This is a genomic window from Streptomyces sp. NPDC004721 (genome assembly GCF_053601495.1).
The window spans coordinates 1-115,343 of the sequence record NZ_JBSGBZ010000015.1 but is presented as its reverse complement, the minus strand read 5'-3'; the positions used below and the strand labels follow the sequence as shown (position 1 = coordinate 115,343).

General features: G+C 71.3%; 91 protein-coding genes, 2 tRNA genes, 1 pseudogene and 1 riboswitch (1 of these 95 running past the window's edge). Of the genes and pseudogenes, 38 read left to right on the top strand and 56 right to left on the bottom strand.

From position 1 onward, the window contains the following. A protein-coding gene (locus ACWEK3_RS16405; RefSeq protein WP_365775668.1) for a hypothetical protein crosses the window boundary here: on the top strand, positions 1-118 show its 3' end. Its footprint begins 311 nt before the window's first position; only the last 118 of its 429 coding nucleotides appear in the window; its start codon lies off the left edge, out of view; the stop codon is at positions 116-118. Between the two features lie 426 nt (positions 119-544). Here the strand turns inward: ACWEK3_RS16405 and ACWEK3_RS16400 are convergent, their stop codons facing one another. After that, on the bottom strand, positions 545-1,936 hold the full coding sequence (locus ACWEK3_RS16400) for a cystathionine beta-synthase (RefSeq protein WP_361411769.1): 1,392 nt from the start codon (positions 1,934-1,936) through the stop codon (positions 545-547). A 158-nt stretch (positions 1,937-2,094) separates the two neighbouring features. On the opposite strand from ACWEK3_RS16400, the gene ACWEK3_RS16395 reads away from it, so the two are divergent. The 3 genes from ACWEK3_RS16395 to ACWEK3_RS16385 all read left to right on the top strand — a co-directional run bounded on the left by ACWEK3_RS16395 (position 2,095) and on the right by ACWEK3_RS16385 (position 5,765). After that, positions 2,095-3,153 carry an SGNH/GDSL hydrolase family protein gene (locus ACWEK3_RS16395; protein ID WP_384427528.1) on the top strand — a complete coding sequence of 353 codons (1,059 nt, stop codon included), beginning with the start codon at positions 2,095-2,097 and terminating at the stop codon, positions 3,151-3,153. Positions 3,154-3,412: 259 nt separating this feature from the next. Continuing rightward, a complete protein-coding gene (locus ACWEK3_RS16390) occupies positions 3,413-4,633 on the top strand; it encodes an acetyl-CoA C-acetyltransferase (RefSeq protein ID WP_382618951.1) in 1,221 nt (406 codons plus the stop codon). 310 nt (positions 4,634-4,943) lie between these two features. Beyond that, entirely contained in the window at positions 4,944-5,765 is an 822-nt protein-coding gene (locus ACWEK3_RS16385; protein ID WP_453249944.1) for a hypothetical protein, read from the top strand. A 60-nt stretch (positions 5,766-5,825) separates the two neighbouring features. On the opposite strand, the gene ACWEK3_RS16380 is transcribed toward ACWEK3_RS16385, so the two are convergent. Continuing rightward, on the bottom strand, positions 5,826-6,137 hold the full coding sequence (locus tag ACWEK3_RS16380; protein WP_361411775.1) for a hypothetical protein: 312 nt from the start codon (positions 6,135-6,137) through the stop codon (positions 5,826-5,828). Between the two features lie 98 nt (positions 6,138-6,235). Between ACWEK3_RS16380 and ACWEK3_RS16375 the strand changes: the two genes are divergently transcribed. After that, positions 6,236-6,463: a DUF4287 domain-containing protein gene (locus ACWEK3_RS16375; protein WP_141360416.1), complete on the top strand. Its 228-nt coding sequence runs from the start codon at positions 6,236-6,238 to the stop codon at positions 6,461-6,463. A gap of 114 nt (positions 6,464-6,577) precedes the next feature. On the opposite strand, the gene ACWEK3_RS16370 is transcribed toward ACWEK3_RS16375, so the two are convergent. The 3 genes from ACWEK3_RS16370 to ACWEK3_RS16360 all read right to left on the bottom strand — a co-directional run bounded on the left by ACWEK3_RS16370 (position 6,578) and on the right by ACWEK3_RS16360 (position 9,293). Further along, on the bottom strand, positions 6,578-7,489 hold the full coding sequence (locus ACWEK3_RS16370; protein WP_361411777.1) for a Bax inhibitor-1/YccA family protein: 912 nt from the start codon (positions 7,487-7,489) through the stop codon (positions 6,578-6,580). Positions 7,490-7,694: 205 nt separating this feature from the next. Then, positions 7,695-8,870, bottom strand: a complete 1,176-nt coding sequence (locus ACWEK3_RS16365) for a 4-hydroxybenzoate 3-monooxygenase (RefSeq protein WP_453249943.1) — start codon at positions 8,868-8,870, stop codon at positions 7,695-7,697. 336 nt (positions 8,871-9,206) lie between these two features. Continuing rightward, positions 9,207-9,293, bottom strand: a tRNA-Leu gene (locus ACWEK3_RS16360). Between the two features lie 427 nt (positions 9,294-9,720). Between ACWEK3_RS16360 and ACWEK3_RS16355 the strand changes: the two genes are divergently transcribed. Both ACWEK3_RS16355 and ACWEK3_RS16350 read left to right on the top strand, forming a co-directional pair. Next, positions 9,721-10,521: an ABC transporter ATP-binding protein gene (locus ACWEK3_RS16355; protein WP_390874471.1), complete on the top strand. Its 801-nt coding sequence runs from the start codon at positions 9,721-9,723 to the stop codon at positions 10,519-10,521. A 60-nt stretch (positions 10,522-10,581) separates the two neighbouring features. Further along, entirely contained in the window at positions 10,582-13,113 is a 2,532-nt protein-coding gene (locus tag ACWEK3_RS16350; protein WP_450543636.1) for an ABC transporter permease, read from the top strand. Between the two features lie 296 nt (positions 13,114-13,409). Here the strand turns inward: ACWEK3_RS16350 and ACWEK3_RS16345 are convergent, their stop codons facing one another. The 12 genes from ACWEK3_RS16345 to ACWEK3_RS16290 form a co-directional block, all read right to left on the bottom strand. Then, positions 13,410-14,720 (bottom strand): class I SAM-dependent methyltransferase, encoded by a 1,311-nt coding sequence (locus ACWEK3_RS16345; RefSeq protein ID WP_450547116.1) that lies wholly within the window; start codon positions 14,718-14,720, stop codon positions 13,410-13,412. Between the two features lie 241 nt (positions 14,721-14,961). Further along, a complete protein-coding gene (locus ACWEK3_RS16340; protein ID WP_384427422.1) occupies positions 14,962-16,344 on the bottom strand; it encodes an NAD(P)/FAD-dependent oxidoreductase in 1,383 nt (460 codons plus the stop codon). 441 nt (positions 16,345-16,785) lie between these two features. Then, positions 16,786-17,727, bottom strand: coding sequence for a Ppx/GppA phosphatase family protein (locus tag ACWEK3_RS16335; protein ID WP_365417112.1), 942 nt, complete (start codon positions 17,725-17,727; stop codon positions 16,786-16,788). Beyond that, positions 17,724-18,329 (bottom strand): DUF501 domain-containing protein, encoded by a 606-nt coding sequence (locus ACWEK3_RS16330; RefSeq protein WP_376549437.1) that lies wholly within the window; start codon positions 18,327-18,329, stop codon positions 17,724-17,726. Before ACWEK3_RS16330 ends, ACWEK3_RS16335 begins: the two co-directional genes overlap by 4 nt. 25 nt (positions 18,330-18,354) lie before the next feature. Continuing rightward, positions 18,355-18,831 carry an FtsB family cell division protein gene (locus ACWEK3_RS16325; RefSeq protein ID WP_450547114.1) on the bottom strand — a complete coding sequence of 159 codons (477 nt, stop codon included), beginning with the start codon at positions 18,829-18,831 and terminating at the stop codon, positions 18,355-18,357. A gap of 162 nt (positions 18,832-18,993) precedes the next feature. Next, positions 18,994-20,280 carry a phosphopyruvate hydratase gene (eno, locus tag ACWEK3_RS16320; RefSeq protein WP_361411793.1) on the bottom strand — a complete coding sequence of 429 codons (1,287 nt, stop codon included), beginning with the start codon at positions 20,278-20,280 and terminating at the stop codon, positions 18,994-18,996. A 257-nt stretch (positions 20,281-20,537) separates the two neighbouring features. Beyond that, positions 20,538-21,245 carry a transglycosylase family protein gene (locus tag ACWEK3_RS16315; RefSeq protein WP_453249942.1) on the bottom strand — a complete coding sequence of 236 codons (708 nt, stop codon included), beginning with the start codon at positions 21,243-21,245 and terminating at the stop codon, positions 20,538-20,540. 3 nt (positions 21,246-21,248) lie between these two features. Further along, a riboswitch (cyclic di-AMP (ydaO/yuaA leader) is annotated at positions 21,249-21,416 on the bottom strand. 188 nt (positions 21,417-21,604) lie between these two features. Further along, positions 21,605-22,663, bottom strand: coding sequence for a transglycosylase family protein (locus ACWEK3_RS16310; RefSeq protein ID WP_453249941.1), 1,059 nt, complete (start codon positions 22,661-22,663; stop codon positions 21,605-21,607). Between the two features lie 223 nt (positions 22,664-22,886). Next, the gene (locus ACWEK3_RS16305) at positions 22,887-24,140 is read right to left on the bottom strand and encodes a cytochrome P450 family protein (RefSeq protein ID WP_453249940.1); all 1,254 of its coding nucleotides are present in this window, start codon (positions 24,138-24,140) and stop codon (positions 22,887-22,889) included. A 137-nt stretch (positions 24,141-24,277) separates the two neighbouring features. After that, complete coding sequence (locus ACWEK3_RS16300; RefSeq protein WP_450547110.1) at positions 24,278-25,258, bottom strand: nucleoside triphosphate pyrophosphohydrolase; 981 nt, start codon at positions 25,256-25,258, stop codon at positions 24,278-24,280. Positions 25,259-25,391: 133 nt separating this feature from the next. Beyond that, positions 25,392-26,039 (bottom strand): SurA N-terminal domain-containing protein, encoded by a 648-nt coding sequence (locus ACWEK3_RS16295; protein WP_453249939.1) that lies wholly within the window; start codon positions 26,037-26,039, stop codon positions 25,392-25,394. Between the two features lie 189 nt (positions 26,040-26,228). Then, positions 26,229-27,056, bottom strand: a complete 828-nt coding sequence (locus ACWEK3_RS16290; protein WP_450547108.1) for a glycoside hydrolase domain-containing protein — start codon at positions 27,054-27,056, stop codon at positions 26,229-26,231. Positions 27,057-27,280: 224 nt separating this feature from the next. Between ACWEK3_RS16290 and ACWEK3_RS16285 the strand changes: the two genes are divergently transcribed. Continuing rightward, complete coding sequence (locus tag ACWEK3_RS16285) at positions 27,281-27,997, top strand: hypothetical protein (protein ID WP_453249938.1); 717 nt, start codon at positions 27,281-27,283, stop codon at positions 27,995-27,997. A 147-nt stretch (positions 27,998-28,144) separates the two neighbouring features. Here ACWEK3_RS16285 and ACWEK3_RS16280 read toward each other — a convergent pair whose 3' ends face one another. Then, positions 28,145-31,174 carry an FG-GAP-like repeat-containing protein gene (locus tag ACWEK3_RS16280; protein ID WP_450539168.1) on the bottom strand — a complete coding sequence of 1,010 codons (3,030 nt, stop codon included), beginning with the start codon at positions 31,172-31,174 and terminating at the stop codon, positions 28,145-28,147. 482 nt (positions 31,175-31,656) lie between these two features. Between ACWEK3_RS16280 and ACWEK3_RS16275 the strand changes: the two genes are divergently transcribed. The 4 genes from ACWEK3_RS16275 to ACWEK3_RS16260 all read left to right on the top strand — a co-directional run bounded on the left by ACWEK3_RS16275 (position 31,657) and on the right by ACWEK3_RS16260 (position 39,434). After that, the gene (locus ACWEK3_RS16275) at positions 31,657-37,878 is read left to right on the top strand and encodes an RHS repeat domain-containing protein (RefSeq protein ID WP_453249937.1); all 6,222 of its coding nucleotides are present in this window, start codon (positions 31,657-31,659) and stop codon (positions 37,876-37,878) included. Positions 37,879-37,952: 74 nt separating this feature from the next. Next, on the top strand, positions 37,953-38,342 hold the full coding sequence (locus ACWEK3_RS16270) for a hypothetical protein (RefSeq protein ID WP_390874483.1): 390 nt from the start codon (positions 37,953-37,955) through the stop codon (positions 38,340-38,342). Between the two features lie 101 nt (positions 38,343-38,443). Continuing rightward, complete coding sequence (locus tag ACWEK3_RS16265; RefSeq protein ID WP_453249936.1) at positions 38,444-39,031, top strand: hypothetical protein; 588 nt, start codon at positions 38,444-38,446, stop codon at positions 39,029-39,031. Positions 39,032-39,062: 31 nt separating this feature from the next. Continuing rightward, positions 39,063-39,434, top strand: a complete 372-nt coding sequence (locus tag ACWEK3_RS16260; RefSeq protein WP_453249935.1) for a hypothetical protein — start codon at positions 39,063-39,065, stop codon at positions 39,432-39,434. Between the two features lie 267 nt (positions 39,435-39,701). Here the strand turns inward: ACWEK3_RS16260 and ACWEK3_RS16255 are convergent, their stop codons facing one another. Beyond that, a complete protein-coding gene (locus ACWEK3_RS16255) occupies positions 39,702-40,121 on the bottom strand; it encodes an ATP-binding protein (RefSeq protein ID WP_453249934.1) in 420 nt (139 codons plus the stop codon). Between the two features lie 234 nt (positions 40,122-40,355). Between ACWEK3_RS16255 and ACWEK3_RS16250 the strand changes: the two genes are divergently transcribed. Together ACWEK3_RS16250 and ACWEK3_RS16245 are read left to right on the top strand one after the other, a co-directional pair. After that, entirely contained in the window at positions 40,356-41,207 is an 852-nt protein-coding gene (locus ACWEK3_RS16250; protein ID WP_450539157.1) for a helix-turn-helix domain-containing protein, read from the top strand. Positions 41,208-41,216: 9 nt separating this feature from the next. After that, complete coding sequence (locus ACWEK3_RS16245) at positions 41,217-41,441, top strand: DUF397 domain-containing protein (RefSeq protein ID WP_453249933.1); 225 nt, start codon at positions 41,217-41,219, stop codon at positions 41,439-41,441. 587 nt (positions 41,442-42,028) lie between these two features. On the opposite strand, the gene ACWEK3_RS16240 is transcribed toward ACWEK3_RS16245, so the two are convergent. The 4 genes from ACWEK3_RS16240 to ACWEK3_RS16225 form a co-directional block, all read right to left on the bottom strand. Continuing rightward, on the bottom strand, positions 42,029-42,745 hold the full coding sequence (locus tag ACWEK3_RS16240; RefSeq protein ID WP_453249932.1) for an HNH endonuclease family protein: 717 nt from the start codon (positions 42,743-42,745) through the stop codon (positions 42,029-42,031). A gap of 164 nt (positions 42,746-42,909) precedes the next feature. After that, positions 42,910-46,452, bottom strand: a complete 3,543-nt coding sequence (gene mfd / locus ACWEK3_RS16235) for a transcription-repair coupling factor (protein ID WP_453249931.1) — start codon at positions 46,450-46,452, stop codon at positions 42,910-42,912. 239 nt (positions 46,453-46,691) lie between these two features. After that, positions 46,692-49,271 (bottom strand): ABC transporter permease, encoded by a 2,580-nt coding sequence (locus ACWEK3_RS16230; protein ID WP_453249930.1) that lies wholly within the window; start codon positions 49,269-49,271, stop codon positions 46,692-46,694. Beyond that, the gene (locus tag ACWEK3_RS16225; protein WP_361411827.1) at positions 49,268-50,056 is read right to left on the bottom strand and encodes an ABC transporter ATP-binding protein; all 789 of its coding nucleotides are present in this window, start codon (positions 50,054-50,056) and stop codon (positions 49,268-49,270) included. The genes ACWEK3_RS16230 and ACWEK3_RS16225 overlap by 4 nt, the downstream gene beginning before the upstream one ends. A gap of 472 nt (positions 50,057-50,528) precedes the next feature. Here ACWEK3_RS16225 and ACWEK3_RS16220 point away from each other — a divergent pair, with 472 nt between their 5' ends. Continuing rightward, a complete protein-coding gene (locus ACWEK3_RS16220; RefSeq protein ID WP_453249929.1) occupies positions 50,529-52,025 on the top strand; it encodes an MFS transporter in 1,497 nt (498 codons plus the stop codon). A gap of 19 nt (positions 52,026-52,044) precedes the next feature. Here the strand turns inward: ACWEK3_RS16220 and ACWEK3_RS16215 are convergent, their stop codons facing one another. From ACWEK3_RS16215 to ACWEK3_RS16205, 3 genes are all read right to left on the bottom strand, one after another. Then, positions 52,045-52,932: a cellulose-binding protein gene (locus ACWEK3_RS16215; RefSeq protein WP_450539095.1), complete on the bottom strand. Its 888-nt coding sequence runs from the start codon at positions 52,930-52,932 to the stop codon at positions 52,045-52,047. Positions 52,933-53,100: 168 nt separating this feature from the next. Beyond that, positions 53,101-55,947, bottom strand: a complete 2,847-nt coding sequence (locus tag ACWEK3_RS16210; protein WP_453249928.1) for an SUKH-4 family immunity protein — start codon at positions 55,945-55,947, stop codon at positions 53,101-53,103. 8 nt (positions 55,948-55,955) lie between these two features. Further along, positions 55,956-56,975, bottom strand: coding sequence for an SMI1/KNR4 family protein (locus ACWEK3_RS16205; protein ID WP_453249927.1), 1,020 nt, complete (start codon positions 56,973-56,975; stop codon positions 55,956-55,958). A 312-nt stretch (positions 56,976-57,287) separates the two neighbouring features. Between ACWEK3_RS16205 and ACWEK3_RS16200 the strand changes: the two genes are divergently transcribed. Beyond that, positions 57,288-57,803, top strand: coding sequence for a YwqJ-related putative deaminase (locus ACWEK3_RS16200; RefSeq protein ID WP_450539089.1), 516 nt, complete (start codon positions 57,288-57,290; stop codon positions 57,801-57,803). 107 nt (positions 57,804-57,910) lie between these two features. Next, complete coding sequence (locus ACWEK3_RS16195) at positions 57,911-58,447, top strand: SUKH-3 domain-containing protein (protein ID WP_450539087.1); 537 nt, start codon at positions 57,911-57,913, stop codon at positions 58,445-58,447. A 63-nt stretch (positions 58,448-58,510) separates the two neighbouring features. On the opposite strand, the gene ACWEK3_RS16190 is transcribed toward ACWEK3_RS16195, so the two are convergent. Next, positions 58,511-59,887: a sensor histidine kinase gene (locus tag ACWEK3_RS16190; protein WP_453249926.1), complete on the bottom strand. Its 1,377-nt coding sequence runs from the start codon at positions 59,885-59,887 to the stop codon at positions 58,511-58,513. Positions 59,888-60,124: 237 nt separating this feature from the next. On the opposite strand from ACWEK3_RS16190, the gene ACWEK3_RS16185 reads away from it, so the two are divergent. The 6 genes from ACWEK3_RS16185 to ACWEK3_RS16160 all read left to right on the top strand — a co-directional run bounded on the left by ACWEK3_RS16185 (position 60,125) and on the right by ACWEK3_RS16160 (position 64,875). Further along, positions 60,125-60,197 (top strand) — tRNA-Gln (locus tag ACWEK3_RS16185). A 128-nt stretch (positions 60,198-60,325) separates the two neighbouring features. Next, positions 60,326-61,774 (top strand): bifunctional UDP-N-acetylglucosamine diphosphorylase/glucosamine-1-phosphate N-acetyltransferase GlmU, encoded by a 1,449-nt coding sequence (gene glmU / locus ACWEK3_RS16180; RefSeq protein ID WP_450539084.1) that lies wholly within the window; start codon positions 60,326-60,328, stop codon positions 61,772-61,774. 85 nt (positions 61,775-61,859) lie between these two features. After that, positions 61,860-62,834, top strand: a complete 975-nt coding sequence (locus ACWEK3_RS16175; RefSeq protein ID WP_365422601.1) for a ribose-phosphate diphosphokinase — start codon at positions 61,860-61,862, stop codon at positions 62,832-62,834. A gap of 188 nt (positions 62,835-63,022) precedes the next feature. After that, a complete protein-coding gene (locus ACWEK3_RS16170) occupies positions 63,023-63,613 on the top strand; it encodes a 50S ribosomal protein L25/general stress protein Ctc (RefSeq protein ID WP_450539082.1) in 591 nt (196 codons plus the stop codon). Between the two features lie 97 nt (positions 63,614-63,710). Beyond that, positions 63,711-64,313 (top strand): aminoacyl-tRNA hydrolase, encoded by a 603-nt coding sequence (pth, locus tag ACWEK3_RS16165; protein ID WP_450539080.1) that lies wholly within the window; start codon positions 63,711-63,713, stop codon positions 64,311-64,313. A 55-nt stretch (positions 64,314-64,368) separates the two neighbouring features. After that, positions 64,369-64,875: a hypothetical protein gene (locus tag ACWEK3_RS16160; RefSeq protein WP_450539078.1), complete on the top strand. Its 507-nt coding sequence runs from the start codon at positions 64,369-64,371 to the stop codon at positions 64,873-64,875. An 83-nt stretch (positions 64,876-64,958) separates the two neighbouring features. Here ACWEK3_RS16160 and ppc read toward each other — a convergent pair whose 3' ends face one another. Further along, positions 64,959-67,700 (bottom strand): phosphoenolpyruvate carboxylase, encoded by a 2,742-nt coding sequence (ppc, locus tag ACWEK3_RS16155; protein ID WP_450539076.1) that lies wholly within the window; start codon positions 67,698-67,700, stop codon positions 64,959-64,961. 292 nt (positions 67,701-67,992) lie between these two features. On the opposite strand from ppc, the gene ACWEK3_RS16150 reads away from it, so the two are divergent. Together ACWEK3_RS16150 and ACWEK3_RS16145 are read left to right on the top strand one after the other, a co-directional pair. After that, positions 67,993-69,000: an acyl-CoA desaturase gene (locus ACWEK3_RS16150; RefSeq protein WP_361411855.1), complete on the top strand. Its 1,008-nt coding sequence runs from the start codon at positions 67,993-67,995 to the stop codon at positions 68,998-69,000. After that, positions 68,997-69,671, top strand: a complete 675-nt coding sequence (locus ACWEK3_RS16145; RefSeq protein ID WP_361411857.1) for a TetR/AcrR family transcriptional regulator — start codon at positions 68,997-68,999, stop codon at positions 69,669-69,671. Before ACWEK3_RS16150 ends, ACWEK3_RS16145 begins: the two co-directional genes overlap by 4 nt. On the opposite strand, the gene ACWEK3_RS16140 is transcribed toward ACWEK3_RS16145, so the two are convergent. Beyond that, positions 69,668-70,030, bottom strand: a complete 363-nt coding sequence (locus ACWEK3_RS16140; protein WP_450539074.1) for a VOC family protein — start codon at positions 70,028-70,030, stop codon at positions 69,668-69,670. The genes ACWEK3_RS16145 and ACWEK3_RS16140 overlap by 4 nt on opposite strands. A gap of 3 nt (positions 70,031-70,033) precedes the next feature. Further along, a complete protein-coding gene (locus tag ACWEK3_RS16135) occupies positions 70,034-70,891 on the bottom strand; it encodes a trans-aconitate 2-methyltransferase (RefSeq protein ID WP_450539170.1) in 858 nt (285 codons plus the stop codon). A gap of 128 nt (positions 70,892-71,019) precedes the next feature. On the opposite strand from ACWEK3_RS16135, the gene tamR reads away from it, so the two are divergent. Further along, positions 71,020-71,517, top strand: coding sequence for a MarR family transcriptional regulator TamR (gene tamR, locus ACWEK3_RS16130; protein ID WP_100571061.1), 498 nt, complete (start codon positions 71,020-71,022; stop codon positions 71,515-71,517). 27 nt (positions 71,518-71,544) lie between these two features. On the opposite strand, the gene ACWEK3_RS16125 is transcribed toward tamR, so the two are convergent. Beyond that, positions 71,545-72,318, bottom strand: coding sequence for a LuxR C-terminal-related transcriptional regulator (locus ACWEK3_RS16125; RefSeq protein ID WP_450539072.1), 774 nt, complete (start codon positions 72,316-72,318; stop codon positions 71,545-71,547). Positions 72,319-72,592: 274 nt separating this feature from the next. Between ACWEK3_RS16125 and ACWEK3_RS16120 the strand changes: the two genes are divergently transcribed. Beyond that, positions 72,593-73,036 (top strand): GNAT family N-acetyltransferase, encoded by a 444-nt coding sequence (locus ACWEK3_RS16120; RefSeq protein ID WP_453249925.1) that lies wholly within the window; start codon positions 72,593-72,595, stop codon positions 73,034-73,036. 44 nt (positions 73,037-73,080) lie between these two features. On the opposite strand, the gene galK is transcribed toward ACWEK3_RS16120, so the two are convergent. The 3 genes from galK to galT are packed head-to-tail and all read right to left on the bottom strand — an operon-like array spanning position 73,081 to position 76,262. Next, positions 73,081-74,235: a galactokinase gene (galK, locus tag ACWEK3_RS16115; protein ID WP_453249924.1), complete on the bottom strand. Its 1,155-nt coding sequence runs from the start codon at positions 74,233-74,235 to the stop codon at positions 73,081-73,083. Then, on the bottom strand, positions 74,236-75,204 hold the full coding sequence (gene galE / locus ACWEK3_RS16110) for a UDP-glucose 4-epimerase GalE (protein ID WP_384427338.1): 969 nt from the start codon (positions 75,202-75,204) through the stop codon (positions 74,236-74,238). Next, positions 75,201-76,262 (bottom strand): galactose-1-phosphate uridylyltransferase, encoded by a 1,062-nt coding sequence (galT, locus tag ACWEK3_RS16105; RefSeq protein ID WP_450539068.1) that lies wholly within the window; start codon positions 76,260-76,262, stop codon positions 75,201-75,203. Before galT ends, galE begins: the two co-directional genes overlap by 4 nt. A 146-nt stretch (positions 76,263-76,408) precedes the next feature. Between galT and ACWEK3_RS16100 the strand changes: the two are divergent. Further along, a pseudogene (locus tag ACWEK3_RS16100) lies at positions 76,409-76,603 on the top strand (Na+/galactose cotransporter); the annotation flags it as partial. Between the two features lie 183 nt (positions 76,604-76,786). Here ACWEK3_RS16100 and ACWEK3_RS16095 read toward each other — a convergent pair. From ACWEK3_RS16095 to ACWEK3_RS16080, 4 genes are all read right to left on the bottom strand, one after another. Next, on the bottom strand, positions 76,787-77,458 hold the full coding sequence (locus tag ACWEK3_RS16095; RefSeq protein ID WP_450539066.1) for a helix-turn-helix transcriptional regulator: 672 nt from the start codon (positions 77,456-77,458) through the stop codon (positions 76,787-76,789). A 259-nt stretch (positions 77,459-77,717) separates the two neighbouring features. After that, complete coding sequence (locus ACWEK3_RS16090) at positions 77,718-79,532, bottom strand: outer membrane protein assembly factor BamB family protein (protein WP_453249923.1); 1,815 nt, start codon at positions 79,530-79,532, stop codon at positions 77,718-77,720. A 103-nt stretch (positions 79,533-79,635) separates the two neighbouring features. Next, positions 79,636-81,513: an outer membrane protein assembly factor BamB family protein gene (locus ACWEK3_RS16085; RefSeq protein WP_453249922.1), complete on the bottom strand. Its 1,878-nt coding sequence runs from the start codon at positions 81,511-81,513 to the stop codon at positions 79,636-79,638. 268 nt (positions 81,514-81,781) lie between these two features. Further along, positions 81,782-83,596, bottom strand: coding sequence for an ABC-F family ATP-binding cassette domain-containing protein (locus tag ACWEK3_RS16080; protein ID WP_450539060.1), 1,815 nt, complete (start codon positions 83,594-83,596; stop codon positions 81,782-81,784). A gap of 157 nt (positions 83,597-83,753) precedes the next feature. On the opposite strand from ACWEK3_RS16080, the gene ACWEK3_RS16075 reads away from it, so the two are divergent. Then, a complete protein-coding gene (locus ACWEK3_RS16075) occupies positions 83,754-84,371 on the top strand; it encodes a Uma2 family endonuclease (protein WP_450539058.1) in 618 nt (205 codons plus the stop codon). 9 nt (positions 84,372-84,380) lie between these two features. On the opposite strand, the gene ACWEK3_RS16070 is transcribed toward ACWEK3_RS16075, so the two are convergent. The 6 genes from ACWEK3_RS16070 to rsmI form a co-directional block, all read right to left on the bottom strand. Further along, positions 84,381-85,274 carry a 4-(cytidine 5'-diphospho)-2-C-methyl-D-erythritol kinase gene (locus ACWEK3_RS16070; RefSeq protein ID WP_453249921.1) on the bottom strand — a complete coding sequence of 298 codons (894 nt, stop codon included), beginning with the start codon at positions 85,272-85,274 and terminating at the stop codon, positions 84,381-84,383. After that, positions 85,271-86,140, bottom strand: coding sequence for a 16S rRNA (adenine(1518)-N(6)/adenine(1519)-N(6))-dimethyltransferase RsmA (gene rsmA / locus ACWEK3_RS16065; RefSeq protein ID WP_390726843.1), 870 nt, complete (start codon positions 86,138-86,140; stop codon positions 85,271-85,273). The genes ACWEK3_RS16070 and rsmA overlap by 4 nt, the downstream gene beginning before the upstream one ends. A 123-nt stretch (positions 86,141-86,263) precedes the next feature. After that, positions 86,264-87,784 carry a ubiquitin-like domain-containing protein gene (locus ACWEK3_RS16060; RefSeq protein ID WP_453249920.1) on the bottom strand — a complete coding sequence of 507 codons (1,521 nt, stop codon included), beginning with the start codon at positions 87,782-87,784 and terminating at the stop codon, positions 86,264-86,266. A 53-nt stretch (positions 87,785-87,837) separates the two neighbouring features. Continuing rightward, positions 87,838-88,716, bottom strand: coding sequence for a TatD family hydrolase (locus tag ACWEK3_RS16055; RefSeq protein WP_453249919.1), 879 nt, complete (start codon positions 88,714-88,716; stop codon positions 87,838-87,840). A 59-nt stretch (positions 88,717-88,775) separates the two neighbouring features. Beyond that, a complete protein-coding gene (locus ACWEK3_RS16050) occupies positions 88,776-89,228 on the bottom strand; it encodes a hypothetical protein (protein WP_450539050.1) in 453 nt (150 codons plus the stop codon). Between the two features lie 243 nt (positions 89,229-89,471). Then, on the bottom strand, positions 89,472-90,320 hold the full coding sequence (gene rsmI, locus ACWEK3_RS16045; RefSeq protein WP_450539048.1) for a 16S rRNA (cytidine(1402)-2'-O)-methyltransferase: 849 nt from the start codon (positions 90,318-90,320) through the stop codon (positions 89,472-89,474). Between the two features lie 97 nt (positions 90,321-90,417). On the opposite strand from rsmI, the gene ACWEK3_RS16040 reads away from it, so the two are divergent. After that, the gene (locus ACWEK3_RS16040; RefSeq protein ID WP_450539046.1) at positions 90,418-92,166 is read left to right on the top strand and encodes a dolichyl-phosphate-mannose--protein mannosyltransferase; all 1,749 of its coding nucleotides are present in this window, start codon (positions 90,418-90,420) and stop codon (positions 92,164-92,166) included. A 229-nt stretch (positions 92,167-92,395) separates the two neighbouring features. On the opposite strand, the gene ACWEK3_RS16035 is transcribed toward ACWEK3_RS16040, so the two are convergent. Together ACWEK3_RS16035 and ACWEK3_RS16030 are read right to left on the bottom strand one after the other, a co-directional pair. Then, positions 92,396-93,097: a hypothetical protein gene (locus ACWEK3_RS16035; RefSeq protein ID WP_450546598.1), complete on the bottom strand. Its 702-nt coding sequence runs from the start codon at positions 93,095-93,097 to the stop codon at positions 92,396-92,398. Positions 93,098-93,218: 121 nt separating this feature from the next. Continuing rightward, a complete protein-coding gene (locus ACWEK3_RS16030) occupies positions 93,219-93,524 on the bottom strand; it encodes a hypothetical protein (RefSeq protein WP_450546585.1) in 306 nt (101 codons plus the stop codon). 540 nt (positions 93,525-94,064) lie between these two features. Between ACWEK3_RS16030 and ACWEK3_RS16025 the strand changes: the two genes are divergently transcribed. Next, positions 94,065-95,690: a penicillin-binding transpeptidase domain-containing protein gene (locus ACWEK3_RS16025; RefSeq protein WP_453249918.1), complete on the top strand. Its 1,626-nt coding sequence runs from the start codon at positions 94,065-94,067 to the stop codon at positions 95,688-95,690. Positions 95,691-95,823: 133 nt separating this feature from the next. Next, positions 95,824-97,497 (top strand): penicillin-binding transpeptidase domain-containing protein, encoded by a 1,674-nt coding sequence (locus ACWEK3_RS16020; RefSeq protein WP_453249917.1) that lies wholly within the window; start codon positions 95,824-95,826, stop codon positions 97,495-97,497. A gap of 153 nt (positions 97,498-97,650) precedes the next feature. On the opposite strand, the gene ACWEK3_RS16015 is transcribed toward ACWEK3_RS16020, so the two are convergent. Continuing rightward, positions 97,651-98,010, bottom strand: a complete 360-nt coding sequence (locus ACWEK3_RS16015; protein ID WP_453249916.1) for an SsgA family sporulation/cell division regulator — start codon at positions 98,008-98,010, stop codon at positions 97,651-97,653. A gap of 166 nt (positions 98,011-98,176) precedes the next feature. Between ACWEK3_RS16015 and ACWEK3_RS16010 the strand changes: the two genes are divergently transcribed. The 4 genes from ACWEK3_RS16010 to ACWEK3_RS15995 all read left to right on the top strand — a co-directional run bounded on the left by ACWEK3_RS16010 (position 98,177) and on the right by ACWEK3_RS15995 (position 102,051). Next, on the top strand, positions 98,177-99,232 hold the full coding sequence (locus tag ACWEK3_RS16010; RefSeq protein WP_390726829.1) for an energy-coupling factor ABC transporter permease: 1,056 nt from the start codon (positions 98,177-98,179) through the stop codon (positions 99,230-99,232). A 1-nt stretch (position 99,233) separates the two neighbouring features. Continuing rightward, complete coding sequence (cbiQ, locus tag ACWEK3_RS16005; RefSeq protein ID WP_450546589.1) at positions 99,234-99,995, top strand: cobalt ECF transporter T component CbiQ; 762 nt, start codon at positions 99,234-99,236, stop codon at positions 99,993-99,995. Then, positions 99,992-100,741, top strand: a complete 750-nt coding sequence (locus ACWEK3_RS16000) for an energy-coupling factor ABC transporter ATP-binding protein (RefSeq protein WP_361411952.1) — start codon at positions 99,992-99,994, stop codon at positions 100,739-100,741. Before cbiQ ends, ACWEK3_RS16000 begins: the two co-directional genes overlap by 4 nt. Positions 100,742-100,881: 140 nt before the next feature. Then, complete coding sequence (locus ACWEK3_RS15995) at positions 100,882-102,051, top strand: serine hydrolase domain-containing protein (protein ID WP_450546591.1); 1,170 nt, start codon at positions 100,882-100,884, stop codon at positions 102,049-102,051. Between the two features lie 16 nt (positions 102,052-102,067). Here ACWEK3_RS15995 and ACWEK3_RS15990 read toward each other — a convergent pair whose 3' ends face one another. The 5 genes from ACWEK3_RS15990 to ACWEK3_RS15970 form a co-directional block, all read right to left on the bottom strand. Continuing rightward, on the bottom strand, positions 102,068-102,343 hold the full coding sequence (locus ACWEK3_RS15990; RefSeq protein ID WP_225074761.1) for a DUF1876 domain-containing protein: 276 nt from the start codon (positions 102,341-102,343) through the stop codon (positions 102,068-102,070). A gap of 89 nt (positions 102,344-102,432) precedes the next feature. Next, positions 102,433-103,278: a DMT family transporter gene (locus ACWEK3_RS15985; RefSeq protein WP_450546592.1), complete on the bottom strand. Its 846-nt coding sequence runs from the start codon at positions 103,276-103,278 to the stop codon at positions 102,433-102,435. Further along, complete coding sequence (locus tag ACWEK3_RS15980) at positions 103,275-103,775, bottom strand: YbaK/EbsC family protein (protein ID WP_384082210.1); 501 nt, start codon at positions 103,773-103,775, stop codon at positions 103,275-103,277. Before ACWEK3_RS15980 ends, ACWEK3_RS15985 begins: the two co-directional genes overlap by 4 nt. Positions 103,776-103,928: 153 nt before the next feature. After that, positions 103,929-106,145 carry an MMPL family transporter gene (locus tag ACWEK3_RS15975; RefSeq protein ID WP_453249915.1) on the bottom strand — a complete coding sequence of 739 codons (2,217 nt, stop codon included), beginning with the start codon at positions 106,143-106,145 and terminating at the stop codon, positions 103,929-103,931. Positions 106,146-106,249: 104 nt separating this feature from the next. After that, positions 106,250-106,849 (bottom strand): TetR/AcrR family transcriptional regulator, encoded by a 600-nt coding sequence (locus ACWEK3_RS15970; RefSeq protein ID WP_390727563.1) that lies wholly within the window; start codon positions 106,847-106,849, stop codon positions 106,250-106,252. 155 nt (positions 106,850-107,004) lie between these two features. Between ACWEK3_RS15970 and ACWEK3_RS15965 the strand changes: the two genes are divergently transcribed. After that, the gene (locus tag ACWEK3_RS15965) at positions 107,005-110,439 is read left to right on the top strand and encodes a S41 family peptidase (RefSeq protein WP_453249914.1); all 3,435 of its coding nucleotides are present in this window, start codon (positions 107,005-107,007) and stop codon (positions 110,437-110,439) included. A gap of 243 nt (positions 110,440-110,682) precedes the next feature. Here the strand turns inward: ACWEK3_RS15965 and ACWEK3_RS15960 are convergent, their stop codons facing one another. The 4 genes from ACWEK3_RS15960 to ACWEK3_RS15945 all read right to left on the bottom strand — a co-directional run bounded on the left by ACWEK3_RS15960 (position 110,683) and on the right by ACWEK3_RS15945 (position 114,418). Continuing rightward, on the bottom strand, positions 110,683-110,880 hold the full coding sequence (locus ACWEK3_RS15960; protein ID WP_361411998.1) for a hypothetical protein: 198 nt from the start codon (positions 110,878-110,880) through the stop codon (positions 110,683-110,685). Between the two features lie 96 nt (positions 110,881-110,976). Then, positions 110,977-111,870, bottom strand: a complete 894-nt coding sequence (locus ACWEK3_RS15955; RefSeq protein ID WP_450546595.1) for an SDR family oxidoreductase — start codon at positions 111,868-111,870, stop codon at positions 110,977-110,979. Beyond that, a complete protein-coding gene (locus ACWEK3_RS15950) occupies positions 111,867-112,874 on the bottom strand; it encodes an alpha/beta fold hydrolase (protein WP_453249913.1) in 1,008 nt (335 codons plus the stop codon). Before ACWEK3_RS15950 ends, ACWEK3_RS15955 begins: the two co-directional genes overlap by 4 nt. Next, the gene (locus ACWEK3_RS15945) at positions 112,871-114,418 is read right to left on the bottom strand and encodes a flavin-containing monooxygenase (RefSeq protein WP_453249912.1); all 1,548 of its coding nucleotides are present in this window, start codon (positions 114,416-114,418) and stop codon (positions 112,871-112,873) included. The genes ACWEK3_RS15950 and ACWEK3_RS15945 overlap by 4 nt, the downstream gene beginning before the upstream one ends. Before the next feature lie 204 nt (positions 114,419-114,622). On the opposite strand from ACWEK3_RS15945, the gene ACWEK3_RS15940 reads away from it, so the two are divergent. Next, positions 114,623-115,243 (top strand): MerR family transcriptional regulator, encoded by a 621-nt coding sequence (locus ACWEK3_RS15940; RefSeq protein ID WP_450546599.1) that lies wholly within the window; start codon positions 114,623-114,625, stop codon positions 115,241-115,243. Positions 115,244-115,343 lie beyond the last annotated feature (100 nt).

The window sequence follows — 115,343 nt, the reverse complement described above, 5'->3', positions numbered from 1 at the left end:
CATCGTCGCCTGGTTCGGGATCGTGGGCGTCAACGCCGTCCAGGCCGCCCGCACCAACCCGGGCCTGTTCACCGGCCGCCGCCGCGACCGCGCCGAGGACGACGCCTGGAAGGACTGAGCGGCCGCTCCGGCCCGGCACGGGCCGGCGGCCGCGTCCCCGGCACGACCGCACGCGGGGCGAGGAGTATGCGCGGGGACCGCCGCACCCCCGTGACCGGGGGGCGGGACGACGGCGGTCCCCGCGAGGGACGCGGGCCGGGTCAGGACCGGGCCTTCGCGTCCGTGGCGTTCGTGGAGGTCCGGGAGCCGCTCCGGAGGTCCGCGACGCCGCACGGCGCCGGCCGGGGCAGACGGCCTCCCCGGCGCTCGGCGCCCGGGAGGCGATCCCCCGCCCCTTCCGACGTCCACCAATGTGCCGGACGCGTGTTAAGCGGGTGCTGCGTGCACGTGACACGCTCGTACCGTTTCCACGACTGCCTCTCAGCCGCAGGTCACCGCACGTTCCCCGCCGGTGCGCCGGCACGCCGGCCCCGGCGGCGGTGCGTCAGTGCTTTCCGCCCTTGGCCAGGAAGGAGAGCAGGTCCTGACGGCTGACGACCCCGGTCGGCTTGCCCTCCACCAGCACGATCGCCGCGTCCGCCGTGCCCAGCACCGACATCAGGTCGGCGACCGGCTCGCCGGAGCCGACCTGGGGCAGGGGGGCCGACATGTGCTTCTCCAGCGGGTCCTCCAGCGCGGCCCGCCGGGTGAACAGCGCGTCCAGCAGCTCCCGCTCGACGACCGAGCCGACGACCTCGGCCGCCATGACGTCCGGGTGGCCCGCGCCCGGCTTCACGATCGGCATCTGCGAGACGCCGTACTCGCGCAGCACCTCGATGGCCTGGCCGACGGTCTCGTCCGGATGCATGTGGACCAGGGAGGGGATGGAGCCGCCCTCCTTGTCGCTGAGCACGTCGGCGACGCGGGCGCTCGGGCCCTCGTCCTCCAGGAAGCCGTAGTCGGCCATCCACTCGTCGTTGAAGATCTTCGACAGGTACCCCCGCCCGCTGTCCGGCAACAGGACCACCACGACGTCGTCCGGGCCCAGCCGCTCGGCCACCCGCAGCGCCGCGACGACGGCCATGCCGCAGGAGCCGCCGACCAGCAGGCCCTCCTCCTTGGCGAGGCGGCGGGTCATCTGGAAGGAGTCCTTGTCGGACACGGCGACGATCTCGTCGGCCACGGTCCGGTCGTAGGCGGTCGGCCAGAAGTCCTCACCGACGCCCTCGACGAGGTAGGGCCGCCCGGAACCGCCGGAGTACACCGAGCCCTCCGGGTCGGCGCCGATGACCTTGACCCTGCCGTCACTGGCGTCCTTCAGGTAGCGGCCGGTGCCGGAGATGGTGCCGCCGGTGCCGACGCCTGCCACGAAGTGGGTGATCCTCCCCTCGGTCTGCTTCCACAGCTCGGGACCGGTGGAGTGGTAGTGCGACAGCGGGTTGTTCGGGTTCGAGTACTGGTCGGGCTTCCAGGCCCCGGGAGTCTCCCGGACCAGCCGGTCGGAGACGTTGTAGTAGGAGTCGGGGTGCTCAGGCGCGACGGCCGTCGGGCAGACGACCACTTCGGCGCCGTACGCGCGCAGCACGTTGATCTTGTCCGTGGAGACCTTGTCCGGGCACACGAAGATGCACTTGTAGCCCTTCTGCTGGGCCACGATGGCCAGTCCCACACCGGTGTTCCCACTGGTCGGCTCGACGATCGTGCCACCGGGCTTGAGCTCTCCGCTCTGCTCGGCCGCCTCGATCATGCGCAGGGCGATGCGGTCCTTCACGGAGCCGCCGGGGTTGAAGTACTCGACCTTCGCCAGGACGGTCGCCTTGATCCCCTTGGCGACGCTGTTGAGCCGCACCAGCGGGGTGTTGCCGACGAGGCTGATCATCGAGTCGTGGAATTGCACCGTTGTCTCCGGTTGCTGCAAAAGATGTGGTCGTAGTGTGCCGCCAGCCTAAGGCCAGGGGGACCGCCCGGGGTGGGCGTTCACTCCCCGTCGAGATTGGACAACGGTCCGTACGGGGCAAGGAGTGGATGTACGGCTACGAGGAGGTGTCGGCGGGCATGACGAACATGTCGAGGGCGAGAGTGGCCCGGCGGATCGCGGCCGGCGCCGCTTACGGCGGCGGCGGACTCGGTCTGGTCGGTGCCGCGGCCGTCGGTCTGCTGCTGGCCGAGGTGCAGATGGCCAAGCGTCACGTGGGCAACGGCACGGACAACCACGTGCCGGTCGCGGACGGCCTGTACGGCCGCGCCTACGACACTCCCGGCGAGCTGCCGCTGAGCCTGGTCATGCTCGGCGACTCCACGGCCGCGGGGCAGGGCGTGCACCGGGCCGGGCAGACGCCGGGCGCGCTGCTGGCGTCGGGCCTGGCGGCGGTCGCGGAACGTCCGGTGCGGATGCGCAACGTGGCGCTGCCCGGTGCCCGGTCGGACGACCTGGACCGCCAGGTGGCGCTGGTACTGGGCGACCCGGATCGGGTGCCGGACATCTGCGTGATCATGGTCGGCGCGAACGACGTGACCCACCGGATGCCGCCGACACGCTCGGTGCGCCACCTGTCGGCGGCGGTGCGGCGGCTGCGCACGGCAGGCGCCGAGGTCGTCGTGGGCACCTGCCCGGACCTCGGCACGATCGAGCCGGTCCAGCAGCCGCTGCGGTTGCTGGCCCGGCGGGCCTCGCGTCAGCTGGCGGCGGCGCAGACGATCGGGGCGGTGGAGCAGGGGGGCCGGACCGTGTCGCTGGGCGACCTACTGGGTCCGGAGTTCGCGGCGAACCCGCGGGAGCTGTTCGGTCCGGACAACTACCACCCCTCCGCGGAGGGGTACGCGACGGCGGCGATGGCGGTGCTGCCGACGGTGTGCGCGGCGCTGGGCCTGTGGCCGGCCGAGGAGGAGCGTCCGGACGTGTCCCGGAGCGAGGGCTTCCTGCCGGTAGCCCGTGCGGCGGCCGAGGCCGCGTCGCAGGCGGGCACGGAGGTCACGGCGGCGCTGCCGACCGGTCCGCGCGGACCGTGGGCCCTGCTCAAGCGGCGCCGGCGGCGCCGGGTCCCGGAGCCCGAGCCGGCCTCTTCCGGCCCGTCCGAGGACGCCCCTCAGTTCGAGGAGCTGGGGGGAGTCTGAGGGCGGCCCGAGAGCGAACCCGGCCGCGCGGGGAAAGCGCACAGGGAAAGCACAGAGGGAAAGCACACAGGGAAAGCACACAGGGAAAGCAAGCGCTTAGAAAATTGCGGCCAGGGTCACACCCCGGTTGGAGTGACCCCGACCGTACGTACGGGTAACTTCCAAGCAGCCCGCCCGTCATCGACCACGCGGCCGCCCGGTCGCCCGACCACCGTCCTCCACGAGGCGTTGCGCGCCGCCCTATCGACATGGAGTCGTGATGCCCGAAGCCGTCATCGTCTCGACTGCCCGCTCCCCCATCGGCCGTGCCTTCAAGGGCTCCCTCAAGGACCTGCGCCCCGACGACCTCACCGCCACGATCATCCAGGCGGCGCTCGCGAAGATCCCCGAACTGGACCCCCGGGACATCGACGACCTGATGCTCGGCTGCGGCCTGCCCGGCGGCGAGCAGGGCAACAACCTCGGCCGGATCGTCGCCGTGCAGATGGGGATGGACCACCTGCCCGGCTGCACCATCACCCGCTACTGCTCCTCGTCGCTCCAGACCTCCCGGATGGCCCTGCACGCGATCAAGGCCGGCGAGGGCGACGTCTTCGTCTCGGCCGGCGTCGAGATGGTCTCCCGGTTCACCAAGGGCAACTCCGACAGCCTGCCGGACACGCACAACCCGCTGTTCGCCGAGGCGGAGGCCCGTACCGCGGCCAGGGCCGAGCAAGGCGGCTCGACCTGGCACGACCCGCGCGAGGACGGCCTGGTCCCGGACGCCTATATCGCGATGGGCCAGACCGCGGAGAACCTGGCCCGCCTCAAGGGCGTCACCCGCCAGGACATGGACGAGTTCGGCGTGCGCTCGCAGAACCTCGCCGAGGAGGCCATCAAGAACGGCTTCTGGGAGCGGGAGATCACCCCGGTGACGCTGCCCGACGGCACCGTGATCGGCAAGGACGACGGCCCGCGCCCCGGCGTGACCATGGAGGGCGTGGCCGGCCTCAAGCCCGTCTTCCGCCCGGACGGCCTGGTCACCGCCGGCAACTGCTGCCCGCTCAACGACGGCGCCGCCGCGGTCGTCATCATGTCCGACACCAAGGCCCGCGAGCTGGGCCTCACCCCGCTCGCCCGGATCGTCTCCACCGGCGTCTCCGCCCTGTCCCCGGAGATCATGGGCCTGGGTCCGGTCGAGGCGTCGCGGCAGGCACTGAAGCGGGCCGGGCTGACCGTCGGCGACATCGACCTGGTCGAGATCAACGAGGCCTTCGCCGCCCAGGTGATCCCCTCCTACCGCGACCTCGGCATCGACCTGGACAGGCTGAACGTCAACGGCGGCGCGATCGCGGTGGGCCACCCCTTCGGCATGACCGGCGCGCGCATCACCGGCACGCTCGTCAACTCCCTCCAGTTCCACGACAAGCAGTTCGGCCTGGAGACGATGTGCGTGGGCGGCGGCCAGGGCATGGCGATGGTCATCGAACGCCTCAGCTGACGCATCGCGTCACCATGACCGCTGGAGAGACCGTCAGTGGCCGCTTTACCACCCGCTGTGACCGAATGGCCCGGAATCCAAGAAACCCCTTGGTTCCGGGCCGTTTTGTGATCCAATCTCCCTCAGGATGTGACCTATCTCCCTCGGTGGAGAGGTTTACGCAGGTCAGCGCTTTACCCCAGAGGGCTCCAGGGCCACATCGGACCGCAATTCTGTCCGTTTCGTGACATTACGCACTGACACTTGGATAGTCCGCCCTTCAAGCTGATGTAGGAAGTCGGGGGTCGACCTTGAACCCGGGAGTACGTCAGTGAGCGCCATGCCGATCGCCTTGCTGCTCACCACGGCCGCCACCGGCGCCGTGGGCGTCGCCGTCCTGCGCGTCTTGTGGGTGCTGCGCCGCCAGGTGGCGGCCCTGCACACGCAGCTCGCGGAGAACCACGCCGCCACCGCGCGAGCACTGGTGCCCGCCGCCCGCGGCCACGCGGACGCGGAGCAGATACGTGCCGCCGTGGTGCAGGCGCTCTCCGAGGAGCGGGAGCGGGAGCTGGCCGAGGCGCGCGCCTTCTGGGCCGCCCAGGAGGCCCGCGACGCCGCCGACGCGCCCTCCCTGCTCGGACTCCCCGACAGCGACCTGTTCCTGCCCCGGCAGACCGACTTCACCGGGCTTGACAACCTGGAGCCGGTGGCCGAGCCCGCCCCGGAGGCCGACGAGCTCTCCGGCAAGGACTGCGTCCAGGGCGGCACGTCCGGCGAGTCCCCGGAGCTGGCCGCGGCCCGCCGCCGGCACCCCTCGCACCCGGACTTCACCCCGCACCCGTCGCCCGTCGGGGGCGACCACGAACAGACGCTCGCCACGCTGGAGGACCTGGCCGAGTCCCGCGTGGAACTGGCCGACGTCCGCCCGGGCCCGCTCGGCACCCTCGACGTCTACGTCTTCGCCGACGGTACGACCCTGTGCATGACCCCGGGACACCGCGAGACCGCGGAACGCCTGGCCGACGCCCTGCGCGCGGGCGAGACCCCGGTACTGCTCGGCGGTTCGGGCGTCTCCGGCGCCTACACGCTCACCTTCACCTGCGGTGCCGAGCAGGTGTACATCCTGGCGGACCGGGTCATCGCGTCGCTGTAGCGGGGGCCGCCGGCTCCCCCTCGCGTCAGCGCCCCGTCCGCCCCTGAACAGGCGCGCAGCTCAGACCCCGGCGCGCTTCAGCGCCTCCTGCACCAGACGTACGGCCTCCTCGACCTCGTCCTCGCTCTTCAGTACGAGCGCCAGATCGTGCCCAGCGACCGTGACCTGGTCCGCCGCCGCGAACATCCCCGCGTCGGGCATCTCCCGCGGCTCGCACCCGGGGCATTCGGCGAGCTGGGCCCGCCGGGCGAACTCCCTGGCCAGCGCGAGTGCCTCCGCTGCGCCCGCCCGTTGCAGCCGGCTCTGCGGCGCCGCCCTGAGGCGGTCGGCGAAGTGATCCACTGCCCGGGTCAGAGATGTCGTGTCAACCACGTCGCGAGACTACGCGTCGCGGCACGACTGTTGCCAATACGCGAACCCTCAGGCACGGTGACGTGAAGGACCGGCTTCGAGTGCGTCCGGAGGCGCCGATGTCCCAAGTCTTCTCCGAAGAGACCCATCGCAATCTGCTCGCCCGCATCCCCCACTGCACCGGTCGTGATATCTCCGACTGGCTGCGCACCGTCGAAGAAGGCCCCGCGCTCCGCTTCGAGGAGAAGGTCAGCTGGCTCCGCCACGAGCACGACCTCGCGTACGGCCACGCCAAGGCGCTCATCCACGAGTACGACCTGAGGAGGGCCGCGCGCAAGCTGCTCTAGGCGTGCAGCGCAGCGCAGTGCCGGCGCCGCCGGACGGACACGGCGCCGGAACGACGAAGGGCCCCGGGAAGACCCGGGGCCCTTGCGTTCGTCCGGCGCGAGGTGCGCTGGGGACTAGTCGCTCTGGTTGAGGATCGCGATGAGACGCAGGAACTCCATGTAGATCCACACCAGCGTCAGCGTGAGGCCGAAGGCCGCGAGCCAGGCCTCCTCGCGCGGCGCGCCGTAGGCGATGCCGTCCTCGACCTGCTTGAAGTCCAGGGCCAGGAAGCAGGCGCCGAGGATGATGCCGATGACACCGAAGAGGATGCCGAGCGGGCCGCTGCGGAAGCCGAGGCCGTCACCGCCGCCGAACACCGCGAACAGCATGTTGACGGCCATGAGGAGCACGAAGCCGAGCGCAGCCGCCATCACGAAGCCGTAGAACCGGCGGGTGACGCGGATCCAGCCCGCCTTGTACGCCAGCAGGACGCCGACGAAGACGGCCATCGTGCCGAGCACGGCCTGCATGGCGGCGCCACTGGCGATGTGGGTGTCGACGATGTTGGAGACGACGCCGAGGAACACGCCCTCGACCGCGGCGTAGGTCAGGATCAGCGCGGGTGAGGCCTTGCGCTTGAACGACTGCACCAGGGCCAGGACCATGCCGATCACCATGGCGCCGATACCGATCCCGTAGGAACGGTTGATGTTGGCGCTGTCGACCGGCAGCAGCGCCCAGGCGAGCGCGGCCGTCACGACCAGGGTGCCGAGTGTGGACGCGGTGCGCAGGACGACGTCGTCCATCGTCATCCGGCCGGTGGTGGCCGGGGCCTGCGGCGGCGCGCCCTGCTGAAGGTCTTGCTGAGCGTAAGGGTTCTGCGCGTAGGGGTTGCCGCTCGGCTGGGCGTACGGGTTGCCCTGCGCGTACGGATTGCCCTGCGTGCCGACAGCGGGACCCCCGGCCTGCGGCGCGGCGTTGAAGCCCGCGTAGCCGTTGTCGCGGCTGAACCCCCGTCGCGAGAAGACCGGGTTTCTGCTCCTCATCTCACTCCTCCATGGCCGCACGGCGCGGCCTTGGCCTCAAGAGTAATGGAAAGGCAAAGGGCTGACCCTAGTACCTCGGAAGGATCTTTCCCTCGCCATGCTGCGGAACACGCTACGTCGCCGCATGATTCCCGGCCAGGGAGGGCCCCCTTCATGACCGACCCGGAACACGTCCGGAACCGGCCGGAGACCACCCGGTTGCCCGTCAGCCGATCGGGAACCCGGTGTAGCCCTCGGCGAGGTCGGTCTCGGCGGCCCGGCAGGAGCCGATCCGGTCCAGCCGGGCCAGTTGCAGCCTTCCCTCAAACGCGGTGGCGTCCGGGTCGCGGTGCAGCATCGTCGTCATGTCGTAACTGAAGCGCTCGGCCTGCCAGACGCGCCGCAGGCAGGTCTCCGAGTAGGCGTCGAGGAGTTCGGCGGAGCCCGTCTCCTTCTCGTGGACGAGCGCCCGCGCGAAGGTGACGACGTCGCCGACGGCGAGGTTCAGCCCCTTGGCCCCGGTCGGCGGCACGATGTGGGCGGCGTCACCGGCCAGGAACAGGCGGCCGTGGCGCATGGATTCGTGGACGTAGGAGCGCATCGGGGTCACCGACTTCTGGGTGATCGGGCCGCGGTGCAGGGCCCAGTCGTCGGCGGTCTCCAGCCGCCGTTCGAGTTCGTCCCAGATCTCCTCGTCGCTCCAGGCCCCGGCGTCGGTGTCCGCGGGCACCTGGAGGTAGAGGCGGGAGACGGACGGGGAGCGCATGGACAGCAGGGCGAACCCGCGGTCGTGGCGGGCGTAGACCAGTTCGTCGTGCGAGGGCGCCACGTCGGCGAGGATGCCGAGCCAGCCGAAGGGGTACGTCCGCTCGAACACCCGGGAGAGCGAGGTGGGGACGGCCGTGCGGGCCACGCCCCAGAAGCCGTCGCACCCGACGACGTAGTCGCACTCGAGGACGTCCTCGCGCCCCTGGTGGCGGAACCGGATGGAGGGGCGGTCGCTCTCCGCCCCCTCCACGGCCAGCGCCTCCGCCTCGAACAGGAGCGGGCCGCCCTCCTCGAGCTGCAGGGCGATGAGGTCCTTGCAGACCTCGGTCTGGGCGTAGACCATCACCGACCGCCCACCGGTGAGCGCGGGGAAGTCGACGCGGTGCCGGCGCCGGTCGAAGCGAAGCTCGATCCCGTCGTGCCGCAGCCCCTCGCGGTCCATCCGCTCCCCCGCCCCGGCCGCGCGCAGCACGTCCACGGTGCCCTGCTCCAGGATCCCGGCCCGCTGCCGGTGCTCGACGTAGGCGCGGTCGCGGCTCTCCAGGACGACCGAGTCGATCCCGGCGTTGTGGAGCAGCCGGGCGAGGAGCAAGCCGGCCGGTCCGGCTCCAATGATGCCGACGGTGGTGCGCATCGGTCGTTCCCTTCGGATGGGCGTCGTCGCCCGGGTGGATGACGGAGTGGATGACTGGACGGACGACTGAATTTTCGCTGTTCGCCTGGTGAAATTTCTTTCACTGTGATGTGTCCTGAGTTTCCGTCCGGACCCATCCGATGTCAATGGTTGCCCTCGCCCATGGGGGGTCGCGTCAGTGGGTGCCCGCGTCGACGGGGTGTCGCGGGTACCGGAAGCGCGCTGCCGTGCATGAGGTGAAGTGAGAGCGCGCGGGCCCCGGGTGCGGGGAGGCCTGCTCGGACCCGCCCTCCTGCCGCGGGGCACGGTCCGTTGGCCGGACCGTGTGCGGCGTGGTGGTGCCCGGAGCCGGACTTGAACCGGCACGCCCGCGAAGGGGCAGCGAGGTTTAAGCTCGCCGTGTCTGCTTTCCACCATCCGGGCAGGCCATGGGCTCCGCGCTGCGGCTCCGACCCTATCGGGACCCCTTCCCCGAACAGCGGGCGGGTGGACTCATGTTGTCTTATTTTATTGGTAACTGAGGGAGCATCAGCGCGCGGGGGTGGCCATCGGCACTTGCCAACAGCCTTGCGGGCGAGTGCCGGGCGCGCACGTGGAATGACGGAATTTCACCGTCCGAACCAGGGGGCTCCACCTGTTCTCGACGACCCGGCCCGGAGGACGCGTCTCGGGGACGGCCTCCTCGCCGGGTATCAGGGACGGTCCTCATCCCCAGGTATGACGTGCCCGGCCCCGGTCCGACCCCAGTCGGCCCCCGGAACGGGAACAGCGGCTGACTGCACGGGCCCGATCGGCCGCGACGATGGTCTACATCCCGCGAACATCGTCGTCCCGTCAGGAGCACCCACCCGTGACCACCTCCTCCATCGCCGGCCGGACCACCGCCGTGGCCGCGCGTGCCACGGATCTGTCGAAGATCTACGGACAGGGCGAGACCCAGGTGGTCGCCCTCGACCGGGTCTCCGTCGACTTCCGCCAGGCCGAGTTCACCGCGATCATGGGCCCCTCCGGGTCCGGCAAGTCCACGCTGATGCACTGCGTGGCGGGCCTGGACACGTTCTCCTCCGGTTCGGTGCGCATCGGCGACACCGAGCTGGGTTCGCTGAAGGACAAGCAGCTCACCAGGTTGCGCCGGGACAAGATCGGCTTCATCTTCCAGGCGTTCAACCTGCTGCCGACACTCACGGCCCTGGAGAACATCACCCTTCCGATGGACATCGCCGGCCGCAAACCGGACCGGCAGTGGCTCGACTCCGTGATCGCGATGGTCGGGCTCGCCGACCGGCTGGGCCACCGGCCCTCCCAGCTGTCCGGCGGTCAGCAGCAGCGCGTCGCCGTCGCCCGGGCGCTGGCCGCCAAGCCGGAGATCATCTTCGGTGACGAGCCCACCGGAAACCTCGACTCGCGCGCCGGGGCCGAGGTGCTCGGCTTCCTGCGCAACTCCGTGCGCGAGCTGGGCCAGACGGTGGTCATGGTGACCCACGATCCGGTGGCCGCGGCGTACGCGGACCGGGTGGTGTTCCTCGCGGACGGGCGGATCGTGGACGAGGTGTACGAGCCCACGGCGGACGCGGTCCTCGACCTCATGCGGCGTCTTCCCGGGGGGAACCTCCGGACCCCCGAGTCCGACGGCAAGAGCCGCGTCGGCTGACCTCCCGCCGCCTCCCACCCCCCTCGCCACCCCTCGTACACCCTGGACTGAGACGAACCCATGTTCCGCACAGCCTTGCGCAACGTACTCGCGCACAAGGCCCGGCTCCTCATGACCGTGCTCGCCGTGATGCTCGGCGTCGCCTTCGTGTCGGGGACCCTGGTCTTCACCAACACCATCTCGGACGCGTTCCAGAAGAGTTCCGCCAAGGGCTTCGACCATGTCGACGTGGCCGTGCGGGCCAAGTTCCAGCAGAGCAAGGGCGACCGGGTCGGCAAGCGGCCCGAGCTGACCCAGGCGCTGCTGGACGAGAGCGCCCGCGTCCCCGGCGCCGGCTCCGCCATCGGCGTCGTGCACGGCTTCACCGCGATCGCCGACAAGGACGGCAAGCTGATCGGCGGCGGCTTCCAGTCGCAGGGCGGGAACTACTGGGGCGCGAACGACCCCCGGTACCCGCTGAAGTCCGGCGCCGCCCCGCACGGCGAGGGCCAGGTCCTCATCGACTCCGAGACCGCCCGGCGCGCCGGGTACAAGGTCGGCGACCCCATCCGCGTCTCCGTCGACGGCCCCGTCCTGACACCCACCGTCAGCGGTGTCTTCACCACCGACGACGGCAACGTCGCCGCCGGCGGCAGCCTCGCCCTGTTCGACACGGCGACCGCCCAGAAGCTGTTCGGCAAGCCGGGCACGTACGACGAGATCGACGTGCGGGCGAAGGCGGGCACCAGCCAGGCGGCGCTGAAGGCGCAGCTGGACCGGGTGCTGCCGAAGGGGACGACCGAGACGACCACCGCCAGGCAGCTCGCCGACGACCAGGCGCGGATGATCTCGGACTCGATGAGCGGACTGCGTCAGGGCCTGCTGGTCTTCGCCGGCATCGCGCTGTTCGTCGGTACGTTCATCATCGCCAACACCTTCACCATGCTCGTCGCCCAGCGCACCAAGGAGCTGGCGCTGCTGCGCGCGGTCGGCGCCTCCCGCCGGCAGGTCACCCGGTCCGTGCTGATCGAGGCGTTGCTGGTGGGCGCGGTGGCCGCCGTGACCGGTCTGGTGGCGGGCATCGGCATCGGCGCCGGGCTCAAGTCCCTGCTGGGCTCGATGGGCGCCACCGTGCCCGACGGGCCGCTGGTCGTCACGCCCGGCACCGTGGCCGCCGCCCTCGCGGTCGGCGTCCTCGTGACCATGCTGGCCGCGTGGCTGCCCGGCCGCCGGGCCGCCAAGATCCCGCCGGTGGCGGCGATGAGCAGCCTGCACGCGCAGGCGACCACCAAGTCGCTGGTGCTGCGCAACACCATCGGTGCCCTGTTCTCGGCCGCCGGTGTCGCCGTGGTCCTGGTGGCCACGGCGATGGACGACATCGAGGCCGCCCAGGCGCCCATGGGTCTCGGCGCGGTGCTGCTGATCATCGGCGTCTTCATCCTGACCCCGCTGCTGTCCCGTCCGCTGATCGCCGCCGCGGCCCCCGTCCTGCGCGCCTTCGGCGTCTCCGGCAAGCTGGCCCGGCAGAACTCGGTGCGCAACCCGCGCCGTACGGCGGCCACCGCGTCCGCGCTGATGATCGGCCTGACCCTCATCACCGGCATGACGGTGATGGCGGGCAGCCTCCAGCACGCGATCGACAAGATGGCCTCGTCCGCGATCCGCGCCGACTACGTGGTGTCGATGGCGAACGGCAACTTCCTCTCCCCGGACGTCGACAGGAAGCTGCGTGCCGCCGAGGGCGTGACGGCCACCAGCCCGCTGCGCAACGCGCCCTCCCGCATCGACGGCCGGACCGAGTTCCTGACCGGGGTGAACGGCGAGTCGATCGGCGAGCTGACCGATCTCCGCGTCGACGACGGCTCCTTCACGGTCGGCGGCACGAAGGTCGTCGTGGACGCCAAGACCGCCACGTCGCACGACTGGAAGGCCGGTTCGGTCTTCACCGCCGCCTTCGAGGACGGCAAGAAGCAGCGCCTGACCGTCGCCGGGGTCTACGAGGGCAACGAGATGATCCGCGGGATCATGCTCGACAACGCCACCCTCGCGCCGCACCAGCCCGACCCGACCGACATGCAGGTCATGGTCAAGACCGCCGACGGCGCGTCCGACGCGACCAAGGACCGGCTGGTGAAGGCCCTCGGCTCCAACCCGGCGATCAAGGTCCAGGACAAGAAGGACATCTCCAACGGCATCGCGCAGATGTTCACCCTGATGCTGAACCTGCTCTACGGCCTGCTCGCCATGGCGGTGATCGTCGCGGTCCTCGGCGTCATCAACACCCTGGCGATGTCGGTGTTCGAGCGCTCCCAGGAGATCGGCATGCTCCGCGCGATCGGCCTGGACCGCAAGGGCATCAAGCGGATGGTCCGCCTGGAGTCCCTGGTGATCTCCCTGTTCGGCGGCGTCCTCGGCATCGGGCTCGGCGTGTTCTTCGGCTGGGCGGCCGGTGAGCTGCTGGGCTCCAGTCTGTCGACGTACGAACTGGTCCTGCCCTGGTCGCGGCTGACCGTCTTCCTGCTGCTCGCGGCGGCGGTCGGCGTGCTGGCGGCGCTGTGGCCGGCCCGGCGCGCGGCACGGCTGAACATGCTCCAGGCCATCAAGTCGGAGTAGCGGCGCCTCTGCGCCGAAGGGGCCCCTTCCATGGCGGAAGGGGCCCCTTCGGCGTGTGCGTGCCGGGCGTCGCGAGCCGGTGAACCTTTCCGGTCGCAGCACTAGTGCCCCGACAGACAGCGTTCGCCCCGTCGCGACGCCCGGCATGCTCCCCCGAGCTCTTCGAGCAGGGGGGACCCCCACTCGCCGCACCGGCCGAAAGCCCAAGTACGTCCAGTACGAGTGCTTCCGGCCGGCACGCCGATAGCACGCACCGGACGCCGCTCCTTCACGGGCAAACGTTGCCTGCCGCGGCACTAGGTGGCGGGCGCGCCCCAGGTACGGGTCCGCAGTGGCATCCCCGAGTCACCGGATCCGGGGGTCCGCACGGCCAGCACCTGGTTGACGCCGATGCGGTTGCGTTCGAAGGCGAGCGCGGAGGCCGCCATGTACAGGCGCCAGACGCGGGCGCGGCCGGGGCTGGTGAGCCGCGTTGCCCGGACCCAGTCCGCCTCCAGGTTGGCCACCCAGCGGCGCAGGGTGAGCGCGTAGTGCTCGCGGATCGACTCCACGTCGCGCACCTCGAAGCCGGCCCGCTCCAGCTGGGTGACGGTGGTGCCGACGGGTGCGAGCTCGCCGTCCGGGAAGACGTAGGCGTCGATGAACTCGTCCACGTGGTACGACGATTCGTCCCGCTGCGGGCGGCGGCCGATCTGGTGGTTGAGCAGCCGTCCGCCGGGCTTCAGCAGGGCGTGCAGCTCACGCGCGTAATCCAGGTAGCGGGCGGCGCCGACGTGTTCGGCCATGCCGATGGAGGAGATCGCGTCGTAGGGGCCGTCCCGCACGTCCCGGTAGTCCTGGACGCGGATCTCCACCCGGTCGGTGAGCCCCTCGTCGGCGACGCGCTTGCGGGCGTACGCCGCCTGTTCCTGGGACAGGGTGACGCCGACGACGCCCACGCCGTGCTCGCGGGCCGCGTGGACGGCCATCGATCCCCAGCCGCAGCCGACGTCGAGGAGGCGCTGACCTGGCCTCAGCTCCAGCTTGCGTGAGATGAGTTCGAGTTTGTCGTGCTGGGCCTGTTCGAGGGTGGCGAGGGGTTCGGGGGCCGGCCAGTAGGCGCAGGAGTACACCATGGAGGGGCCGAGGACGAGCTCGTAGAAGTCGTTGCCGACGTCGTAGTGGTGGCTGATGGCGCTCTTGTCGCTGCGTCGGGTGTGCAGGTGGCCGCTACGCCTGCGGGCCTCCTCGCGGGGCGGGGCAGGGGGCAGCGGCGGGCCGGCCAGCTTCACCAGGCCGCGGACGGCGGCGCGGGCCTGCGGGTCGCGCAGCGTCGCGGTGAGGCCGCGGGCGTCCTCGCCCCGCTCCCAGATCAGGCCCGAGAGCCGTTCCAGGGCGGCGTAGAAGTCGCCCTCGACGGTCAGGTCGCCGGCCACCCAGGCACGGGCCAGGCCCAGTTCGCCCGGCTTGAACAGCAGCCGGCGCAGGGCCCGGCGATTGCGTACGACGAGCATCGGTGCGTCCGGCGGCCCCGCCTCGGAACCGTCCCAGGCGCGAATGCGCAGGGGAAGCGGGGACCCCAGCAGCTGTTCGAGGAGTCGTGTGAGCCGCAGCGCGGCATCGGGCATGGTGCACACCTCCATGACGACGAACGCCGGAATGTCATCCACCACGTAAACACCGGGACGCGTCGAGCGCAGTCCCGCAACGTAGTTACGACTGGGCAAATACCACCGTTCCACCGCAACGGCTCTGGGTCACGCCGGGCGGAACGCCGAAGGACCTCCCGCACCACGGATGGCGGGAGGTCCTTCGGTTCGTTCGTCGGACCGGGAGGCCCGGAGGCCTGAAGGTCTGGAGACCTGAAGGTCAGGAGGCCTTGGCCTTCTCCTCGGTCTTGCTCGCGGCGGGCACCGGCGCGGGCTTGGCGGCCTCGTAGAACTCCTCGCGGGGGTTCTCCATGGCGCCGAGGGAGACGACCTCGCGCTTGAGGAACATGCCGAGGGTCCAGTCGGCGAAGATACGGATCTTGCGGTTCCAGGTCGGCATGGCCATGCCGTGGTAGCCGCGGTGCATGTACCAGGCGAGGCGTCCCTTGAGCTTGATCTTCATCTTGCCCATGACGATCATCGCGACGCCCTTGTGCAGGCCGAGACCCGCGACCGCGCCCTTGTTGGCGTGCTCGTAGTCCCCCTGCGGGAAGCCCCGCATCTGGGAGATCACGTTGTCGCCGAGGACCTTGGCCTGGCGCAGCGCGTGCTGGGCGTTCGGCGGGCACCAGGCGTTCTCGTTGCCCGCCCGGCGGCCGACGAGGTCGGGCACCTGCGCGTTGTCACCGGCGGCCCAGATGTAGTCCGTGCCCTGCACCTGGAGGGTGGGCGCGCAGTCGACGTGGCCGCGCGGGCCGAGCGGCAGGCCGAAGCGGGCCAGCGCCGGGTTGGGCTTGACGCCCGCGGTCCACACGATCGTGTTGGAGTCGACCTCGAGGCCGTTCTTGAGCACCACGTGGCCGTCGACGCAGGACTCCATGGAGGTGGAGAGGTAGACCTCCACACCGCGGCCCTCGAGGTGCTCCTTGCCGTACTGGCCGAGCTTCGGGCCGACCTCGGGGAGGATCTTGTCGGCGGCGTCGACGAGGACGAAGCGCATGTCCTCGCGGGACACGTTGTTGTAGTACTTGGCCGCGTCCCGGGCCATGTCCTCGACCTCACCGATGGTCTCGGCGCCGGCGAAGCCACCTCCGATGAAGACGAAGGTGAGCGCCTTGCGGCGGATCTCCTCGTCCGTGGTGGAGTCGGCCTTGTCGAGCTGCTCCAGGACGTGGTTGCGCAGGCCGATGGACTCCTCGATGCCCTTCATGCCGATGCCCTGCTCGGCCAGGCCCGGGATCGGGAAGGTGCGGGACACCGCGCCCATCGCGATGACGAGGTAGTCGAAGGGCAGCTCGTACGCCTCGCCGACCAGCGGGGCGATCGTCGCGACCTTCCGGTCCTGGTCGATGGTGGTGACCCGGCCGGTGAGGACCTCCGCCTTGGGCAGCACGCGTCGCAGCGGGACGACGACGTGCCGGGGGGAGATGCTGCCGGCTGCGGCTTCGGGGAGGAAGGGCTGGTAGGTCATGTACGAACGGGGGTCGACGACCGTGACGGTCGCCTCTCCGTAGCGCATCTTCTTGAGGATGCGCCGAGCTGCGTACAGGCCTACGTACCCACCGCCTACTACGAGGATCCTGGGACGCTCCGTGGTGCTCATGGCATCGAGTATCCACCTGTCCCAGGGGGGTCGCTCGTGCGCCCCTTCACAAGGTTGGGCAGGCCCTGTGCTAAACTCCGCGACCCCGCTCGCCGGGCCCTGACGGCGGCAGGCGGCCACTGTCCGGTTCAGGCCGTTGTCAAGGCCGCGTGAGCTGCTGCTCTGACCGAAGAAGGTCCCCCATGGAGGGGCCCTGCGACCCTTCCGGAACCGCTTCCCGGCGCTCACCCGAGCACGGTTTTCTGCCTGCTGAGACCCCGAAAAGGCTCCCGGGGGCCCTTTCGGCCCTTGACAGGGCCGAATTCCTTGTGAAGAACTTCACGAAGTTTTCCTGGCGGGGCGTCACCGAGGGGTGCCCGGCGGGCCCCCGGGGTGCGCCCACACGGTATCCGGACTGCTCAACCGGAGGCTACTGGCCAGTAGATCCAGCGCGGAACGAGCCTACGCCACCGACCAGGCGATGCCGTCGAGGATGTCGTGTTCGCTGACGACGACCTCCCGTGCGCCGATGCGTTCCATGATCGCCAGCAGGACCAGGGCGCCCGCGCCGATGACGTCGACTCGGCCCGGGTGCATGGAGGGGATCGCCGCGCGTTCGGCGTGCGTGGAGTGCAGCAGGCGCTCGCTGATCTCGCGGACGCGCTCGAGGGAGACACGGGAGTGGTGGATGGCCGCCGAGTCGTACGCGGGAAGCTCCTGCGCGATCGCCGACACCGTCGTCACCGAGCCGGCCAGGCCCACCAGGGTGTGCGCCTCGCGCAGCGGGACCGTTTCCTCGGCGAGGTCGAGCGCGGCCTCGATGTCGGCCCGTATGGCGGCGATCTGCTCCTCGGTCGGCGGGTCCGTGACCACCCCGTCCCGCACCAGGTGACGCTCCGTCATGCGGACGCAGCCCACGTCCACCGAGCGCGCCGCACGGACGTGGTCGTCGCCCACGACGAACTCCGTCGAGCCGCCGCCGATGTCCACCACCAGGAAGGGCCGGGCGAGGTCCGCACGGCCCGTCAGCTCCTTCGTCGCACCGGTGAAGGAGAACTCCGCCTCCTGGTCACCGGAGATCACCTCGGGCTCGACGCCGAGGATGTCCATCACCCCGCGCACGAACTCGTCCCGGTTCTCGGCGTCCCGGGAGGCGGAGGTGGCCACGAAACGCAGCCGCTCGGCGCCGTGCTCCTTGATGGCCTCGGCGTACTCCCGGCAGGCCGCGAAGGTACGCTCCAGCGCCTCGGGGGCGAGCCGGCCGGTGCGGTCCACACCCTGGCCGAGCCGCACGATGGTCATGCGCCGGTCCAGCTCGAGAAGTTCGCCCGTCGCCGGGTCGGCGTCCGCGACCAGCAGACGGATGGAGTTCGTGCCGCAGTCGACGGCGGCGACCCGGGTCATGCGCGGTCCTCCTCGGTCCCGACGGGCCCGGCGGCGAACCCGCCGTCCTCGGAGGCCCCGTTCTGCCGCCCCTCGCCGGACGGCGGCGCCGCGGGCGTCACGCACGGGCCCTTGCGCCACCACTCGGGCAGCATCGCGATCGCCTCGTCACCGAGCGGGTTCACGCCCGGCCCGGCCGCCAGCGAGTGGGCGACCAGGACGTGCAGGCACTTCACCCGGTCCGGCATGCCGCCCGCGCTGGGGAAGCCCGTCAGCTCCTCGATCTCGTCCCGGCGCCGGATGTAGTCCTCGTGCGCGGCCCGGTACGCGGCCGCCAGCTCCGGGTCGGTGGCCAGCCGCTCCGTCATCTCCTTCATCACGCCGTCGGCCTCCAGCGTGCCGATGGCCGAGGCGGCGCGCGGGCACGTCAGGTAGTACAGCGTGGGGAAGGGCGTGCCGTCGGGCAGCCGCGGGGCCGTCTCCACGACGTCGGGCTGCCCGCAGGGGCAGCGGTGCGCGATCGCGCGCAGCCCGCGCGGCGGCCGCCCGAGCTGCTGCCTGAAGGCCTCGACGTCCGCCTCGGTGGGTTCGGTGCGCTCGGTGGGCGGCGGTGGGGTTTCCATGCCTTGCGTATGTCTCTCTGTCAGTTCACTGGTCGGAGGCGTCGGACTTGTCGACCCCGTCCCAGACGTTGGCGTACCAGGGGCGGTGGGCCGTCCCCCGCTCGGCGCGGGACCGCTCGGCCGGACCCGGGTCGACCACGACGTAGCCGGTCTCCCCGGGCTTCACGTAGTGCAGCCGCTGCCGGATCTGCTGTTCGGCGTAGGCGTCGTCCTGCCAGCGTGCCTTGAGGTCGCGCAGTTGTTCCACCCGCTGCTGGGCCTGCCGCTTCTGCCGTTGCAGGTCGGCGATGTCGGCGCGCTGGGTGACGTACTGCCGCATCGGGTACGCCAGGGCGACCACCAACGAGCACAGCACCAGCGCGAGCAGCGCCGCGCGGCCGGTGAGGCGGGAGCGGCGGGCCTGGCGGCGGGTCTGCGAACGGTAGACACGGGCCGCGGTCTGCTCACCGAGCAGCCTGAGCCTGGTCGTGGTGGAGAACCGGTCCCGGTCCTTGACGGCCATCGTCCCGCCTCCCGTTCGTGCCCGCGCACACACGTGCGTACGTCCCCGGACACGGTACGGGACCGGGTACGGGGACGTACGTGCGACTGGCGAAGCCTTACGCTTTGCGGCTCAGCCTCCGGGACGGCTCGGCCCTCGGAACGGCTGAGCCCTCGAAGCGGCTCAGCCCTTGAAGCGAGGGAAGGCCGAGCGGCCGGCGTACACCGCGGCGTCGTCGAGGATCTCCTCGATGCGCAGCAGCTGGTTGTACTTGGCGACGCGCTCCGAGCGGGCCGGGGCGCCGGTCTTGATCTGGCCGCAGTTGGTGGCGACGGCCAGGTCGGCGATCGTGACGTCCTCGGTCTCGCCGGAGCGGTGGGACATCATGCACTTGAAGCCGTTGCGCTGGGCCAGCTCGACGGCGTCCAGGGTCTCGGTGAGCGAACCGATCTGGTTCACCTTCACGAGCAGCGCGTTGGCGGCGCCGTCCTCGATGCCGCGGGCGAGGCGCTCGGGGTTGGTGACGAACAGGTCGTCGCCGACGAGCTGGACCTTGTCGCCGAGCTTGTCGGTGATGACCTTCCAGCCGGCCCAGTCGTCCTCGAACAGCGGGTCCTCGATGGAGACGAGCGGGTAGGCCGCGACGAGCTCCTCGTAGTACTCCGTCATCTCGGCGGCGGAGCGCTCCTTGCCCTCGAAGACGTACTTGCCGTCCTTGTAGAACTCGGAGGCGGCGACGTCGAGCGCGAGGGCGATCTGCTCGCCGGGGGCGTAGCCGGCTTCCTTGATCGCCTCGAGGATGAGGTCCAGGGCCTCGCGGTTGGAGCCGAGGTTCGGGGCGAAGCCGCCCTCGTCGCCGAGGCCGGTGGACAGGCCCTTGCTCTTCAGGACCTTCTTCAGGGTGTGGTAGACCTCGGTGCCCCAGCGCAGGGCCTCGGAGAAGGACTCCGCGCCGATCGGGGCGATCATGAACTCCTGGATGTCCACGTTGGAGTCGGCGTGCGAGCCGCCGTTCAGGATGTTCATCATCGGCACCGGCAGCAGGTGCGCGTTCGGACCGCCGAGGTAGCGGAAGAGGGGGAGGTCCGAGGCCTCGGAGGCGGCGTGGGCGACGGCGAGGGAGACGCCGAGGATGGCGTTGGCGCCCAGCGAGCCCTTGTTGTCGGTGGCGTCCAGGTCGAACATGGCCTGGTCGATCAGACGCTGCTCGGTGGCGTCGTAGCCGACGAGCTCCGGGCCGATCTGCTCGATCACGGCGAGGACGGCCTTCTCGACGCCCTTGCCCTGGTAGCGGTTGGGGTCGCCGTCACGGAGCTCGATGGCCTCGAAGGCACCGGTGGAGGCGCCGGAGGGGACGGCGGCACGACCGGTGCTGCCGTCGTCGAGGCCGACCTCGACCTCGACCGTGGGGTTGCCTCGGGAGTCCAGGATTTCCCGGGCTACGACGACGTCGATGGACGGCACGAGCATCTCCTTCTGGGATGTGACGCTGGAAGTGCGGGGCGTGAGCCTTGCGACTAGAGCCTAACCGTCCCGGGGCGGCGACCGGCCGACCGACCGCCTCGTGGACAGAGTGACGGTACCTATTGTTCCCGCTCGGAACAAAGGAGAGGGGAAGGTTCGGGAACGGCCGGGCGTGCGGGAGGCGAAAAAACCCCGCCCCGGCGCGCAGGGGGGAACGCGCCGGGGCGGGGAGCCCTGGAAAGCACCGAGGGCGGGACGGGCCCTTACTTCAGGTGGAGCTGCTGGCCCGGGTAGATGAGGTCGGCGTTGTCGACGATGTCCTTGTTCAGCTCGAACAGCTTCTTCCAGCCGCCCTGGACGCCGTGCTCGGCGGCGATGGAGCTGAGGGTGTCGCCGGAGACCACCTTGTACTCTCCGTCGCCCTTCTTGACCTTCTCGCCGGTCGGCGTGGTGACGGTCTTGCTCGGGGCCGGACGCGTCGCGGAGCGGTTGGCGGCCTGCTGCTCGGTCGAGCGGGTGGTGGTGCTCTTGGCGGAGCTGCCGCTCGGAGAAGACGAAGAAGAAGACGACGAGGACGCGGGGGCGCCGCCGGTGTAGGCGGCGCCGGACAGGCCCTTGCCGCAGACCGGCCAGGCGCCCTTGCCCTGGCCCGCGAGGACCTTCTCGGCGACGGCTATCTGCTGCGACTTGGAGGCCAGGTCGGCGCGCGACGCGTAGGCGGTGCCGCCATACCCGGCCCAGGTGGAGTTGGTGAACTGGAGGCCACCGTAGAAGCCGTTGCCGGTGTTGATGGACCAGTTGCCGCCGGACTCGCACTGGGCGACCGCGTCCCACTCGGAGGCGGTGGCGGCGGAGGCGTCGCCGACCGCCATCAGCGGGGCGGCGACGGCGGCGCCGGCGACACCGGCGAGCGCGACGACACGGGTGGCCTTGGACGTACGACGGTGCTTGCCCTTGCTGGAGAACAGCATGGTGGATCCCCTCACCGACGCCTGCGAGGTGAGCTGTCGGGTTCGGGCCGGTTGAGTTGCCCGGCCGTGCCTCGTGCGTGAGGCACGGCTCCACCCCTAGCCGCTCCGGTCAACTGCCGGGCGCGGCACTTACCTTGGGTCCCCCGCTCCTGCCCACGGCGCTTGACGCGACGACTGTTCCCGTACGGCCGCTGGCAGGATTCGGCGTTGCGGCAGCCGGGGCTCGCGGTGACGAGCGGTCACGACCGTAGGCACGCGCTCCGCCGAATTCCAAAGACGATCAGGACTTCTGAGAGTCATCCCACACTTTCACCGAATGGGACATTCAGTGCGAAGTGGGGCGTGAACTCCCGCTGCTTTTAGGGCGTTTCGGTAGGGAGATTCAGGGTCTGACCGGCAGAGATGTGGTTGGGGTCGGACCCGATCGCCCCCCTGTTCGCCGCATACAGCGCATCCCATCCGCCTTGGAGGTCAAGGGAGTCGGCGATGGACTCGAGCGAGTCGCCGGCGCGGACGGTGTAGGAGTCGGCGACGACGGCGCGCGTGACGCCACCGCGGGAGGCGTGGCGGCCGGAGGACGCGGCCGCGTGACTGTCGGCCGGGTCCTCGGCGGCACTGCCGCCGCGGTGCCGCCCACCGCCGAGCGCCCCGGCGTCGAGCGCCCCGGTGTCGACCAGGGTCGAAGTGCCGCCGACCTGCCACGAGTTGTCCATGTCACCCGGCTGCGGCGTGACCGAGGGCGAGGCGTCGGGCGACTGGGACTTGCTTGCGGCGACATCGGGAGACGTGTCGGAATTGGCCGGGTTGCCCTTCTTGGCGGGCGAGGACGGCGAAGGAGAGGATGTGGTGGGGGACGCGGTCGGCGAGCCGGAGGAATCAGCCGGACCCGGGTCGGCGTCCGACGAACCGGACGAACCGGACGGGTCGCTCGACGATGTTTGTGACGAGTCGGACAGACCGAGGTCCTCCGTGAGGGACTTTCCGGACGAGTTGGAGGATCCGGACGAATTACCCACACCGGTGTCGACCTTCGCCGCCCCGGACTTCTCGTTGAGCCCGGAGAGCAGCCCGCACGTCGGCCAGGCACCGGGGCCCTTGTCGGCGAGCAGCTTCTTGGCCACGGCTATCTGCTGGGACCGGCTGGCCTGGTCGGCGCTCGACGCGTAGTCGAGGCCGCCGTACTTCTCCCAGTCGTCCTGCGTCAGCTGAAGGCCGCCGTAGTAGCCGTTGCCGGTGTTGGCGCTCCAGGCGCCGCCACTCTCGCACTTGGCCACCTTGTCCCACGCGTTGCCGTCGGCCGCGCTGGCGCCGCCGGCGCCGATCAGCGGGATGGCGATGGCGGATCCGGCCACTCCGGCGGCGACGAGGAGGGCCGGAGCCTGACGGGGCCGACGGTGACGACCGTTCCCGGAGAGCATACGGAGACCTTTCGTGCGACAGCGGTGACCCGCGTGGCGACCGCGGACTCGGCGCCACGCTGATGGGTGAAAGTATCGGCTGACGATCGCCTGTCACAAGTTCATGCCGCACAGATCACGTGAAGATCACACCGTTGAACATGTGTCATCTTCGTGCCCGTCATGGGGTAGGCGTGGAGCGGCGGCAGGCGCCTTTTCCTGCCTTGTCCGGCTTCCCTGCGACTTACCGACCGGGTGTGAACCGCACCGGCAGCGTCCGCAGTCCGCGCATGATGAGCCCGCCGCGCCAGCGCAAGTCGGCTGGATCTGTGTCCAGTTGCAGGTCCGGGAGCCGGGTGAGGAGGGTCGCCAGCGCGGTCTGACCCTCCAGACGGGCGAGCGGTGCGCCGAGGCAGTAGTGGATGCCGTGTCCGTAGCCGAGGTGTTGATTGTCACGCCGCCCGAGGTCGAGGACGTCGGGGCCGGCGAACCGCTCCGGGTCCCGGTCGGCGGCGGCCAGGACGACGAGGACCGGGTCGCCGGCGGCGATGTCCTGCCCGCCGATGGTGAGCGGCCGGGTGGCGTAGCGCCAGGTGGCCAGCTCCACCGGACCGTCGTAGCGCAGGAGTTCCTCCACTCCCGTCTCCAGCAGGCCGCCGTCCCCCTCGGCGAGGGCCCGCTGGAGCCGGTCCCGCTGCTCGGGGTGGGTGAGCAGGGCGTAGGTGCCGTTGCCGATGAGGTTGACGGTGGTCTCGAAACCGGCGAACAGAAGGATGAAGGCCATGGCGGCGGCCTCGTTCTCGGTGAGGTGCTCGCCGTGGTCGGAGGCGCGGATGAGGGCGGAGATGAGGTCCTCGCCGGGGGCGGGCTCGGCCGGGAGCGCCTCGCGCTTGCGGTGGATGAGGTCCGCGAGATAGCCGCGCATCTTCTTCACCGAGCGGGCGACCCCGCCGCGCGGGCCCTTGCCGTGGCGGATCATCATGCCCGCCCAGTCCCGGAAGTCGTCCTGGTCCTCGCGGGGAACGCCGAGCAGGTCGCAGATGGCGTAGATGGGCAGCGGGAAGGCGAACTCGTGGATGAGGTCGGCGGTGCCGCGCTCGGCGAACCCGTCGATGAGTCCGTCGGCCAGCTCCTGCACACGCGGGGCGAACTCGGCGACACGGCGCGGGGTGAACGCCTTGCTGACCAGCCGGCGCAGCCGGGTGTGGTCCGGCGGGTCGATGTTCAGCAGGTGGGTCATCAGCTCGGCCTTGCGCTCACCGGGGATGCCGGTCTTGCCCTTGGCGTGCGCGGGCTCGGCGTGGTGCGCCGGGTTCTTGGACAGCCGCTGGTCGGCCAGGGCCTCCCTGGCGTCCACGTACCGGGTGACCAGCCAGGCCTCCACTCCGCTGGGCAGCCGGGTCCTGTGCACGGGGGCGTGCTCGCGGAGCCAGGCGTAGGCCGGGTAGGGGTTGCTCGCGAACTCCCAGGTGAACAGGGCGGGTGGCTGGTCGTGCATACGGTTGACCCTAGCGCCGGGGGGTCGGCGCAAGGCTTTCCGCCCCCGCCGGCGCTGCCGCGGCCCCTCCCGTCCCTGGCGGCAATCCCCCGGTTCCCCTGCCGCTCCACCCCCACCCCGCCAGCGCCCTCAGGGCTTCAGTTGCCCTCCGCCTCTACGATCGCGTCCCGGTACGCGCGCGCCGCCGCGCGCAGGGCCGCCTCCGGGTCGACGCCCTCCGCCTCGGCGCGGGCGGCCAGCGCCAGCAGCTCGTACCCGAAGCCCTCCCTCGCCGGGAGGGGGACCTCCAGGCCCGCCGTGCGGACCCGGGAGGCCAGCTTGGCGGCGAGGGCGAGGCCGGGCTGGCCGAGGGGGACGCCCTCGGTCACGGAGGTGCGCCGCTTCTCCTCGGCCTTGGTGCGCAGCCAGTGCTCCTTGACCTCCTCCGGGGTGGTGGCGGTCTCGTCGCCGAAGACGTGCGGGTGGCGGTGGATCAGCTTGGCGACGATGGTGCCGGCCACGTCGTCGATGGAGAACGGCTCCTCGGGGTCCTCCTCGGCGATACGGGCGTGGAAGACCACCTGGAGCAGGACGTCGCCCAGTTCCTCGCGCAGCTCCTCGCGGTCGCCGTCCTCGATCGCCTCGACCAGCTCGTACGCCTCCTCGATGCCGTACTTGGCCAGGCCCTTGTGGGTCTGCCGGGACGACCAGGGGCACTCGGCGCGGATGCGGTCCATGACCTGGACGAGGTCGAGCAGGCGGGCGCCGGGCAGGTCGTAGGAGGCGGGCAGCAACTCCAGCTCCGGCATGTTCACACGGCCGGAGCCGGCCAGGCGGGCCAGTCCGTCGGTCAGGGCGGGTTCGCCCTCGCCGGTGGCCACGACGACGACCGTACGGCCGCCGGCGCACGCGTCCACCAGTTCCTCGGCGCTCGGTGCCGACTCGTCCACGGCTATGCCCGCCTCGCGCAGATACGGCAGCTGCGGATGGGCGCCGTCCGCGCACAGCACCCGGTCGGCCGCCCGCAGCGCCTGCCAGGCGGGCCAGGACAGCAGCCCGGGGGCGACCCGGTGGCTGGTGGTGAGCAGGACGATCCGGCCCGGGGCCGCTGCGGAGGTGGTCGCGCTGGTGGTGTTCACGGTCCGAACGTAACGCACACCGGCGACGCCACCCCTGGTTGTCCACAGGCCGGGGACTGTCCCCCGGCCCGGTTGTCCACAGGCCCGGCCGTCCGGCGTCCGGCCGTCCGGCGTCCGGCCGTCCGGCGTCCGGTCAGGCCGACTGCTTCGCGTCCACCGCCGAGACGTCCCGCAGCCACGGCGTCTTGGCGTTCACGAGGGTGCTCTTCTCGACGTCCCACGTGCCATAGCGCGGGTTGAGGTCGACGTGGAGTTCGGCGGAGGCCTCGGACAGCGCCTTCCAGAAGGCCGGCTGGCCGGCGTCGGTGTTCAGATGGGCCGCGAGCTTCTGCGCCTCCAGCTGGAGGCGCAGGTTGTCGTCGAGGCGCCGCGGCGGCACCCCGTACCGCTGGAGCCAGGTGTCCTCGAGCGCCTTGGCGCCGCCCGCCTGCTGTTCGAGACCGGTGCGCAGCTGCTGGATCTCGCGGCGGCTGACGCTGAGGCCGGCGTTCTTGGCGGCGCGGTCCAGCACCCGGTCGAGCACCATCTGGTGCAGCGTGTCCCGGGTGAGGGTGCCGGTCGCGGCGACGGCCTGCTGGTACTGCGCCTCGTCGGCCACCGCGGCACGCTGCGCGTCGCGCACCTCGCTCACCCGGCTCTGCAACTGCCCGAGCGTGATCCGCTGGCCGCCGATCACGGCCGCCGCGCCCGGACGCGCGTCGCTTCCACAGGCGGTGAGCAGGGGGGCCGCCGCGAGGATCGTGGCGGACAGGACGAGCGCGGTGCGACGGCGGCGGTGCAAGGAAACCTCCCGTGGTGGAGATTGTGCGGCGGTGCACAAAGTCTTGCGGTGATCGATATTAGGCAGCGGCCGGGCTCCGGCCAACCCATTCGACCAACGATTCACCACGACTTCGGGCACCGTCGCACCACGTCCGCCCGAGCGGGCGTCGGCCGACACGGAAACCGGGCGTCACCGCCCGGTTCCGGATCAGCCGGTGATTGCCACCGGGGCGTCCCAGGTGTCGCGGTCGACGGTGAGGGTGTAGCCGCCGCGAGTCTCCTTGCTGTTGACCATGTACTGGTGGGCGCGGCTGTGGTCGGTGAACTGGGTCTTGCCGAAGGGCCAGTCCGTGGTGGTGGTGTCCTTGCCGTCCCACAGGGCGTACCAGAGGTTGCCCGGCAGGTCGGTCTTGTCCGTCGCGGTGGCGATGGCCTTGGCGCTGGAGCTGGTGAAGCCGTAGAAGCCGGCCCGGTACGTCTTGGCGCGCAGTTCCTTGTCGAAGGCGCGGACGTAGGTCAGCACGGCGTTGTTGCACGCCTTGTCGGTGATGTCGTACGGCTCCATGTCGAGGTAGACCGGGCTGCCGGCCTTGATGCCGAGCGCCGCCGACTTGGCCACCGCGTCCTTGGCGTCGCTGGTGCCGAGGGAGGCGGCCGTGGCGGCGGTGAGCCGCTCGGGGTTGGCGCTCTTCTGGCAGGGCGGCTGGGCGCCGACGTACAGCGGGATGAGCTTCCAGCCCATGGAGCTGACCGACTTCACCCAGGAGGCGGTGAGGTTGGGCTGGGCGCAGCCGCGGTTCTTGCCGCCGATGTAGACGGCCGCGGCGCCGTAGTAGCCGGTGTTCCAGGCCTTCATGGCGCTCAGCGAGGGCGCCGTGCAGGTGTCGAAGGCACGGCCGGTGAAGGTCTTCTGGGCGGGCCAGACAGTGGCCGCCATGGAGGTCTGGGCCGCGATCCCGGCGCCGGCGACGACGACGGCCCCGGCCGCCGCCCACGTGATGTACCTGCGCTTCTTCGACTGCCGGTGCTCGGCCATCCCCACCCCTGTTGTCGTGTACGTGCTTGTTGCGCGTGTGCGGAGGAACGCTAACCGACGGAATGTCTCCGGCCTGAAAAGTGATCGCCTCGCTGGGCACAAGAATCACTCAAGACGCAGCAAAAACGCGCGTGTTACCTGCGACGGGCGCCGGTCCGGCCTGCTCGGGCGGCATAAGGTCCGCTGGCCACTCCTCTGTGGCCCAGCCCGAGAAAGCACCTCACATGCACTTCGCGTCCCGCGCCGCCCAAGTCCTCGCCCTGGCCGCTCTTCCCCTGGCCCTGACGGCCTGCGGCTCGTCCGGTTCGACCGGCTCGTCCGGGTCCGCCGGCCACGCGTCCTCCGGGTCCACCCGCGACCCCAACGCCGGTCTGCTCACGGGCACCCAGCTGAAGAAGGCCCTCGCCCCGGCGTCGTTCTTCGCCTCCGGCTTCGCCGTCGACCCGAGCGGGGCCAGGGACTCCGGCGACACCTACACGCCCCCGTCGAACGCCCCGGCGGCCAAGCCGGACTGCGCCAAGTTGGGCGGCACCGCCTGGATAGACGTCACCGGGATCGGTGGCGTGTCCTTCGCCCAGAACGACTACGTCCGCAAGGACACCTCCGAGGACATCGGCCAGGAGATCGACACCTACCGGGGCACGACGGCGGCGAGCGTCCTCAAGGCCGTGGAGAGGACGGCCACGGACTGCGCGAGCTTCACCGACTCGCAGACCCACACCAAGGTGAAGGTCACCGGCCACTCCACGCCCGGCCTGGGCGACGGCGCCTACACCCTCACCCTCACCGACCCGTCCTGGGAGAACGGCACGACCCTGGTCGCGGCCCGCGTCGGCACGAACGTCGTCAGCGTCATGTCGACGGACGGCCACGACAACGGGGCGGCGACGGCGAAGAAGCTCACGCTCCGGATCGTCGGCGCCCTGCGCAAGGAGTCCTGAGCCCGCGCGCGGACCGGAGCCAACCTCCCCGATCTCGCGCACGGGACGAACGGAACCGGCGCCGGACACGCCGCCGCGCCCCGGGGTGTACCCCGGGGCGCGGCGGGTGCCCGGTCCGCGGGCGGGACGGACGGATCGGGTCCGAGGTCAGTTCAGCGAACGGAAGCCCTGCAGCCCCGTGCCGACGACCGTACCCACGCCCCGGATGTCGGCATAGGTGAACAGGTCACCGTTGCTCCCGGTGGCCCACAGGCCCGGCTGGCCGCTTCCGCGCACGTCGGGTACGGCGGTGTAGAGCGGACGGTTGACGGCGGTCCAGCTGTTGCCGACCTGGATACGGCCCGCCAGGGAGCCGAGTCCTGCGCCGTCCGGACCGGTGGCGGTGAAGAGGTAGAGCTCACCGGTGGTCTTCTCACGGCCGAGGATCGCCGCACCGCCCGCACCCTCGCTCATCGCGCCGGGGGCCGCCAGGTCCAGCGAGGACCAGCCGCCGTCGCCGAGCAGGACCGGCGGCTGGTCGGCGTACTCGTCCAGGTAGCCGGAGGGCGAGCCGTAGTGCAGCCAGAGCTGGTCGCCCTTCTTCACCAGCAGGTCCGGGTAGCCGGGCCGGTCGTCGGGGCCGATGACGCCGTCGCCGTCGAGGTCCAGCGGCCCGTCGACGTCACCGATGGCGATGATCTGGTCGGCGCCCTGCCAGTGGTTGTTCTCGGCCGTCCAGACACCGAGCTCCCGGCGTTCGGTCAGGTCGATCGCGCCGGTGCCGTCGTTGGGCTCGACCCAGAGCCGGTCCTGCCGCTCCGTGGCGTCGTGGAAGAGCGCGATCAGGTCCTCGTACCCGTCATCGGTCCAGTCGCCCCGGCGGGTGGTCAGGGCGTCCTTGTAGCGGGCGGTCGCGGAGGCGGGCTGGCTCGCCTTGACCGCGTTGCCGGTGCCGTCGCCGAAGTAGCGCTGCAGAGTGCCGGCTCCGTCGACGGCCCACAGGTCGGGGTGACCGTCGCCGTTGATGTCACCGGGCTTGTCGGCCACCCGGGCGCCGTTGACGTAGAAGAGGTACGACTGGGTGTCCGAGCGGTTGCCCGCCCGGTCGACGCTGCGTGCGTAGAGGTACTGCGGCCCCGCCTTGGCGGGCGTCAGCTCGACGGTCACCGAGCCGTTCAGCCCGGTGGGGGTCGCGGTGACCACCTTCGCGTCCATGGTGGACCAGTACTCGTAGGAGGCGATGTCGGAGGCGGCTCCCGGGCCGAGGGTGAACACGCCCTTGGTGCGGACCGGAGACGTGTTGACCGGCCAGCCCGCGGAACCGTCCGGGAACTGCGGCGAACTGACGGCCGGCGGGGTGCTGGGGCGTACGGGGTCGAAGACGAAGCGGCATCCGGGGGCGCCCTGCGGGGGAGTCCAGTCGCTGGTCAGACTGCCGTCGCTGGCCTGCGCCTTCCAGGAGAAGTTGCCGTTCGCGACGGACAGATACGGCGTGAGTTTGGACTTGGCGACGGTGAGCCGGGCGACCGAACCCGAGGTGACGGCAACGGACTGGTTGACGATCAGCACGCCGTTCGGGTCGTCGTTGGGGTGGTGGCCGGTCGCCCAGAGGTGGAACTTCACGTTGACCGTGCCGCCGTCCGGGTCGCTGGCCTTGGCGGTGAGCTGGATGTCCGTGTCGCCGATGAAGCCGTACGGCGCGGTGTCACCACAGCCCGCGGCGTTCTTGGTGCTCGGGACGGTGTCCAGGGCAGAGGGCGCGCTGGGCGGCGAGTTGTACTCGGTGGAGAGGACCGCGGTCGAGGCGTCGAACTTCTTCCAGCCGTAGGTGTCGGTCTCGCTGGCCTGGAGGCCCAGGGTCATGGTCGCCCACTTGCCGTCGGCAGCCTTGATGGCGTTGCCCTTGACGTTGAACTCCAGGTTGCCCGCCGGGCAGGAGCTGGACCAGCCCTTGGCGTCGGTGACAGCGGCGAGCTTGGTTGCCCAGGTGGGCTGCTTGTTCCAGGTGGTGGCGGAGCTGATGGAGTTGGTGGCCCACAGCTCGACCGGCTTCTTGGTGCAGGACCAGGAGTGGGTGTTCTTGATGCGGAAGGTCGAGTTCACGATCGACTTGCCGGCCAGGTTGCGGGTGTCCATCGTGAAGAACGAGCGCCAAGTACCGCCGGTGTCCGATTCGTAGCCGACTCGGGCGACGTTGTCCGACTGGTTCCAGTAGGAGGTCGTCGGGTACTTCTTGGCGACTGCGGTCCAGTTGTTGCGGGCGCCTGAGACGAACGGGTCGATGAGGACGGGGAAGACCGTGTCCTCGGCTGTGAGCATGTCCTGCCGTGGCGTCAGCTTCAGCACGCCGCCCTCGACGGTCGCCGGCACCGTGTCTTCCTTGGCGCCGACCGCGCGGTCGAAGCCGTCCTGTTCCCCGCCGGGCTCCGCGTCAGCACCGAAGGTGCCGAGGGCGGCGGCGACCGAGCGTTTGCCGTCCGGTTCCACGCCCTCCGGGACGCCGGAGCTGTCCCACATGAGCGGCGTGGGAGCGGTGAAGACCTCCTGGCCCGCCGGGTTGACGGCGGCCAGGTTGCCGGAGGAGTCGGTGCGCACGTGCACGCCCGCCGCCCTGACCGGGAAGCTCAGCCGGGAGATACGCGGATCGGCCGCGGCCTCACGGGTCTTGACGACGAGGAGCTGCTGGAAGCCGGTGACACCGGCCCGCAGCTTCAGGTCCACCCCGGGGAGGACCTCGGGGTACGTGGCGGTGTCGCCGTCCAGTACCGGCTTCGGCAGTTTGCCGTCCCAGCCGAGGGACATGCTGCGGCCGTCGCGTCGGATGGTCGCCATCGCGGCGTCGCCGCCGCCGGAGAACTCCATGCCCACGGACGTCGCCTTGGGACGCACGGTGCCGTCGGCGTCGCGCACCAGGGTCGGGTCGGCGTCGACCAGCCGGCCGTGCTGTCGGACCCGGACCGGTACCGCGTACGTCTCCTGGGTGAAGGTACCGGAAGGGTTGGCGAACGTGCTGGAGAATTCACCGCGTTCGGAGACGACCTCGACGGGCTTTCCGGTCTCCTCGGCGCGTTTCAGGGCCTTGACGGCCGCGGACTGTGCGGCCGCGCCCTCCGGCTCGGCCGGTACGGTCGGAGCGGCGGTGGCGGTCAACGGCAGCCAGGCACCGAGGAGTCCGGCCGCGACGGCGCCGATGGCCACGGGGCGCAATCTTCGTCGGCCCCGGTAGGGGCGTGGTGTGGGTGACAAGTCTTCTTCCTCCCCCGCGTTTCACCCTCCGGCGCACGGCTGCGCAAGGCCTGGGCGAACGCAACAAGCTTGTGTGGAAGCGGTTATGTCGAACGAGTAGAGAGTAGCCAAATCTCCGATCGAGCAAATTGGACAATACGGTGCGTAAATGAGCCGTCGCTCAAAAAGACGGTCGATTTTCAGCCACTTGTGGCCATCTTCAAAGCTCCCGCCGAACATTGACGCCCAATATCCTTCACGGGCATTCAATGGTTCTTGACAAGGGGGGTACGGTGATCCGTCCACCAACACCTGGAGGACACAACCGTCCAAGAACACCGGCAATACGGCGAAGATGGACGAGGGTCGCGTCCGTCGCCATATCCGTGGTTCTGGTCAGTGGTCTCATAAGCGCTGAAACGGCCTTTGCCGCAGGCGGATTGCACCTTATTGGAGTGCAGAAGACACCACCCGTCCCGGTTTCGCCCGTCAAGAGCCGCGAACCGGGAAACCGGGACGACGCGGCCCGTGACGCCGGCGCCGTCCGTCCCGGCTCCGCATTGCCGAAGCCGGGAACGGCCAATGTCGATCTGCCGAGCGAACGCGGGCGGCTGACACGCGCGGGCAGCCTGCCGGTACGCGTCGGCGCACCGTCCGACGCGCGCAAGAAACCGCCGCGGAGCGCCCAGGTTCAGGTCCTCGACCAGCAGGCGGCCCGTCAGCTCGGTGTGGCGGGGCTGGTGTTCGCGGTGCGCGCCGATGACGCGCCCGAGCGGACCTCGGCCCGGGTGAGCCTCGACTACTCCACACTGGCCAAGCACTACGGCGCCGACTGGGCATCCCGTCTCATGCTGCGCCAACTTCCGTCCTGCTCGCTGGAATCGGCGGATGCGAAGGACTGCGGTGCCGGCACCGCACTCACCACGGACAACGATGCCGAGCAGCAGACGCTGACCGCGGACGTAACCCTGGGCGCCGCGTCGGACGCCTCCGGTGCCCCGGTCGCCCCGGCCTCCGGCGACCGGCACTCGGTGACCGGCCTCGCCGCCGGTCCCGGGGTCACCCTGCTCGCCGCCACCGCCACGTCGTCCGGCGCCAACGGCGACTACAAGGCGACCCCGCTCAGCCCGTCCGGTCACTGGACGGCGGGTGACTCCTCCGGCAGCTTCGGCTGGGGCTATCCCCTGGAAACCCCGGACACTCCGGGCGGCCTCGACCCCGACCTGGGGCTCGGCTACTCCTCCCAGTCCCTGGACGGCCGCACCTCGGCCACCAACAACCAGACCAACTGGGTCGGCGACGGCTGGTCGCTGACGGAGAACAGCATCGAGCGTCGTTTCACGTCGTGCAACGACGACATGAAGGACGGCAACAACAAGAACAAGAACGGCGACCTGTGCTGGGGCACGGACAACGCCGTCATGTCGCTCAACGGCGAGAGCCACGAGCTGGTCAAGGACGACAAGAGCGGCGTCTGGAAGCTCAAGGACGACGACGGCACCAGGATCGAGCGCCTCAAGGACACCGCCCGGGCCAACGGTGACAACGACGGCGAGTACTGGCGGATCACGGACACCGAGGGCACCCAGTACTACTTCGGCTACAACCGTCTGCCGGGCTGGAGCTCGGGGAAGGCCGAGACCCACTCCACGTGGACGGCCCCGGTCTACGGCAACCAGGCGGGCGAGCCCTGTCACGCGACCGACTTCGCCAACTCCTGGTGCGACCAGGCCTGGCGCTGGAACCTCGACTACGTCGTCGACCTGAACGGCAACGCCTCGGCCTATTACTACGAGGCCGAGACCAACCGCTACGGCCGGAACGTCTCCACCACCACCGGGCTGGGTACGCCCACCGAGTACGTCCGCGGCGGCTACCCGCTGCGGATCGAGTACGGGCTGCGCTCCGACAACGTCTACGCCGCCAACTCGGCCATGGCCAAGGTGGAGTTCACGGTCGCCGAGCGGTGCCTGCCCGACTCCGGCTTCGACTGCGACCCGGCGAAGAGGACCACGGCCAACGCCAAGCGCTGGCCCGACGTTCCGGTCGACCAGGAATGCAAGGCCGGCGACACCTGCAAGGACCGGATCGCGCCGACCTTCTGGACCACCAAGCGGCTCACCCAGGTGACCACCAAGGTCCTCGTCGGCTCCGCGTACAAGAGCGTCGACAGCTGGGCCCTTCGCCACCAGTTCCCGGACGCCGGTGACGGCTCCACCCCGGCCCTGTGGCTGGCCGGCATCACCCGCACCGGTTACACGAGCGACGGCTCCAGCAAGGCGCTGCCCGAGATCACCTTCAAGGGCATACAGCTTCCCAACCGCGTGGACTCCACCGGCGACGGCATTCCGCCGCTGGTGCGCTACCGGGTCCAGGAGATCGACACCGAGACCGGCTCCAGCATCGGCATCACCTACTCGGACAAGGACTGCAAGCCGGGGGACCTCCCCTCGGAGACCACCAACACCCGGCGCTGCTACCCGGTGTACTGGTCGTCGTCCGACTCCCCCGCCGCCGACTACAAGCCGGTGAAGGACTGGTTCCACAAGTACGTCGTCACCCGCGTCCTGGAGAACGACCTGGTCGGCGGCTCGCCCACGCAGCAGACCGACTACACCTACGTCGGCGGTGCCGCCTGGGCGAAGAGCGAGGACGAGTTCACCCAGGCCGACCAGCGCACCTACAGCGACTACCGCGGCTACGGTGAGGTCCGCACCCAGGTCGGCAACGGCACCGACGGCACCCGGCTGGACAGCCGCACCCGCTACTTCCGCGGCATATCCGGGGCCAAGGTCGCCGACTTCGAGGGCAACGAGGTCGCCGACCACCCGTCCTTCGCGGGTGAGGAACGCGCCGAGATCACATACGACGGCAGCGAGGTGCTCTCCGAGGACACCTCCACACCGTGGCGCAAGGGCCCCACGGCGACCCGGGTCCGTCCCGGTCTGCCGGACCTGACCTCCGACATGACCGGGACGCAGGCGGAGACCACCCGCACCCCGGCCAAGGGCGGCGGCTGGCAGCGCACCAGGACGGAACGCACCTTCGACGAGTACGGCATGGTCGCCACCGAGACCGAGTACGGCGACACCGCCAGGTCCGGCGACGAGTCGTGCACCGTCACCACGTACGCCCGGAACACCGCGGCGAACATCCTGGAACTGGAAGCGTCCGAGAAGGCGACGGCGGGCACCTGCGCGGCACCCGGTGAACTGATCTCGGAGACCCGCACCTACTACGACGGCTCCACCACGCTGGGCGCCGCCCCGACCGAGGGCAACGCCACCCTCCAGCGGGAGAACAACGGCGCGGGCACCGGCTTCATCGACGCCGCCACCACCGTCTACGACTCCTACGGCCGCCCGGTGAAGGTCACCGACACCGAGCAGAACAGCGTGGTGACGACCTATACCCCGACCACCGGCATGCCGACGAAGACGGTCGTCACCGCCCCGCTCGGCCAGACCCTCACCACCGAGACGGACCCGGTGCGTGGTGTGCCGGTCGCGGAGACCGACGCCAACGGCAAGCGGACCGAACTCGGCTATGACGCCCTCGGACGGCTGACGGGCGTCTGGGAGCCCGGACGGGTCCGGTCGGCCTACCCGGACTCGCCCAACGCGGCCTACGAGTACCAGATCTCGCGGACCGCGCCCCCGGTGGTCACCACCCGGGAACTGCGCGGCGACGGCTCGACGGAGACCAGCTACGAGATCTACGACGGTCTGCTGCGCGAGCGCCAGACCCAGTCCCCGTCGGACACCGGCACCGGCCGCGTGCTGACCGAGACGCAGTACGACTCGCGGGGCCTGAACTGGAAGGTCTTCGACGACTACTACGCCACCGGTGCACCGGAGCCCAAGCTGGTCGCCGGCGACGACACCAAGGCGCCTGCGGTGGCCCGGATGGTCTACGACGGCGCCGGCCGCCCGACCCTGTCGGTCGCCATGAAGTACGGCACCGAGACCCGGCGCACCACTGCGGTGTACGACGGCAACCAGACCACGGTCATCCCCCCGAAGGGTGGCGCGTCCAACACCACGGTCACCGACGCGCTCGGCAGGACCGTCGAGGTCATCGAGTACACCAACGAGGCCCGCACTGCCTCGCAGTCCATCACGTACGGCTACGACAAGCGGGGCATGCTGGAGCGGATCACCGACCCGGCGGGCAACGTGCGCACGTACACGTACGACGCGCGCGGCCGGGAGACCCACTCCGAGGACCCGGACCTGGGCACCGTCGACACCACCTACGACTCGATGGACCGGCCGCTCACCGCGGCCGACTCCCGGGGCGTGGTCCTGACCAACGTCTACGACCAGCTGGGCCGCCGTACGGCGCTCAAGCAGGGTTCGACCGCGCTCTCCGAGTGGAAGTACGACTCGGTCGCCAAGGGTGAGATGGACGAGACGCGCCGGTACGTGGACGGCGAGGCCTACGTGCAGCGCATCACCGGCTTCACCGACGACTACCAGCCCACCGGCATCGAGGTGACCATCCCGTCGTCGCAGGGCGCGCTCGCCGGCACCTATGCCTTCGGGTACGGCTACAACGAACGGTCCGGGCTGCTCAACCAGGTCAACCAGCCCGCCATCGGCGACCTGCCCGCCGAGCGGGTGGCCACCCGGTACGGCGCCGACGACCAGGCGCAGGGCCTGACCGCGAGCGGCCGGATCCTGGTCAACTCCGCCACGTACGACCCCTTCGGCCGTCTGCTGCGCTCCGAGTACAACGACCAGGCACGGAGGTTGTACCGCACCTGGTCCTACGACGAGCACACCGGTGAGCTGCTGCGGACCACCACGGACCGCACCATGGCACCGTCCCGCGTCGAGGACACGCAGTACGCCTTCGACCTCGCGGGCAACATCAACAAGATCACCACGGTGACCGGGCAGGACGACAGCAAGCTGACGGACACCCAGTGCTTCGTCAGCGACGCGCTCCAGCGGATCACCGAGGCATGGACCGCGAAGGACGACTGCGCCGCCCCGGCCAGCGCGGCGACCGTCGGCGGCCCCGAGCCGTACTGGCTGTCGTACCGCTACGACGGGATGGGCAACCGGACCGAGGAAGTGCGGCACGACACCTCCGGCAACTCCGCCGGGGACGTCAAGCGCGCCTACCACTACGCGAAGCAGGACGGCACCAAGCCGACCGCGCTGACCTCCGTGAGCACCACCAAGAACGGCACGGACACGGTCACGGACACCTTCGCGTACGACGCCACCGGCAACATGACCACCCGGGAGATCGGCAGCCGGAACCAGAAGCTGAGCTGGGACGCCGAGAACCAGCTCGCCAAGGTGGAGGAGGAGAACGGCACCACCACCGAGTACACCTACGACGCCGACGGCGAACGCCTGCTGCGCAAGGACAGCACCGGCACCACCCTCTATCTGCCCGGCGGAAACGAGCTGCTGCTCACCCCGGCCGGCAAGAAGGAGGGCACTCGGTACTACGACTTCGACGGCGACACGGTCGCGGTCCGCACGAGCGGAACGATCCAGTTCCTGTTCGACGACCACCACGGGACGGCGACCACCGCGATCGACGCCACCACCCAGGAGGTGCAGCGCCGTTCCCTCGCTCCGTTCGGCGAGTCCCGGGGGGCGGTCTCGGCCGCCGCGTACTGGCCCGGGAGCCAGGGCTTCGTCGGGGGGACGGTGGACAACACCGGTCTGACCCAGTTGGGAGCCCGGGCCTACGATCCCTCGCTGGGCCGGTTCATCAGCGTCGACCCGATGACGGACGTCGGCACGTCGCAACGGATGAACGCGTACGCCTACGCGAACAACAACCCGGTCACCTTCTCCGACCCCGACGGACTCTTCTTCGGGAAGATCATCGGCAAGGTCAAGAGCGTGGCGAAGAAGGTCGCCGCTCCGGTGGTCAAGACGGTCAAGAAGGTCGTCAAGAAGACCGTGGCCGTCGTCAAGAAGGTCGTCAAGACCGTCAAGAAGGTGGTCAAGAAGACCGTCCAGAAGGTCAAGCAGACGGTCAAAAAGGTCGCTCGGGCCGCGAAGAAGGTCATCAAACGCACCGTACAGACGGTGAAGAGGTACGCGAAGAAGACGTACCACTACACGAAGAAGGTCTACCGGTCCGCCAAGGCGGTCGCCAAGTCGGTGGGCAAACGGGTGGCCGCCAAGGCGACCTCCGCCGCCAAGACGGTGGCGAGGGGAGCGAAGACCGTCTACAAGGCGGCCACCAGCAAGACGGCGGCCAAACTCCTCGGCGATGTGAGCACGTTCACCGGAACGATCGCCGGCATCGCCGCGATGGTGCCCGGTGGTCAGGGCGTGGCCGGAGCGATGGGGGCGATATCCCTGGCGACCGGAGTGGCATCGGCGGGCGTCTACGCCCTCAACGGTGACAAGTCGGCCGCCGCCAGCGCACTGGCCACGACCGCCGCCGCCGTGGTCCTGGGCGGTGCCGGTTCCGCAGTCAAGCTCATCCGGGGCAGCGGAGCGGTCGCCAAGGGCGCCCGGGCCGCCCTCGGTGACGGGCTCTCGGGGGTCGGTGGCAAACTGATCGCGACCGGGGGTCGGGCGGAGAAGGCGATCGGCCGGGGCTCCATCGCCCTGCACACGACCGCCGCCAACATCGGCGGATGGCCGGGCATGGTGGAGGACGGGAGGGCGCTCATGAGCGGCGAACCCGTCGCCCCCTGATCCCAACGGGGGTGCGCGGGAGATCCTTCCGCGCACCCCCGGCCTCCAGCCCCACCGATCCGGAAGGACCGACCATGGCAGCAGCACCCTCCACCGCTGTCTCGTCCCTCGTCTTCATACTCGGCTACCTCGTCTTCAGCGCCTGCTACATCGCGCTCACCGTCGACTGGAAACAGCGCTCGGTGCTGTTGTGGATGCTTCCCGTGGTCGGCGCCGGGCTGGCTTTGGGGCGCGCCCGAGGCGAGTCGATGAACCTGCTGCTCTTCGGTCTCGGCGGCTGTATCGCCGTCCTGTCCTTCTTCCTGTTCTTTCCGCGCGGTAAGCGCAAGGAACTCAACCGTCGGAAGGCGGCGGGCGAGAACATTCCCGACAAGGAGTACGAGCCGCCGCAATGGGTGGTGTGGACCACCGTGACCGGCATCCTGGCCTGGATCGTCGTCACGTTCATCATCTTCCGGAAGTGACCACACCGATCCAAGTGCCCGAACCGCGCAGGAAACACCTTCAGGGGTGCCGCACGCACATAGTGCGTGCGGCACCCCCGTTTTGAGAGGAAGGAACCGACATGACGTCCGACGAGGAGGGGGCCCGTGCGGGCGCGCGGGTCGAGTACCGCACCCCGGACCGGAAACGTGCCCTGGTCCTGTCGGCACTGCTGGTCGCGTGGGGCGTCGGCTCCCTGGTGCGCGTACTTCTCGGTCACTTCTCCGGCTTCGTCGACATCCTGGGCCTCGCCCTGTGTGCCCTTGCCCCCTTCATCCTCAACACCAGCCTCGCGAAGACCGTCTTGGACGACAGAGGGATAGACGCCTGGCGGCCCCTGTGGCGCCGTACCGTCCGCCGGCAGGACGTCCGGAGCGTCGCCACCGAGGAGAAGAGCAGCCGGGGCTTCGGCGCGCACCGCGTCAGGGTGCACCGCCACAAGGGCGGCGCCGTTTGGCTACCCGCGTACGTGGACCTGCGTGCCTCGAAGGAGGAGACCGACCGCTTCGCCGCCCAGGCCGCTCAGATCATCACCCGGTGCAGGCCCACACGACCGTGGACGGCGCGTAGCCCGCCTGCGTTCCACGACAGAGCGGCCCTCGCGCCTCCGCGGGGAGCCGCTGGGGAAAACTTCCTGGCAAGGGACTGCGTGCGCCGCCCGGTGACTTAGTCTTCCCTTCTGCACTGCCGTAGGGGGAGAGATGGAAAAGCGTCTGGGGGCCGGCTGGTTCCAGCGGATCGCCTGGTCGGTCCTGGTGTGGGGCTCGCTGGGCCTGCTGGTGTGGGTGCCGTTCCTGTATGTGGCGATCCGCCGCGGACGCGGATCGGACTGGGGCGCCTTCGCCGCCTTCGTCTTCTACGAGTGCGTGACGCTGCCGTGGTCCTCCCTCACCTCCCGCGGCGAAGGTGACCCGATCCTGGGCGCCGTCGTCGTACTGTGCCTGCTGACAGCGACGGCGATGCTGCTGTTCGCCGTCTTCGACCGGCAGTCGGCGCGAGGGGCGCAGTCGCCGTACGCGGTACCGCCGGCACCCGCTCAGGGACAGGCGTACGGGTACCCGTACGGGCGGTAGCGGCAGGCCCCCGCACCCTCACACCCGCCGGGTGCGGCGCAGGATCCGGACAGCCGGCCAGGTCAGCAGGGCGGTCAGCCCCCCACATGAAGCCCGAGATGGCGATCAACTCACCGGTGCTGGTCTCCGGATCGTCGGCACCGAAGACCGTGAACGACAAGGCCAGGAAGCCGAACAGGGCGCCGAGCAGCCCGAAGACGACCAGGGCCGCCGTCGGTGCCCCGCTACTCCGTCTCCCGCCTCCGCGCCACAGGGCGAGCTCGTCGGTCAGGCTGCGGCCAGCTCACACCAGACGACCTTGCCCCGGTTGCCCTCCTTCGCCAGCGGCTGCCACCCCCACAGATCCGCGCAGGCCTTGACCAGCGCCAGCCCCCGCCCCTCCTCCAGTTCGGCGGCCTGCTCCAACGGCCCCGGCGGCTCCGGCGGCGCGGGGTCCGCGTCCCACGCCCCGATCCGCAGCACCCCCGCCGCCCACCGCACTCGCAACGCGGCGGGCCCCTTCGTGTGCCGTACGGCGTTCGACACCAACTCGGCGGCGAGCAGTTCGGCCACGTCGACCAGGCGGATCAGGCCGTGCATGGTGAGGATGAGGCGGAGGGTGCGGCGACTGACGGTGACGGCACGCGGGTCGTTGGGGATGTAGAGGCAGTACTCCCAGGGGTCGGTTGTAGTGCCGGTTTCGGGCATGGGTCAGCTCCGATCGTCGGGGGAGGGGTCTGGCTCTACGGCGATGTATGGGCGGTGGCATTGCCGCACCCGTCATGGCAGGACGGAGCGGTGCGCTTCCAGCACCACGGGGTTCCGCAGCGTGTGCGTCACGTCACCGACGGTAGACCTTAGAATTAAGATTCAGCAAGCGATCCCGTAATCTGACCCCCGAATGAGTCGCGTCGACAGGCATGTTGAAGCAAGGAGCGGCCGATGGGGACCAAGCGTGAGCCGACAGCGCGCCAGATGCGGTTGGCGGTCGAGCTGCGCAGGCTTCGCGAGGCGGCAGGCATCAGTTCCCGGGAAGCGGCCTCGATACTCGGCGTGAACTCCGTCCAGATCAGTCAGATCGAGTCCGGCGTCTCAGGAGTGAGCGAGCAGCGCCTGCGTCGCATGACCGCCAACTACGCATGCACCGAAGAGAAATTCGTCGATGCCCTGGCTGCCATGGTCACCGATCGGACGGAAGGCTGGTGGGAGGAGTACCGCGGACAACTGCCTACGCCGTTCCTGGACATCGCCGAGCTGGAACACCACTCCACGTATCGGCACGATGTGGAGTTCCTTTTCATTCCCGGTCTGCTCCAGACACCCGAGTACGCCCGCGCCGCCTTCTCCTCCAGAGTCCCCGAACTCCCCGAGGAAGAGCTTGAACTACGCGTCCGACACCGCATGCAGCGCAAAGTGATCCTTGAGTCGCCTGATCCCACTCCGTACAAGGCCGTCATCCACGAGGCGGCACTACGCATCAGAGTCAGCGACCGAGCCACCTCACGAGCCCAGCTCATGCGCGTGCTGGAGCTTTCTGAGGCGGACCACACCACAGTGCGGGTCATCCCCTTCGACATGGATGATTTCGGCGGAGCCTGGAGCCCGATGATGCTGGCAGGCGGCGCCGTGCCCAAGCTGGACACGGCTGTTCGCGACGCACCTCACGGCACCGGCTTCATCGATTCCGAGGCCCAACTCGGCGTCTTCCGAACGCTTTTTCGTAGAGTGGAGGCGGTGTCACTCGACCCCGACCGTTCGCGTGACTTCATCCACAGGCTGGCCAAGGAGTTGTGAGTCCCCACCATGATCACCCCCAAGAACTGGCGGAAGTCCTCCTACTCTGGCGGCGGCGACGGCAACAACTGCGTCGAGATCGCGAACTCCCCCACTCGCATAGCCATCCGCGACTCGAAGGCCCCGGCAGGAGCCATCCTCACCTTCCCGGCCGGCGCCTTCAGCACTTTCGTCCAAGCCCTCAAGGGCGAGGGCCGCTCGACGGGGACCGACCTCGCCGGATTCCAGGTCTGACCGGTCCCGGACGAGCGCGCGGCAAGGCCGGCCGGACTGGTGCGCGCCGCTACGACCGCTTGGCATCACCGCGACGGTGTACGCCCAGGTTTGCCAGACCTTCGCGCCAGCGCTTTGCCCCCTCGGGCTGCCTTATGCGCGCCGAAGGTGCAGTCTCAATGAGATGCAGCAGATTCCAGGCCAAACCAAAGCACAAGTCCTCACCGAAACACTCGGCCAGAACGTGCGCCTCCTCGTCAGTCACCGGACGCTCAATGAGATCCAGGAGGGCTCCGGCACGCTCGACTGCGTCCTCAAGAGCCTCATCAGGTTCGCCTCTCTCGGAGGGAAGCTTACCTAGGGCAACGAAATCACCAACCTGGGGCCGTATCACGGAAATCGTCCCTCGGCTGCCTTGATGGAGCCCTCTTTCGTCGGGCCGTTGACCTTCACAGCGCACCCCAGCTGCGCCCATCGCACTTACAAGGTTTTGGCCCGGACCGCCGAACCATACCTCCCCCATTTCGGCGAAGCCGCTGACGCCGAAGGACTGTTCGGTGTCAGCGGCCTCGACGCGGGTCCTGCTCGTACGGCGGTACGGCGGTGCGTCAGCGGGCCCGGAACCGCTCCGGTGCCTTCGTCGGGTTGCCGCCCGAGGGGAGCTTCTGGCTGGGGCAGGTGGACAGGACCTTCTTCATCGCGGTCTTCTCGGCCGCGGTGACCCACAGTTCGTACTTCTTCTTCACCGCGACCTGCGCGGCGACGTACGTGCACCGGTAGGCCTTGGCGGGCGGCAGCCACGTCGCCGCGTCGCCGTCGCCCTTGGAGCGGTTGGCGCTCGCGTCCACGGCTATCAGGTTGAGCGGGTCGTTGGCGAGCGCTATGCGCTTGCTCGCGTCCCAGTACGCGGCGCCCTTCTGCCAGGCGTCCGAGAGGGCGACGACATGGTCTATGTCGACCTGGCTGCGCCCCCGCCGGTAGACGATCTCCTTGTCCGAGTACGGGTCCCGCTCCAGCACGCCGTACGACACCTTGCAGTTCCCGTCGGTGAACCGCACCTGCTTCAGGTCCCGTTTGAGGATGTCGTCGCGGGTGGGGCAGCCGTTGGAGTCGGTGTCCGCCCAGGCGGTGCCGAACTTCTCCCGGACGTAACCGGTCTTCGGCGACCGCCCCTTGACGGTCAGCGACTCGGCGGCGGCGAGCGCCTCGCCGCCGGTCTTCGCCGGCTCCGGTCCGCTCGCGCCACCGTCCAACTGCTCCGTGCATCCGGTCACGAACAGTGCCACGACGGCAGCCGCAACCGCCCCGCCCCTCAGACGCGTCACGCTGCGCCCCTCCCCTAACCTGCCTGGTCCCGCCCTTGGTTCGGGCGTCCTTCACCTGGTGCCCACCGTAGCGGGGAATACGCCCAGGCCACACGGGGGGTACTGGGGTCACGAGGGGCGAACGCGCGGACCGCGCCCCCTCCGCGACCCCAAAGACGCGCTGGCTACGACCCCAGGATGGATGCCAGGAACTCCCCCACCCAGCCCAGCAGTTCACGGCCGACCAGCGGCTTGCCGCCGACCTTCGCGGTCTTGGGGCGGGGTACGAGGACCTGGTGGACGGCCGGCTTGATCACCGAGCCCGGGTAGAGGCGCTTGACGCGCAGCTCCTGCGACTCGCGCAGATCCACCGGGGCGAAGCGGATGTTGTTGCCCTGGAGGACGATCTCGCCGACACCGCAGGCCCGGGCGAGCATGCGCAGCCCGGCCACCAGCAGCAGGTTCTCCACCGGCTCGGGCAACTTGCCGTAGCGGTCGGTGAGTTCCTCGCGGACGGCCTTGATGTCCTCCTCGGAGTTCGCGGAGGCGATGGACCGGTAGGCCTGGAGGCGCAGCCGCTCGCCGGGCGCGTAGTCGTGCGGGACGTGCGCGTCGACCGGCAGCTCGATCTTGACCTCGAGCGGCGGCTCCTCCTCGATCTCCCCCGTCTCCAACTGCCGCCGGTAATCCGCGACCGCCTCCCCGACCATCCGCACGTACAGATCGAAGCCGACGCCCGCGATGTGCCCGGACTGCTCGCCGCCCAGCAGGTTTCCGGCGCCGCGGATCTCCAGGTCCTTCATCGCCACGTACATGCCGGCGCCCATCTCGGTGTGCTGCGCGATGGTCGCCAGGCGCTCGTGGGCCGTCTCCGTCAGCGGCTTCTCCGGCGGGTACAGGAAGTAGGCGTAGCCGCGCTCGCGGCCGCGGCCCACCCGGCCGCGCAACTGGTGCAGCTGGGACAGGCCGAAGTTGTCGCCGCGCTCCACGATCAGGGTGTTGGCGTTGGAGATGTCGATGCCGGACTCGACGATCGTCGTGGAGACCAGCACGTCGAACTTCTTCTCCCAGAAGTCGACGACGACCTGCTCCAGGGCCGCCTCCGACATCTGGCCGTGGGCGGTGGCGATGCGCGCCTCGGGGACGATCTCCCGCAGCCGGGCCGCGGCGCGGTCGATGGACTCCACCCGGTTGTGGATGTAGAAGACCTGGCCCTCGCGCAGCAGTTCGCGGCGGATCGCCGCGCCGATCTGCTTCTCCTCGTACGGACCGACGAACGTCAGCACCGGGTGCCGCTCCTCGGGCGGCGTGGTGATCGTCGACATCTCCCGGATGCCGGTCACCGCCATCTCCAGGGTGCGCGGGATCGGGGTCGCCGACATCGTCAGGACGTCGACGTTCGCGCGCAGCTTCTTCAGCTGCTCCTTGTGCTCGACGCCGAAGCGCTGCTCCTCGTCGACGATGACCAGACCGAGGTCCTTGAACTTCGTCTCAGAGGAGAACAGGCGGTGGGTGCCGATGACGATGTCCACCGCGCCGTCCCCGAGGCCCTCCACGACCGCCTTCGCCTCGGTGTCGGTCTGGAAGCGGGAGAGCGCTCGGACGTTCACCGGGAACTGCGCGTACCGCTCGGAGAACGTGCCGAAGTGCTGCTGCACCAGCAGTGTCGTCGGGACCAGGACCGCGACCTGCTTGCCGTCCTGGACGGCCTTGAAGGCGGCGCGGACCGCGATCTCCGTCTTGCCGTAGCCGACGTCGCCGCAGATCAGGCGGTCCATCGGGACCGACTTCTCCATGTCCTCCTTGACCTCGGCGATCGTGGTCAGCTGATCCGGGGTCTCCGCGTACGGGAAGGCGTCCTCCAGCTCGCGCTGCCACGGCGTGTCCGTGCCGAAGGCGTGCCCGGGCGCCGCCATCCGCGCGCTGTAGAGCTTGATCAGGTCGGCGGCGATCTCCTTGACCGCCTTCTTCGCCCGGGCCTTGGTCTTCGTCCAGTCGGCGCCGCCGAGCCGGTGCAGCGTGGGCGCCTCGCCGCCGACGTACTTGGTGATCTGCTCCAGCTGGTCGGTGGGAATGTACAGCCGGTCGCCGGGCTGGCCGCGCTTGGCCGGGGCGTACTCCACCACCAGGTACTCGCGGGTCGCGCCCTGCACCGTGCGCTGCACCATCTCGATGTAGCGGCCCACGCCGTGCTGCTCGTGGACGATGTAGTCGCCCGTCTCCAGGCTCAGCGGGTCGATGGTCTTGCGCCGCCGCACCGGCATCCGCGCGCCGTCCCGGCCGGCCGTCTTCTGGCCGGTCAGGTCGGTCTCGGTGAGCACGGCCAGCTTCAGCGCGGCGTCGAGGAAGCCGTGGTCGATGCCGCCGCAGGCCACGTGCACGACCGACGGGGACACCTGCCCGAGGTCCACGTCGAGGCGGGCCGCGATGCCCTCCCCGCCCAGCACCTCGACGGTGCGCGAGGCCGGGCCGTGGCCCTCGGTGACGAACACCGCGCGCCAGCCGTCCGCGAGCCAGCCCTTGGTGTCGGCGAGCGCCTTCGCGATGTCACCGCGGTACGTCTCGGGCGCGTGCATACCCAGCTTGAGCGTGTCCCCGTCCCCGTCGTACACCGTCTCGTCCGCGGCGAACGGCGACACCGACCACCACATCATGTCCAGATCGCGCGCCCGGTCCCGGACGTCCGCGATCGACCACAGGGAGGCCGCGCCGAGGTCGATGGGCGCCTCGCCGCCGCCGGCCGAGGCCGCCCAGGACGCCTGGAGGAACTCGTGGGAGGTCGCCACCAGGTCCGCCGCGCGCGTGCGCACCCGCTCCGGGTCGCACACCACGGTCATGGCGCCCTTGGGCAGCACGTCGAGCAGCAGCTCCATGTCGTCGACGAGGACCGGTGCCAGGGACTCCATGCCCTCCACCGCGATGCCCTCGGCGATCTTGCCGAGCAGCTCGCCGAGCTCCGGGTGCCGCTCGGCGAGTGCACGCGCACGCGTGCGTACGTCCTCGGTGAGCAGAAGCTCACGGCAGGGCGGGGCCCACAGTCCGTGCTCGGCGACCTCCAGGGAGCGCTGGTCGGCGACCTTGAAGTACCGGATCTCCTCGACGTCGTCGCCCCAGAACTCGATGCGCAGGGGGTGTTCCTCGGTGGGCGGGAACACGTCGAGGATGCCGCCGCGCACGGCGAACTCGCCACGCTTCTCCACCAGTTCCACGCGGGAGTACGCGGCGGCGGCGAGGTCGTCCACCACGTTGTTCAGGTCCGCCGTCTGCCCCGTTCGCAGGGACACCGGCACCAGGTCGCCCAGGCCCTTGACCTGCGGCTGGAGTACCGAGCGCACGGGTGCCACGACGACGGAGACCGGGCCGGTCTCCGGATCGTCGGGGTTCGGGTGGGCCAGGCGGCGCAGCACGGCCAGGCGGCGGCCCACGGTGTCGCTGCGCGGGCTGAGCCGCTCGTGCGGCAGCGTCTCCCAGGAGGGGTACTCCACGACGCCCTCCGCCGGCAGCAGCGAGCGCAGGGCCGCGACCAGGTCCTCGGCCTCGCGGCCGGTAGCCGTCACCGCGAGCACGGGACGGGCGGCCTCACGGGCCAGGGCGGCGACGGTGAAGGGGCGGGCGGCGGGAGGACCGACGAGGTCGACGTGCATGCGGTTGCCGTCCGCCGCCGCGGTGATCGCTTCCGCGAGGGCTGGGTCCTTGACGACGGCGTCGAGCAGACCGTGCAGGCTCATGGGGGGCTTTCCGTCCGAATCCGTCCGAGGGTGGGCAACGCGAAGATCCCGACTCGTGCGCGGGCCGGGGATTCCTTCAGCGTACGCCGCCGGGCAGGCGGGCCGCGGGGGCTGTGGACAACCCCGGTCGCGCCCCCGCCGCCCCTTCCGGCACAAGCCCGGTGCCGGGAAGTCCCCCTGACTTCCCGGCACCGGGCTCCACCGTGTCCCCCGTCCACGGAGGGGGCGCGTCGCGCTCGCTACTCCGTCGCGATCGCGTTCAGAACGTTCATCCGGCCCGCCCGGAAGGCCGGGATCAGGGCGGCGAACAGGCCCACGAAGGCCGAGCCGATGAAGACTCCGGCGATTGTGACCCAGGGGATCTCCAGGACCTTCAGGCCCTCCAGGGCGAGGAGCTTCTGGGCGGTGGCGCCCCAGCCCATGCCAAGACCCAGGCCCAGCAGTGCGCCGAACAGGGCGATCACCACGGACTCCAGGCGGATCATGCGGCGCAGCTGGCGGCGGGAGAGGCCGATCGCCCGCATCAGGCCGATCTCCCTCGTCCGCTCGACCACCGACAGCGCCAGCGTGTTCACCACGCCCAGGACGGCGACGATGATCGCCAGGGCGAGCAGGGCGTAGACCATGTTGAGCAGCTGGCCGATCTGGTTCTGCAGCTCCTCCTTGTAGTCGGTCTGGTCGCGGACGGTGTACTGCGGGTAGTCGTGCAGCGCGGACTTGAGCGCCTGGTACGCGGCGGTCTCCTGCCCGTCCTTGGCGGTGGCGAAGAGCAGCAGGTCGAGCGGCATCCGGTCGGCCGGCAGGTACTTTCCGACCGTGGCGATCGAGACGTACATCGCGCCGTTGTCGATCATGCCGTCGTCGCTGGTGATCGCGCGGACCGTGAGCTCGGCCGTCCTGCCGCCCTTGAACCCAACCCCGACCGTGGACCCCTGCTTGATGCCGTGCTTCTTGGCGAAGCCCTCGGGGACGGACATCGAGTCGGGCCCGTAGGCGTCGGCGAGCGTGCCGGAGACCGTCTTGGTGCGCAGGTCCTGGGCGTACGTCGGGTCGGCCGCGTTGATCATCTCGTTCTTCGAGGTACGGCCGTCCGGCGTGGTCAGGGAGACGTCCACGAGCTTGTACTCGGTGACCCGCTCCAGCCCCGGGGCGTCCTTCACGGCCTTCACCGCCTGCGGGGTGATGACCTCGCCGTTGTCGCTCTGGATGATGAAGTCCGTGCCAACGGTCTTGTCGAGCTGGTCGGTGGCGGAGGCGACCATCGAGGAGCCGACCACCGACAGGCAGGCCACCAGGGCCAGGCCGATCATCAGCGCGGCGCCGGTGGCGCCGGTGCGGCGCGGGTTGCGCAGCGCGTTGCGCTCGGCCATCCGACCGATCGGGCCGAAGATCCGCAGCAGGACCGCGCTGAGCACCCGGACCAGGCCGCCCACGAGCAGCGGGCCGACGACGACGAGGCTGATCAGGGTGAGCACCACGCCCAGACCCAGCCACGCCGAGCCCTGAGTGGCCTTGTCGGCGTTGGCCGCGGCGTACAGGCTCGCGGCACCGGCGCCGGTGAGGACCAGGCCGACGACGGCCCGTACGGTCCCGGCCCTGCCGTCGGCCGGGGTCCCCGCCTCGCGCAGGGCGGCCATCGGGGAGACCTTGCCGGCCCGCCGGGCGGGCAGGTAGGCGGCGAGGACGGTGACGACCACGCCGAGGACCAGGCCGATCACGGGGGTGGTCCAGGCGACCGTGAGGTCGTCGGTGGACAGGTGCATGCCCATCTGGCTCATGAGCTTCATCAGGCCGACCGCGATGCCGACGCCCGCCCCGACACCGAGCACGGAGCCGACCACGCCCAGCAGCAGCGCCTCGACCAGCACGGACCGGTTGACCTGGCGGCGGGAGGAGCCGATGGCGCGCATCAGGCCGATCTCACGGGTGCGCTGGGCGACCAGCATCGAGAAGGTGTTGATGATCAGGAAGATGCCGACCAGGAAGGCGATTCCGGCGAAGCCGAGCATCCCGTACTTCATCACGTTCAGGAAGCTCTCGATGTCCTTCTGGTTGGCGTCGGCGACCTCCTTGGCGGTCTGCACCTTGTAGCCGGCGCCGAGCGCGGAGGCCACGTTCTTCTTCAGCTGCTCGTCGGTGACGCCCTTGGCGGCCGTGACGTTGACGTTCGTGTACACGTCGGTCCGGCCGACCAGGGTCTGCTGGGCGGTCCTGGTGTCCAGGTAGAAGATCGCCGCGCCGGGGTTGGTGACGGTGAAGGCGGCGATGCCGGACACGTGCGCGCGGTGGGTGCCGACCGCGCTGATCAAACCGATCTCGTCGCCCAGCTTCAGGTGGTGCTTGTCGGCGGTGTCGGCGTCGACCATCACCTGGTCCGGGCCCTTGGGCGCCGCACCGGAGGTGATCTTCATGGTGCGGGAGTCGTTGTCGTTCCAGTTGCCGACGATGGTGGGCGCGCCGCTGCTGGGCGACAGCTTGTCCTTGTCGGCGTCGACGACGGTCACCGAGGTGGAGAACACCGTCCCCTCGGCGGCTCCCACGCCCTGGGCCCGGCGCACCTCGCCGAGCACGGAGGCCGCCATGACCGGCGGCTTGCCGGTCCGGGAGGTGGTCTCACCGGTGTCGGACGAGGTCTTGGCGCTCACCGTCACGTCCGAGGCGGTCGCCTGGAACAGCTTGTCGAAGGTGGTGTTCATGGTGTCGGTGAACACGAGCGTGCCGCACACGAAGGCCACCGACAGCAGCACGGCGACAGCCGACAGCGCCATGCGTCCCTTGTGCGCGAAGAAGTTGCGCAGGGAGGTCTTCAGGACGGTCATGACGTACGCCCCCGGGCGTCGAAGTCCTTCATGCGGTCCAGGACCTGATCGGCCGTCGGCTGGTTCATCTCGTCGACGATCCGGCCGTCGGCGAGGTACAGCACGCGGTCGGCGTAGGAGGCGGCCACCGGGTCGTGCGTGACCATCACGATCGTCTGGCCGAGGTCGTCCACGGACCGGCGCAGGAAGCCCAGCACCTCGGCGCCCGCGCGGGAGTCCAGGTTGCCGGTCGGCTCGTCACCGAAGATGATCTCGGGCCGGGCGGCCAGGGCCCGGGCCACGGCGACGCGCTGCTGCTGGCCGCCGGAGAGCTGGTTGGGCCGGTGCCTGAGCCGTCCCGCGAGGCCCACGGTCTCCACCACCTGCTCCAGCCACTTCCGGTCCGGCTTGCGGCCGGCGATGTCCATGGGCAGGGTGATGTTCTCGAGCGCGTTCAGCGTGGGCAGCAGGTTGAAAGCCTGGAAGATGAAGCCGATACGGTCCCGGCGCAGCTGTGTGAGCTTCTTGTCCTTCAGCCCGGTGATCTCGGTCTCGTCCAGGAAGATCTGGCCGCTCGTCACGGTGTCGAGGCCGGCGAGGCAGTGCATCAGCGTGGACTTGCCGGAGCCCGAGGGGCCCATGATCGCGGTGAACCGGCCGCGGGCGATGTCCACGTCGACGTGGTCGAGGGCGACGACACGGGTCTCCCCGGCCCCGTACGCCTTCACGACCTGCCGCGCCCGAGCGGCGACGGCCGTAGTCCCTCCAGTACCCCCGTGCCTGGGAATGGTCACAGCCGTTGTCACGTCAAGTCTCCTATGTCGGTCTGGTGGTGAAACGCGTCTGGTGGCGAGTGGCGTCTGCTGGTGAATCGCGGTGGTGGATCGCGGTGGTGAGCCGCGTTCGATGGATCGAGTCGGTGCGTGTACGTCGTGCGCTGCGGTACGCCGTCGAGTCTGGTCGACGAAGGGTGTCCGGCGCGCTGGTGCTCAGCGCAGTCTTCTCCGGGGGAAAACCCCACCCCCGCCGCTCCGGCGTACCGCCCCACGCGGCGTAAAGCCAGGTTAAGGACCGTCCCCCTGCCCGCTCGTCCTCCGTCGGTACGAACCCTCCCCGACCCCGGGTACGGAGCTTCCCCTAGGGGGCCTCCCCCCATGGGTGGACACGCTCTCAGGGTCGCCTCCGCCTCCCGGCCCCCTCAGCCTCCGCCCTCCCGCTACGTGAAGGTCAAGTGGGAAGCTGTCCGAGGCAGATGGATGCAGGGGGAAAGGATCCGGAGTGGGCAGCACCGAACCCGCGACACGGCAGGCCGCTCGACCCGGCGCGACCGACCGGCGGGGCGCGGTCGTCGCCGCGCTCATGCTGGCCATGGCGCTGGCCGCCCTCGACTCGACGATCGTGTCGACGGCCGTGCCGCAGATCGTCGGGGACCTCGGCGGCTTCTCCGTGTTCTCGTGGCTGTTCTCGGGCTACCTGCTGGCGGTGACGGTGACTCTGCCCGTCTACGGCAAGCTGTCCGACACCTTCGGCCGCAAACCGGTGCTCGTCGCGGGCGCGGTCGTCTTCCTCGTCGGCTCCCTGCTGTGCGCCGGCGCCTGGAGCATGGGCGCGCTGATCGCCTTCCGCGTCGTCCAGGGCCTGGGCGGCGGGGCGTTGCAGGGCACGGTCCAGACACTCGCCGCCGACCTGTACCCACTGGAGCAGCGTCCGAAGATCCAGGCGAAGCTCTCCACGGTGTGGGCGGTGTCGGCGATCGCCGGACCGGCCCTGGGCGGCGTCCTGGCCGCCTACGCCGACTGGCGCTGGATCTTCCTGGTCAACCTTCCGGTCGGCGCCGTCGCCCTGTGGCTGATCGTCCGCCACCTGCGCGAGCCCGAGCGGGAGCCGCGGTCGCGCCCTCGCGTCGACTGGGCGGGCGCGCTGGCGGTGTTCGCGTGCGCGGGTGCCCTGCTCACCGCGGTGGTGCAGGGCGGTGTGGCGTGGCCGTGGCTGTCGGCGCCGTCGCTCGCCCTGTTCGGTACGGGGCTGGCGCTGGCCGCCGCGGTGGTGGTGGTGATCGAACGGCGGGCGGCCGAGCCGATCCTCCCGGGCTGGGTGTGGCGCCGCCGTACGATCGCCGCGGTGAATCTCGCCCTGGGCGCGCTGGGGTTGCTGATGGTCGCCCCGACGGTCTTCCTGCCCACGTACGCCCAGTCGGTGCTCGGCCTGGCGCCGGTGGCCGCCGGATTCGTCCTGTCGGTCTGGACCTTGAGCTGGCCGGTGTCGGCCGCGCTCAGCCAGCACGTCTACCGGCGGATCGGCTTCCGCAACACCGCCATGCTCGGCATCGGCGCGGCGGCGCTGACCCTGTTCGCCTTCCCCTTCCTGCCCTATCCCGGCGCGGCCTGGCAGCCCGCCGCGCTGATGCTGGTGCTGGGCGCGGCCCTCGGCCTGTTCCAGCTCCCCCTCATCGTGGGCGTCCAGTCGACGGTGGGGTGGTCGGAGCGGGGCACGGCCACCGCCTCCATCCTCTTCTGCCGCCAGACCGGCCAGACGCTCGGCGCGTCCGTCTTCGGCGCGGTCGCCAACGGGGTGCTGGCCACGCGCCTCGGTGGCGCGGGCGACCTGGACTCGGTGACGCGGGCACTGGGTTCGGGCACGGCGCCGGAGGCCACACGCCGGGCCATCGCGGACGCGGTCCACGCGGTGTACGTGGGAGCGGGGTGCGCGGCTGCGCTGGCGTTCACGGTGCTGCTGGTACTGGCGCCGCGCCGCTTCCCGGTACTGAAGGATTGAGGCGGCCGGCCGCGGGGCGCTACTCGGCCCACGCTCCTTCCTGCAGTGCCGTGATGCTGTCCTGCACGGTGTCCATCTGGACCCGTACGTCGTCCCACACCTCGCCGTGCTCGCGCAGCACCCGCTCGGTCTCGTGGGCGATCCGGTCCGCGCGCAGCCGCGCCTCGGCCAGCAGCTCCGCCGCCCGCGCGCGTGCCTCCTCCGGTTCCCGCCCGGCTTCCTCCCGCGCGTCGGCGAGAGCCTGCTCCGCCTCGGACAGCGCCCTCTCGGCGGCCGCCACCCGCTCGATGTGGTCGACCTCCAGCGCGGCCTGGCGATCCGTCGCCTCCTGCTCCGCGTCGACCAGCGCGTCCGCCTGTTCGCGGGACTGCTCGGCGAGCATCCCGGACGTGCGCTGCCGCATCTCCCGCAGCGCCGCCAGCGCCTCGCCGCGGGACTCCTTCATCTCGCGCCGCACGGAGATCCGGATGTCGTCGGCCTCCGCCCGGGCCGCGAGCAGTCGCTGCCGGGCCCGTTCGTCGGCCTCGGCGCGTACGGCGTCGGCGTGCGCCCGCGCGTCCTGGAGCACGCCGTCCGCGTGCGTCCGCGCCGTCTCCAGCAGTTCGTCCGCCTCCTGCCGTGCCCGCTCCCGGACCGTACGCGCCTCCTCCAGCCCCAGCTCGTACAGCCGCCGGGCGCCCTCGCCCAGCGACTCGTAGGTCTGCTCGCCGAGTCGCGCGACCCTCTCGCGCAGGACCGCGAGCTCCTCCTCCATGTTCCTGGCCAGGACGGTCAGCCGCGCGGCCCGCTCCCAGCCGGCGTCCCGGTCGTCGGAGAGGGCGTCCGCGAAGGCCTTCACCTGATCGGGGCGGTAGCCGCCTCCCCGTACGACCACGAAGCCGTGGAGCGACATCGGTGCGCTGCCCATCCTGGACCCCTCTCCCGCCATCGGTGATTTCGCGCACATCTTGAGGGATTGGGCGGAAATGTTCATAACGCGACACTCCGGGCGGAAGCGGCGGTCGGCCTCGAACACAAAAGGGCCGGGACCGGTCACACGACCGGTCCCGGCCCCCTGGGCCGAACGTTCACACGCTCACAGGAGCCCGTCCCACATCTGCTCCAGCAGCACCGACCACCAGCTCTCGGGCGAACCGAGCGCCGCCGGGTCGAGCGCGGCCAACTGCGCCTGGAAGTCGACGGTCCAGCGGCCCGCCTGCTCCTGGTTCAGGCCGAACCGCAGCCGCCACATCCGGCCGAGCAGCGCCAGGCAGCGCGCGAACTCCGGCAGACCGGTGTTCACGAACTGCGGCGCCACGGGCGCACCGCCCGGACCCGCCTCCACAGGCACCGCCACGATGTTCGCCGTGCCGTACTGCACGCAGATCGCCTTGCCGAAGTCGCTGCCCATGACGAGGTAGGAACCCGCGTCCGAGGCCGGCTGCACCCCGCGCTCGGCCGCCAGCTCCGCCAGCGTCGGCACCGGGCGGCCCGGCTGGGCCTGCGCCCAGAAGAACGGCCCCATGTCCATGGGCAGACCGGCCACCACCAGCGTGTGCGCCACGACCGGCGGTACGCCCTGCCGGGAGACCGCCGCCTGCTCGAACCGGAAGACACCCGGCCCGAACGCCGCGGCGAGCTCCTGCGCGATCCCCTCCGGGGGAATCGGCGGCACCGGCTGCACCGGCGGCAGTGGTGCGCGAACCGGTCCCGGACGGGCCGGACCGTCCGCCACCTGGTGCAACTCGCCCTGGTGAGCGAGCAGTTGCTGCATGCCCTGCTGACGGCTCGCGTGGTCGGTGCCGTACGGGGCGATGGACGCGATGCGGGCCTGCGGCCACTGCTCACGGATCATCCGCGCGCAGTAAGCGCCGGGCAACTCGCAGGACTCCAGCTCCGTGTGCAGTTCCAGGACCCGGTCCGGCGGCACGTTCATGGCCCGCAGCTCGTGGAAGATCTGCCACTCCGGGTGCGGCGTGCCGGGCGCGGAGCGCCGGATCAGCTGCTGCTCGGAACCGTCGTGCGCGCGGTAGCGCAACACGGCCTGGTATCCGGGCCCGACGGTCGGCTGCCCCTGCTGGGGGTAGCCGTAGGCCGGGGGACGCTGCCCGGGAACGGGCGGCTGACCGGGCATCGCCTGACCAGGGACAGGCGGCTGACCAGGCATCGCCTGCCCCGGAACGGGCGGCTGGCCGGGCACGGCCTGACCGGGCATGGGCGGCGCGCCCGGCGGCGGTACCGCGCCCGGCGGCATGGGCGGCGGGGTGCCCGGAGGCATACCGGGCACACCAGGGCCGCCCGGGGCGCCGGGAGCGTCCGGGGGTGGCGGAGGCGTGTGGGGGCCGCCCGAGGGGGGCGCGGCCAGCATCGTCTCCGCGTGGTGCACGGCTCCCGGAGCGCCTGGGGCACCCGGAGTGCCAGGCGCGCCCGGGGCGCCCGGGGCGCCCGGGGCGCCGGGCATGCCAGGGGCACCCGGAGGAACACCGGGGGCACCCGGGGCGCCAGCAGCGCCCGGAGCACCAGGGGGCGTCGGCGGCTGCGGCGCGCCGGCGGCGGCACCCGGCGGCTTGGGCGCACCCGGTGCACCCGGAGCGCCGGGCGGAGCCGGCGGGTGCGGGGCGCCTCCGCCGCTCTGGCCGGGGTCGGCGAGCATCGTGGCGGCGTGGTGGACGCCGCCCGGGGGCGTACCGCCGGGCGCGCCCGGACCGGTGAGGCCCTCGGGCCCGTCGGGACCGAGCGACGACACCATCTGGGTCGGCACGTAACCGCCCGCGGCGCCCGGAGGGGGAGGCGTGGACGGACCACCCGGCCGCGCGCCCGGCGCACCCGGAGCACCAGGCGGCGGAGGCGTGGTCGAACCGCCTCCGCGGCGCGGCGGAGGCGCCGCCTTGCTGGTCGCGGCGTCGGCGATGTCGCCGGCGTTGGGCGCGAGCGGCCGCCGGTGACCGGCACCGCCCGGCACCTGCGCACCCGGCACCGGTGGCGGAGTACCGGGGGCCGCCGGTCCACCCGGCCCCTGCGGATACCCGTACCCGGCATCACCCACCGCTCCGGACACCGGCGGAGGCGTACTGCCCTGCGGCACACCCGGCACCGACGGCGGAGGCGGCGTACCCGGAGCCGCCGGGGCACCCGGTCCACCCGGCCCCTGCGGATACCCGTACCCCGCACCCGGCGCAGGCGAAGTGCCCGGCGGAACCGGCCCGTTGGGATCGTCGACCGCCGGTGAGAACGCCGTGCGCGGGAGCGCGCTGCCGCCCGCCATCAGCGCCGTCTTGGCGTCCGGCGGGGCGGCGGGCGGCGGGGTGTCGTCGTCGGAGCCGCTCAGCGGCGGCGCGAACACGGTCGCCGGCAGCGGTACGGAACGGTCGTCCCCGGTGTCGGCGTTGGTGTCCGTACCCGCCCACGGGGTCGCCCCGGCCGGCGCACCCGGCGCACCCGCGTCCGCGGACGCGCCCAGCGGCACCCCGGCCTGCGTCTGGGGAAGCGGACCACTCCCGGCCGCCTCCGCCGACGCGGCGGCGGCAGCCGCGCCGCCACCCGTGCCCGAGTCACCGCGCCGGTCCGGAATGCCCATCCGGTCCGCCGCCTCCTGAAGCCACTCCGGCGGGCTCAGCAGGAAGGACGTCTGATTCAGGTCCACCCGCGCCGGGGGCGCCGGGGCCGCGCCGGCGGCCGGCTCGACCCGGCCGTACTCCTCCTCGTACCGGCGGACCACCTCGCCCACCGGCAGCGCGGGCCACAGCGTGGCCTCCCCGCTGTCCCGGGCGATCACCAGCCGCTGCGCGCCCCCGTCCAGGCGCGGGCCGCCCTCACGGTCCTCGGCCCACACCACGAAGCCCAGCTCGAACTCCCGTACCCGCACCTCACGGTGCTGGTACGCGGGCACATCCCCGTTGATCCACTCCTCGGCGCGCTCCTGCGCCTGCGCGAACGTCACCATCGCTCGACTCACTCCCCCACCGACGAGACGGCCACGGCACGGACGAAACCGCCGTCCACCATCAGGTTCGCCACCGTCTCCAGCTCCGGCGGCGAACCCGCCAGCCGGGACAGGAACGCGTCGAAGTCCTCACCGCACGGCAGCAGCAGCCGCTGCACCCGCTCCGCCTGCGGCCAGGACGGATCCACGTCCCGTACGTCGTCGTACGCGCAGAACCACACCGAACCGGCCCGCTCGCCCTTCACCTTCACGGCGAGCAGTCCGCCCTGGACGAAGCCGACGGCCAGGTAGTCCTTGGTCAGATGGTCGCGCAGGCACTTGTTGACGTACACCAGGTCGTTGACCGCCGCTTCTTCGCGGACCGTGAAGAACGGCTGGTCGACCAGCAGTCCCAACTCCGCGTCCAGGGCCGTCCCGACGGGCGCGCAGCCGCCCGCGGCCTTCAGGAAGGAGCGGTAGGCGCCCGGCAGTCGGTATCCGAGGTCCTCCTCGACCCCCTGCACCTGCTGCTCCGACACCGCGGCACTCGACTTCGGCAGCCGGAAGTGCGCCGGCCGCGTCTCCTGCAACGGGCGCGTGCCCCGCTTGCCCTGGTCGACGTTCGCGGTCGCGATCCCGCCGTGGTGGCGCAGCAGCGCCTTCACCTCCACCGGGACCAGTTCCAGGCGCCGGGAGCCGGCCACGTGGTGCCAGGTCCAGCCGTGCGGGGTCGCCACGTTCGGCACCGTGTCCCACAGCTCGTGCCCCGACGCCGCCATCGCCGCGTTCGCGGACACGTAGTCCGTCAGCCGCAGTTCGTCGACCCCGAACCCCTGCGGCGGCTCCGCGATCTCCACCGCGGCCCGCGCGTACGGCGAGAAGTCGGGGAAACCGCGGTCGTCCACCCGCACCCCTCTGGGGTGACGTGCGGCCCGGACCGGATCCGGAAAGTGCACGACCTGCCCGGCATAGGCCGCGTTCGGCGGCGCGGCCTGTCCCCCAGCCTGGCGGCCGGGTGGTACCCCAAGCCCGAGCCGACCTGTCGTCATGGCTGTTGCCCCCTGCGGCACTCTGTACGGCCCACGGCGACCGGCTCGCTGCTCCGCCCCGCCGAGGCCCGTATCCCTACTTCTCTCCAACGCGTCCACCGCGCGCATCGCGGCGTGCCGACAGCCTATGCGGTACGACGTCACCGGTCACCGGGCCACCACCCGCCGGCCCGGCCCCGCCGTGACCAGCCGTCACCCTCCAGTGACGCACTGCCCCGGACGGGGTGTGTCACACCGCCCCAGCTTCCGCAGCAGGCACGGCATTTGGCACCCTGTGAGTTTCCGGGGGATGCACGGGAGGGAAAAACGATCATGAACGCGACGCAGACGGGACCGCACACGAGCGCCTCCGGCGACCCCAGAGTCGGCTGGAGCAGCGCCGAGACACCACACGCGCCCGCGCTCCGCCACCGCCGCGACGGCATCCTCCCGACGGTCGCCGCCGCCCTCTCCGTGCGCGGCGCCACGCTCACCGGCACCGCCGCCCGAGGCGAGGAGCCGCCCGCCCTGCACCCCCTCGTCCAGGACTTCCTCGACGCCCTCACCAGCGCCCAGCGCGACCGCTTCACCGGCCGCTGCGCCGAGACCATCCTGATCTCCCGGCAGATCACCGCCGCCGACGCCGCCCGGAGCAAACGTGCCTCCCGCAAACCCATGAGCAACGGCGAGGCCCGCAAGAGCCTGAAACACGCCAAACTCACCACCCGGCGCATCCGCGAGGACGGCGACCCCCTGCACGGCGGCTTCGCCGGCCCCTGCCGGGCCTGCACCGCGCTCAGCGCCCACTTCGGCGTCCGCATCGTCGATCCCACCGCCGGGAAGGCCTGACCCGCCCGGCCACGAGACCTCCGACCGCGGCCGCCGCGACACCCCCCACGACCGCACCGCCCGCCACGGCGCCACCCGCCGCGGCACGATCCACGAACGAAGGGCAGATGCACGCCGACCGCGCCTCCTTCCCCAAGCCCTCGACTCCTCCCCCTGGGCAGGGGGGAACCCCAGCTCGCTTCGCCGCACCCGTAGACGCCGCGCTGCGCGCCGCCGGCTGGCAACCGGGACGGTGGGACATAAAGCAGGCCGAGGGGTGGGCCGACGCCCTGCGCGAGCACCTCTCGCCCGCCGGCCACCACCACGCCGTGTTCCCCGCCGCCGTCGAGGCCTGGGCGGAATTCGGCGGCCTGCGCGTCTCGCCCACCGGGCCCGGCCGCCGGATCGCCCCCGCCGCCCTCGACCTGGACCCGCTGCACGGCCTCCACATGGCCCGCACCCTCGGCGACCTCGGCCGCGCCCTGGACACCGAGGTCTGCCCGCTGGGCGCCGAGACCGACAGCCGGTCCCTGCTCGCCATCGACACCGAGGGCCGCGTCTACGCCCTCGACCACACCGGCGACTGGTACCTCGGACCCGACGTCGACCAGGCCCTGTCGGCCCTCATCTCCGGCACGGAACCCGTACGGCTCACCACGGGCTGAACACCCGTACGACTCACCGGCCCGCCGTGGGCGGGACCCACCGTGCACCGGGCGGAAGCGCCGCTACGCCGGGATCACCGCCGACACGCGGAAGCCTCCCGCGTCCGTCGGTCCCGACACGAAGACACCGCCCAGCGCGACGACCCGCTCCCGCATCCCGAGCAGTCCGTTCCCGCCCGACGGCAGCCCCGCCGCCGACGCCGACGCGGGCTCGGGCGGCGGCTCGTTCTCCACCTGCATCGCGATCTCCGCCGACCGGTGCGCCAGCCGCACGTACGTCTTCGCCCCCGCCGCGTGCTTGTGGACGTTCGTCAGCGCCTCCTGCACCACGCGGTACGCCGTCTGCTCGACCTCCGCCGCGTACGGGCGGACCGCGCCCTGCACCGACAGGTCCACGGCCATTCCGGCGGCCGCCGACTGCCCGACCAGCTCGTCCAGCTCCGACAGGCACGGCCCCTCGGGCGCGCCGGCGGCGGCCCGGGAGGCCGCGGCCGCCGCGGCGGCTCCCACCGCGGCGAGCGGCACGGCATCCGGCGCACCGGGGGCACCCTGCTCCGACGCCTCCGTCTGCGCCTGGGTCTGGATCTGGGTCTGGGGCTGAGTTTGGGGCTGGGCGGGCCCCTCCGTGCTGCGCAGCACCCCGAGCATCTCGCGCAGTTCGGTCAGCGCTTGGCGCCCCATGTCCCCCACCAGGGCCGCGTTCTTCACCGCCTTCTCCGGATCCTTGCGGGCCACGGCCTGCAACGCGGCGGCATGGACGACCATCAGACTCACCCGGTGCGCGACCACGTCGTGCATCTCCCGCGCGATCCGGGTCCGCTCCTCGTTGCGGGCCCACTCGGCCCGCTCCTCCGCCCGCTCCGCGAGCAGCTGCAACTCCCGTTCGAGACTGTCCGCCCGTTCCCGCAGGCTCTCCATCAGCCGCCGCCGGGCCCCGACGTACAGGCCGAGAAGCAGGGGAGGGGCCGTCAGCCCGAGCGAGGTGGTCACCGCGGCGAACGGCACGAACCAGTTGCCGAGGGTCAGATCCCCGCGCGCCATGTCCTGGCGCACCCGCACGAACGTCACGATCATCGTCCCGACCAGGGACATCCCGGCCAGCGCGGCGATCACCCTGCGTGGCAACTCGCACGAGGCCAGGGTGTACAGCCCGACGATGCCCATCAGGAAGCCCATCTGGGCCGGCGTGATGGCGATCGCCACCAGCACGACGGCGATCGGCCACCGCCGCCGGATGAGCAGAACGGACCCCGCCAGCACTCCGAAGACGATCCCCAGGGACGCCGGAATCCCCGCGTCCCGGGCGAACGGCACGCCCTCGGCCCCGCACTCCAGCGCGGACACCAGCGCCAGCCCCCCGTCGAGCACGGCGCTGCGCCGGCGCGCCCACCACCACGGCCCGGTCGGGACCGCCTCGTGGTCTTCCCCCGTCGTGGTCATGGCTCCAGCCTACGGGCGCCGGCCGGGGCATTTCCGGTGAGTTCCGGGTACCGGGCCCCAGCACACTCCGTAATCGAATAACAGCGAAACCGGATGGTATCCCTCGAACTGCTGAACCATGCCCCGTTCGAGAACGGAAGCAGACATTCCCTCCGGCTCGCGGGCCCGTTCCGAGGGCCGGCGGGACGGAATCATGGCCCGGACCCGGGCACCTCTCCGGTAAGGTCTGAAGCGCTGTCCCCCGTGGTGTAACTGGCAGCACACTGGTTTTTGGTACCAGCAGGACAAGGTTCGAATCCTTGCGGGGGAGCTGCGGCGCACACGGTCCCGGTCCGGGTCCCGCCCCCACGGGTCGGGACCCGCTCTCATATCTCCTCACAACCACCCCGGTATCCTGCGGATGTCCACCCCCACCCATCCACAGCCGAAGGGCATCCCGTGAGCGCCATTCGCCCGGCAGCCGTCGTCGTTCTCGCAGCGGGTGAGGGCACCCGTATGAAGTCGGCCACACCGAAGGTCCTGCATGAGATCTGCGGCCGGTCACTGGTGGGCCATGTGCTCGCCGCCGCACGTGAGTTGAAGCCGGAGAACCTCGTCGTCGTGGTCGGGCACGCGCGGGAGCGGGTGACCGAGCACCTGGCCGCGATCGACTCCGGGGTCCGCACCGCCGTGCAGGAGAAGCAGAAGGGCACCGGGCACGCGGTCCGGATGGGCCTCGAGGAACTCGGCGGGCCCGTCGAGGGGACCGTGATCGTCGTCTGCGGCGACACTCCCCTCCTCACCGGTGAGACCCTCCAGCGGCTCGCCACCACGCACCAGGAGGACGGCAACGCCGTCACCGTGCTCAGCGCGGAGGTGCCGGACGCGACCGGCTACGGCCGGATCGTCCGCGACGCCGGCACGGGCGCGGTGACCGCGATCGTCGAGCACAAGGACGCCACCGAGGCCCAGCGGGCGATCCGGGAGATCAACTCCGGGGTGTTCGCGTTCGACGGGCGGCTGCTCGCCGACGCGCTGGGCAAGGTCCGGACGAACAACAGCCAGCACGAGGAGTACCTCACCGACGTCCTCGGGATCCTGCGCGAGGCCGGGCACCGGGTCGGTGCCTCCGTGGCCGGCGACCACCGGGAGATCGCGGGGATCAACAACCGGGTGCAGCTGGCCGAGGCGCGGCGGACCCTCAACGACCGCCTCCTGACGAACGCGATGCTCTCGGGTGTCACGGTCGTCGACCCGGCGACCACCTGGATCGACGTGACGGTGACCTTCGAGCAGGACGTCGTCGTGCACCCGGGCACGCAGCTGCACGGGACGACCCGGCTCGGCGAGGGCTGCGAGGTGGGCCCCAACAGCCGTCTGACGGACACCCGGGTCGGCGCGGGGGCACGGGTGGACAACACGGTGTCCGACGGCGCCGTGGTGGGCCCGCAGGCCTCCGTGGGGCCGTACGCGTACCTGCGGCCGGGCACGCGGCTCGGGGTCAAGTCCAAGGTGGGTACGTACGTCGAGACGAAGAACGCCTCGATCGGCGAGGGGACCAAGGTTCCCCACCTGTCGTACGTCGGTGACGCCACCATCGGCGAGTACACGAACATCGGCGCGGCAAGCGTGTTCGTGAACTACGACGGGGAGAGCAAGCACCACACGACGGTCGGCTCGCACTGCAAGACCGGTTCGGACAACATGTTTGTGGCTCCCGTCACGATCGGGGACGGTGCCTACACCGCCGCCGGGTCCGTGATCACGAAGAACGTGCCGTCCGGTTCGCTGGCCGTGGCCCGTGGTCAGCAGCGGAATATCGAGGGCTGGGTGGCTCGCAAGCGCCCGGGAAGCGCGGCGGCGAAGGCGGCCGAGGCGGTATCCGGACAGCCGGAGGGCGAAGCCTGACCGGAAACCGGCACACCAAAGACGGCGTACCGTGATAAGTACACGCCCCCACCACGCTGCGAAAACCCGCTGAGGAGACACTGCTGTGACCGGGATCAAGACGACCGGCGAGAAGAAGATGATGTTCTTCTCCGGCCGCGCCCACCCCGAGCTTGCCGAGGAAATCGCCCACGAGCTGGGTGTCGGGGTCGTCCCGACGAAGGCGTTCGACTTCGCGAACGGCGAGATCTACGTGCGTTATCAGGAGTCGGCCCGCGGCGCGGACTGCTTCCTGATCCAGAGCCACACCGCTCCGATCAACAAGTGGATCATGGAGCAGCTGATCATGATCGACGCGCTGAAGCGCGCGTCGGCCCGCTCCATCACGGTCATCGTGCCGTTCTACGGTTACGCGCGGCAGGACAAGAAGCACCGAGGACGTGAACCGATCTCGGCGCGTCTGATCGCGGATCTGATGAAGACCGCGGGTGCCGACCGCATCCTGACCGTGGATCTGCACACGGACCAGATCCAGGGCTTCTTCGACGGGCCGGTGGACCACCTGTTCGCGCTGCCGCTGCTGGCGGACTACGTGGGCAACAAGGTCGACCGTTCGAAGCTGACGGTGGTGTCCCCGGACGCCGGCCGGGTGCGGGTGGCCGACCGCTGGTGCGACCGGCTGGGCGCGCCGCTGGCGATCGTGCACAAGCGGCGTGACAAGGACGTGGCGAACCAGGTCACCGTCCACGAGGTCGTCGGTGATGTGAAGGGCCGCATCTGCGTCCTGGTGGACGACATGATCGACACCGGTGGCACCATCTGCGCCGCTGCGGACGCCCTGTTCGCGCACGGCGCGGAGGACGTGATCGTGACGGCGACGCACGGTGTGCTGTCGGGTCCCGCGGCGGACCGGCTGAAGAACTCCAAGGTGGGCGAGTTCGTGTTCACCAACACGCTGCCGACGCCGAACGAGCTGGAACTGGACAAGGTCACGGTGCTGTCCATCGCGCCGACGATCGCGCGCGCGGTGCGCGAGGTGTTCGAGGACGGTTCGGTGACGAGCCTGTTCGACGAGCAGTGAGGATCACGCTCTAGATCGTTTTGGGTCCGGCCTCCCGCTCCGAGTAGACTGCTTCAGTTGCTCGGCGAGGGAGGCCGTACTCGTTCTCGTGGTACGGCGATCCGTTATCGACGCGCTCTTCGTAGCAGGCCGTTCGTGGCCGGGTGACCCCGACCGTTTTCCGTGTACCTCTACGAGGAGTGAAGAGCATGTCCGAGGTGAAGCTCGCCGCCGAGACGCGCACCGAGTTCGGCAAGGGTGCCGCCCGCCGTGTCCGCCGTGAGAACAAGGTTCCCGGTGTGCTGTACGAGCACGGCATGGTGCCGATCCACCTGACGCTGCCGGGTCACGAGCTGCTGATGGCGCTGCGTACGCCGAACGTCCTGCTCTCGCTGGACATCGACGGCAAGAGCAACGAGCTGGCGATTCCGAAGGCCGTGCAGCGCGACCCGCTGAAGGGCTTCCTGGTCCACGTGGACCTGCTGATGGTCAAGCGCGGCGAGCGCGTCGTCGTCGAGATCCCGGTCGTCGCCGAGGGCGAGCTGGCCCCGGGCGGCAACCTGCTCGAGCACGTCCTGACCGCGCTGCCGGTCGAGGCCGAGGCCACGCACATCCCGGACACCCTGCCGGTGTCCGTGGCCGGTCTGGCCGCCGGTGACGCGATCCTCGCCAAGGACATCAACCTGCCCGACGGCGTGAAGCTGGCCGTCGAGGAGGACACCGCGGTGCTCCAGGTGCTGGCCGCGCAGGCCGAGGAGGCCCCGGCGGGCGAGGAAGGCGAAGAGGCCGCGCAGGCCTGAGCCCGACCGTCGCCGTCTCGCCGGCCGCCGCTTCCCTCGGGGGGCGGCGGCCGGCGCGTATGACGCGTACGACGCGCACGACGCGTATTGAGGAGACATGGACGTGACGACCTCCGCGAACGCCCCCTGGCTGATCGTCGGCCTCGGCAATCCCGGACCGGAGTACGCCATGAACCGGCACAACGTCGGGTTCATGGTGGTGGATCTGCTGGCCGACCGGATCGGGGGCCGGTTCAAGCGGGCGGGCAAGGCGCAGGCGCAGGTGGTGGAGGGGCGGATCGGGCCTCCCGGGCCGGAGAGCCGCCGGGTGGTGCTGGTGAAGCCGATGTCGTTCATGAACCTGTCCGGCGGGCCGGTGAACGCGCTGCGCGACTTCTACAAGATGCCGCTCGCGAACATCGTGGCGGTGCACGACGAACTGGACATCGACTACGGCGTGCTGCGGCTGAAGCTGGGCGGCGGCGACAACGGCCACAACGGGCTGAAGTCGATGACGAAGGCGATGGGTCCGGACTACCACCGGGTGCGGTTCGGGATCGGACGTCCGCCGGGCCGTATGCAGGTGGCGGACTTCGTGCTGAAGGACTTCTCCTCCGCCGAGCGCAAGGAGCTGGACTACTTCGTGGACCGGGCGGCGGACTCGGTGGAGTGTCTGCTGGCGGAGGGTCTGGAGCGGGCGCAAAGCGCGTACAACTCCTGACTTGTCCCCCCCCCACCACACCCCCTGGAGTTGACCGGTCGTAGCGACATGGCCAATGATCCCGGCCATGCCTGCCGCCATCGCCACTCGTTCCCGTCAGGCCTCCGACGCCGCGCTCCGGTTCGGTCGGGTCGCGGCCATGGGCACCGTCACGGTGCTGATCCTCGTCGCGGGGGTGTGGGCGTCCTGGCACACCGCGCCGTACGTGATGCTCACCAAGGGACGTGAGCAGGGCACGATCGCGGTGACGCGGTGCGACGGCGGCACGTGCACCGGGCCGTACACACCGGTCTCGACGGGGTCGAAGGCCCGCGGCCAGGTGGTGATCGACCACACCGTGGCGGTGCGCAAGGGGCAGACCTACAGCGTCGTCGTGAAGCCCGGGACGGACGAGGTGGTCCGCTCGGGCCCGGCCGGGATCCTGTACGCGTGGGCCCCACTGGGCGGTGCGCTGCTGCTGGCCTCGGTGGTCGTGGCAGGCGGGCTGCGGCGGACCCGGGCGGCGTGGGTGCTGGCGGGGTCGGGCTTCGCGCTGCTGACGGTGGTCTTCGTGGCGTTGTGAGCCGCAGGGATGAGGGTGCCCCCGGGATTCGTCCGACGTTCGGTACGGATCCCGGGGGCACCCTTTGGCCGTTCCGGGGCTGGTCAGCCGGTGTTGCGCAGGCCGGCCGCCACGCCGTTGACCGTGAGCAGCAGGGCCCGGGAGAGCAGCGGGTCGGGTTCCCGGCCGGCCGCCGCCGCGTCGCGCTGCCGCTTGAGCAGGGTGACCTGGAGGTAGGAGATCGGGTCGAGGTAGGCGTCGCGGATGGCGAAGGTCTGCCTGAGCACGGGCTGGGCGTCGAGGAGTTCGCTCTCGCCGGTGACGCGCAGCACCTCCCGCACGGTGAGTTCGTGCTCGGCCCGGATGGTGTCGAAGATGTGCTTGAGCTCGTCGGGGACGAGGGTGTCGACGTAGTGCTGCGCGATGCGCAGGTCGGTCTTGGCGAGGGTCATCTCGACGTTGGAGATGAAGTTGCGGAAGAAGTGCCACTGTCCGTGCATCTCGTCGAGCACGGTGTCCCCCTCCAGCCGCAGGCCCGCCTCGCGCAGCGCCTTCAGCCCGGAGCCGACGCCGAACCAGCCGGGCACGATCTGCCGGGACTGGGTCCAGCCGAACACCCAGGGGATGGCGCGCAGTCCGTCGAGTCCGGCACCGGAGTCGGGGCGGCGCGAGGGACGCGAGCCCAGGTGCAGGTCGGCGAGCTGGTCCACCGGGGTGGAGGCGAAGAAGTACGCCGGCAGGTCGGGGTCCTCGACGAGCCTGCGGTAGGCGGCGTGGGCGGCGTTGGACACCACGTCCATCGCGGCGTCCCAGCGGGCCAGCGCCTCCCCCGACTGGCGCGGGGCGGTGTGCAGGGCGGAGGCCTGAAGGGTCGCCGCGACCGTCAGTTCCAGGTTCTCCCGGGCCAGGGACGGGATGAGGTACTTGTCGGAGATGACCTCGCCCTGCTCGGTCACCTTGATCTCGCCCTCCAGGGTGCCCCAGGGCTGGGCGAGGATGGCGTCGTGGGTGGGGCCGCCGCCGCGGCCGACGGTGCCGCCGCGGCCGTGGAAGAGCCGCAGCCGTACGCCGTAGCGGTGGGCGACGTCGCGCAGGCGCCGCTGGGCGCGGTGGATCTCCCACTGGCTGGTGGTGATGCCGCCGAACTTGGAGGAGTCGGAGTACCCGAGCATGACCTCCTGCACATCGCCCCTGAGCGCGACCAGGCGCCGGTAGGACGGGTCGGAGAGCATGTCCTCCAGGATGGTGTCGGCGGCCCTGAGCTCGTCGGTGGTCTCCAGCAGCGGCACGATGCCGATCCTGGCCCAGCCGGCGTGCAGGTCGACGAGTCCGGCCTCGCGGGCCAGGACGGCGGCGGCGAAGACGTCGTCGGCGCCCTGGCACATGGAGATGATGTACGACTCGATGACCTCGGGCCCGAAGACGCTCAGGGCCCGCTTGACCGTCTCGAAGACGCCGAGGGTCTTGGCGCCGGCCGCGTCGACGGGGGCCGGGGTGGGGGCGAGCGGCCTCCTGGACCTCAGCTCCTTGGCGAGCAGCTTGGCGCGGTACTCGCGGGGCATGTCGGCGTAGCGCCAGGACTCCTCGCCGAGCCGGTCGAAGAGCTGGCCGAGGGCGTGGTGGTGGGCGTCGGCGTGCTCGCGGACGTCCATGGTGGCCAGCTGGAGGCCGAAGGCGGCCAGGGTGCGGATGGTGCGGCCCAGGCGGCCGTCGGCGAACAGGCCGCCGCGGTTCTGCCGCAGGGAGTCCTGGATGATCCGCAGGTCGCGCAGGAGTTCGGCGGTGCCGAGGTAGTCGCGGCCTGCCTCGTGCGCGGTGCCGGTGGCCAGGCGCTGCTTGGTGTTGACGAGCTTCTGGCGGATGCAGGTGGCCTTGAGCCGGTAGGGCTCCTCGGCGTTGAGCCGCTTGTAGCGGGGGCTGATCTCCGGCAGGTTCTCCAGGTCGGTCCCGAGGGACTGGAGCAGTGCGTCGGTGGCGCCGGTGTAGCGGATCGAGTTGGACAGGAAGCCGCGCAGCTCGTCGATCATGTCGAGGGCGTCGTTGATGCCGTGCTCGTGCTGGAGGATCAGCACGTCCCAGGTGACCTCCGGGGTCACGTTCGGGTTGCCGTCGCGGTCGCCGCCGATCCAGGTGCCGAAGGTGAGGGGGCGGGTGTCGTCGGGCAGCTTGACGCCGACGCGCTCCAGTTCCGCGGTGAGGTCCTCCAGGACGTCGCCGACGGCGCCGGCGTGGAGTTCGTCGAGGTAGTAGATGGCGTTGCGGGACTCGTCGGCGGGCTCGGGGCGGACGACGCGGAGTTCGTCGGTCTGCCAGACGAGGTCGATGTTCTCCGCCAGCCGGGTGTCCAGGCGGCGGCGGTCGGACTCGGCGACCGGGGCCTCCAGGAGCGCGGCGATGCGCCGGAGCTTGTTGAGCACCGAGCGGCGGGCGGCCTCGGTGGGGTGGGCGGTGAAGACCGGGCGAACGTTCAGGTGCCGGACGGTCTCGCGCAGGTGTTCGGGGTCGGCGTCCTTGAGACGGTCGGCGGTGCGGGCGAGCAGGCCGCCCTCGGCGGCGCGCCGGGCACGCAGTTCGCGTCCGCGGTGCACCTGTTCGGTGACGTTCGCCAGATGGAAGTAGGTGGAGAAGGCGCGGACCAGCTTGGCCGCGGTGTCGAGTTCGGTTCCGCGCAGCAGTTCGGCGGCGGCCTCACCGTCCTCTCGGGTGAGGCGGCGGACCTTCTCGACCAGGTCGAGGAGCTCGGGGCCTTCCTGCCGTACCAGGGCCTCCCCGAGGAGGTCACCCAGTCGGCGGATGTCGGCACGCAGCTCGGCGCTGGTCGTCGTCTGGTCGTCGGCACTGCTCACAGGTGCGGCTCCTTGCGGGTTGAAGCACGTCTGGGAGGGGACCCGGACGAGTGCCGCGCGGCGGCTGCCGCTTACGGGCCAGGTGTCCGGGAAGGAATTCTTCAGAGCGGACCGCGCTGTCCGACCGCCTCCAAGTCTAGGTGTCGCGGGGGACGCGCAGGCTAGGGGCTCTTGCCGCGGCGCGACGCGCTGCCATACTTACGACGCCGTAGGTTACGGAACCGTAGGGAGCTGAACGGTTCCCTGACCCCCGACAACCCGTCTCGACCCTCGACCCCACAGGGGACGCCCAATGACCACAAGCTCCGATGTGATCGACGACGCCCCGAAGGCGACCGACACCTCTCTTCCCTCCGCCACCCTGGGAGGTGAGCAGAAGCGTTCGATCGAGCAGATCACGCTGCTGCTCTTCATCACCGTTCCGTTCCTCGCACTGCTCGCGGCGGTGCCGCTGGCATGGGGCTGGGGGGTGAGCTGGCTGGACCTCGGCCTGCTGGTCTTCTTCTACTTCCTCGGCTGTCACGGCATCACGATCGGTTTCCACCGGCATTTCACACATGGCTCGTTCAAGGCGAAGCGGCCGCTGAGGATCGCGCTGGCGATCGCGGGGTCGATGGCGGTCGAGGGACCCCTGGTCCGCTGGGTCGCCGACCACCGCAGGCATCACAAGTTCTCCGACCACGAGGGTGATCCGCACTCCCCGTGGCGGTACGGCGAGACGGTTCCGGCGCTGCTGAAGGGCCTGTGGTGGGCCCATGTCGGCTGGATGTTCGACGAGGAGCAGACGCCGCAGGACAAGTACGCCCCGGACCTGATCAAGGACCGGACCCTGCGGACGATCTCCCGTCAGTTCATCCTGTGGACCGTGGTGTCGCTGCTGCTGCCGGCGCTGATCGGCGGCCTGGTCACGATGTCGTGGTGGGGCGCGTTCACCGCGTTCTTCTGGGGCTCGCTGGTCCGGGTGGCGCTGCTGCACCACGTGACCTGGTCGATCAACTCCATCTGCCACGCGGTCGGCAAGCGCCCGTTCAAGTCGCGGGACCGCTCGGGCAACGTGTGGTGGCTGGCGGTCCTGTCCTGTGGCGAGTCCTGGCACAACCTGCACCATGCCGACCCGACCTCGGCCCGGCATGGGGTGGAGCGCGGCCAGCTGGACTCCTCGGCCCGGATCATCCGCTGGTGCGAGCGGTTCGGCTGGGCCTATGACGTGCGCTGGCCGTCACGCTCGCGTATCGATTCCCGCCGCAACGACGGGGAGGGCGACTCCCGCCGCCGGAGGAAGACCGCCGAGGCGGCATGATTGACGGCGTGGCGACCGACTCCAGCACCCCCAGCAATGACAAGCCGCGGCGCACGCGCCGTACCCGTATGACCGGTGCCGAGCGCCGCCAGCAACTGCTGGAGATCGGTCGCACGCTGTTCGCGGCGAAGGGCTTCGAGGGCACCTCGGTGGAGGAGATCGCGGCCAAGGCCGGGGTGTCCAAGCCGGTGGTGTACGAGCACTTCGGCGGCAAGGAGGGCCTGTACGCCGTCGTGGTGGACCGCGAGATGCGGCGGCTGCTGGACATGGTCACCAGCTCGCTGACGGCGGGCCACCCCCGCGAACTGTGCGAGCAGGCGGCGTTCGCGCTGCTGGACTACATCGAGGAGTGCACGGACGGCTTCCGCATCCTGGTCCGCGACTCCCCCATCCCCCAGTCGACGGGTTCCTTCGCCTCCCTGATCTCCGACATCGCCACCCAGGTGGAGGACATCCTCGGCCGCGAGTTCAAGTCCCGCGGCTTCGACCCGAAGCTGGCCCCGCTGTACGCCCAGGCGCTGGTCGGCATGGTCGCCCTGACCGGCCAGTGGTGGCTGGACGTCCGCCGCCCGAAGAAGGCGGAGGTCGCCGCCCACCTGGTGAACCTGGCCTGGCACGGGCTGGACGGGCTGGAGCCGCGGCCCCGGCTGATCGGGCACCGCAAGTCCTAGGCGAGCGGCTCCAGGAACTCCAGGCGGTTGCCGACGGGGTCCTCGGAGTAGAAGCGCCTGTGGCCCGGCAGGCCGTCGTCCCAGACGACCTTCGCGCCGTGCGCCGCGAGCCGGGCGGCGAAGGCCTCGACGGCCGTCACCCGGAGCCCCGGGTGGGCCTTCCCCGCGGGGCGGAAGTCCCGCTCGATGCCCAGGTGGAGCCGGACGGCCCCGGCCTGGAACCAGCAGCCGCCGCGCGCGGCCAGAGCCGGCGGCTTGGGGACCTCCGTCATGCCGAGGACACCGGCGTAGTACGCCCGCAGGTCGCCCTCGGAGCCGGACGGCGCGGCGAGCTGGACGTGGTCGACGGCGGCGAGCATGCCTCACGCCTCCTTGGTGGCGACCGCGAAGATGCGGCGGAAGGGGAACGGGGTGCCGTGCGGTCCGGCCGGGTAGGCCTCCCGCAGGGCGGCGCGGTACTCGGCCAGGAACTCCTCGCGCGCCGCCGGGTCGTCGGCGAGGGCGGTGAGCACGGGTCGCAGACCGGTGCCCTTCACCCAGTCCAGCACCGGGTCCTCACCGGTCAGCAGGTGGATGTACGTGGTCTCCCAGACGTCGGCGGCGCAGCCGAGGCCGGTCAGCCGCTCCAGATAGGCCTCGGGGGCGAGCACCGCGTCCTCGTGGCGCAGGACATCCGCGAGCCGGTCGCGCCTGCGGGCGGAGCCTGCGAGTTCGCGCATGATCCGGTGGCTGGGGGCGGAGAAGTTGCCGGGGACCTGGAAGGCGAAGGTGCCGCCGGGGCGCAGCCCCGCCACCCAGTCGGCGAAGCGGTCCGGGTGCCCGGGCACCCACTGGAGCGTGGCGTTGCTGACGATCAGGTCGTACGGCTCCCCGGGGGTCCAGGTGCGGGCGTCGGCGGAGGAGAAGTCGAGGCGGCCGCCGCCGGGGGTGGGGCCCTGGTGGTCGACCACGGCCTTGTCGAGCATCGCCGGGGAGTTGTCGTAGCCGGTGATGTGCGCGGTGGGCCAGCGGTCGGCGAGCAGAGCGGTCACGTTGCCGGGGCCGCAGCCGAGGTCGGCGATGCGGGGCCGGTCGCCGTTGGGGCCTCCCCTGCTCGAACGCAGTTGAGAGCTTGGGGAAAGAGCGGGGACGCGGGCGAGGAGGTCGGCGAAGGGGCGGGCCCGATGGCCGGCGTGGCGCAGGTACTGGGCGGGATCCCAGGCAGGGCTGTGGGCGGACATGGCGGCCTCCTGGAGGTGCGGGGAGTCGTCGGCGGCTGCGTTCACCACTCTCCCCCGGCAGTTATCTCGACGTCAAGAAACTTGACGCCAAGAGACTTCATGTCGACACAACCACTACACTGATCGCCATGGAGGACGAGGTCGATCGGCTGGTCGCAGCGTGGCGCCGGGAGCGCCCGGACCTCGACGTGGAACCGCTCGAGGTGCTCAGCCGGGTGAGCAGGCTGGCCCGGCACCTCGACCGCGCACGCCGGCTCGCCTTCTCCGAGCACAGTCTGGAGCCCTGGGAGTTCGACGTCCTGACGGCGCTCAGGCGCGCGGGCTCGCCCTACCAGCTCTCCCCCGGACAACTGCTGACCCAGACGCTGGTCACCTCGGGCACGATGACGAACCGCATCGACCGGCTGGCCAAGAAGGGCCTGGTGGAGCGACTCCCCGACCCCAGCGACCGGCGCGGGGTGCTGGTCCGCCTGACGGACGAGGGCCGGGACCGCGCCGACCGGTCCCTGGCCGGGCTCCTGGACCAGGAGCGCGCGCTGCTGGCCGAGCTGTCGACCGCGCAGCGCGGCGAACTGGCCGGCCTGCTACGCCAGTTGACCGCACCGTTCGACAACATCCCCGGCTGAGGACCTGCCGGGCGGACCGGCGCGGGGTCAGGCGCTGCTGCTCTCCTCCACCCCGATCCGACCGGCGGGCCCCAGATCGGCCGGCCCCACCCCGGCCCGGCGGGCCAGTGCCACGGCGGCCAGCGTGGAGTGCACGCCGAGCTTGCCCAGGACGTTCTGCATATGGGTGCGCACGGTGTGCGGGGACAGGTACAACCGCTCGGCGACGGCCTTGCGGCCCAGCCCCGCGACCATGCAGCGCAGCACCTCCCGCTCGCGCGGCGTCAGCGACTCCACCAGGCGCTCGCTCTCGGTGCGATGCTTGCGGGCGGCGGTCAACTCCCGCAGTACACCGGTGAGCAGGGCGGGCGGCAGATGGGTCTCGTCGCGCAGGACTCCGCGGATGACGGTGAGCAGCCGGGACAGCGAGCAGTCCTTGGCGACCCAGCCGCAGGCACCGGCCTGGAGGGCGAGCGCGGCGCGCCGCGGGTCGTCCTTCTCGGCGAGTACGACGGTCCGCACCCCCGGCTGGGCCCCCCGCACCCCAGCGACCAGCGAGATCCCGTCCACCAGTCCGTCCTCGTCGCCCGCCCGCACGGGGACGGCGCGCCGGGCCCCGGGGACGGTGCCGCCGAGGTCGGCGTCGACGAGCACGACGTCGAAGCGGCGGCCGTCGGCGGCCGCCCGTTCCAGGCAGCGCAGTGCCGCCGGGCCGGAGCCGGCCGCGGACACCTCGACGTCGGGCTCGGCGGCCAGGGCGGCGGCGAGCGACTCGGCGAAGATGCGGTGGTCGTCGACGACCAGGACTCGGACACGAACCACTGATAACCCCCTTCCCCACGCTCCTGGTCGGAGCAGGGGAGTCTCCCATCGTCGGAGAACGCCGAGCGGCACGGACCCGACGTACGGAGCCGAGCGCGGTCGCACGGCCCTCGCCGTAACGGACCGCCATCCGCCTCCGGTGTCCTGCCCGAGCCCTCTCGCCCCCCTGACCAGCACCGGCCCCCACCGGTGCCGCTCATCAGGGTACGGCCGGCAGCCGGGAGGGGAAGGCAATTCGCAGAACTGACCGGCCGACGCGTTTAGGGTGTGCCGCATGTTTCGTATTGAGGCAGAAGTCGACAAAGCGCGCCACGATCTGCTCCGCTCCCGCCTCCGCGACACGAACACGGCGGCCTCCCCGCTCATCGACGCCCTGCGCAGAACCCCCGCCGTCCGAGAAGTCCCCATCCATCTCTGGGCGTTGGACGACGCCGACGATCTGGCGGGCGGGCTGGTGGGCCACACCTGGGCGACCTGGCTGCATGTGACCCACCTCTGGGTCGACGACCCCCACCGCGGCACGGGCCTCGGCTCCCGCCTGCTGACCCGCGCCGAGCGCATCGCCCACCGCGAACGCGCCTGCGTCGCCGCCCGCCTGGAAACCTGGGACTTCCAGGCCCCGGACTTCTACCGCAGGCACGACTACAAGGTGGTCTGCGCGATCCCCGACTACCCGCCGGGGATCACCGAATACACCATGATCAAACGCCTGCCCTGACCGGACCGGCTCCCGGCGAGGGACTCGCGCCCGCTCCCGTTCCGTCAGGCCAGCCGCCTCGCGCCCGCCGAGGGAACCGCCTCGAAGACACGCGGGGTTCGGTGGCCCGCGTCCGTGAAGGACTGCTCGATCGCCTTGGTGAGGGCGGGGACGTCGGAGGACTCGGCCAGGACGATCGCCGAGCCGCCGAAGCCGCCGCCGGTCATCCGGGCGCCGAGGGCGCCGGTGGCCAGGGCCGTGTCGACGACCAGGTCCAGTTCGGGGCAGGAGACACGGAAGTCGTCGCGCAGGGAGGCGTGGCCCTCGGTCAGGATCGGGCCGATCGACCTGATGTCGCCCGACTCCAGGAGGGACACCACCCGATCCGCCCGCCCGTTCTCGGTGACGACGTGGCGGACCAGCCGGGCCACCTCCTCCTCGCCGGCCAGGTCGGCCAGCGCCGCGTCCAGACCTCCGTAGGGGATGTCGCGCAGGGCGTCCACGCCCAGCAGGGCCGCGCCCTTCTCGCAGCCCGCGCGGCGCCTGCCGTACTCGCCGCCGCTGTGGGCGTGCTGGACCCGGGTGTCGACGACCAGCAGACGCAGGCCCTCGGCGGCCAGGTCGAAGGGGATCTGACGCTGGGACAGATCGCGGGTGTCCAGGAACAGGGCGTGGCCCGACTCGCAGCAGGCCGAGGCGGTCTGGTCCATGATGCCGGTGGGGGCGCCGACGTAGACGTTCTCGGCGCGCTGGCACAGACGGGCCAGTTGCCAGCCCTTCAGGCCGAGGGCGTAGAGGTCGTTCAGGGCCAGGGCGACCACGACCTCCAGGGCCGCCGAGGAGGACAGGCCGGCGCCCGTGGGGACCGTCGACGCCAGGTGGACGTCCGCGCCGGTCACCTCGTGGCCCGCCTCGCGCAGGGCCCAGACCACGCCCGCGGGGTAGCCGGTCCAGTTCCGGTCGGACTCCGGGGCGAGATCGTCGACCCGCAGTTCCACGGGCGCTCCCGGCACATCGGCCGAGTGCAGCCGCAGTACGCCGTCGTCGCGGCGCGCGACCGCGGCGGTCGTGACGTGCGGTAGCGCGAAGGGCATCACGAAGCCGTCGTTGTAGTCGGTGTGCTCGCCGATCAGGTTGACGCGGCCCGGCGCCGCCCAGACCCCCTCCGGCTCGGCGCCGTACAGCTCGGTGAAGCCTTCCCGGACCTCAAGTGCCCCCACTTATCGCTCCCTTGCGATGTGCTGCGCGAACTCCCAGGCGTCCGCGACGATACCCGCGAGATCCGCGCGGGTCGGGTTCCAGCCGAGCTTTTCGCGGGCGGCCGCGGCCGAGGCGACCAGGACCGCCGGGTCGCCGGCCCGGCGCGGGGCCACGACCTCCGGGACGGGGTGGCCGGTGACCCGCCGGACGGTCTCGACGACCTCGCGGACGGAGAAGCCGTTGCCGTTGCCGAGGTTGCACACCAGGTGCTCGCCGGGCCGGGCCGCGTCCAGGGCCAGCAGATGGGCCTCGGCGAGGTCCGCCACGTGAATGTAGTCGCGTACGCAGGTGCCGTCCGGGGTCGGGTAGTCGTCGCCGTAGACGGAGATCGCCTCCCGCCTGCCCTGGGCGACCTGGAGGACCAGCGGGATCAGGTGCGACTCGGGATCGTGGCGTTCGCCGTACGCGCCGTGGGCGCCGGCCACGTTGAAGTAGCGCAGCGAGACCGCGCCCAGGCCGTGGGCCGCCGCCTCGCCGGCGATCATGTGGTCGACGGCGAGCTTGGAGGCGCCGTAGGGGTTGGTGGGCCGGGTCGGGGCCGTCTCGACGATCGGGACCCGCTCCGGTTCGCCGTAGGTCGCCGCCGTGGAGGAGAAGACCAGCGTGCGCACGCCGGCCTCGCGCATCGCGGTGAGCAGGGCCATCGTGCCGCCGACGTTGTTCTCCCAGTACTTCTCCGGCTTCACCACCGACTCGCCCACCTGCGAGAAGGCGGCGAAGTGCAGCACCGCGGCGAAGGAGGGATCCAGCCACTTGGCGGCGTCCCGGATGTCGCCCTCGACGAAGGAGGCGCCCGCGGGCACGCCCTCACGGAAGCCGGTGGACAGGTTGTCGAGTACGACGACCTCGTGACCGGCCTCCAGCAGGTGCTGGGCGACCACACTGCCGACGTAGCCCGCGCCACCCGTCACCAGGTACTTCCCGCTCATGAACCCGCTACCTCCCGCAGTCGCTCGGCCGCACGCTCCGGCGGCACGTCGTTGATGAACACGTTCATGCCGGACTCGGAACCCGCGAGGAACTTCAGCTTGCCGGAAGTGCGGCGGATGGTGAAAAGCTCGAGGTGGAGCGCGAAGTCGTCGCGCGTGACACCGTCGGACCCGGCCGGCATGCCGAACGGAGCCTGGTGCCAGGCGGCGATGTACGGCGTCGGCCGTGCGCCCTCGCCGAAGAGCCGGTCGAAGCGCCGCAACAGGTCCAGATAGATCCCGGGGAACTCCGCGCGCGCCGCCTCGTCGAGTCCGAGCAGGTCGGGGACCCGGCGCCGGGGGTACAGGTGGACCTCGTAGGGCCAGTGCGCCGCGTACGGGACGAAGGCCACCCAGTGGTCGCCCTCGACGACGACCCGCTCGCCGGCCAGTTCCCGCTCCAGGACCGCGTCGAAGAGGTTCTCCCCGCCGGTGGCCTCCCGGTGGGCCGCCAGTGAGCGCAGCATCAGCGCGGTGCGCGGGGTGGTGAAGGGGTAGGCGTAGATCTGGCCGTGCGGGTGCCCCAGCGTCACGCCGATCTCGGATCCGCGGTTCTCGAAGCAGAACACCTGCTCCACGGACGGCAGTTGGGACAGCTCCGCGGTGCGGTCCGTCCACGCATCCAGGACCAGCCGGGCCTGCCGCTCGCTCAGGCCGGCGAACGAGGCGTCGTGGTCGGAGGTGAAGCAGACGACCTCGCAGCGGCCGAGGTCGCCGGTCAGCGAGGGGAAGCGGTTCTCGAAGACCACCACGTCGTAGGAGGAGTCGGGGATCTCGCTCAGGCGGTCGCCCGTGGAGGGGCACAGGGGGCACTCGTCGGCCGGCGGGTGGTAGGTGCGGCCCTGCCGGTGGGAGGCGATGGCGACCGCGTCGCCGAGCAGCACGTCCCGGCGCACCTCCGAGGTGGTGACCGTCGGCTCCAGCGGTCGCCGGTCCACCGCGTCGCGCACGGTGTCGTCCCGCAGGTCGTAATAGACGAGCTCACGACCGTCGGCCAGCCGGGTCGAGGTCTTCTTCACTGTTGGAACTCCCTACTGGTCCCCGGGCCACTGGTCCGCGAGTCCGCACCCCGCCGGCACCCCACCAGCCCCAACACAATCAAACATAACACGTCACAACCCACCACCCCTTTTCAGATCACGATCGAACAAAGACCATCAACAACCTAGGCATGCCGGCCAACAGCGCCCAGTACGGTGCGTACACCGTGCACGGGTACTGGATCGGCGCAATCCCGGCCATGGTCTTCCTCGGCCTGGTGATGACGCCCTTCTACTACGGATCCAAGGTGCGGTCCGTACCCGAGTTCCTGCTGCTGCGCTTCGACAGGCCGGCGCATCTGCTCAGTTCGATCCTGTTCGACCGGCTCCACCGGGCAGGCCGTCAGGGCGCTCGGCGCCCCGGAACCCGGATGCGGCGGCACTCCGCGCCGCTGTCACACGATGCGATTCCTACCCGGTCTGAACGGCAGGCCTCCTCGCAAGAGAGCAGGTGACCCGGGCGCCCCCCGTCCGGCGCGGGAGAGCCGGGCCGGCCGACGGGGTCACGTCAGCGGGCCCGCGCGGTCCAGCAGGCCGGTGCGGGCCGCCAGGGCCGCCGCCTCCAGCCGCGAGCCCACCCCGAGCTTCATCAGAACGCGCTGGACATGGGTCCGGGCCGTGCTGGGGGCGATGCCCATGCCGGCCGCGATCAGGCGGGTGTCCTCTCCCTCGGCGACCCGGACCAGGACCTCCACCTCGCGCGGGGTGAGCATCCGCAGCAGACGCTGGCCCTCGTCGTCCGGTGGGGCGGCGGGGTTCAGCAACTCGCCGAAGGCGCCCTGGAGGAGCTGGGGAGCGACGGCGGCCTCGCCCGCCCTCGCCTTGATGATCGCCCGCTCGACGCCCTCGATGCGCTCGTCATGGCGTACGTATCCCGAGGCCCCCGCCGCGAAGGCGGCCGCGATGCCGCGCGGGGACGGAACCGGGCCGAGCACGACCACCACGACCTGCGGACGCTCCCGCTTGATCTTCACCACCGGGTCGAAGGTGCCGGGCTCGGCCGGTGCCGCCGTGCCCAGCAGGCACACCTCCGGAGCGCGGCTGATCACCAGGTCCGCCGCGCCCGCGGCCGGCGCCGCGGAGGCGAGCACGCGGTGTCCGCGCAGCTTCAGCGCCGAGGCCAGCGCCTCGGCCAGTAGCCGGTGGTCGTCGACCACCATGAGCCGCACTCCCATCGAGCCCCCAGTCCCCCCAAGGATGTCCAACCCCGGGCGGCGGCCCCCCGGCACGCCGCCCGTCATGCCCCCGGAAGCTACACGCTTGTTCGACGTCGCGCTGCCCCTACCGTCGAGAAGTACCCCCGGATCGGCGGACTTTTCGCATTCCTCGCATTCAAAACTCATTTCGAGGGTCATGCGAGGGCGCCGAGCGGTACGCGCACGGCCCCGCCCCCGGTCGGGGGCGGGGCCGTCTCGTTCCGGCCGTGCGGGCGGATCAGCCGCCCGCTCCGAAGGCCAGCGCCAGGTAGTCCTTGCCGAGGGACGAGGACGACGCCTTGCGGGCGTAGATCGACGACATGTAGAGATGGCCCTGGGAGTAGAGGAACTCCGCGCGGTCCGGGGACATGGAGGTCTCCGCGTCGCGCACGTCCCGCGAGGCCGGGTTCTCCAGCAGCTTGGTCTGCTTGAAGCTGCCGCCGTCGATGCTGACGATCTGGCCGCCCTTGTCGTAGGGCGGGCTCTTGTACGCGATGACGTCGGCACCGTCCATGCGCAGCGGGTAGATGTGGTAGCCGTCGCCCGCGTCGGCGCGCTGGCCGGTCTGCTTGCCGGTGCCCAGGTCGAACGCGACGATCTCGTTGGTCTTGCGGAACTCCTCGCTGCCGTCGTGGTCCTCGGTGGGCACGTACAGCCGGTCGCCGCCGACCGCGAGGCCCCGGCAGTCCTCGACCCTGCTGATGCCGTCGCAGCGGGCCGCGTAGGAGTCGCCGGGCGCCGAGATGTGGGCGCGCAGCTTGCCGGTCCCGTTGTCGATGGAGAAGAAGTCCGAGATGCCGCTGCCGTCGCCGGCGCTCTGGCCGACGTCGGCGGCGACGACGAGCGGATCGGTCGAGACGATCGCGGCGTACTCGATGCCCTGCGACATCTTGTACTCCGAGATCACCTTGCCGGACTTCGGGTCGATCGTCTGGATGTGCAGCTGGCGCTGCCCGTACTGGCCGCACTTGCGCACCGCGACCAGTTTGGCGCCGCCGCCGTACCCGGAGTCGTAGCAGGTGTCGGCCGCCTTCGGGGCCCACAGGACCTTGCCGTCCGCGATGTCGAAGGCGGCGCCGCCGCTGGTGCCGCCCACGGCGACCGTGCCGCCGCTGACGGTGACGTTGTCGAGCCTGATGGGCTGGTCACCGGACTTGACGGTCTGCGTCCACAGCTTCTTGCCGGCGTCGAGGTCGATCGCCGCGACCTGGCTGCATCCGTGCGTGGGCTTGTCCTTGGTCGGCATGGCCGGCTCGTAGACGATCGCCGCCTTGCCGTCCGAGGTGGTGTGCTTGCCGGCCTCGCACACCGGGCCGGGCAGCTCGATCGTCCACAGCTTGGTGCCCTTGTCCCGGTCGTAGCCGACGACCTCGGCGACGCCGCTCTTGACGTACGCCTTGTCGGTGAGCCAGGAGCCGGTGGTGGTGACCAGGTCGCTCACCTCGGGCATCGGCACCTGGTAGAGGACCTTGGCGGCCGGGTCGGACGGTGCCTTCTCCGTGCCGCCGGAGCCGGATTTCCCGTCGCCTTCCTTGCCGCCGGTGCCGCCGCTGGAACTGGCGGTGTCCTGCTTGCCGCCGTCGGACCTGTTCGAGTACCAGATGCCGGTGCCGATGATCAGCGCGATCACGACGACGGTCGAGACGATCATCGCCACCTGGGCGTTGACCTTCCGGCCGCCGCCCGGTGCTCCGGCCTGCGGCTGCGTCGGCACGGTCGGCGGCTGGCCGGGATAGCCGTACCCGGACTGCTGGGCGCCGTACGGGTTCGGCTGCGCGGCGGGCGACTGGGCGTAGGGGTTCGGCTGCCCGCCCGGGTAGCCGTAGCCGGGCTGGGGCTGCGGCGGTCCGGCCGGGGGCGGCGTCTGCGAGGCGCCCTGCGGCGGCTGCGGGTAGCCATAACCCGGCGCCGGCTGGGGGGACTTGGCGAAGTCCGGACCGCCCGCGGGCGGCGTCTGCGGGGACTGTGCGGGCTGCTGCGGCTGCTGGCCCTGTGGCTGGCCGAAGCCGCCGGGCTGCGGCGGCTGGTTGGGCGGCGGGGGCGGCTGGGACATGGCGGGTGCACCTCGGAGGAAGCGGAGGGGGACGGGACGACGGGGAAGCAGAGTGGCCGGAACGGCGTGCGGCGCCGGCCGCGCGTGGCGCGGCCGGCCGGGCTCACTTGCCGTAGGCGAGCATCAGCTTCTCCTTCGTGTCGGCCTTTCCGCGCAGCCGGGTGGTGGAGAGGTAGAAGCGTCCGTCGACCCAGTCGACGGCCCGCGAGTAGAAGCCGTTCTCGATCGACGCGGTGCCCTCCGGGTTCTGGAGCAGCTTCACCGGAGTGTGGGCCGAGCCCGCCGTCGCCACGGACACGATCTGGCCGCCCGCGTCGTACGACGGCTCGACGTACACGATGAGCTGCCCGTTCTCCACCTTGAGCGGCATCATCGAGGTGTCCGTCGGGGACTTCACGCGCCACTTCTCCTTGCCGGTGGCGAGGTTGAGGGCGACGATCTCGTTGGCGCCGGTGGTGACGTCGGTGGGCAGGTAGAGGGTTTCGGCGTCGGAGGCGACGGCCTGGCAGCCCTGGAGGTTACGGGCGAGGATGGCCCAGCCGCATTCGGCGTTGAAGTTCGACTTGGTGTCCACCTGGGAACGGATGGCGCCGCCGCTCAGCGTCGAGATGTTCCAGTGCTTCTTGTCCTTGTCCACCGAGTACAGGACCACCGGGTCGACGGAGTAGACACGCTCGACCGACCAGTCCTTGGGGATCTTCTTGGTCCACCTGGCCGCGCCGGTCGCGGGGTCGAGCTCCTGCACCTCGTCGTGCTCGTTCGAACCGCCGGCCCCGCAGGACGCCACCGCGAGCAGCCGGGCACCGCCCGCGAAGGCGCCGGGGAAGCAGGCCTGGCCGTAGCGCCGCTTGTCGAAGAGCTTCTTGCCGCTGTCGATGTCGTACGCCGTGCCCGACTGCGAGCGGCCCACCATCAGCGTCTTGCCGGCCACTGTCATCTCGATGGTGAGCGTGCTGTCGAACAGCTCGCCGTCCTCGACCTTGATGGTCCAGCCCTTCGCCCCGGTGTTCAGGTCGATCTGCTGGAGCTGGTTGCACTTGGCGCGGTCGCTGCTGCCGCTCATGTAGGCCACGACCACCTTGTCGTCGGCCGTCTTCTGCGGTGTCACCGCGCAGATCTTCTCCGGGAACGTGATCGGTTCCCAGGTGGGCCTGCCGTCACCGACGTTGTAGGCGAAGACCTGCTTGTACGCCGCCTTCACCGCCGTCTTGCCGGTGATCCACATACCGGGAGCCTCGGCGCCGCCACCGGGCGCGGCGGGCGCCTCCTTGTACCAGAGCACCTTGGCCTCGCCGGACTTGCGGCCCGCGTTGAGGTCCTCCGCCTCCCCCTTGCCGTCACCGCTGCCGTCACCCGGGTTGACCGGGGCGTCGGAGGCGGCGGACTTCGAGGGCTTCGCGTCGTCGCTCGCGTCGGCGACCGGCTTCTTGCCGCCGTCGTCGCCGCTGACGGCCCAGACGGTGACACCGGCGACGAGTACGGCGGCCACCGCGGCGCCGATGATGGCCGCGGTCCTGCCCTTGAACGGGCTGCCGGAGCCGCCGGGGGGCGGGGTGCCGGGCGCGCCCGCGAAGTGCGGCTGCCGCGGGTAGCCGTAGCCGGGCTGCTGCCCGTACGGACCCGGCTGCTGCGGCTGCCCGTACGGGCCGGGCGCGGCGGGCGCGCCGTAGGGTCCGGGCTGGGCGTAGGGCCCGGGCTGCTGCGGGTAGCCGTAGCCGGGCTGCGGTGGTCCGGCGGGCGGGGGCGGCGGGGTCTGCGGCGGCTGGGCCGGGGGCGGGGGCGTGGCCTGGCGCGGGTCCTGGGGAGCACCGAAACCGCCCTGGGCCGGCGGGTCCTGGGGGGCTCCGAAGCCGCCCTGGGCCGGTGGGGTCTGCGGCGGCCCGAAGCCGCCGGACTGCGGCGGCTGGTCCTGCGGTTGCTGCGGCTGATCCTGCGGTGCTCCGAAGCCGCCCTGGGGCGGCTGGCTGGGCGGCTGAGACATCAGCGCGCTTCCCCCTCAATTACTGCTTTTTAGCCACGCCCTGAGGTACTCGAAGAACCCAGAGCCGCCCGGGAAAGTCCCCGGACGGCTCATTCTTATCACTCGCAACCTGCCCGCCACCGGCCCGAGTCGGCCCCTGTTCCCAAGGGAGGACCGGCCCGTGACGCGCCCGTTATGCGTGGCGGGCCCGGGGGATTTCCCTCCAGAAAACCACCACGCGCCGTTCACACGGCGCGTGCGCCCGACCGCGGCGGGCCCGCCCGCAGCGCTACGCGTCCTCGGCGAGTTCGAGCCAGCGCATCTCCAGTTCCTCCCGCTCCCCCGCCAACGCGCGCAGCTCGGCGTCGAGTTCGGCGACCTTCGCGAAGTCGGTGGCGTGCTCGGCGATCCGCGTGTGCAGTGTGGACTCCTTCTCGGAGATCCGGTCCAACTGCCGCTCGATCTTCTGCAGTTCCTTCTTCGCGGCGCGCAGTTCGGCGGCGCTCCGCTCGGGCGCGGCCTGCTCGGCGGCGGGCGACGGGACCGGGGCGGCGGCCGCGGCCTGCTGCTCCATCCGCTGCCGCCGCTCCAGGTACTCGTCGATGCCGCGCGGCAGCATCCGCAGCGCGCCGTCGCCGAGGAGCGCGTACACCGTGTCGGTGGTGCGCTCGACGAAGAAGCGGTCGTGGGAGATGACGATCATCGAGCCGGGCCAGCCGTCGAGGACGTCCTCGAGCTGGGTGAGGGTCTCGATGTCGAGGTCGTTGGTGGGCTCGTCGAGGAAGAGCACGTTGGGCTCGGCCATGAGCAGGCGCAGGAGTTGCAGCCGCCGCCGCTCACCGCCGGACAGGTCGCCCACCGGCGTCCACTGCTTCTCCTTGCCGAAGCCGAACGTCTCGCACAGCTGCCCGGCGGTCATCTCCCGCCCCTTGCCGAGGTCGACGCGCTCGCGCACCCGCTGCACGGCCTCGAGAACCCGCCAGTCCGGGTCGAGTTCGGCGACCTCCTGGGAGAGGTAGGCGATCTTCACGGTCTTCCCGACGGCGATCCGCCCGCCGGCGGGCTGTGCCTCACCCTCGGTGCGGGCCGCGTCCGCCATGGCCCGCAGCAAGGAGGTCTTCCCGGCGCCGTTGACGCCGACGAGACCGATCCGGTCGCCAGGCCCGAGGTGCCAGGTGACGTGCTTGAGCAGCACCTTGGGCCCGGCCTGCACGGTGACGTCCTCGAGGTCGAAGACCGTCCTGCCCAGCCGCGAGGAGGCGAACTTCATCAGCTCGCTGCTGTCGCGGGGCGGCGGCACGTCGGCGATCAGCTCGTTGGCCGCCTCCACGCGGAAGCGCGGCTTGGAGGTGCGGGCGGGGGCGCCGCGCCGCAGCCAGGCCAGCTCCTTGCGGATCAGGTTCTGCCGCTTGGCCTCCTCGGAGGCGGCGATGCGTTCGCGTTCGGCGCGGGCGAAGACGTAGTCGGAGTAGCCGCCCTCGTACTCGTACACCGCCCCGCGCTGCACGTCCCACATGCGGGTGCAGACCTGGTCGAGGAACCACCGGTCGTGGGTGACGCACACCAGCGCGGAGCGGCGCTCGCGCAGGTGCCGGGCCAGCCAGGAGATGCCCTCGACGTCGAGGTGGTTGGTGGGCTCGTCCAGGACGAGCAGGTCCTGCTCCTCGATGAGCAGCTTGGCCAGCGCGATCCGCCGCCGCTCGCCGCCGGACAGCGGCCCGATGACGGTGTCGAGGCCTTTGGGGAAGCCCGGCAGGTCGAGCCCGCCGAACAGTCCGGTCAGGACGTCCCTGACCTTGGCGTTGCCCGCCCACTCGTGGTCGGCCATGTCCCCGATGACCTCGTGGCGGACGGTGGCCTCCGGGTCGAGGGAGTCGTGCTGCGTGAGCACCCCGAGCCGCAGTCCGCCGGAGTGCGTGACCCGTCCGGTGTCGGCTCCCTCCAGCCTGGCCAGCATCCGGATCAGTGTGGTCTTGCCGTCGCCGTTGCGCCCGACGACCCCGATCCGATCCCCTTCGGACACACCGAGCGAGACACCGTCGAGCAGGGCGCGCGTTCCGTACACCTTGCTGACGTTCTCGACATTGACCAGGTTGACGGCCATTTCACTCCTGTGCGCGGGGGTCGGTCAGCCTTCTAGCGTAGGGCCTCGCGAGCAGCGGACGGTGCGCGAGAGGACGGTCACTCTTTGTGATGACATGATCGGGATACGGCCGCTACGGTGGGAAGGCAGGTCCCAGGATCCCGCCATGGGAGGAACCATGACTGCCGAGCCCATTCCCGAGGTGACCGTGCCCGAGGCCGAGCCGGCGTCCCGGTGGCCGATGCCGCCTCAGGACGGCTGGACCGTGGACGACCTGCACACGCTGCCCGGCCTCCCGCCGCACACCGAGATGATCGACGGGAGCCTGGTCTTCGTGAGTCCGCAGCGCTATTTCCACAGCATTGTCATCGACCTGCTGGTGAGCGGCCTGCGCCGGACGACTCCACCGAGGCTGAAAGTCACCCGGGAGATGACCGTCGTCATCGACCGCAAGAACGGGCCGGAACCGGATGTCTCCGTGATCCGCGCTGAGGCGGTGACCAGCCGCAGCCAGACGTCCTTCCGGGCCTCCGACGTCGTCCTCGCCGTGGAGGTGGTCTCGCCCGACTCCGAGTCCCGCGATCGCGACACCAAGCCGCGCAAGTACGCCGCCGCGGGCATCGACCACTTCTGGCTGGTGGAGATGGTGGGCGAGGAGGAGCGGCCGGTCGTCTACGTGTACGAACGCGATCCGGTCACCAAGACCTACATCGTCACCGGAATCCACCACGACCGTCTGAAGCTCTCCGTCCCCTTCGACATCGACATCGACCTGGCGGAGATCGACACCCTCTGACCGGGCCGCTCAGAGCACCGTGGCCCCCGGCGCGGGCCCCGCCGCCACGCGTACCGCGCGGCACGTGCCGGACTCCCGCAGGGCTCGCGCCACCGTCCCCGCCGACTCGGCGTCCGCCACGAGGAACGCCGTCGTCGGCCCCGATCCCGACACCAGGCTCGCCAGGGCCCCGGCCGCGCGGCCCGCCGCGAGGGTGTCCGCGAGGGACGGGCGCAGGGAGAGCGCGGCGGGCTGGAGGTCGTTGGTGAGCGCGGCGGCGAGGGCGGCGGTGTCCCCCTTCTCCAGCGCGGCCAGCAGGCCCTCGGAGGCGACCGGTTCGGGAATGTCCGTGCCCTCGCCGAGCCGGTCGAACTCGCGGAACACCGCCGGGGTGGACAGCCCGCCGTCGGCCATCGCGAACACCCAGTGGAAGGTGCCGCCGACCTCCAGCGGACGCAGCTTCTCGCCGCGCCCGGTGCCCAGCGCCGCCCCGCCGACCAGACTGAACGGCACGTCGCTGCCCAACTCGGCGCAGATGTCGAGGAGTTCGTCGCGGGAGGCGTTCGTGCCCCACAGCGCGTCACAGGCCGCCAGCGCGCCCGCGCCGTCCGCGCTGCCACCCGCCATGCCCCCGGCGACCGGGATGTCCTTGGCGATGTGGATGTGCACGTCGGGGCGGCGGCCGTGGCGTTCGGCGAGGGCGAGAGCGGCGCGGGCGGCGAGGTTCGTACGGTCCAGGGGGACCTGGTCGGCGTCGTGGCCCGCGCAGGTCACGCGCAGCTCATCGGCCTCGGTGACCGTGACCTCGTCGTACAGGCCGACCGCGAGGAAGACGTTCGCCAGGTCGTGGAAGCCGTCGGGGCGGGCGGCGCCGACCGCGAGCTGGACGTTGACCTTGGCCGGAACGCGTACGGTGACGCTCACTTACCGGTCTCCTTGTGCTCGGCGATCCGCGCGAACTCCTCCACCGTCAGTGACTCGCCCCGCGCCTGCGGGGAGACCCCGGCGGCGACCAGGGCCGCCTCCGCCGCCGCGGCCGACCCGGCCCACCCGGCGAGCGCGGCCCGCAGGGTCTTGCGGCGCTGGGCGAAGGCCGCGTCGACGACGGCGAAGACCTCGCGCCTGGTGGCGGTGGTCGCGATCGGTTCCGTGCGCCGGACCAGGGACACCAGTCCGCTGTCGACGTTCGGCGCGGGCCAGAAGACATTGCGGCCGATGGCCCCGGCCCGCTTGACCTCGGCGTACCAGTTGGCCTTCACCGACGGCACGCCGTACACCTTCGAGCCGGGCGCCGCGGCGAGCCGGTCGGCGACCTCCGCCTGCACCATCACGAGGGTGCGCTCGATGCTCGGGAAGGTGTCGAGCATGTGCAGCAGGACGGGCACGGCCACGTTGTAGGGGAGGTTCGCGACCAGGGCGGTGGGCGCGGGGCCCGGCAGCTCGGTGACGTGCATCGCGTCGGAGTGGACCAGCGCGAAACGGCCGGCGCGCTCCGGCATGCGGGCGGCGACGGTCGCGGGCAGCGCGGCGGCGAGTACGTCGTCGATCTCGACGGCGGTGACCCGGTCGGCGGCCTCCAGCAGGGCGAGGGTGAGGGAGCCGAGCCCCGGGCCGACCTCGACGACCACGTCCTCGGGGTGGACGTCGGCGGTACGGACGATGCGGCGGACGGTGTTCGCGTCGATCACGAAGTTCTGGCCGCGTTGCTTGGTGGGGCGTACGCCGAGTGCTGCCGCCAGTTCGCGGACGTCGGCGGGGCCCAGGAGGGCGTCGGGGGCGGGGCTGCTCACGGCACAAGGGTACGGGGGCGCGGGCGGCGTGATTGCCACGGCCGCCAGGAGCCGGGTCCGGCCCGCGGCCGCCCGAAGCGGAGGCCGGCACGCGGGGGACGGCCCGCCCGCGCCCCCGCCCGCCTACCCCCGCAGCCGGTCGCCGCAGTGGGGCCAGGGGCTCGCCCCACGGCTCACGTACAGCTTCTTCGCGCGGTAGGTCTGCTCCTCCGCCGGCGCGTCCTGGGGGCGGCCCCGGCCGCCGAGGCTGTGCCAGGTGTCTTCGTCGAACTGGTACAGGCCGCCGTACGTGCCCGAGGGATCCACGGCGTCCGCCCGGCCGCGGGACTCGCACTGCGCCAGCCCCTGCCAGTCGAGGTGGTCGGTGCCCCGTACCGACCGCGGGTGCGCCTTGGTGCCGACCTTCACGATCTGCTTCCGCGGCGCGCGCACCACCTCCGACTCCACACGCCACGGCCGCTGCCGCACGCCGTTGACCGTGCGCACGGAGTGCACGAACCGGCGCACTCCCGGCTGTCCGGCCCGCTCGACGACCTCCGTTCCCCTGAGCAGGGTCGGGTCGGCGGTGCGCCGCACGGCGAACGGGATGAGCTCCTCGCGCACCTCCCGGCTCCCGGTGATCCGCAGCACGGTGACCGTCTGCCCGTCCCGGGGAAAGCTGCCCGGCGCCACGGAGGTGGTGTCCTGCCCCCGCAGGGTGATCCCGGCCTGCTCCACCACGTCCCGCACGGTCGCCGCGTTGGTGCGGACGGTGCGGGCGCGGCCGTCCGCCATGACGGTCACGGAACGCTCGGTGCGCACGTCGAGCGCGAGTCCGGCGCGTCCGATGGGCTTCGAGCGCGCCGCCGACAGATATGCCCCCTCCGCGCGCACGCCCAGCTCCCTGAGGGCCTCCTCGACCGTGCGCGCCGTCGTCCACACCTCGCGGCGATGTCCGTCGAGCGTGAGCCGGACCGGCCGCCCGTGGCGGACGGTGATCTCGTCGCCGCTGGTGAGCGCGGCCTCGGGGGCGGGCAGCACCACGTCGTGGGGCCCGAGCCGCACGCCCTCGTCGGCCAGCAGTCCGGAGACGTCGTCGGCGAAGGTGTGCAGGGTGCGCTCGCTGCCGTCGACGCTGAGCTCGATCGCCTTGTCCTCGGCGACGAACGCGGTGGTCCCGCCCGCCAGGAACGCGACGACCAGCGCGCGGGGCAGCAGCCGGCGCACGCACGCCTCCGGCCGCTCCGTGGACCACGCCCTGCGCCGCCGCGCGCCCCGGTGCGTGCCGCTCCCCGTACCGCTTCCGGCCGGACGGGCCTGGCGGGGCAGTACCGGTTGGGTGGGCTCGTAAGCGGCGGACCGGCGGAGGGTCTCGTGGGCGGGCCGGTACGTGTCCGCGTACGGCGCCCCGTGGGGCCCGTACGGCAGCGTCTGCGCGGTGTGCACGTCGTGGTGGACAACGGTGCGCTCGTAGTCCTCGTGCGAGCCGTACCGCTGGGACGGGTCGTACTGCTCGTACGGGCTGCCGTACTCCTGGTACGGGTTGTGCTGCTGGTACAAGTTGCCCTGCTCGTACGCGCCGCCGCACTGCTCGTACGGGTTGTACGGCCCGTAGGACTCATACGTCTCGTAGGTCTCGTACGCCTCGTACCGCAGATTGCTCACGCGGCCAGAACCTAGCGGAGCGCCCGTCACTCTCCAAAGCGCTCCGGATGCGCTCAGTAGCCGAAGGCGCGGGCCGTGTTGACCGCCAGTGCCGTCGCCAGGGTGTCCTCGTCGATACCGCGCACGGCGGCCATCGCACGCACCATGACCGGAACGAGGTACGGGGCGTTGGGCCGTCCGCGGTACGGCGCCGGGGTCAGGAAGGGCGCGTCGGTCTCCACCAGGACCAGCTCCAGCGGGGCGACGGCGAGGGCGTCCCGCAGGTTCTGGGCGTTCTTGAAGGTGACGTTGCCGGCGAAGGACATGTAGTAGCCGGCGCGGGCACACACCTCGGCCATCTCCGCGTCGCCCGAGTAGCAGTGGAACACCGTCCGCTCGGGGGCGCCCTCCTCCTTGAGGACGCGCAGGACGTCGGCGTGCGCGTCCCGGTCGTGGATGACGAGGGCCTTGCCGTGCCGCTTGGCGATCTCGATATGGGCGCGGAAGGACCGCTCCTGCGCAGCCTTGCCCTCGGGGCCGGTGCGGAAGTAGTCAAGACCGGTCTCGCCGACGCCCTTGACCTGGGGCAGCGCGGCCAGCCGGTCGATCTCGGCCAGGGCCTCGTCGAGCCCGGCGTCCCCGCCCGGCTCGCGCGCACCCTGCCGCGACCAGCCGTCGGGGTCGCCGTGGACGATGCGCGGAGCCTCGTTCGGGTGCAGGGCGACCGTCGCGTGGACGCTGTCGTACGCCGCGGCCGTCTCGGCGGCCCACCGCGAGCCGTTGAGGTCGCAGCCGACCTGGACGACCGTCGTCACGCCCACCGACGCGGCCTTGGCCAGGCCTTCCTCGACCGTGCCGGACTGCATGTCGAGGTGGGTGTGGGAGTCGGCGACCGGTATCCGGAGCGGCTCCGGGAGCGGGGGCGCCGCGTTCTTGTCGGCGTTCGAAGGCATGCCCCGATCCTACGGAAGGGGCGGGTCCTCATCGTCCACCGCTCGTCGTCCGGCGGCGCTCAGCCCGCCTTGCGGTGGAAGGGGTGCAGCAGATCCGACAGATGCCAGTGGTGGTCGCCGTGGCCGGTGTGGGTGTCCTGCGCGCGGTCCACCGCCTCCTCCCCCGGCGGGGACGTCCCGACCCGGTTCGCCACGGGCGCGGCAGGATGATGCCGGCGCTCCTCGTGCCGGTGCAGATGGCTCTGCGCGGACGACACCCGGCCCGCCATCATGATCCGGACGACGTGCCCGTCGCAGTTCTGGCAGCGCGGCCGGCTCAGCGGGGACGGCACGACGCGGCCGTCCGCCACGTACCGCACGCACTCGACGCCGTCGCCGTCCGTGTAGTGCTCGATCTCGTAGGACTGCTCCCACCCGTGCCCGCACCTCATGCAGGCGAAGGAGTAGGACTCGTTGACGACGGCCGTGGCCGTACCGCGGTGGTCGTACCGCCGCCCTGTGATGTCGCTCATGCCAGCTCCTCGTGTCCGCTGGACAAAAGGGACGGTTGCCTTGCCGTCCCGTCGTCCAGTGAACTCCTCCGCCGTCGGCGACGCGCGAGGGCTGGGGAGTGTTGGAGGCGTTTTGGGCCCCGCTTGCCAAAGGGTCCCTCCGGCGGCCGAAGTCCCTTTGCCTTCCCGGACGGCTCTTTGCCGCCCCATGGGGCACCCGCTCATGAGAGATGCGCCCTGCTCAGAGCAGGCGTGAGCGAGGTCTCACTCCCCCGCGCGCTTGGCGGCGACCACCGCGTCGAACACCTCCCGCTTGGGCACCCCGGCCTCGGCCGCGACCGCCGCGATGGCCTCCTTGCGGCGTTCCCCGGCCTCCTCGCGCACCCGCACCCGCCGCACCAGTTCCTCGGGGCCGAGCTCCTCGGGCCCCTTCTCGGGCGCCCCCTCGACCACGACGGTGATCTCGCCGCGCACGCCCTCGGCGGCCCACGCGGCCAGTTCCCCGAGCCCGCCTCGCCGCACCTCCTCGTAGGTCTTGGTCAGCTCCCGGCACACGGCGGCCCGCCGCTCGGCGCCGAACACCTCGGCCATCGCCGCGAGCGTGTCGTCGAGCCGGTGCGGGGCCTCGAAGTAGACCAGCGTGCGCCGCTCGTCCGCGACCTCCCGCAGCCGGGTCAGCCGCTCGCCCGCCTTGCGCGGCAGGAACCCCTCGAAACAGAACCGGTCGACTGGCAGCCCGGACAGCGCGAGCGCGGTGAGCACGGCGGACGGGCCCGGTACGGCCGTCACCCGGACGTCCCGCTCCACGGCGGCCGCGACCAGCCGGTAGCCCGGGTCGGAGACGGACGGCATGCCCGCGTCCGTCACCAGCAGCACGCGCGCCCCGCCGAGCAGTTCCTCGACCAGTTCCGGTGTGCGGGCGGACTCGTTGCCCTCGAAGTACGACACGACGCGCCCCTTGGGGGTGACGCCGAGCGCCTGGGTGAGCCGGCGCAGCCGCCGGGTGTCCTCGGCGGCGACCACGTCCGCGACGGCCAGTTCCTCCGCGAGCCGGGGCGGGGCGTCCTGGACGTCGCCGATGGGAGTGCCCGCCAATACAAGGGTTCCAGTCACGTACCCCATCCTCTCAAGTGCCGTCGCGAGCGAACGCGTCCCGGCCGGTACCGGCCATGCGCGGGACTCACGCAGAACGGTTCCCTACGATGGCGCGGTGACCAGTACCGCGTCCCACACGGACACCCGGCAGGGCCCGGCCCCGCACGACCAGCGGCCGGCGTGGCAGCAGCGCCTGCGCCGCTTCGGCCACTTCGCGGGGCCCGCGAGCGGCGGCAGTGGCGTTGTCGACCGTCTGGTGCCGCCGTATGCGCGGCCCGGGGGGCGCCTGTGGGCGGCCCTCGGCATCCCGCGGACCCTCGCCGACCGGATCGTCCGCTGGTCGGGCTGGGGCGGCCCGCTGCTGGTCACGCTGGTGGCGGGCGTGCTGCGGTTCTGGAACCTGGGCAGCCCGAAGGCGGTGATATTCGACGAGACGTACTACGCCAAGGACGCGTGGGCGCTCGTCCACCGCGGCTTCGAGGTCAACTGGGACAAGAACGCCAACGACCTGATCCTCAAGACCGGCGGGCACATCCCCATCCCCTCGGACGCGGCCTATGTCGTGCATCCGCCGGTCGGCAAGTACGTGATCGGCCTCGGCGAGCTGCTCTTCGGGTTCAACCCGTTCGGCTGGCGCTTCATGACGGCCCTGCTCGGCACGCTGTCGGTGCTGATGCTGTGCCGGATCGGCCGGCGGCTGTTCCGCTCCACCTTCCTCGGCTGCCTGGCGGGCGCGCTGATGGCGGTGGACGGCCTGCACTTCGTGATGAGCCGGACCGCGCTGCTGGACGGCGTGCTGATGTTCTTCGTGCTGGCCGCCTTCGGTTGCCTGCTGATCGACCGCGACCGGACCCGGGAGAAACTCGCCGCCGCGCTCCCGGCCGACGCCGACGGACGGGTGCGGCCCGACGCGCACACGGCCGAGACGACCCACCTCGGCCTGCGCCCGTGGCGCTGGGCGGCGGGCCTCATGCTGGGCCTGGCGTTCGGCACCAAGTGGAACGGCCTGTACGTCCTGGCCGCGTTCTGCGTGATGGCCGTGCTGTGGGACGTGGGCGCCCGCAAGGTGGCCGGCGCCTGGCACCCGTACACGGCCGTGCTGAAGCGGGACACCGGCATCACGTTCCTGGCCACGGTCCCGGTCGCGATCGCCGTCTACCTGGTCTCCTGGATCGGCTGGATCCGCTCCCCCGCCGACGGCAGCGGCGGCTACTTCCGCAACTGGGCCGCGACCGACGGCAAGGGCGGCTACTTCACCTTCCTGCCGGACTGGCTGCGCAGCCTGTGGCACTACGAGCACGAGGTCTACAAGTTCCACGTCGGCCTGTCCTCGCCGCACAACTACCAGTCCAACCCGTGGAGCTGGATCGTCGACGGCCGCCCGGTGTCGTACTTCTACGAGTCGCCCTCCCCCGGCACGGCGGGCTGTCCCACGGACGCCGCCGGCAAGTGCGCCCGCGAGGTCCTCGCCATCGGCACGCCGATGCTGTGGTGGGCGGCCTGCGCCGCGCTGGTGTACGTCCTGTGGCGCTGGTTCTTCCGCCGCGACTGGCGCGCGGGCGCCATCGCCTGCGGCGCCGCGGCCGGCTATCTGCCCTGGTTCATGTACCAGGAGCGCACGATCTTCTTCTTCTACGCCATCGTCTTCCTCCCCTTCCTGTGCCTGGCGGTGGCGATGCTGATCGGCGCGCTCGTGGGCCCGCCCGGCTCCTCGGAAACCCGCCGCGTCGCGGGCGCGACCGGCGCGGGCGTCCTGTTCCTGCTGATCGCCTGGAACTTCATCTACTTCTGGCCGCTGTACACGGGGACGTCGATTCCCATCGACTCCTGGCGGTCGCGGATGTGGCTGGACACGTGGGTCTAGCTGGACACACGCGCCAGGGCGGCCCGGCAGGATGCCGGGCCGCCCTGGTCGTTGTCGGTCGTCCGAGGTCGTCATGGGCCCGCGCCCTGACCGCCGGCGTCATCTTCGGCGGCTGGACCGCCGTGCAGGTCTTCACCGCGGGCGGCCACAAGGGCGGCACCACCGTGAACATCCGCCGGGCCGTGATCAAGTGGGCCGGGCGGACGGTCGGCGGCACAGCCGCAGGTCTTCAGACTGCTTTGGGGCGATCCTCGGGCCAGAGCACTGGGGGCCTGCGCCGCATGGGGGGATACAGCATCACCGCCGCGCAGACCACGGGTATGGCGGGAGGCACGAACCACCACGGGATGCCCGTCACACCTGCCAGGAACCCCACCCCGAGGCAGGCGCCGAGGATCGTGAAGAGTATCCGCCCGCCGCATGGATAAAAGGTGAAGGGCTCGTGGGAGCGAGGCCTGACAAGGCGTACCGCGCCGAACACCAACGTCTGAGCCGCGAGGAGCGCGGCGAGCGTACCTAGGGCGGCGTTCATCTGGAGCTCGTCCCGGGGTACATCAGTGGTGTTCTGCTGGACGCCGTCCTTGCTGAGCGCCACGATGTAGCGGTGCCAGAGGGTGGCGGTGACCTGGTCGCCCGGCTCCAGCCGCTCGAAAAGCGGCCCCTGGTCATTGAAATCCACGTATCCCTGCCAGGAGCCCTCGTTCTTCAGGGTTGCCTTGTAGGTCTTGGATCTCGTGCCGGTCTCCTCCGTCTTCACGACGGTGATCTGCCAGGTACTCAGGCAGTTCTCCTGCACCTGTGCCGTCGCTCGAGCGGCACAGGGCCCGGCCGCGCGGTAGTCCTGGAGTTGCTCCCTGCTGGAGGGCAACCACGCGGTGAACGCGAGGTAGCAGAGCACCGCCAGTGTCGCAGACAGCAGGATCAGCAGCACGCCTGTGAACCGCGTCCGGCCCGGCGACTTCCGGCTTGCACTGCCCTTGTTCGGCTGTCTGCCCGCACTGTGCGCCATCGCCCGCGCTGTCATCGGCTCCCCGCCCTCGATTGCCCCACGGCTAGGGCATGCCGCTGCCCTGCCGATGACGACCCGTGTACTGGCCCACCATCATCACGATGAAGCCGGTCAGCATAAGCGGGCCGAAGGACAGGAGCCGGATGTCGGGGTCGCTGCTCACCAGCGCCAAGACCACCTGCAAGCAGAAGGCGAAGGCAACCACCAACTGACCCCAGCCGTAGACACGCACGCGGCGGACCGAACGCCGGTTCCAGCGGGGCACCCAGCCACGGGTAATCGCCGCCACGCCCGAGGCGGCGTAGAGCGACGCCACCAGAACAGAAGGTATGACGAGATAGAGCCTCATGGTCCCTCCCTGCACGCTGGACCCACGCCAGGCATCGCCGTGATCATGACACCCGCCGGACGCCTCGTCCACGCGCAGCGCCTTCCACGACTGACCTTCAGGGACTCTCCCGAGCAGCTCGCCTACGGTCCGAGACCTCCATGGAGATCACCGATCCCGCCGCCACCAAAGCGCCCAACAACACGACATCGCGCCACGGCTGTCCGTCCCACAGATGCGAGACCACAGCGGCGCAGCCGGAAAAGAGCAGCGCGATGCCCGCCATCACTGAGCGGCGTATCCACCGGGAGTGCATCCGTCCGGCCGTGCGCCGGTCATTCGTCATGACCAACCCCTATCCCGGAAGGACTGTTCGTGTTCGAGATTCGCGTCATCTGTGATTCGGCCGACACCGACCATGGCGTTCACGGATGTGACTGAACACCTGGGTCCGGGTCAGCCGGCTGATCACTGTTCGGACACCATTCGAAAACAGCCCTCACAGTTGCCCCGTCGGCCACTTACAGTGCGGTGGGGCCGCAACGGGGAGGGAGCGCTTCCATGCGCAAGGGGGTCAAGGCCGCCATCGTCGGCGGGGTGTTCGCCGCGATGATCGGCGGGGCGGGGTACGGGACGTACAACTTCGTGCACGCGCTGAACGGGAACACGGTCGCCGGCGGCGGGCCGGCGCCGGTCAAAACCGGGCCGCCGAGCCGGGACGAGGTGAAGGAGACCTCGGCGAAGTTCTTCGCGGCCTGGGAGAAGAACGAGTCGGCGGAGGCCGCGTCGTACACGGACTTCCCGGAGGCGGCCGAGCAGTTGCTCACGGCCTACGGAGGCGACGCCCACATCACCGATGTGAAGATCACACCCGGGACCGCCTCCGGGGCCACCGTGCCCTTCTCGGTCAAGGCCACCGTGTCGTACGACGGGAAGTCCAAGCCTCTGGCCTACGACAGCCGGCTGACGATCGTGCGGGGCGTGTCCAGCCACCAGCCGCTGGTCGACTGGCAGCCCTCGGTCGTACACCCCGACCTGGTCAAGGGCGACACGCTCGTCACCGGAGGGTCGGCTTCCCCGCCGATCGAGGCCGTCGACCGCGACGGCGCCGTACTGACCAAGGACAAGTACCCCTCGCTCGGACCGATCCTGGACGAGCTGCGGGCCAAGTACGGCGACAAGGCGGGCGGCGAGCCGTCGGTCGAGCTGAGCATCCGGCACGAGGCCTCCGGCGCCGCCGAGACCCCGCTGATCACCCTGGCCAAGGGCCGTCCCGGCAAGCTGCGCACCACCCTCAGCGCGAGTGCGCAGGCGGCGGCCGAGCGGGCCGTGCAGCGGTACGCCGAGTCGTCCGTGGTCGCCGTGAAGCCGTCCACCGGCGAGGTGCTCGCGGTCGCCAACCACCGGGCGGACGGTTTCAACGCGGCCTTCCTCGGCCGGCTCGCGCCCGGCTCCACCATGAAGATCCTCAGCGCGGCCACCCTGATCGACAACGGGATCACCACGGCCGCCGGTCCCGCCCCCTGCCCGAACGAGGCGGTGTGGCAGAGCCAGACCTTCCACAACCTCAAGAACATGCCGCCCAACGAGAACGCCACCCTCTCGGAGAGCTTCGCCCGGTCCTGCAACACGGCGTTCGTGAAGTACGCGGACGAGGTCCAGGTGGACTCCCTGACCAGGGAGGCCGAGGAGCGCTTCGGGCTCGGCCGGGACAACTGGAAGGTCGGCGTACCGTCCTTCGACGGCTCCGTCCCCGCCTCCGGCGGCCCGGACACCGCCGCCAACCTGATCGGGCAGGGCCAGGTGCAGATGAGCCCGCTGAACATGGCGTCGGTGACGGCGACCGCGATGACCGGCACCTTCCGCCAGCCCGTCATCGTGTCCACGAAGCTCGACGGCCGCCCGCTCGCCCAGGCCCGGGGCCTGTCGGCCGGCACGGTCGGCCAGCTGCGGCAGATGATGAACCGCACCGCCACCAGCGGCACCGCGGCCTCCGCGATGTCCGGACTCGGCGGCAGCATCGGCGCGAAGACCGGCTCCGCCGAGGTCGACGGCCAGGCCAAATCCAACAGCTGGTTCACCGGTTACCACAACGACATGGCAGCCGCCGCCATGACCCAGGAGGGCGGCCACGGCGGCGACGCGGCGGGCCCGATCGTGGCAGCCGTCCTGCGCACGGCAGGCTGACGCCCCCGGGCCGTACCCGAACCCCACCCCCCGGACGCATCCGCGCGAGAGGCCCTAGGGTGGGGCCGTCATTGAGGATCGTGGGGGCGATGGGGCAGCGGGGCCCCGGGGGACTGGCGGAGGACGGAAGGCAGTGGGCAAGAGAAGGCGCGTCGCCGAGCGACGGAAGACGACTCCGGCCGTGGTCGGCGGGGTGATCGCCGTGGTCGTCGTCGGGGCGGGCATCGGCGCCTACGCGATGTACGGGGGCGATTCGGCGGCCGACGACGGGAAGCAGACCGCGGCCGGCCACGGTGAGGCGGAGAAGAAGACCGGCCCGCTGTCGGCGGCCGAGGTGCGGACCGCGGCCGAGGGGTTCCTGGCGGCCTGGCAACAGGGCAACCCCGCCGTGGCGGCCGCCGCGACCAACGACACCGCGGCGGCCACCGCCCTGCTGACCGGCTACGCCAAGGACGCGCACCTGAAGGACGTCACCCTGACCGCGGGCACCGCCGCGGGCGGCAAGGTGCCGTTCTCCGTGAAGGCCACGGTGTCGTACAAGGGCCTGACCAAGCCGCTGGCGTACGACAGCGCGCTGACCGTCGTCCGGGGCGGCGCAGACGGCAAGCCGGTCGTGGACTGGCACTCCTCCGTCGTCCACCCCGAGCTGAAGGACGGCGACTCCCTCGTCACCGGCGAGGCCGGCACCCCGCCGGTCAAGGCCCTGGACCGGGGCGGCGACGAGATGACCACCACCAAGTACCCGTCGCTGGGTCCCGTCCTGGACGGGCTGCGCGAGAAGTACGGCGAGACGGCCGGGGGCAGCGCGGGCGTGGAGCTGCGCGTGATCCGCGGCAAGGCGTCGAAGAAGGCGGAGCTGTCCGACAAGACGCTCGTCGAGCTGAGCAAGGGCAAGCCGGGCACGGTGAAGACGACGCTGAGCCCGTCCCTCCAGACGGCGGCCGAGAAGGAGGTGTCGAAGACCGAGCGGGCCTCGGTGGTCGTGATGCGTCCGTCGACCGGCGAGATCCTCGCGGTGGCGAACTCCAACCACGGCTTCAACATCGCCTTCCAGGGTTCCCTCGCCCCCGGCTCCACGATGAAGGTCATCACCTCGTCGCTGCTCTTCGAGAAGAAGCTGGCCTCGGCCGACAAGCCGCACCCCTGCCCGAAGACCTTCACCTACGGCGGCTGGAAGTTCCAGAACGACAAGAAGTTCGAGATCAAGAACGGCACCTTCAAGGCGAGCTTCGCCCGCTCCTGCAACACGGCCTTCATCAGCCAGGCGCCGAAGCTCAAGAACTCCGACCTGACCCAGCAGGCCCAGCAGGTCTTCGGCCTGGGGCTGGACAACTGGGCGGTCGGAGTACCGACCTTCGACGGCGCGGTCCCGGTGCAGTCGGCGGCCCCGATGGGCGCCTCGCTCATCGGGCAGGGCGGGGTCCGAATGAACCCGCTGAACATGGCGTCGGTGGCCTCGACGGTCAAGGCGGGCGTCTTCCACCAGCCCTACCTGGTCTCCCCGTCCGTCGACAACCGCAAGCTGGCCATCGCCTCCCGGACGATGTCCGCCTCCACCCTGTCCCAACTGCGCGAGGTGATGCAGTACACCGCCGCGTACGGCACGGCCGCCGAGGCCATGGCCGGACTCGGCCCGGACTACGGCGCGAAGACGGGCTCCGCCGAGGTCGACAACCAGAAGAAGGCCAACGGCTGGTTCACCGCCTACCGCGGCGACCTCGCGGCCGCGGGTGTCGTCCAGGCGGGCGGCCACGGCGGCGACACGGCCGGTCCGATAGTGGCGTCCCTGCTGAAGGCGGGAAACTGACGACGGCCGGGCACCGAGAACTGACGACGGCCGCGCACATCACCGGCGGCCGGCGTCACCGGCGGACCCACGTCACCGGCGGACCCACGTCACCGGCGGACCCACGTCACCGGCGGACCCGCGTCACCGGCGGTTGGCATCACCCGCGAGTCGTCACCCGTGGGCGACCACCGCCGGTGACGCCGCCGCCCGGTAGGTCCGCCGCAGGAACCTGAGCAGTGTCTTCGTCTCGAGCTGCACCACCGAGACTCCGCGCGCGGAGTGGAACTCGATCACGGCCTGCACCCGGCCGCAGGGCCACACCCGCACGTCACCGCTGCCGACCGGGGCGAGCAGCCCCTGTTCGAGCAGTGACCGGGGGAAGGTCCACTCGTGCGGGCCGGGCAGGTCCACCTGCACGACGCGCGGATCCTGAAGGGGGTCGTAGCGCAGGACGACCGGGACGGCCCCGACGTCCTCGGGGACGTCGTCCCTGAGGATGTGGGCTCGTGCGTGCTGTTCGACTACCGACATCGGACGACCCCTAACGCTGTGTGACGTATGCGAGGGCTGAACATCCGCTTCCCCTCCAATGTCGCATATTTCCAGGATTCCGCTTCTCGAACATCCGGGAAACGGCACACATCCACGAGACCCTCGCTCTTGCAAGAGGTTCGCAACAAGCCTCTATCATCGAACGGTGCATGTGCCTGACGGATTCATCAACGCCCCCATCTCCGTAGCCACCGGAGTCGTCGCCGCCGGCGCCGTCGCGGTGAGCCTGCGCGGTGCGCGCCGGGAACTCGACGAACGGACCGCGCCGCTGGCCGGTCTCGTCGCGGCGTTCATCTTCGCCGTGCAGATGCTGAACTTCCCCGTCGCGGCCGGCACCAGCGGCCACCTCCTCGGCGGGGCACTGGCCGCGATACTCGTGGGCCCCTTCACCGGGGTCCTGTGCGTCAGTGTCGTCCTGCTCATGCAGGGCATCCTCTTCGCCGACGGCGGCCTGACCGCGCTCGGCGTCAACATCACCGACATGGCGATCGTCACGACGGTGGTGGCCTACGCCGTCTTCCGCGGACTGGTGAAGGTGCTCCCGCGGCGCCGTCGCTCGGTCACCGCGGCCTCCTTCGCCGCCGCGCTCGTCTCCGTCCCGGCCGCCGCCGTCGCCTTCACGCTGATCTACGCGGTCGGCGGCACCACCGACGTGGCGATCGGCAAGGTCGCCACCGCCATGATCGGCGTGCACGTCCTCATCGGCATCGGCGAGGCCGCGATCACCGCGCTGACCGTCGGCGCCGTCATCGCCGTACGCCCGGACCTGGTGTACGGCGCGCGCGGCCTGGAGCAGCGCCTGAAGCTGCGGGTGAACGGCGAGCTCGTCGACGCCCCCGCGGCCGAGCCGGCGCCCGTGCCCGCCGCCGCCCGGTCCCACCGCAAGCTGTGGATCACCGGCCTGGTCACCTCCCTCGTCCTCGCCGGGTTCGTGAGCTTCTACGCCTCGGCCAACCCCGACGGTCTGGAGAAGGTCGCCCACGACCAGGGCATCGACCAGAAGGAGGAGCGGCACGCCTCGTCCGGCTCCCCGCTCGCCGACTACGGCGTCAAGGACGTCTCCGACGCCCGGCTGTCCGGCGGGCTCGCGGGCGTGATCGGCGTCGGGACGACCGTCGTCGCGGGCAGCACGGTCTTCTGGGTGGTTCGCAGGCGCCGTACGGCCGCCGAGCCGTCCGCCCCCTCCTCCCAGGCCGCCTGACATGGGGGCGGGCCACGCGCACCGGCTGTACCGGCACGGGCACTCCCCCGTGCACGCGCTGCCGCCGCACACCAAACTGGCAGCGGCCTTCGCCTTCGTCGTGGTCGTGGTGTCGACCCCGCGGGAGGCGATGTGGGCGTTCGCCGTGTACGCCGTCCTGCTCGCCGCCGTCGCCTCCGCGGCCCGCGTGCCCGCCGGCTTCCTGCTCAAGCGGCTGCTGATCGAGGTCCCGTTCGTCGCCTTCGCGGTGCTCATGCCGTTCGTGGCCCAGGGCGAGCGGGTGGACGTCCTCGGGATGTCGCTGAGCGTGAACGGGCTGTGGGGCGCCTGGAACGTGCTCGCCAAGGGCACCCTCGGCGTCGCCGCGTCCGTGCTGCTGGCGAGCACGACGGAGCTGCGCGAACTGCTGCTGGGCCTGCAACGCCTGAAGCTGCCGCCGCTGCTGGTGCAGATCGCCTCCTTCATGATCCGCTACGGCGACGTCATCGCCGACGAGATGCGGCGGATGCGGATCGCCCGTGAGTCACGCGGGTTCGAGGCGCGCGGGATCCGGCACTGGGGCGTGCTCGCCAAGTCCGCGGGCGCGCTGTTCATCCGCTCCTACGAGCGCGGGGAGCGGGTGCACCTGGCCATGGTGAGCCGGGGCTACGCCGGTTCGATGCCGGTCATCGACGAGGTGACCGCGTCCCGGGCGCAGTGGTCGTACGCCCTGGCCCTCCCGGGCACGGCCCTCGTCGTCTGTCTGCTGGGATGGGTCCTATGACAGCTTCTCTGGAGGTCTCCGGCCTCGCCTTCGCCTACCCCGACGGCCACCAGGCCCTGTTCGGTGTCGACTTCGCCATCGGGCGCGGCGAGCGGGTCGCCCTGCTCGGCCCCAACGGCGCCGGGAAGACCACCCTCGTGCTGCATCTGAACGGCATCCTGAGCGGGGGTACCGGGACGGTGACGGTCGCCGGGCTGCCGGTCGGCAGGAAGCACATGGCCGAGATCCGGCAGAAGGTCGGCATCGTCTTCCAGGACCCGGACGACCAGTTGTTCATGCCGACCGTGCGGGAGGACGTGGCCTTCGGGCCCGCGGCGGCCGGACTCAAGGGGCCGGAGCTGGAGGCGCGGGTCACCACGGCCCTGGAGCGGGTCGGCATGCGGGACTTCGCCGACCGCCCGCCGCACCACCTCTCCTTCGGCCAGCGCCGCCGGGTCGCGGTGGCGACCGTCCTCGCCATGGAGCCGGAGATCCTGGTCCTGGACGAGCCCTCGTCCAACCTCGACCCCGCCTCGCGCCGTGAACTGGCCGACATCCTGCGCTCGTTGGACGTGACCGTGCTCATGGTCACCCACGACCTGCCGTACGCGCTGGAGTTGTGCCCGCGCTCGCTCGTCCTGAGCGACGGCGTGATCGCGGCGGACGGACCGACCGGCGAACTGCTCTCCGACGACGCCCTGATGCGCGCCCACCGCCTGGAGCTGCCCTTCGGCTTCGACCCGCGGTCCGTGACGATGGGCGCCTGACACGTCGGGACGGGCAGACGGCAGACGCGCGGGCAGCGTCGACATAACGATCGCGCCAAGCCGACCGGTCGCAGGAATCGCAGGCCGGGACCGCCGGTTGCACCCACTGTCGCAGGCGAAGAGCGGAAGGAGTGGCGGACGTGGACGTGCACGGCACAGTGGCCGAGGGCTTCGAGCCGGTCGGGGAGGCGTTCGCGGCGAACTTCGCGCTGCGGGGCGAGCGGGGCGCGGCGGTCGCCGTGTACCGGGACGGGCACAGGGTCGTGGACCTGTGGGCGGGGACGCGGGACGTCGACGGTACGGCGGACTCGGCGCCCTGGGAGCGGGGCACCGCTCAGATCGTGCGCTCGGCGACCAAGGGCGTCGCCGCCGCCGTGCTCCTGCTGCTGCACCAGCGCGGGGAGCTGGACCTGGACGCGCCGGTGGGAACGTACTGGCCCGAGTTCAAGGCCGCGGGCAAGGAGCGGACCCGGGTCCGCGACCTGCTCGCCCACCGCGCGGGCGTCCCCGTCCTCGACCGGCCGCTGACACCGGAGCAGGCCGCCGATCCGGCGCTGGGTGCCGAGGCGGTCGCCGCGCAGGCGCCGGTCTGGGAGCCGGGCACGGACCACGGCTACCACGCGCAAACGTACAGCTGGCTGACCGGCGAGCTGGTGCGGCGCGTCACGGGCCGCACGATCGGCGAGTGGATAGCGCGCGAGGTGGCCGGCCCGGTGGGGGCCGACCTGTGGGTGGGGCTGCCGGCCGACGAGGCCGGGCGCGTGGGCCGGGTGGGCCAGGTGGAGCCGCCGCCTTCCGCGTCGGGCCTGCGCACCCGCCCCAAGCGGTCCGTGGCCGAGGCGTACGCCGACCCGGAGTCGCTGACCCGGCGGGCGTTCGCGGCGATCACCCCGCTGCCGGACGAGAACGACCCCGCCTACCGCGCGGCGGTCCTGCCCGCGTCCAACGGCATCGCCACGGCCGACGGTCTGGCCCGCTTCTACGCGGCGCTGGTCGGCGAGGTGGACGGCGGCAGCCGCCTGTTCACCCCGCAGACCATGGAGCTGGCCCGCACGGAGCACTCCGCCGGGCCCGACCGCGTGCTGGTCGCCCCCACCCGCTTCGGCCTCGGCCACATGCTGCACAGCCCGGCGTCCCCGCTGCTGGGCCCCGGCTCCTTCGGCCACCCCGGTCGCGGTGGCGCCCTGGCCTTCGCCGACCCGGACTCGGCCATCGCCTTCGCCTACGTCACCAACGGCTTCCACCCCAATGTGACGGCGGACCCCAGGGCTCAGGCCCTGGTCCACGCGCTGCGCACGTCCCTGGCGTAGCGCTCCCTGTGGGAGTTCAGACGTGGATGGGCTGCGACGTGCGGCCCGACGCCTGGTCGATCTCGCCGTGCGCCTTGGTCAGGAGCTGCATGGCGAGTTCGTTCAGGGCCCTCGCGCCGGCGATCTCCTCGCCGACCCGCGGCTGATCGGAGTCGGTGTGGTGGCGGCTGGCCCTGCCGTGGGCCCGGACCTCGCTGCCGTCGGGCAAGCGGACCAGCGCCGCCGCCCGGGTGTGCTGCCCGTCCTCCTGGAACTCCAGCTCGATGTGCCATCCCACAACGGTCTTCATCATGACGGTCACCTCCGGAACACCTCCTTCCAGGGTGCCCCTCGGCCGCCGCCCGCGCACCCAAGGAGTCCGCGCCGGCCAAGGAATCCGCGCTAGCCGGTGTGCAGCATCAGCCCGATGCCGACCACCAGCAGTCCGGCGGCCGCGATGCGCGGCGCCCCGAAGCGCTCCTTGAAGAAGACGGCGCCGATCGCGGCGCCCACGATGATCGACGACTCCCGCAGCGCGGCGATCGGCGCGAGTTCCGCTTTCGTCTGCGCCCACAGCACCAGCGCGTACGCCGCCACGGACAGCGCCGCCCCGAGCAGCCCCACCGCGGCGTACGGCCGCAGCGCGGCGACCGTGCGCCCGCGCCAGTGCCACACCGCGTACGCCGGGATCACCACGCCCTGGATCGCCATCAGCCAGGCGATGTACCCGAGGGACGACCCGGAGGCCCGCACCCCGAGCCCGTCGAGGACCGTGTACGCCGCGATGGCCAGTCCGGTCGCAAGGGCGGCGCCGATCGCCGCCCAGTCGGGCCGGCGGCCGCGCAGACCCCACAGGGCGACACCGGTCAGGCCGGCGCAGGACACGGCGATGCCCGCGGCCGCCCAGCCGCCGGGCACCTCGTGCGCGAAGACGGCGGCGAGCACGGTGACGACGAGCGGGGCGGTGCCGCGCGCGATCGGATAGGCCTGCCCGAAGTCGCCGAGCCGGAAGGACTTCATCAGCAGGGCGTAGTACACGACGTGGATCGCGGCCGAGACGAGCAGGTACGGCCACGCGCCGCGGGCCGGGAGCGCGGCGAACGGCGCCATGGCCAGCCCGATCAGCAGGCCGCCGCCCGCGATCAGGGTGAACCCGGTCAGTTTGTCGGTGATGCGGTGGGCGATCGCGTTCCAGCTGGCGTGCGTGACCGCGGCGAGCAGGACGGCCGCGGTGACCGCCGGCGTCACGAGGTGCGCTCGCGCACGTCCACGAGGACGCCCCCGGCCTGGGCGACCAGCGCCCCGGGTGCCATGGGGAAGACGGTGTACGGGGTTCCGGCGGCCGCCCAGATGACGTCGTGGTCCAGCAGCGACCGGTCGGCGAGCACGCGGGTCCGGGTCCGGTGCCCGAAGGGCGGTACGCCGCCGATGGCGTACCCGGTCGCCTCCCGCACGACATCCGCCTTGGCCCGTGTGACCTTCTCGGCGCCCAGTTCCTCCCGGACACGCTCGACGTCCACCCTGGAGGCACCGTCCATGAGCACCAGCACCGGCTCGCCGTCGACGGCGAAGATCAGCGACTTGCAGATCTGGCTCAGCTCGCAGCCGACGGCCGCCGCGGCCTCGGCGGCGGTCCTGGTCGCCTCGGGAAACCTGCGGACCTCGGGGATCAGCTCGTCGAGCCCCAACTCACGCAGGGCGTCGGCGAAACGGGGGTGGGCTCCTGACTCGGATGTCGTCGTCATGAACGGCAGGCTAGCTGCCGGTTACGGACATCACGAAAGAATTCCCACGTGGTGGACGAGGCTGTCGAACACGGCCGAACACGGCCGAGGCCGGTGAGGGTGCGCCGTCCCCACGGCACCCTCACCGGCCGGTCCCTCCGGTGAGCTACGAGCTCACACCTGTACGAGTTCCCGCTGCTCGTCCGGGTCGGCGTGCCGCGGCTGCTCGGCGTGCAGGGCCGTGCCCTCCACGTCCACGTCGGGCAGGGCGCGCTCCAGCCAGCCGGGCAGCCACCAGGCCCGGCGGCCCAGCAGGGCCAGTACGGCCGGCACGATCGCCATGCGCACGATGAACGCGTCGAAGAACACCGCAATCGCCAGCCCGAAGCCGATCATCTTGACCATCGACTCGCTGGAGCCGATGAAGCCGGAGAAGACGGCGATCATGATGACCGCGGCGGCCGTCACCACCCGTGCGCCGTGCCGGAACCCGGTCACCACGGCCTGGCCCGGCTTCTCCCCGTGGACGTACGCCTCGCGCATGCGGGTGACGAGGAACACCTCGTAGTCCATCGCGAGGCCGAAGACGACGCCCACCATGAAGATCGGCATCATCGACATCACCGGGCCGGTCTCCTCCACGTTCATCAGGCCCGACAGCCAGCCCCACTGGAAGACCGCGACCACCGCGCCGAGCGCCGCCAGCACCGACAGCAGGAAGCCGAGCGCCGCCTTGAGCGGGACCAGGACCGAGCGGAAGATCACGATCAGCAGCAGGAAGGCCAGGCCGACCACCAGCGCCAGATACGGCAGCAGCGCGTCGTTGAGCTTCTGCGAGACGTCGATGTTCATCGCCGTGGAGCCGGTGACCAGAACCTTCGCGTCGGTCTTCGCCTCGATGTCGCCGCCCGCGCCGCGGATGGCGTGCACCAGGTCCTCGGTGGCGGTGGAGGACGGCTTGGAGTCGGGGACGACGGTCACGGTCGCGGTGTCGCCGGCCTTGTTGGGCTGCGCCTCCGTCACCGTGACGACGTTCTTGAGACCCTTGATCTCTTCCGTGACCTTGGTGAAGGACGCCTTGGGGTCGGCGCTGTCCTTGGCGTCGACCACGACCATCAGCGGGCCGTTGAAGCCGGGGCCGAAGCCCTCCGAGAGCAGGTCGTAGGCGCGGCGCTGGGTGGTGGAGACGGGCTGGGAGCCGTCGTCCGGCAGGCCCAGTTCGAGGGAGGCGGCCGGGATCGCGGCGGCGCCCAGGCCGAGCACGCCGAGCAGCAGCACGGCGACCGGGCGGCGGACGACGAAGCTCGCCCAGCGGGTGCCCATGTTGGGCCGGTCCGGCTGCCGCGCGGGGCGCCCGCGGCGGAGCAGCCCGCTCTTCGCGCCGGTCGGCTTGACCTTGCGGCCCGCGAAGCCCAGCAGGGCCGGGATCATCGTCAGCGCGATGAGGACGGCAATGACGACCGTGCCTGCCGCCGCCAGGCCCATCTTCGTCAGCATCGGGATGTTGACCACGGACAGGCCCACCAGGGCGATCACGACCGTCAGCCCGGCGAAGACCACCGCGGAGCCCGCGGTGCCGACGGCCCGTCCGGCCGCCTCCTCGCGCTCACGGCCCTCGGCGAGTTCGGCGCGGTAGCGGGAGACGATGAACAGGGCGTAGTCGATGCCGACCGCGAGGCCGATCATCGTGGCCAGGATGGAGGTGGTGGAGCCCAGGTCCAGGGTGTGGGCGAGGGCGGTGATCGTCGAGACTCCGATGCCGACGCCGACGAGCGCGGTCAGCAGCGGAAGTCCGGCCGCGAGAAGCGAGCCGAAGGTGATGACGAGCACGACGGCCGCGACCGCGATGCCGATGACCTCGCTCGCGCCGGTCTGCGGCGCGGTCTGGAGGGCGTCGCCGCCGATCTCCACGGTCAGCCCGGCGTCCCGCGCCTGCTGCGCGGCCTCGTTCAGGGCGGTGCGCGAGGAGTCCTCCAGCTCCATGCCGGAGACCTTGTACCGCACCGACGCGTAGGCGATCGTGCCGTCCTGGCTGACGGCCCTTCCGGTGTAGGGGTCGGCTACGGAGGCCACCTCGGAGCCGTGGGACAGGTCCTCGACCGTCTTCTCGACGGTCGCCTTGTTCCCGGCGTCCGTCATCTTCTCGCCGCTCGGCGCCTTGAACACCACGCGGGCGGTGGCCCCGTCGGCGCTCGCCCCCGGGAAGCGCTGTTCCAGCAGGTCGAAGGCCTTCTGCGCCTCGGTGCCCGGGATGGAGAAGGAGGTATTTCCGGCGGTCGGCGCGGAAACGGCGCCGACGCCCGCCAGGGTCAGCAGTGCCAGCCAGATCAGGGCGACGAAGTGCCGTCGCCGGAAGGCGAGGCGGCCGAGTCTGTAGAGGAACGTGGCCACGTTGACGTACTCCCGGTCATGTCGTGGGGGTGGTTGTGGGCAGGGGTGATCAGCCCGACGACGTGAGCGGTGACGTCAGAGAGTGGGCTTGCTGGGGAGAGGTGTCAGGAGGTCGGTACGCCGAGGGCGGGGAGGACCACGGCGTCGATGTACGAATGCAGGAAGGCCTGGGTCGGCGGCTGGGCCTCGATGAGCGCCCGGACGACGAAGCCGCCGGCCAGCATGTGCACCACGAAGTCCAGCGCCGGGCAGTCCGCCCGGATCTCGCCCCGGTCGACGGCGCGTTGCAGCAGTGCGCGGAACTCGGCCATCTCCGGTTCGATGAGCTGCTCCCGGAAGGCCTGTCTGAGGTCCGGGTTGGTGTGCATCGCCATGGCCAGGGCCCGCATCAGCGCGGAGTTCTGTTCCATGACGCAGTCGTCCTCGCGGGTGACGAGGGCGTGCAGGTCGGTGCGGAGCGTTCCGGTGTCGATCGTGTCGAGCCGCACCGGCTTGCCGTGCCGCATGGCCCCCACGACGAGCTCGGCCTTCCCGCCCCACTGGCGGTAGAGGGTGGCCTTGCTGGACCGGGTGCGGGCGGCGACGGCGTCCATGGTGAGGGAGTCGTAGCCGACCTCGCGGAGCAGGTCGAGCACCGCGGCGTACAGCTCCGCCTCACGCTCGGGCGTGATGCGGCTGCGGCGCCCGGTCGCGACCTCGGCCATGTCTGCCGCCTTCCCGCTTGGAACGACACCGTTTCGTACACGAAGAAGGTAGCGCACCCCTCTAACGAAACGAAACCGTTTCGCACGTGTCCTGGGTCACGACTGTCGGTTCGGCATAAGTTGCTGCGGCCCATACCCGGGCAAAGCATGGGAACGTGAGCTATCTGCGCCTGCCGCACCTCAGCGGCGACCTGCTGTGCTTCGTGGCCGAGGACGACCTCTGGCTGGCGCCGCTCGACGGAGCGGGCCGTGCCTGGCGCCTCACGGTGGACCGCACGAAGGTCGGCCCTCCCCGCTTCTCCCCCGACGGGCGGCACATCGCGTACACGAGCTGGCGCAGTCTGGTGCCCGAGATCCACCTGGTCGCGGTGGACGGCGGACCGGCCCGCCAGCTGACCTACTGGGGCAGCACCGACACCCGGGTGTGCGGATGGGCGCCGCCCGACGAACACGGCCGCACCGACATCCTCGCCGTCACCTCCCACGGCGAGCCGTTCTCCTACTTCACCTGGGCCTACAAGGTCGGCACCGACGGCTCCCCCGGCCGCAAGCTGCCCTGGGGGCCGGTCTCCGACCTCCAGGTCGCCGACGTGGCCGGCGGCCACAAGACCCTGCTGCTGACCGGAACGCCGCCGCACGAACCGGCCTCCTGGAAGCGGTACCGGGGCGGCGCGACGGGCCGGCTGTGGCTGCACGGACAGCGGCTGCTCGCCGACATCGGCGGACATCTGGCCTGCCCGATGTTCGTCGGCGGCCGGATCGCCTTCCTCTCCGACCACGAGGGTGTCGGCAACCTCTACTCCTGCGCCCCCGACGGCTCCGACCTGCGCCGGCACACGGACCACGACGCCTTCTACGCCCGGCACGCCTCCAGCGACGGCACGCGGGTGGTGTGCCAGTGCGCGGGCGACCTGTGGATCATGGACGACCTGTCCGCGGACTCGGTCCCGCGCCGGCTCGAGGTGCGGCCGAGCGGGCCGCAGGCGGGCCGCCGCCTCTACCAGGTGCCGGCCGCCCAGCACGTCGACGGCATCTCCGTCGACGAGACGGGCCGGGCCAGCGCGGTCGTCGTACGCGGGTCCCTGCACTGGCTGACCCACCGCGACGGCCCCGCCCGCACCCTCATCGACACACCCGGTGTGCGCATCCGGCTGCCGGAGATGCTCGGCGAGACCGGCCAGGTCGCCTACGTCACCGACGCGGACGGCGAGGACGCCGTCGAGATCACCCACCTGCCCCGGGCCAGCGGCACCCGCCCGCTGCGCCGGCTCGCCTCCGGCCGCCTCGGCCGCGTTCTGGAGACGGCCTCCGACCCCGCCGGCGAACGACTGGCCCTCGCCTCCCACGACGGCCGCCTGCTGCTGCTCGACGTAAGCGATGTAAGCGACGTGAACGAGGGGGAGACGGCGGAGGCGGCCGAGGGGGCGGAGGGGCCGGAGGCGGCCGCGGGCGCCTCGCCGAGCGGGGAGACCTCCGCCGGTCCGGATACTGCCAAGGGCCCCGCGGACGCCGGTGCGACCGGTGCGCCCGGTGCGACGGAAGGTCCGACCGCCCCCGACGCGACGGGCGGTTCGGCCGACCGTCTCACCGAGTTGGTGCGGTCCGTGAACGGGCCCGTGCGGGACCTGGCGTTCTCGCCCGACGGGGCATGGCTGACCTGGTCGCATCCCGGGGTCGGGCGTTCGCTGCGGCAGATCAGGATGGCGCGGATCCAGGACCGCCTGATCGTCGACGTCACCAACGGCCGCTTCGAGGACGAGAACCCGGTGTTCACCCGGGACGGCCGGTATCTGGCCTTCCTGTCCTGGCGCGGCTTCGACCCGGTGTACGACGTGCACACCGGCGACCTGTCCTTCCCGCTCGGCTGCAAGCCGTACCTCGTTCCGCTGTCCTCCGCGACCCCGTCCCCCTTCGCGCTGAACCCCGAGGGGCGGCCGGCGGCAGGCGGTCTGGACCCCGTCGAGGACGAGGAGACCGGCGAGTCCGGCGCGGTGACCGTGGAGGTCGAGGGCCTGGCGAACCGAGTCACCCCGTTCCCGGTCATCGCCTCCAAGTACTCGGCGCTGCACCCGGTCACCGGCGGCGGCCTGGTCTGGCTGCGCTGGCCGATCTCCGGCGCCCTGGGCGAGACGTTCGTCAACCCGGACGACACCACCGGCCGGCCGACGCTGGAGCACTTCAACATCAGCAAGGCCAAGAAGTACGAACTCGTCGGTCACCTGGACTGGTTCGCGGTCAGCGGCGACGGCACCCGGCTGGTCGTCGTCGACGAGGGCGACCTGCGCGCGGTGCCGTCCACCGAGATCGGCGACAGCGACACGACGACCTGGATCGATCTGCGCCGGATCCTGCACGTGGTCGACCCGGCCGCCGAGTGGCGCCAGTCGTACGAGGAGGCGGGCAGGTTGATCCGCGCCTACTTCTGGGAGCCGGACATGTGCGGCATCGACTGGGACGCGGTGCTCGCGCAGTACCGCCCGCTGGTCGAACGCGTCGCGTCCCCGGACGAGTTCGCCGACCTGCTGCGCGAGGTCCTCGGCGAACTGGGCACCTCCCACGCCTACGTCTCCCCCGCCCGCCGCAACGAGGGCCCCGCGCACTACCAGCGCCTTCAGGGGCTGCTCGGCGCCAACCTGATGTGCCATGACGGCCGTTGGGTCGTCCGGCGGATCCTGCCCGGCGACTCCTCCGACTCCAAGGCCCGCTCCCCGCTGGCCGGCGCGGGCATCCGCGAGGGCGCGGTGCTCACCCACGTCGACGGGCGCCCGGTGGATCCGGTGACGGGCCCCTACCCGCTGCTCGCGGGAACGGGCGGCACGACGGTGGAGCTGACGTTCTCCCCCGCGGAGGGCCAGGGACCGCCGCGCCGGGTCGCCGTCGTGCCACTGGTCGACGAGCGCCCGCTGCGCTACCAGGACTGGGTGGCCAAACGCCGGGCCGTCGTACGGGAGTTGAGCGGCGGCCGATGCGGCTACCTGCACATCCCCGACATGGGCGGCTCCGGCTGGGCGCAGTTCAACCGGGACCTGCGCATGGAGGTGTCCCGGCCCGCGCTGATCGTCGACGTCCGCGGCAACGCGGGCGGTCACATCAGCGAGTTGGTCATCGAGAAGCTGACCCGCACCATCCTCGGCTGGGACCTGACCCGCAACGCCCAGCCGGTGTCGTACACCTCCGACGCTCCCCGCGGGCCCGTCGTGGCCCTCGCCGACGAGGCGACCTCGTCCGACGGCGACATGATCACGGCCGCCTTCAAACTGCTCAAGCTGGGGCCCGTGGTCGGCCAACGCACTTGGGGCGGGGTGGTCGGCATGACTGGCCGGCACCGCCTCGGTGACGGCACGGTGATCACGGTGCCGATGAACGCGGCCTGGTTCGACGCCTACGGCTGGTCCGTCGAGAACCACGGCGTCACCCCCGACGTGGAGAGCCTGCGCACCCCCCTGGACTGGGCAGAGGGCCGCCACGTCGAGATGGACGACGCGATCGAACTGGCCCTGGAACTCCTGGCCGCCAACCCGGCGGCGATCCCGCCGGACTACCGCGACGTACCCGACCGTTCGCGGCCGAAGCTGCCTCCGCGTCGCTGAGCGACGGGACTTGAGCGACAGGTCACGCTCGCCGGACTTGTGCGGCCGGACTTGCGCGGCCGGACCCGCGGTGTCCGTCCCACACGGCCGGACTTGCGCACTGCCGAGCGGCCGGACTTGCGTGCCGCTGAGCGACCCGACCCCGGCACCACAGCACGGACGTGGGGTGCCCCGGCATCCGGGACACCCCACACCGTCACGGCCGAGGCCGAGCGCAGCAACAACGCTGACTACGGGCCGTGGTTAGCGGTCGTAGTCCTGGTTGAGGCGGTCTTCCATCTCGTCCGGCGTGTCGTGGGTGTCCTGACGCCCACGCTCGCGCGGCTGGGACGGGCGCTGCCCGGCCTTCTCACGGCCCTCGCCGGGCCGCTCGCCGGGGCGCTGCCGGCCCTGCTGCTGCCGCTGCTCGGACGGGTCCTGGTACTTGTCCTTCATACCCATGCTGTTCACTCCCGTGTTGGGTGAGTGGGATCCCCAAGTGGGCTAGGGGATCGGCCTCGACCAGATTCACACGGGCGGTGACCCTGCGCATGTCGATCAGTGACGTTGCGTAGCCGGTGCGGATCGGTGCCGCTCGTCGGCCGCGCCACCCGCTCCGACCAGCCCGGTCCGCACCCCCGACAGCCGGTCCGCGAAGCGCCGTACCTCGCGCTGCCCCACGGTCCCCACGACGCCCGGCAGCCACCCGCGCACGCCCTGCATCCCGCGCAGCCACCACTGCCCGTACACATGGGCGGCGCGCCGCTCGATCCCGGCCACGATCCGGTCCACCGCCGGCCCCAGCGGATAGGTCCGGCCGGCCGGCCACGGCAGCCGCTGCCTCAACTCCCGCATGACGTCGTCCTGATCGGCACCGCGCACCATGTCGGTGTCGGTCCACGACAGGTAGGCGACGCCCACCCGCACGCCCCGGTGGCCGACTTCGGCCCGCAGGCTGTGCGCGTACGCCTCCACACCGGACTTGGAGGCGCAGTACGCCGTCATCATCGGCGCCGGGGTGAGGGCGGCGAGCGAGGCGATCTGGAGCAGGTAGCCGCGGCTCGCGGTGAGCGCCGGCAGGAACGCCCGCCCGGTGACCGCCGATCCGATGAGGTTGACCTCGATCACCCGCCGCCAGGAGTCGGGGTCGGAGTCGGCGAACGGACCGCCGCTCGCCACACCCGCGTTGGCGACCACGATGTCGACCCTGCCGAACCGCTCCTCGACCTCCGCCGCGACCCGGGCCATCGCCTCGTGGTCGGTGACGTCGGCATGCCAGTGGGCGCTCTCGCCGTGCAGCCGCTTGCCGACTTGTTCGAGCAGGTCCGGCTCCAGGCCGACCAGCGCGATCTTCGCGCCCCGCGCGGACAGTTTGCGGGCGAGTAGTTCGCCGACGCCCCGCGCGGCCCCCGTGACGACCGCGACCTGCCCCTCCAGGCTCACCCTGCTCATGCGCCCTCCCTGATCCGTGCGTCGTCGTGCTGCTCGTGTGCGCTTCCACGGCCGGTGGCCTGACCGGGGACGTGACCGGTGACGAGTTCCCGTATCTTCCCGGTGACCAGCCCGGGCGCCTCCACCGGCGTCATGTGGCCGAGCCCCGGAAGCTCGGTCAGGCCGAGGCAGTCGGGCAGCGCGGCGGCCAGCGCCCGCGCGTGCCCCGGCGGGGTCAGCCGGTCGGCCGTGCCCGCGACGACCGCCACCGGCACCCTCAACTGCCTTACATGGTCGTCGAGATCGAGCCGGTCCAGCACCTGCGACCAGGCGTGGCGCACCCGGCGCGGACAGGCGTGCACGATCCGTGCGCACGCCTCGACCATGTGCGGCGCCGAACCGGGGCCCATCGTGGCGTACTTGAGGATCCGCCGGGCGAGCGGAGTGACCGGCCCGAGCGGCGCCCGGGAGCCGAGGACGCGCCGGGTCAGCCAGGTACGCGGCCGGCCGGCCCGGATCGGTACGACGGTCGACCGGGCGACCAGCCGTGAACTGCCCGTACTGCACAGCAGAACGGCCGCCGCGTGTTCCTGGAAGCCGGGCCGGCCGGCCGCGGCCATCACCGTCATCCCGCCCATCGAGTGTCCCGCGACCACCGCCTTCTCGCCGGGCGCGAGCGTCGCCGCGAGCACGGCTTCGAGGTCGTCGGCGAGCGCATCGGTGCCGTATCTCCGGCTCGCCGGGCTGCGTCCGTGGCCGCGCTGGTCGTAGGCGATGACGCGGTGGTCGGTGGCCAGATCCCGGATCTGCGCGGCCCAGAAGGCGGTGGAGCAGGTCCAGCCATGGGCGAGGACGACGGCCGGGGCAGCGGGTTCGCCCACCGGCCCGTGCACCTCGACGTGCAGCCGGGCCCCGTCGGCGGAGACGGCGGTGAGTTCGCGGGCGGGGACGGGAGCGGCGTACGAATCCGTGGCAGCGTGGTCTTCCGGACGGCCCCCGGCCGCCCGGCGGGCGGGACGGCTCACGCGTCCACCTCCACGGGCCGCCGCGCCGGGGTCCGACCGGCCCCGCCTTGGGATCCGGGTGCCCGGAGGACCTGGTACTCCGCGAGATCCACCCGCCGTGTGGCCTGCCGGAACTCGGTGGTCGTACCGGGCCAGACGGTGGTGTTGCGGCCGCCCGCGTCCAGGTACCAGCTGGTGCAGCCACCGGTGTTCCACACCGTGCGCTTCATGCGCTCCTGCACCTTGCGGTTCCAGGCGTTCACGGCGCTGGGCCGGGCGTCGAGGGCGACCCGGCCGCCGAGGACGCGCAGTTGGCGCAGGTAGTCGGCCAGGTAGTTCAGCTGGGACTCGATCATCAGGATCATCGAGGAGTTCCCGAGGCCGGTGTTGGGGCCGATGATCGTCATCCAGTTCGGGAAGCCGGCCGCGGACGCCCCGCGCAGCGCGGCCATGCCGTCCTTCCAGCTCTCGGCGAGCGTACGGCCGTCCGCGCCGACGACCCGCGCGGCGATCGGCATGTCGGTGACGTGGAAGCCGGTGCCGAAGACGATCGCGTCCACCTCGGCCTCGGTGCCGTCGGCGGCGACGACGGTCGACCCGCGGACCTCGCTCAGTCCGCTGGCGACGACGTCCACGTTGTCCTGCGCGAGTGCCGGATAGTACGTGCTGGACAGCAGTATCCGCTTGCAGCCGATGCGGTAGTCGGGGGTGAGCTTGGCCCGCAGGTCCGGGTCCTTGATGGCGCGGGACATGTTGAGCCGGGCCAGCCGCTCCACGAAACCGAGCTGGCCCGGATGCCTGGTGAACGCCTGGACCTGCAACTCCCGGATGCCCCACAGCAGTCCGCGGCGCAGTTGCGCGGTCAGCGGCAGCGCACGGTGCATCCGGCGCTCGACGCCGCTGATCTCGCGGTCGACGCGGGGCATCACCCACGGCGGGGTGCGCTGGAAGAGGGTGAGCCGGGCGACCTCGGGCTGGATGGACGGCACGATCTGGATCGCGGAGGCTCCGGTGCCGACCACGGCGACCCGCTTGCCCGCGAGGTCGTGGTCGTGCTCCCAGCGGGCGGAGTGGAAGACCTTGCCGGGGAAGGAGTCGAGCCCCGGTATGTCCGGGACCTTCGGTTCGGACAGCGGCCCGGTCGCGCCGACCACGACGTCGGCCGACAGGTTCCCGCTCGTGGTCTCGATGTCCCAGCGCAGCTTCTCGGCGTCCCAGGTCATCCTCGTGACCTCGGAGTGGAGGCGCAGGTGCGGGCGGAGGCCGAAGACGTCCGTGACGTGTTCCAGGTAGGCGCGGATGTGCTCCTGCCCGGAGAAGGTGCGCGGCCAGTCGGGGTTGGGCGCGAACGAGAACGAATACAGGTGCGAGGGCACGTCGCAGGCGCATCCCGGATAGCTGTTGTCGCGCCAGGTGCCGCCGACGCCGCCGGCCCGCTCCAGCACGACGAAGTCGGTGATGCCCTCCCGGCGCAGCCGCACGGCGGCGCCCAGTCCGCCGAAGCCGGACCCGATCACCGCCACCCGCACATGCCGGTATTCGTGCTCGTGTTCGTGCTCGGCCATTGAGCGCCCCTCCCATGACTCGCGTACAGCGACCCGCGTGCAGCCTTCAGCGACTCTGCCAGTGAACACTGGCGCAATGGGGAGAGTAGAGGAGGTCCGTACCGACCGGTAGGGGGCGGCAGAGGAAAAGTTACCGCCGGTACAACATAGGCTGCTCCCGTGGCAGGAGAAGGTGGAGCACGCGGCGGCCGACGCGAGTACCGCATGGAGGAGCTGGCCAGGCTGGCCGGTATCACCGTGCGCACCCTGCGCTTCTACCGCGAGCGCAAACTGATCCCGCCACCGCGCCGCGAGGGCCGTATCGCCTGGTACGACGACCACCACCTGGCCCGCCTGCGCACGATCTCGGCGCTGCTGGAACGCGGTCACACCCTCAACGGCGTCGCCGAACTGGCCGAAGCCTTCGACCACGGCCGCGACGTCGGCGACCTGCTGGGCCTCGGCGCCCCCACCGAGGAGACCCCGGTCCGCCTGACCCCCGAGGAACTCGCCGACCACTTCGCGGGCGAGGTCACCGCCGAGAACCTGGCCGCCGCCATGGAACTCGGCTACCTGGGCACCGACGGCGACGAGCTCGTCCACATCAGCCGCCGGCTGCTGGACGTCTCCGCCGCCCTGGTCCGCGAGGGCATCCCCCTCGCCGAAGTCCTCGAAGCCGGCCGCCGTGTCCGCGAACACGCCGACGCCCTCGCCGAGCTCTTCACCGCCCTGATCCTGCGTCACGGTCCCGAGGACGACCTGAAGCGGCTGCGGCCGCTGGCCAAGAGCGTGGTGGAGGCGGAGGTGTCGATGGCCCTGGACCGGCGGCTGCGCAAACAGCCGTAGTGGTGACTAGTGCCGCGGCAGGCAACGTTTGCCCGTGAAGGAGCGGCGTCCGGTGCGTGCTCTGGGGGTACCCCCTGCTCGAAGAGCTTGGGGGAGTGCC

Bases quoted from the DNA above. Each gene is read 5' to 3' on its own strand.
- ACWEK3_RS16215 (WP_450539095.1), bottom strand. From the start codon at position 52,932: ATGGGCAGCGCACCGATGTCGCTCCACGGCTTCGTGGTCGTACGGGGA.
- ACWEK3_RS16135 (WP_450539170.1), bottom strand. From the start codon at position 70,891: ATGTCCGCCCACAGCCCTGCCTGGGATCCCGCCCAGTACCTGCGCCAC.
- ACWEK3_RS16335 (WP_365417112.1), bottom strand. From the start codon at position 17,727: ATGACCCGGGTCGCCGCCGTCGACTGCGGCACGAACTCCATCCGTCTG.
- ACWEK3_RS16085 (WP_453249922.1), bottom strand. From the start codon at position 81,513: ATGTCTCAGCCGCCCAGCCAGCCGCCCCAGGGCGGCTTCGGAGCACCG.
- ACWEK3_RS15980 (WP_384082210.1), bottom strand. From the start codon at position 103,775: ATGACGACGACATCCGAGTCAGGAGCCCACCCCCGTTTCGCCGACGCC.
- ACWEK3_RS16075 (WP_450539058.1), top strand. From the start codon at position 83,754: ATGACTGCCGAGCCCATTCCCGAGGTGACCGTGCCCGAGGCCGAGCCG.
- ACWEK3_RS16270 (WP_390874483.1), top strand. From the start codon at position 37,953: ATGGCAGCAGCACCCTCCACCGCTGTCTCGTCCCTCGTCTTCATACTC.
- ACWEK3_RS16345 (WP_450547116.1), bottom strand. From the start codon at position 14,720: ATGCCCGATGCCGCGCTGCGGCTCACACGACTCCTCGAACAGCTGCTG.
- ACWEK3_RS16195 (WP_450539087.1), top strand. From the start codon at position 57,911: ATGCACGCCGACCGCGCCTCCTTCCCCAAGCCCTCGACTCCTCCCCCT.
- eno (WP_361411793.1), bottom strand. From the start codon at position 20,280: ATGCTCGTGCCGTCCATCGACGTCGTCGTAGCCCGGGAAATCCTGGAC.
- ACWEK3_RS16365 (WP_453249943.1), bottom strand. From the start codon at position 8,870: ATGCGCACCACCGTCGGCATCATTGGAGCCGGACCGGCCGGCTTGCTC.
- ACWEK3_RS15990 (WP_225074761.1), bottom strand. From the start codon at position 102,343: ATGATGAAGACCGTTGTGGGATGGCACATCGAGCTGGAGTTCCAGGAG.
- ACWEK3_RS16000 (WP_361411952.1), top strand. From the start codon at position 99,992: ATGACAGCTTCTCTGGAGGTCTCCGGCCTCGCCTTCGCCTACCCCGAC.
- ACWEK3_RS16290 (WP_450547108.1), bottom strand. From the start codon at position 27,056: ATGGCCGAGCACCGGCAGTCGAAGAAGCGCAGGTACATCACGTGGGCG.
- ACWEK3_RS16170 (WP_450539082.1), top strand. From the start codon at position 63,023: ATGTCCGAGGTGAAGCTCGCCGCCGAGACGCGCACCGAGTTCGGCAAG.
- ACWEK3_RS16190 (WP_453249926.1), bottom strand. From the start codon at position 59,887: ATGACCACGACGGGGGAAGACCACGAGGCGGTCCCGACCGGGCCGTGG.
- ACWEK3_RS16230 (WP_453249930.1), bottom strand. From the start codon at position 49,271: ATGACCGTCCTGAAGACCTCCCTGCGCAACTTCTTCGCGCACAAGGGA.
- ACWEK3_RS15955 (WP_450546595.1), bottom strand. From the start codon at position 111,870: ATGAGCAGGGTGAGCCTGGAGGGGCAGGTCGCGGTCGTCACGGGGGCC.
- ACWEK3_RS16160 (WP_450539078.1), top strand. From the start codon at position 64,369: ATGATCCCGGCCATGCCTGCCGCCATCGCCACTCGTTCCCGTCAGGCC.
- ACWEK3_RS16030 (WP_450546585.1), bottom strand. From the start codon at position 93,524: ATGAGGCTCTATCTCGTCATACCTTCTGTTCTGGTGGCGTCGCTCTAC.
- ACWEK3_RS16150 (WP_361411855.1), top strand. From the start codon at position 67,993: ATGACCACAAGCTCCGATGTGATCGACGACGCCCCGAAGGCGACCGAC.
- ACWEK3_RS16330 (WP_376549437.1), bottom strand. From the start codon at position 18,329: ATGGAAACCCCACCGCCGCCCACCGAGCGCACCGAACCCACCGAGGCG.
- ACWEK3_RS16250 (WP_450539157.1), top strand. From the start codon at position 40,356: ATGGGGACCAAGCGTGAGCCGACAGCGCGCCAGATGCGGTTGGCGGTC.
- ACWEK3_RS16245 (WP_453249933.1), top strand. From the start codon at position 41,217: ATGATCACCCCCAAGAACTGGCGGAAGTCCTCCTACTCTGGCGGCGGC.
- ACWEK3_RS16375 (WP_141360416.1), top strand. From the start codon at position 6,236: ATGTCCCAAGTCTTCTCCGAAGAGACCCATCGCAATCTGCTCGCCCGC.
- ACWEK3_RS16090 (WP_453249923.1), bottom strand. From the start codon at position 79,532: ATGTCCCAGCCGCCCCCGCCGCCCAACCAGCCGCCGCAGCCCGGCGGC.
- ACWEK3_RS16145 (WP_361411857.1), top strand. From the start codon at position 68,997: ATGATTGACGGCGTGGCGACCGACTCCAGCACCCCCAGCAATGACAAG.
- ACWEK3_RS16055 (WP_453249919.1), bottom strand. From the start codon at position 88,716: ATGCCTTCGAACGCCGACAAGAACGCGGCGCCCCCGCTCCCGGAGCCG.
- ACWEK3_RS16340 (WP_384427422.1), bottom strand. From the start codon at position 16,344: ATGAGCACCACGGAGCGTCCCAGGATCCTCGTAGTAGGCGGTGGGTAC.
- ACWEK3_RS16285 (WP_453249938.1), top strand. From the start codon at position 27,281: ATGCACTTCGCGTCCCGCGCCGCCCAAGTCCTCGCCCTGGCCGCTCTT.
- ACWEK3_RS16325 (WP_450547114.1), bottom strand. From the start codon at position 18,831: ATGGCCGTCAAGGACCGGGACCGGTTCTCCACCACGACCAGGCTCAGG.
- ACWEK3_RS16080 (WP_450539060.1), bottom strand. From the start codon at position 83,596: ATGGCCGTCAACCTGGTCAATGTCGAGAACGTCAGCAAGGTGTACGGA.
- ACWEK3_RS15940 (WP_450546599.1), top strand. From the start codon at position 114,623: ATGGAGGAGCTGGCCAGGCTGGCCGGTATCACCGTGCGCACCCTGCGC.
- ACWEK3_RS16350 (WP_450543636.1), top strand. From the start codon at position 10,582: ATGTTCCGCACAGCCTTGCGCAACGTACTCGCGCACAAGGCCCGGCTC.
- ACWEK3_RS16205 (WP_453249927.1), bottom strand. From the start codon at position 56,975: ATGACGACAGGTCGGCTCGGGCTTGGGGTACCACCCGGCCGCCAGGCT.
- ACWEK3_RS16120 (WP_453249925.1), top strand. From the start codon at position 72,593: ATGTTTCGTATTGAGGCAGAAGTCGACAAAGCGCGCCACGATCTGCTC.
- ACWEK3_RS16310 (WP_453249941.1), bottom strand. From the start codon at position 22,663: ATGCTCTCCGGGAACGGTCGTCACCGTCGGCCCCGTCAGGCTCCGGCC.
- ACWEK3_RS16265 (WP_453249936.1), top strand. From the start codon at position 38,444: ATGACGTCCGACGAGGAGGGGGCCCGTGCGGGCGCGCGGGTCGAGTAC.
- ACWEK3_RS15960 (WP_361411998.1), bottom strand. From the start codon at position 110,880: ATGGGTATGAAGGACAAGTACCAGGACCCGTCCGAGCAGCGGCAGCAG.
- ACWEK3_RS16200 (WP_450539089.1), top strand. From the start codon at position 57,288: ATGAACGCGACGCAGACGGGACCGCACACGAGCGCCTCCGGCGACCCC.
- ACWEK3_RS16255 (WP_453249934.1), bottom strand. From the start codon at position 40,121: ATGCCCGAAACCGGCACTACAACCGACCCCTGGGAGTACTGCCTCTAC.
- ACWEK3_RS16260 (WP_453249935.1), top strand. From the start codon at position 39,063: ATGGAAAAGCGTCTGGGGGCCGGCTGGTTCCAGCGGATCGCCTGGTCG.
- ACWEK3_RS16015 (WP_453249916.1), bottom strand. From the start codon at position 98,010: ATGTCGGTAGTCGAACAGCACGCACGAGCCCACATCCTCAGGGACGAC.
- tamR (WP_100571061.1), top strand. From the start codon at position 71,020: ATGGAGGACGAGGTCGATCGGCTGGTCGCAGCGTGGCGCCGGGAGCGC.
- ACWEK3_RS16210 (WP_453249928.1), bottom strand. From the start codon at position 55,947: ATGGTGACGTTCGCGCAGGCGCAGGAGCGCGCCGAGGAGTGGATCAAC.
- ACWEK3_RS16395 (WP_384427528.1), top strand. From the start codon at position 2,095: ATGACGAACATGTCGAGGGCGAGAGTGGCCCGGCGGATCGCGGCCGGC.
- ACWEK3_RS16370 (WP_361411777.1), bottom strand. From the start codon at position 7,489: ATGAGGAGCAGAAACCCGGTCTTCTCGCGACGGGGGTTCAGCCGCGAC.
- ACWEK3_RS16095 (WP_450539066.1), bottom strand. From the start codon at position 77,458: ATGGGAGTGCGGCTCATGGTGGTCGACGACCACCGGCTACTGGCCGAG.
- ACWEK3_RS16390 (WP_382618951.1), top strand. From the start codon at position 3,413: ATGCCCGAAGCCGTCATCGTCTCGACTGCCCGCTCCCCCATCGGCCGT.
- ACWEK3_RS15970 (WP_390727563.1), bottom strand. From the start codon at position 106,849: ATGGCCGAGGTCGCGACCGGGCGCCGCAGCCGCATCACGCCCGAGCGT.
- mfd (WP_453249931.1), bottom strand. From the start codon at position 46,452: ATGAGCCTGCACGGTCTGCTCGACGCCGTCGTCAAGGACCCAGCCCTC.
- pth (WP_450539080.1), top strand. From the start codon at position 63,711: ATGGACGTGACGACCTCCGCGAACGCCCCCTGGCTGATCGTCGGCCTC.
- cbiQ (WP_450546589.1), top strand. From the start codon at position 99,234: ATGGGGGCGGGCCACGCGCACCGGCTGTACCGGCACGGGCACTCCCCC.
- ACWEK3_RS16025 (WP_453249918.1), top strand. From the start codon at position 94,065: ATGCGCAAGGGGGTCAAGGCCGCCATCGTCGGCGGGGTGTTCGCCGCG.
- ACWEK3_RS16140 (WP_450539074.1), bottom strand. From the start codon at position 70,030: ATGCTCGCCGCCGTCGACCACGTCCAGCTCGCCGCGCCGTCCGGCTCC.
- galE (WP_384427338.1), bottom strand. From the start codon at position 75,204: ATGAGCGGGAAGTACCTGGTGACGGGTGGCGCGGGCTACGTCGGCAGT.
- ACWEK3_RS16315 (WP_453249942.1), bottom strand. From the start codon at position 21,245: ATGCTGTTCTCCAGCAAGGGCAAGCACCGTCGTACGTCCAAGGCCACC.
- ACWEK3_RS15945 (WP_453249912.1), bottom strand. From the start codon at position 114,418: ATGGCCGAGCACGAACACGAGCACGAATACCGGCATGTGCGGGTGGCG.
- ACWEK3_RS16305 (WP_453249940.1), bottom strand. From the start codon at position 24,140: ATGCACGACCAGCCACCCGCCCTGTTCACCTGGGAGTTCGCGAGCAAC.
- ACWEK3_RS16050 (WP_450539050.1), bottom strand. From the start codon at position 89,228: ATGAGCGACATCACAGGGCGGCGGTACGACCACCGCGGTACGGCCACG.